Annotated in this window: 110 protein-coding genes, 4 tRNA genes and 1 pseudogene (2 of these 115 running past the window's edge); 44 read left to right on the forward strand and 71 right to left on the reverse strand. The window is 54.8% G+C overall.

The window, feature by feature from the left end:
- The 3 genes in view from rpsR to rpsF are tightly spaced (at most 5 nt apart) and all read right to left on the reverse strand, a layout consistent with a single transcriptional unit that may run on beyond the window.
- A protein-coding gene (rpsR, locus tag AOY23_RS10795; protein WP_000135199.1) for a 30S ribosomal protein S18 crosses the window boundary here: on the reverse strand, positions 1–9 show its 5' end (the start). It extends 219 nt beyond the left edge of the window; 9 of the gene's 228 nt are visible here — the first part of the coding sequence; it begins with the start codon at positions 7–9; its stop codon lies beyond the left edge, outside the window.
- 4 nt (positions 10–13) lie between these two features.
- On the reverse strand, positions 14–328 hold the full coding sequence (priB, locus tag AOY23_RS10800) for a primosomal replication protein N (protein ID WP_054179645.1): 315 nt from the start codon (positions 326–328) through the stop codon (positions 14–16).
- Positions 329–333: 5 nt separating this feature from the next.
- The gene (rpsF, locus tag AOY23_RS10805; RefSeq protein WP_054179646.1) at positions 334–729 is read right to left on the reverse strand and encodes a 30S ribosomal protein S6; all 396 of its coding nucleotides are present in this window, start codon (positions 727–729) and stop codon (positions 334–336) included.
- A gap of 321 nt (positions 730–1,050) precedes the next feature.
- Here rpsF and AOY23_RS10810 point away from each other — a divergent pair, with 321 nt between their 5' ends.
- Positions 1,051–1,326, forward strand: a complete 276-nt coding sequence (locus tag AOY23_RS10810; RefSeq protein WP_054179647.1) for a YdgH/BhsA/McbA family protein — start codon at positions 1,051–1,053, stop codon at positions 1,324–1,326.
- An 89-nt stretch (positions 1,327–1,415) separates the two neighbouring features.
- Here the strand turns inward: AOY23_RS10810 and AOY23_RS10815 are convergent, their stop codons facing one another.
- The 6 genes and pseudogenes from AOY23_RS10815 to ulaA form a co-directional block, all read right to left on the reverse strand.
- A complete protein-coding gene (locus AOY23_RS10815) occupies positions 1,416–2,102 on the reverse strand; it encodes an L-ribulose-5-phosphate 4-epimerase (RefSeq protein ID WP_054179803.1) in 687 nt (228 codons plus the stop codon).
- Complete coding sequence (locus AOY23_RS10820; RefSeq protein ID WP_054179648.1) at positions 2,102–2,956, reverse strand: L-ribulose-5-phosphate 3-epimerase; 855 nt, start codon at positions 2,954–2,956, stop codon at positions 2,102–2,104. Before AOY23_RS10820 ends, AOY23_RS10815 begins: the two co-directional genes overlap by 1 nt.
- A gap of 9 nt (positions 2,957–2,965) precedes the next feature.
- Positions 2,966–3,622: pseudogene (locus AOY23_RS10825) on the reverse strand (3-keto-L-gulonate-6-phosphate decarboxylase UlaD).
- Between the two features lie 12 nt (positions 3,623–3,634).
- Positions 3,635–4,102: a PTS ascorbate transporter subunit IIA gene (ulaC, locus tag AOY23_RS10830; RefSeq protein WP_054179649.1), complete on the reverse strand. Its 468-nt coding sequence runs from the start codon at positions 4,100–4,102 to the stop codon at positions 3,635–3,637.
- Positions 4,103–4,111: 9 nt separating this feature from the next.
- On the reverse strand, positions 4,112–4,417 hold the full coding sequence (gene ulaB, locus AOY23_RS10835) for a PTS ascorbate transporter subunit IIB (protein ID WP_054179650.1): 306 nt from the start codon (positions 4,415–4,417) through the stop codon (positions 4,112–4,114).
- A gap of 12 nt (positions 4,418–4,429) precedes the next feature.
- On the reverse strand, positions 4,430–5,830 hold the full coding sequence (gene ulaA / locus AOY23_RS10840) for a PTS ascorbate transporter subunit IIC (RefSeq protein ID WP_054179651.1): 1,401 nt from the start codon (positions 5,828–5,830) through the stop codon (positions 4,430–4,432).
- A 366-nt stretch (positions 5,831–6,196) separates the two neighbouring features.
- Here ulaA and ulaG point away from each other — a divergent pair, with 366 nt between their 5' ends.
- The gene (gene ulaG / locus AOY23_RS10845) at positions 6,197–7,261 is read left to right on the forward strand and encodes an L-ascorbate 6-phosphate lactonase (protein ID WP_054179652.1); all 1,065 of its coding nucleotides are present in this window, start codon (positions 6,197–6,199) and stop codon (positions 7,259–7,261) included.
- A 105-nt stretch (positions 7,262–7,366) separates the two neighbouring features.
- The gene (gene ulaR / locus AOY23_RS10850; protein WP_054179653.1) at positions 7,367–8,122 is read left to right on the forward strand and encodes an HTH-type transcriptional regulator UlaR; all 756 of its coding nucleotides are present in this window, start codon (positions 7,367–7,369) and stop codon (positions 8,120–8,122) included.
- On the opposite strand, the gene yjfP is transcribed toward ulaR, so the two are convergent.
- Complete coding sequence (gene yjfP, locus AOY23_RS10855) at positions 8,119–8,847, reverse strand: esterase (RefSeq protein ID WP_054179654.1); 729 nt, start codon at positions 8,845–8,847, stop codon at positions 8,119–8,121. The genes ulaR and yjfP overlap by 4 nt on opposite strands.
- Positions 8,848–9,053: 206 nt before the next feature.
- On the opposite strand from yjfP, the gene bsmA reads away from it, so the two are divergent.
- Positions 9,054–9,362, forward strand: coding sequence for a biofilm peroxide resistance protein BsmA (gene bsmA, locus AOY23_RS10860; protein ID WP_054179655.1), 309 nt, complete (start codon positions 9,054–9,056; stop codon positions 9,360–9,362).
- A gap of 127 nt (positions 9,363–9,489) precedes the next feature.
- On the forward strand, positions 9,490–9,777 hold the full coding sequence (yjfN, locus tag AOY23_RS10865) for a DUF1471 family protease activator YjfN (protein ID WP_054179656.1): 288 nt from the start codon (positions 9,490–9,492) through the stop codon (positions 9,775–9,777).
- A 38-nt stretch (positions 9,778–9,815) separates the two neighbouring features.
- Here yjfN and AOY23_RS10870 read toward each other — a convergent pair whose 3' ends face one another.
- The 20 genes from AOY23_RS10870 to nnr form a co-directional block, all read right to left on the reverse strand.
- Positions 9,816–11,438, reverse strand: coding sequence for an isovaleryl-CoA dehydrogenase (locus tag AOY23_RS10870; RefSeq protein WP_054179657.1), 1,623 nt, complete (start codon positions 11,436–11,438; stop codon positions 9,816–9,818).
- Between the two features lie 116 nt (positions 11,439–11,554).
- On the reverse strand, positions 11,555–12,286 hold the full coding sequence (gene rlmB / locus AOY23_RS10875; protein ID WP_054179658.1) for a 23S rRNA (guanosine(2251)-2'-O)-methyltransferase RlmB: 732 nt from the start codon (positions 12,284–12,286) through the stop codon (positions 11,555–11,557).
- A 113-nt stretch (positions 12,287–12,399) separates the two neighbouring features.
- Complete coding sequence (locus AOY23_RS10880) at positions 12,400–13,176, reverse strand: ABC transporter ATP-binding protein (RefSeq protein ID WP_054179659.1); 777 nt, start codon at positions 13,174–13,176, stop codon at positions 12,400–12,402.
- On the reverse strand, positions 13,176–13,946 hold the full coding sequence (locus AOY23_RS10885; RefSeq protein ID WP_054179660.1) for an ABC transporter permease: 771 nt from the start codon (positions 13,944–13,946) through the stop codon (positions 13,176–13,178). Before AOY23_RS10885 ends, AOY23_RS10880 begins: the two co-directional genes overlap by 1 nt.
- On the reverse strand, positions 13,943–14,950 hold the full coding sequence (locus AOY23_RS10890) for a taurine ABC transporter substrate-binding protein (protein ID WP_054179661.1): 1,008 nt from the start codon (positions 14,948–14,950) through the stop codon (positions 13,943–13,945). The genes AOY23_RS10885 and AOY23_RS10890 overlap by 4 nt, the downstream gene beginning before the upstream one ends.
- Positions 14,951–15,003: 53 nt before the next feature.
- On the reverse strand, positions 15,004–15,726 hold the full coding sequence (gene cuyB, locus AOY23_RS10895; RefSeq protein ID WP_054179662.1) for a cysteate racemase: 723 nt from the start codon (positions 15,724–15,726) through the stop codon (positions 15,004–15,006).
- Positions 15,719–16,723 carry a D-cysteate sulfo-lyase gene (cuyA, locus tag AOY23_RS10900; RefSeq protein WP_054179663.1) on the reverse strand — a complete coding sequence of 335 codons (1,005 nt, stop codon included), beginning with the start codon at positions 16,721–16,723 and terminating at the stop codon, positions 15,719–15,721. The genes cuyB and cuyA overlap by 8 nt, the downstream gene beginning before the upstream one ends.
- A gap of 214 nt (positions 16,724–16,937) precedes the next feature.
- Positions 16,938–19,379, reverse strand: coding sequence for a ribonuclease R (rnr, locus tag AOY23_RS10905; protein ID WP_054179664.1), 2,442 nt, complete (start codon positions 19,377–19,379; stop codon positions 16,938–16,940).
- 42 nt (positions 19,380–19,421) lie between these two features.
- Positions 19,422–19,850 (reverse strand): nitric oxide-sensing transcriptional repressor NsrR, encoded by a 429-nt coding sequence (nsrR, locus tag AOY23_RS10910; protein WP_038156281.1) that lies wholly within the window; start codon positions 19,848–19,850, stop codon positions 19,422–19,424.
- 138 nt (positions 19,851–19,988) lie between these two features.
- Entirely contained in the window at positions 19,989–21,287 is a 1,299-nt protein-coding gene (gene purA, locus AOY23_RS10915) for an adenylosuccinate synthase (protein WP_054179665.1), read from the reverse strand.
- 102 nt (positions 21,288–21,389) lie between these two features.
- Positions 21,390–21,587, reverse strand: a complete 198-nt coding sequence (locus tag AOY23_RS10920) for a DUF2065 domain-containing protein (RefSeq protein WP_049848594.1) — start codon at positions 21,585–21,587, stop codon at positions 21,390–21,392.
- A 72-nt stretch (positions 21,588–21,659) separates the two neighbouring features.
- On the reverse strand, positions 21,660–22,664 hold the full coding sequence (gene hflC, locus AOY23_RS10925; protein ID WP_054179666.1) for a protease modulator HflC: 1,005 nt from the start codon (positions 22,662–22,664) through the stop codon (positions 21,660–21,662).
- A 2-nt stretch (positions 22,665–22,666) separates the two neighbouring features.
- Positions 22,667–23,926 carry an FtsH protease activity modulator HflK gene (hflK, locus tag AOY23_RS10930; protein WP_054179667.1) on the reverse strand — a complete coding sequence of 420 codons (1,260 nt, stop codon included), beginning with the start codon at positions 23,924–23,926 and terminating at the stop codon, positions 22,667–22,669.
- A gap of 65 nt (positions 23,927–23,991) precedes the next feature.
- Positions 23,992–25,272 carry a ribosome rescue GTPase HflX gene (gene hflX / locus AOY23_RS10935; RefSeq protein ID WP_054179668.1) on the reverse strand — a complete coding sequence of 427 codons (1,281 nt, stop codon included), beginning with the start codon at positions 25,270–25,272 and terminating at the stop codon, positions 23,992–23,994.
- A 75-nt stretch (positions 25,273–25,347) separates the two neighbouring features.
- Positions 25,348–25,662 (reverse strand): RNA chaperone Hfq, encoded by a 315-nt coding sequence (gene hfq, locus AOY23_RS10940; protein WP_054179669.1) that lies wholly within the window; start codon positions 25,660–25,662, stop codon positions 25,348–25,350.
- An 84-nt stretch (positions 25,663–25,746) separates the two neighbouring features.
- Complete coding sequence (gene miaA / locus AOY23_RS10945) at positions 25,747–26,697, reverse strand: tRNA (adenosine(37)-N6)-dimethylallyltransferase MiaA (RefSeq protein WP_054179670.1); 951 nt, start codon at positions 26,695–26,697, stop codon at positions 25,747–25,749.
- Positions 26,690–28,546 carry a DNA mismatch repair endonuclease MutL gene (mutL, locus tag AOY23_RS10950; RefSeq protein WP_054179671.1) on the reverse strand — a complete coding sequence of 619 codons (1,857 nt, stop codon included), beginning with the start codon at positions 28,544–28,546 and terminating at the stop codon, positions 26,690–26,692. The genes miaA and mutL overlap by 8 nt, the downstream gene beginning before the upstream one ends.
- A 9-nt stretch (positions 28,547–28,555) precedes the next feature.
- Entirely contained in the window at positions 28,556–29,881 is a 1,326-nt protein-coding gene (amiB, locus tag AOY23_RS10955) for an N-acetylmuramoyl-L-alanine amidase AmiB (RefSeq protein ID WP_054179672.1), read from the reverse strand.
- A gap of 18 nt (positions 29,882–29,899) precedes the next feature.
- Positions 29,900–30,361: a tRNA (adenosine(37)-N6)-threonylcarbamoyltransferase complex ATPase subunit type 1 TsaE gene (gene tsaE, locus AOY23_RS10960; RefSeq protein ID WP_054179673.1), complete on the reverse strand. Its 462-nt coding sequence runs from the start codon at positions 30,359–30,361 to the stop codon at positions 29,900–29,902.
- Positions 30,354–31,880 carry a bifunctional ADP-dependent NAD(P)H-hydrate dehydratase/NAD(P)H-hydrate epimerase gene (gene nnr / locus AOY23_RS10965; protein WP_054179674.1) on the reverse strand — a complete coding sequence of 509 codons (1,527 nt, stop codon included), beginning with the start codon at positions 31,878–31,880 and terminating at the stop codon, positions 30,354–30,356. The genes tsaE and nnr overlap by 8 nt, the downstream gene beginning before the upstream one ends.
- Between nnr and queG the strand changes: the two genes are divergently transcribed.
- Positions 31,879–33,018, forward strand: a complete 1,140-nt coding sequence (gene queG, locus AOY23_RS10970; protein WP_054179675.1) for a tRNA epoxyqueuosine(34) reductase QueG — start codon at positions 31,879–31,881, stop codon at positions 33,016–33,018. The genes nnr and queG overlap by 2 nt on opposite strands.
- A gap of 268 nt (positions 33,019–33,286) precedes the next feature.
- On the opposite strand, the gene AOY23_RS10975 is transcribed toward queG, so the two are convergent.
- The 4 genes from AOY23_RS10975 to orn form a co-directional block, all read right to left on the reverse strand.
- A tRNA-Gly gene (locus tag AOY23_RS10975) sits at positions 33,287–33,362 on the reverse strand.
- 87 nt (positions 33,363–33,449) lie between these two features.
- Positions 33,450–33,525, reverse strand: a tRNA-Gly gene (locus tag AOY23_RS10980).
- A gap of 35 nt (positions 33,526–33,560) precedes the next feature.
- Positions 33,561–33,636, reverse strand: a tRNA-Gly gene (locus AOY23_RS10985).
- Between the two features lie 244 nt (positions 33,637–33,880).
- The gene (gene orn / locus AOY23_RS10990) at positions 33,881–34,426 is read right to left on the reverse strand and encodes an oligoribonuclease (protein ID WP_038156354.1); all 546 of its coding nucleotides are present in this window, start codon (positions 34,424–34,426) and stop codon (positions 33,881–33,883) included.
- Between the two features lie 128 nt (positions 34,427–34,554).
- On the opposite strand from orn, the gene rsgA reads away from it, so the two are divergent.
- From rsgA to mscM, 3 genes are all read left to right on the forward strand, one after another.
- Positions 34,555–35,610: a small ribosomal subunit biogenesis GTPase RsgA gene (gene rsgA, locus AOY23_RS10995; protein WP_054179676.1), complete on the forward strand. Its 1,056-nt coding sequence runs from the start codon at positions 34,555–34,557 to the stop codon at positions 35,608–35,610.
- A gap of 121 nt (positions 35,611–35,731) precedes the next feature.
- A complete protein-coding gene (gene asd, locus AOY23_RS11000; protein ID WP_054179677.1) occupies positions 35,732–36,700 on the forward strand; it encodes an archaetidylserine decarboxylase in 969 nt (322 codons plus the stop codon).
- A 22-nt stretch (positions 36,701–36,722) separates the two neighbouring features.
- The gene (mscM, locus tag AOY23_RS11005; protein WP_054179678.1) at positions 36,723–40,046 is read left to right on the forward strand and encodes a miniconductance mechanosensitive channel MscM; all 3,324 of its coding nucleotides are present in this window, start codon (positions 36,723–36,725) and stop codon (positions 40,044–40,046) included.
- 43 nt (positions 40,047–40,089) lie between these two features.
- Here the strand turns inward: mscM and epmA are convergent, their stop codons facing one another.
- The gene (epmA, locus tag AOY23_RS11010; protein ID WP_054179679.1) at positions 40,090–41,067 is read right to left on the reverse strand and encodes an elongation factor P--(R)-beta-lysine ligase; all 978 of its coding nucleotides are present in this window, start codon (positions 41,065–41,067) and stop codon (positions 40,090–40,092) included.
- Between the two features lie 310 nt (positions 41,068–41,377).
- On the opposite strand from epmA, the gene frdA reads away from it, so the two are divergent.
- The 5 genes from frdA (at position 41,378) to AOY23_RS11035 (ending at position 45,310) form a co-directional block, all read left to right on the forward strand.
- A complete protein-coding gene (frdA, locus tag AOY23_RS11015; RefSeq protein ID WP_054179680.1) occupies positions 41,378–43,168 on the forward strand; it encodes a fumarate reductase (quinol) flavoprotein subunit in 1,791 nt (596 codons plus the stop codon).
- A complete protein-coding gene (locus tag AOY23_RS11020) occupies positions 43,161–43,895 on the forward strand; it encodes a succinate dehydrogenase/fumarate reductase iron-sulfur subunit (protein ID WP_038156317.1) in 735 nt (244 codons plus the stop codon). The genes frdA and AOY23_RS11020 overlap by 8 nt, the downstream gene beginning before the upstream one ends.
- Before the next feature lie 10 nt (positions 43,896–43,905).
- Complete coding sequence (gene frdC / locus AOY23_RS11025; protein ID WP_054179681.1) at positions 43,906–44,301, forward strand: fumarate reductase subunit FrdC; 396 nt, start codon at positions 43,906–43,908, stop codon at positions 44,299–44,301.
- 10 nt (positions 44,302–44,311) lie between these two features.
- Positions 44,312–44,671, forward strand: coding sequence for a fumarate reductase subunit FrdD (frdD, locus tag AOY23_RS11030; protein WP_054179682.1), 360 nt, complete (start codon positions 44,312–44,314; stop codon positions 44,669–44,671).
- Between the two features lie 108 nt (positions 44,672–44,779).
- Positions 44,780–45,310, forward strand: coding sequence for a lipocalin family protein (locus tag AOY23_RS11035; RefSeq protein ID WP_054179683.1), 531 nt, complete (start codon positions 44,780–44,782; stop codon positions 45,308–45,310).
- Here AOY23_RS11035 and sugE read toward each other — a convergent pair.
- The gene (sugE, locus tag AOY23_RS11040) at positions 45,307–45,624 is read right to left on the reverse strand and encodes a quaternary ammonium compound efflux SMR transporter SugE (protein ID WP_038156323.1); all 318 of its coding nucleotides are present in this window, start codon (positions 45,622–45,624) and stop codon (positions 45,307–45,309) included. The two genes, AOY23_RS11035 and sugE, sit on opposite strands and share 4 nt — an antisense overlap.
- Before the next feature lie 248 nt (positions 45,625–45,872).
- Here sugE and AOY23_RS11045 point away from each other — a divergent pair, with 248 nt between their 5' ends.
- Entirely contained in the window at positions 45,873–46,466 is a 594-nt protein-coding gene (locus AOY23_RS11045) for a helix-turn-helix transcriptional regulator (protein ID WP_072170984.1), read from the forward strand.
- A gap of 37 nt (positions 46,467–46,503) precedes the next feature.
- Here the strand turns inward: AOY23_RS11045 and ecnB are convergent, their stop codons facing one another.
- On the reverse strand, positions 46,504–46,650 hold the full coding sequence (gene ecnB, locus AOY23_RS11050) for a lipoprotein toxin entericidin B (protein ID WP_038156326.1): 147 nt from the start codon (positions 46,648–46,650) through the stop codon (positions 46,504–46,506).
- A 143-nt stretch (positions 46,651–46,793) separates the two neighbouring features.
- Positions 46,794–47,360 (reverse strand): elongation factor P, encoded by a 567-nt coding sequence (gene efp / locus AOY23_RS11055; RefSeq protein ID WP_054179685.1) that lies wholly within the window; start codon positions 47,358–47,360, stop codon positions 46,794–46,796.
- Positions 47,361–47,401: 41 nt separating this feature from the next.
- Here efp and epmB point away from each other — a divergent pair, with 41 nt between their 5' ends.
- Complete coding sequence (gene epmB / locus AOY23_RS11060; protein WP_054179686.1) at positions 47,402–48,430, forward strand: EF-P beta-lysylation protein EpmB; 1,029 nt, start codon at positions 47,402–47,404, stop codon at positions 48,428–48,430.
- A gap of 170 nt (positions 48,431–48,600) precedes the next feature.
- The gene (yjeJ, locus tag AOY23_RS11065; protein ID WP_054179687.1) at positions 48,601–49,452 is read left to right on the forward strand and encodes a YjeJ family protein; all 852 of its coding nucleotides are present in this window, start codon (positions 48,601–48,603) and stop codon (positions 49,450–49,452) included.
- A 63-nt stretch (positions 49,453–49,515) separates the two neighbouring features.
- Here the strand turns inward: yjeJ and AOY23_RS11070 are convergent, their stop codons facing one another.
- The 3 genes from AOY23_RS11070 to AOY23_RS11080 form a co-directional block, all read right to left on the reverse strand.
- Positions 49,516–49,869, reverse strand: a complete 354-nt coding sequence (locus tag AOY23_RS11070; protein ID WP_038156333.1) for a DUF4156 domain-containing protein — start codon at positions 49,867–49,869, stop codon at positions 49,516–49,518.
- A gap of 265 nt (positions 49,870–50,134) precedes the next feature.
- Positions 50,135–51,781, reverse strand: a complete 1,647-nt coding sequence (gene groL, locus AOY23_RS11075) for a chaperonin GroEL (RefSeq protein ID WP_049857140.1) — start codon at positions 51,779–51,781, stop codon at positions 50,135–50,137.
- 30 nt (positions 51,782–51,811) lie between these two features.
- Positions 51,812–52,105: a co-chaperone GroES gene (locus tag AOY23_RS11080; RefSeq protein WP_013367964.1), complete on the reverse strand. Its 294-nt coding sequence runs from the start codon at positions 52,103–52,105 to the stop codon at positions 51,812–51,814.
- Between the two features lie 256 nt (positions 52,106–52,361).
- Here AOY23_RS11080 and yjeH point away from each other — a divergent pair, with 256 nt between their 5' ends.
- A complete protein-coding gene (gene yjeH / locus AOY23_RS11085; protein ID WP_054179688.1) occupies positions 52,362–53,606 on the forward strand; it encodes an L-methionine/branched-chain amino acid transporter in 1,245 nt (414 codons plus the stop codon).
- Between the two features lie 33 nt (positions 53,607–53,639).
- Here the strand turns inward: yjeH and AOY23_RS11090 are convergent, their stop codons facing one another.
- Complete coding sequence (locus AOY23_RS11090; protein ID WP_054179689.1) at positions 53,640–54,110, reverse strand: FxsA family protein; 471 nt, start codon at positions 54,108–54,110, stop codon at positions 53,640–53,642.
- A 337-nt stretch (positions 54,111–54,447) separates the two neighbouring features.
- On the opposite strand from AOY23_RS11090, the gene aspA reads away from it, so the two are divergent.
- The 6 genes from aspA (at position 54,448) to AOY23_RS11120 (ending at position 60,233) form a co-directional block, all read left to right on the forward strand.
- Positions 54,448–55,884: an aspartate ammonia-lyase gene (aspA, locus tag AOY23_RS11095; RefSeq protein WP_054179690.1), complete on the forward strand. Its 1,437-nt coding sequence runs from the start codon at positions 54,448–54,450 to the stop codon at positions 55,882–55,884.
- Positions 55,885–56,001: 117 nt separating this feature from the next.
- On the forward strand, positions 56,002–57,303 hold the full coding sequence (locus AOY23_RS11100; RefSeq protein WP_054179691.1) for an anaerobic C4-dicarboxylate transporter: 1,302 nt from the start codon (positions 56,002–56,004) through the stop codon (positions 57,301–57,303).
- Between the two features lie 129 nt (positions 57,304–57,432).
- Positions 57,433–57,768: a divalent cation tolerance protein CutA gene (cutA, locus tag AOY23_RS11105; protein WP_054179692.1), complete on the forward strand. Its 336-nt coding sequence runs from the start codon at positions 57,433–57,435 to the stop codon at positions 57,766–57,768.
- Positions 57,744–59,441, forward strand: a complete 1,698-nt coding sequence (locus AOY23_RS11110; protein ID WP_054179693.1) for a protein-disulfide reductase DsbD — start codon at positions 57,744–57,746, stop codon at positions 59,439–59,441. The genes cutA and AOY23_RS11110 overlap by 25 nt, the downstream gene beginning before the upstream one ends.
- Positions 59,442–59,477: 36 nt before the next feature.
- Complete coding sequence (locus tag AOY23_RS11115) at positions 59,478–60,053, forward strand: transcriptional regulator (RefSeq protein WP_054179694.1); 576 nt, start codon at positions 59,478–59,480, stop codon at positions 60,051–60,053.
- A gap of 104 nt (positions 60,054–60,157) precedes the next feature.
- Positions 60,158–60,233: transfer RNA gene (locus AOY23_RS11120), tRNA-Phe, on the forward strand.
- A gap of 150 nt (positions 60,234–60,383) precedes the next feature.
- Here the strand turns inward: AOY23_RS11120 and AOY23_RS22880 are convergent.
- Positions 60,384–60,551, reverse strand: a complete 168-nt coding sequence (locus AOY23_RS22880) for a hypothetical protein (RefSeq protein ID WP_162838554.1) — start codon at positions 60,549–60,551, stop codon at positions 60,384–60,386.
- A 65-nt stretch (positions 60,552–60,616) separates the two neighbouring features.
- On the opposite strand from AOY23_RS22880, the gene AOY23_RS11125 reads away from it, so the two are divergent.
- Genes AOY23_RS11125 through AOY23_RS11145 form a run of 5 tightly spaced genes read left to right on the forward strand, consistent with a single transcriptional unit; the run spans position 60,617 to position 63,888 of the window.
- Positions 60,617–60,820, forward strand: coding sequence for a hypothetical protein (locus AOY23_RS11125; protein WP_054179695.1), 204 nt, complete (start codon positions 60,617–60,619; stop codon positions 60,818–60,820).
- Complete coding sequence (locus AOY23_RS11130) at positions 60,795–61,625, forward strand: ABC transporter substrate-binding protein (RefSeq protein ID WP_054179696.1); 831 nt, start codon at positions 60,795–60,797, stop codon at positions 61,623–61,625. Before AOY23_RS11125 ends, AOY23_RS11130 begins: the two co-directional genes overlap by 26 nt.
- Before the next feature lies 1 nt (position 61,626).
- Complete coding sequence (locus AOY23_RS11135) at positions 61,627–62,442, forward strand: amino acid ABC transporter ATP-binding protein (protein WP_054179697.1); 816 nt, start codon at positions 61,627–61,629, stop codon at positions 62,440–62,442.
- Positions 62,442–63,218 carry an amino acid ABC transporter permease gene (locus AOY23_RS11140; RefSeq protein ID WP_054179698.1) on the forward strand — a complete coding sequence of 259 codons (777 nt, stop codon included), beginning with the start codon at positions 62,442–62,444 and terminating at the stop codon, positions 63,216–63,218. Before AOY23_RS11135 ends, AOY23_RS11140 begins: the two co-directional genes overlap by 1 nt.
- Positions 63,202–63,888: an amino acid ABC transporter permease gene (locus AOY23_RS11145; protein ID WP_054179699.1), complete on the forward strand. Its 687-nt coding sequence runs from the start codon at positions 63,202–63,204 to the stop codon at positions 63,886–63,888. Before AOY23_RS11140 ends, AOY23_RS11145 begins: the two co-directional genes overlap by 17 nt.
- A gap of 20 nt (positions 63,889–63,908) precedes the next feature.
- Here AOY23_RS11145 and AOY23_RS11150 read toward each other — a convergent pair whose 3' ends face one another.
- From AOY23_RS11150 to AOY23_RS11175, 6 genes are all read right to left on the reverse strand, one after another.
- Positions 63,909–64,385 (reverse strand): hypothetical protein, encoded by a 477-nt coding sequence (locus AOY23_RS11150; RefSeq protein WP_054179700.1) that lies wholly within the window; start codon positions 64,383–64,385, stop codon positions 63,909–63,911.
- Positions 64,386–64,912: 527 nt separating this feature from the next.
- The gene (locus AOY23_RS11155) at positions 64,913–65,389 is read right to left on the reverse strand and encodes a hypothetical protein (RefSeq protein ID WP_054179701.1); all 477 of its coding nucleotides are present in this window, start codon (positions 65,387–65,389) and stop codon (positions 64,913–64,915) included.
- Positions 65,390–65,528: 139 nt separating this feature from the next.
- Positions 65,529–66,314 carry a hypothetical protein gene (locus AOY23_RS11160; RefSeq protein WP_054179702.1) on the reverse strand — a complete coding sequence of 262 codons (786 nt, stop codon included), beginning with the start codon at positions 66,312–66,314 and terminating at the stop codon, positions 65,529–65,531.
- Positions 66,315–66,323: 9 nt separating this feature from the next.
- Positions 66,324–70,880: an RHS repeat-associated core domain-containing protein gene (locus tag AOY23_RS11165; protein ID WP_054179703.1), complete on the reverse strand. Its 4,557-nt coding sequence runs from the start codon at positions 70,878–70,880 to the stop codon at positions 66,324–66,326.
- A 16-nt stretch (positions 70,881–70,896) separates the two neighbouring features.
- On the reverse strand, positions 70,897–71,349 hold the full coding sequence (locus AOY23_RS11170; RefSeq protein WP_054179704.1) for a DcrB-related protein: 453 nt from the start codon (positions 71,347–71,349) through the stop codon (positions 70,897–70,899).
- Positions 71,350–71,367: 18 nt separating this feature from the next.
- Positions 71,368–73,230 carry a type VI secretion system Vgr family protein gene (locus AOY23_RS11175; protein WP_152958527.1) on the reverse strand — a complete coding sequence of 621 codons (1,863 nt, stop codon included), beginning with the start codon at positions 73,228–73,230 and terminating at the stop codon, positions 71,368–71,370.
- A 656-nt stretch (positions 73,231–73,886) separates the two neighbouring features.
- Between AOY23_RS11175 and AOY23_RS11180 the strand changes: the two genes are divergently transcribed.
- Both AOY23_RS11180 and AOY23_RS11185 read left to right on the forward strand, forming a co-directional pair.
- On the forward strand, positions 73,887–74,405 hold the full coding sequence (locus AOY23_RS11180; protein WP_049849498.1) for an Hcp family type VI secretion system effector: 519 nt from the start codon (positions 73,887–73,889) through the stop codon (positions 74,403–74,405).
- 60 nt (positions 74,406–74,465) lie between these two features.
- Complete coding sequence (locus AOY23_RS11185) at positions 74,466–74,945, forward strand: Hcp family type VI secretion system effector (protein ID WP_054179706.1); 480 nt, start codon at positions 74,466–74,468, stop codon at positions 74,943–74,945.
- A 72-nt stretch (positions 74,946–75,017) separates the two neighbouring features.
- Here the strand turns inward: AOY23_RS11185 and AOY23_RS11190 are convergent, their stop codons facing one another.
- From AOY23_RS11190 to AOY23_RS11275, 18 genes are all read right to left on the reverse strand, one after another.
- Positions 75,018–76,367: a VasL domain-containing protein gene (locus tag AOY23_RS11190; RefSeq protein WP_054179707.1), complete on the reverse strand. Its 1,350-nt coding sequence runs from the start codon at positions 76,365–76,367 to the stop codon at positions 75,018–75,020.
- Between the two features lie 26 nt (positions 76,368–76,393).
- Positions 76,394–79,915: a type VI secretion system membrane subunit TssM gene (gene tssM / locus AOY23_RS11195; protein WP_054179708.1), complete on the reverse strand. Its 3,522-nt coding sequence runs from the start codon at positions 79,913–79,915 to the stop codon at positions 76,394–76,396.
- 3 nt (positions 79,916–79,918) lie between these two features.
- Positions 79,919–81,355, reverse strand: coding sequence for a type VI secretion system protein TssA (gene tssA / locus AOY23_RS11200; protein ID WP_054179709.1), 1,437 nt, complete (start codon positions 81,353–81,355; stop codon positions 79,919–79,921).
- 10 nt (positions 81,356–81,365) lie between these two features.
- A complete protein-coding gene (gene vasI, locus AOY23_RS11205) occupies positions 81,366–82,055 on the reverse strand; it encodes a type VI secretion system-associated protein VasI (RefSeq protein ID WP_054179710.1) in 690 nt (229 codons plus the stop codon).
- On the reverse strand, positions 82,052–82,849 hold the full coding sequence (locus tag AOY23_RS11210) for a helix-turn-helix domain-containing protein (RefSeq protein WP_054179711.1): 798 nt from the start codon (positions 82,847–82,849) through the stop codon (positions 82,052–82,054). The genes vasI and AOY23_RS11210 overlap by 4 nt, the downstream gene beginning before the upstream one ends.
- Positions 82,846–85,449, reverse strand: coding sequence for a type VI secretion system ATPase TssH (gene tssH / locus AOY23_RS11215; RefSeq protein WP_054179712.1), 2,604 nt, complete (start codon positions 85,447–85,449; stop codon positions 82,846–82,848). Before tssH ends, AOY23_RS11210 begins: the two co-directional genes overlap by 4 nt.
- Complete coding sequence (gene icmH, locus AOY23_RS11220; RefSeq protein WP_054179804.1) at positions 85,446–86,210, reverse strand: type IVB secretion system protein IcmH/DotU; 765 nt, start codon at positions 86,208–86,210, stop codon at positions 85,446–85,448. Before icmH ends, tssH begins: the two co-directional genes overlap by 4 nt.
- A gap of 20 nt (positions 86,211–86,230) precedes the next feature.
- A complete protein-coding gene (gene tssK, locus AOY23_RS11225; RefSeq protein WP_054179713.1) occupies positions 86,231–87,574 on the reverse strand; it encodes a type VI secretion system baseplate subunit TssK in 1,344 nt (447 codons plus the stop codon).
- Position 87,575: 1 nt separating this feature from the next.
- Positions 87,576–88,118, reverse strand: coding sequence for a type VI secretion system lipoprotein TssJ (gene tssJ, locus AOY23_RS11230; RefSeq protein ID WP_054179714.1), 543 nt, complete (start codon positions 88,116–88,118; stop codon positions 87,576–87,578).
- Positions 88,115–89,437 carry a type VI secretion system-associated FHA domain protein TagH gene (gene tagH, locus AOY23_RS11235; RefSeq protein ID WP_054179715.1) on the reverse strand — a complete coding sequence of 441 codons (1,323 nt, stop codon included), beginning with the start codon at positions 89,435–89,437 and terminating at the stop codon, positions 88,115–88,117. The genes tssJ and tagH overlap by 4 nt, the downstream gene beginning before the upstream one ends.
- A 17-nt stretch (positions 89,438–89,454) precedes the next feature.
- Positions 89,455–90,489, reverse strand: a complete 1,035-nt coding sequence (gene tssG / locus AOY23_RS11240) for a type VI secretion system baseplate subunit TssG (protein WP_054179716.1) — start codon at positions 90,487–90,489, stop codon at positions 89,455–89,457.
- Positions 90,453–92,279 carry a type VI secretion system baseplate subunit TssF gene (gene tssF / locus AOY23_RS11245; protein WP_054179717.1) on the reverse strand — a complete coding sequence of 609 codons (1,827 nt, stop codon included), beginning with the start codon at positions 92,277–92,279 and terminating at the stop codon, positions 90,453–90,455. The genes tssG and tssF overlap by 37 nt, the downstream gene beginning before the upstream one ends.
- Positions 92,280–92,283: 4 nt before the next feature.
- On the reverse strand, positions 92,284–92,718 hold the full coding sequence (gene tssE, locus AOY23_RS11250; RefSeq protein WP_054179718.1) for a type VI secretion system baseplate subunit TssE: 435 nt from the start codon (positions 92,716–92,718) through the stop codon (positions 92,284–92,286).
- A 6-nt stretch (positions 92,719–92,724) separates the two neighbouring features.
- Positions 92,725–94,206: a type VI secretion system contractile sheath large subunit gene (gene tssC, locus AOY23_RS11255; protein ID WP_054179719.1), complete on the reverse strand. Its 1,482-nt coding sequence runs from the start codon at positions 94,204–94,206 to the stop codon at positions 92,725–92,727.
- Positions 94,207–94,235: 29 nt separating this feature from the next.
- The gene (tssB, locus tag AOY23_RS11260) at positions 94,236–94,739 is read right to left on the reverse strand and encodes a type VI secretion system contractile sheath small subunit (RefSeq protein WP_054179720.1); all 504 of its coding nucleotides are present in this window, start codon (positions 94,737–94,739) and stop codon (positions 94,236–94,238) included.
- Between the two features lie 506 nt (positions 94,740–95,245).
- A complete protein-coding gene (gene etk, locus AOY23_RS11265; protein WP_054181318.1) occupies positions 95,246–97,426 on the reverse strand; it encodes a tyrosine-protein kinase in 2,181 nt (726 codons plus the stop codon).
- A gap of 21 nt (positions 97,427–97,447) precedes the next feature.
- Positions 97,448–97,891, reverse strand: coding sequence for an arsenate reductase/protein-tyrosine-phosphatase family protein (locus AOY23_RS11270; RefSeq protein WP_054179722.1), 444 nt, complete (start codon positions 97,889–97,891; stop codon positions 97,448–97,450).
- Positions 97,879–98,985, reverse strand: a complete 1,107-nt coding sequence (locus tag AOY23_RS11275; protein WP_235501626.1) for a polysaccharide export protein — start codon at positions 98,983–98,985, stop codon at positions 97,879–97,881. The genes AOY23_RS11270 and AOY23_RS11275 overlap by 13 nt, the downstream gene beginning before the upstream one ends.
- A gap of 549 nt (positions 98,986–99,534) precedes the next feature.
- Here AOY23_RS11275 and cbpA point away from each other — a divergent pair.
- The 3 genes from cbpA to AOY23_RS11290 are packed head-to-tail and all read left to right on the forward strand — an operon-like array spanning position 99,535 to position 101,770.
- Entirely contained in the window at positions 99,535–100,452 is a 918-nt protein-coding gene (cbpA, locus tag AOY23_RS11280; protein WP_054179724.1) for a curved DNA-binding protein, read from the forward strand.
- The gene (gene cbpM / locus AOY23_RS11285; protein ID WP_054179725.1) at positions 100,452–100,757 is read left to right on the forward strand and encodes a chaperone modulator CbpM; all 306 of its coding nucleotides are present in this window, start codon (positions 100,452–100,454) and stop codon (positions 100,755–100,757) included. Before cbpA ends, cbpM begins: the two co-directional genes overlap by 1 nt.
- A gap of 56 nt (positions 100,758–100,813) precedes the next feature.
- Complete coding sequence (locus AOY23_RS11290) at positions 100,814–101,770, forward strand: nickel/cobalt transporter (RefSeq protein ID WP_054179726.1); 957 nt, start codon at positions 100,814–100,816, stop codon at positions 101,768–101,770.
- On the opposite strand, the gene ampR is transcribed toward AOY23_RS11290, so the two are convergent.
- A complete protein-coding gene (gene ampR, locus AOY23_RS11295) occupies positions 101,767–102,654 on the reverse strand; it encodes a LysR family transcriptional regulator AmpR (protein WP_054179727.1) in 888 nt (295 codons plus the stop codon). The two genes, AOY23_RS11290 and ampR, sit on opposite strands and share 4 nt — an antisense overlap.
- A 144-nt stretch (positions 102,655–102,798) precedes the next feature.
- Here ampR and ampC point away from each other — a divergent pair, with 144 nt between their 5' ends.
- A complete protein-coding gene (ampC, locus tag AOY23_RS11300; RefSeq protein ID WP_081005600.1) occupies positions 102,799–103,947 on the forward strand; it encodes a CMY2/MIR/ACT/EC family class C beta-lactamase in 1,149 nt (382 codons plus the stop codon).
- A gap of 39 nt (positions 103,948–103,986) precedes the next feature.
- Here ampC and proP read toward each other — a convergent pair whose 3' ends face one another.
- The 3 genes from proP to crfC form a co-directional block, all read right to left on the reverse strand.
- Complete coding sequence (gene proP, locus AOY23_RS11305) at positions 103,987–105,489, reverse strand: glycine betaine/L-proline transporter ProP (protein ID WP_054179729.1); 1,503 nt, start codon at positions 105,487–105,489, stop codon at positions 103,987–103,989.
- 344 nt (positions 105,490–105,833) lie between these two features.
- On the reverse strand, positions 105,834–106,721 hold the full coding sequence (locus AOY23_RS11310; protein ID WP_054179730.1) for a diguanylate cyclase regulator RdcB family protein: 888 nt from the start codon (positions 106,719–106,721) through the stop codon (positions 105,834–105,836).
- Positions 106,718–109,045 carry a clamp-binding protein CrfC gene (gene crfC / locus AOY23_RS11315; RefSeq protein ID WP_054179731.1) on the reverse strand — a complete coding sequence of 776 codons (2,328 nt, stop codon included), beginning with the start codon at positions 109,043–109,045 and terminating at the stop codon, positions 106,718–106,720. Before crfC ends, AOY23_RS11310 begins: the two co-directional genes overlap by 4 nt.
- Before the next feature lie 339 nt (positions 109,046–109,384).
- Between crfC and AOY23_RS11320 the strand changes: the two genes are divergently transcribed.
- From AOY23_RS11320 to phnL, 9 genes are all read left to right on the forward strand, one after another.
- Positions 109,385–109,720, forward strand: a complete 336-nt coding sequence (locus AOY23_RS11320) for a zinc ribbon domain-containing protein YjdM (protein WP_054179732.1) — start codon at positions 109,385–109,387, stop codon at positions 109,718–109,720.
- A 79-nt stretch (positions 109,721–109,799) separates the two neighbouring features.
- Complete coding sequence (yjdN, locus tag AOY23_RS11325; RefSeq protein WP_054179733.1) at positions 109,800–110,234, forward strand: VOC family metalloprotein YjdN; 435 nt, start codon at positions 109,800–109,802, stop codon at positions 110,232–110,234.
- A gap of 145 nt (positions 110,235–110,379) precedes the next feature.
- The gene (gene phnF, locus AOY23_RS11330; RefSeq protein WP_054179805.1) at positions 110,380–111,105 is read left to right on the forward strand and encodes a phosphonate metabolism transcriptional regulator PhnF; all 726 of its coding nucleotides are present in this window, start codon (positions 110,380–110,382) and stop codon (positions 111,103–111,105) included.
- Positions 111,106–111,558: a phosphonate C-P lyase system protein PhnG gene (gene phnG, locus AOY23_RS11335; RefSeq protein WP_054179734.1), complete on the forward strand. Its 453-nt coding sequence runs from the start codon at positions 111,106–111,108 to the stop codon at positions 111,556–111,558.
- Positions 111,555–112,139 carry a phosphonate C-P lyase system protein PhnH gene (gene phnH / locus AOY23_RS11340; protein WP_054179735.1) on the forward strand — a complete coding sequence of 195 codons (585 nt, stop codon included), beginning with the start codon at positions 111,555–111,557 and terminating at the stop codon, positions 112,137–112,139. Before phnG ends, phnH begins: the two co-directional genes overlap by 4 nt.
- A complete protein-coding gene (locus tag AOY23_RS11345) occupies positions 112,139–113,203 on the forward strand; it encodes a carbon-phosphorus lyase complex subunit (RefSeq protein ID WP_054179736.1) in 1,065 nt (354 codons plus the stop codon). Before phnH ends, AOY23_RS11345 begins: the two co-directional genes overlap by 1 nt.
- Entirely contained in the window at positions 113,196–114,044 is an 849-nt protein-coding gene (gene phnJ, locus AOY23_RS11350) for an alpha-D-ribose 1-methylphosphonate 5-phosphate C-P-lyase PhnJ (RefSeq protein ID WP_054179737.1), read from the forward strand. The genes AOY23_RS11345 and phnJ overlap by 8 nt, the downstream gene beginning before the upstream one ends.
- Positions 114,041–114,799 (forward strand): phosphonate C-P lyase system protein PhnK, encoded by a 759-nt coding sequence (gene phnK, locus AOY23_RS11355; protein ID WP_054179738.1) that lies wholly within the window; start codon positions 114,041–114,043, stop codon positions 114,797–114,799. The genes phnJ and phnK overlap by 4 nt, the downstream gene beginning before the upstream one ends.
- A gap of 110 nt (positions 114,800–114,909) precedes the next feature.
- Positions 114,910–115,343, forward strand: partial view of a phosphonate C-P lyase system protein PhnL gene (phnL, locus tag AOY23_RS11360; protein ID WP_054179739.1) — the 5' portion only. The gene runs 247 nt beyond the window's last position; only the first 434 of its 681 coding nucleotides appear in the window; its start codon is at positions 114,910–114,912; the stop codon falls past the right edge of the window.

Raw genomic sequence — 115,343 nt, forward strand, 5'->3', positions numbered from 1 at the left:
ACGTGCCATTTGGCTAGTCTCCAGAATCTATCAATTCAATCTGCTCGGCATGCAGAACCATTTTGCTCAGGCCATTCTTTGCCTTGTGGCAACTGATGAACCCCTGAACGGTCACTGCGCTACCGACCGTTATACTGTGAGTAATGGCCTGGTTGTCGTGTCCGCTAACAATAACGGGCATCTGGCACCACGCCTGCCGGTGAAAACCGGCTTCCTCCTGGACAGAACGATGCTCAAGCACGAACTGACAGTGAGGAATTCCTGATGGGCTGACCTTACGAAGTGGCGTCCTGCACACGGTACCGGACAACACCAGACGGTTGGTCATCAGGATTACTCTTCAGAATCCCCAGCATCAACATCATCTGCGGTTTCGTTGGCGAAATCATCGCGACGCTCACGGCGCTCGTCTTTCGCTTTAACCATCGGAGATGCTTCGGTAACAGCGTGTTTAGTACGCATTACCATGCTACGGATAACGGCATCGTTGAAGCGGAAGCTTGTTTCCAGCTCATCGATCACTTCCTGCGGCGCTTCAACGTTCAGCAGAACGTAGTGTGCTTTGTGCAGTTTGTTGATCGGGTAAGCCAGCTGACGGCGGCCCCAGTCTTCCAGACGGTGGATCTTGCCTTCTGCACCAGTGATTGCACCGGTGTAGCGCTCGATCATGCCCGGAACCTGTTCGCTCTGGTCAGGATGGACCATAAAAACGATTTCGTAATGACGCATCGAATTGCTCCTTACGGATTATTCAGCCTCCTGTCTGGGTCAGCCGCGGCCCATGGAGGCAAGGAACGTGATTAAAGGGCGGCTGAAAAATTGACGCGTCATTCTACTTGCGGCGCCCGGTAAAGACAAGGTGATTGTCTAAATAATTCGCACAAAGCGAGAAGCGGGTTTAAGTCGGTGATTTAAAATTAATCAGTGACGGATGCGGCATTTTTTTGAACAACTGCATCAGAAATGGTCGCTATTTAACCTGCGGGGAGGCATTACACTTACATCATACCCCATCCGGCAAGAAAGGAGAGGGTGTAAGGAGTAGACATTATGAAACGCATCGCACTGGCTGTACTGGCTGCGTTATTGCTAAATATGAATGCGATGGCAGCCGTGAAAATTACCGGCTCACAGGCCAAAAATATGGACGATGTGCATAGCTTAGGCGTTATTTACATTAATCATAACCTCGCCACTGAAAGCGAAGCGGATCAAGCCCTTAACGAAGAGAGTGACGCGCGAGGCGCAAGGTATTTCTACCCGGTACTGCTGCATGAACCGGAGAGTAATGGCCTTATCCACGCCAGCGCCGAAATTTACCGCTAGCACCAGGAATATCCCAACGAGAAGTTAACCATCCCCTTTATTTTTGCCCCCGTATCCGGGGGCTTTTTTTGGCATTGGTTTCCGGCCGCTTATTTTTGCCCGTAATACGCCTCTGGCCCGTGCTTACGCAGAAAGTGTTTCTGCATTAATGCCGGATCAATCGCGTTCAATAGCGGATTTATCCCGCGCGCAATCCACGCCATCTTCGCCACCTCTTCCATGACAACGGCGTTATGCACCGCGTCGTGGGCATCTTTTCCCCAGGCAAAAGGCCCGTGCTGGTACACCACGACACCCGGCGTATGCAGCGGCTCGCGGTCGCCGAGCGTTTCTATTATTACCGTGCCGGTATGCCGCTCATATTCTTCGGCGATCTCTTGTTCGCTGAGTGCGCGGGTGCAGGGAATATCTCCCCAGAAGTAATCGGCATGTGTCGTCCCCAGCGCGGGGATAGCGAGCCCGGCTTGCGCCCAGGCCGTGGCGTGTGTCGAGTGGGTATGTACCACACCGCCGATCGTCGGATAACGGTGATACAACGCCAGATGCGTGGCGGTATCGGACGACGGACGCCATTGGCCTTCAATGACCCTGCCTTCCAGATCAATGACCACCATGTCGTCAACGGTCATGGTGTCGTACGCCACGCCGCTGGGTTTGATTACCACCCGACGACGTTCATGGTCGATAGCGCTGACGTTGCCCCAGGTGAAGGTCACTAGCCCGTAGCGTGGCAAATCCATGTTGGCCTCAAAGACCTGTTGCTTAAGCTGCTGCATCATGCGGCCTCCCCCAGCCCGGCGCGGGTCATCCGTTCACGTACCCAGTCGCGGGCTTTGACCACTTCGGCGGCGGGATCGTCTGCGTTTTCACTCCACATTTCAATCAGATACGGGCCGCAGTAGCCGCTCTGTTTCAGCGTGCGGAAACAGGCTTCGAAATCCACTACTCCACTGCCGAATGGTACGTTTTTAAACACGCCCGGGCGGGTATCTTTGACGTGTACCGCCACGATGTGCCCCATCCCGGCCTGCAACTCCATTTGCACGTCGTTGTCCCACGCCGATAAATTACCGATATCGGGGTAAAGCTGAAACCACGGGTTATTCAGATAATGCGCGTAACCCAGCGCTTTGCTGATGGAGTTCATCAGCGGGTAATCCATGATTTCCATCGCCAGCGTGACCTGCGCCCGGCTGGCCATGTCGACGCTCTCCCTGAGCCCGTCGCGAAAACGGCGACGCGTTTCGTCATTAGCCTGCTGGTAGTAAACGTCGTACCCCGCCAGTTGGATCACGCGGATGCCGACATCCTGCGCAAAGCGAATGGCTTTTTGCATGATCGCCAGCCCCTGCGCGCGAACATGGTTATCTTCGCTGCCGAGTGGAAAACGACGGTGCGCGCTCAGGCACATCGATGACACCCGAACGCCGGTTTCGGCAATCGCTTTAACCAGTGCCAGCTTTTGTTCTGCCGACCAGTCGAGGCGCAACAGCCGCTCATCGGTTTCATCCACCGACATTTCGACAAAATCAAACCCCAGTGATTTCGCCAGCCGCAGCCGTTCCCGCCAGCACTCCCCGGCCGGGAGCGCTTTTTCATAGATGCCGAGCGGCACCGGATTCGCCGTCATAACCGCTCCTTAACCCCATAACTGGGCGATAGCGCGCTTGAACTGGCGTGCGGCTTCCACCGGGCTTGCGGCATCACGAATGCTGCGACCAGCAATAAAGACATGAACAGGAATGCCTTTGAACAACGGCAAATCCTCCAGCGCCAGGCCGCCGGTGACAGTCACTTTGAAGCCCATCTCTGCCAGCCGTTTAATCGCCGTAATGTCAGCTTCACTCCACGCGACCCCGGCCGCTTGCGCATCGCGGCTGCGGTGATAAACCACCTGCCCGATACCGGCATCGCGCCACGCCTGCGCCTGTTCCCAGGTCCAGTAGCCGGTCAGTTCGATCTGCACGTCGCCGTTGAACTCTTTTGCCACGTCCAGCGCCCCTTTGGCGGTGTTAATGTCTGCGCAGCAGATCACCGTCACCCAGTCGGCCTACGCTTCAAAACACATGCGGGAAAGGATCTTTCCGGCATCGGCGATTTTGGCATCCGCCAGCACGATTTTATGCGGATACAGCGCTTTCAGGTCACGCACGGCGCGTACGCCTTCGCCGATACATAAAATAGTGCCGACCTCAATGATATCGACCTCTTCGGCAATCAGGCGTGTGGTGGCGTAAGCATCGGCCAGCGTCTGGTTATCCAGCGCCACCTGAAGCATCGGTAATGAATGAGACATGTGTTTTCCCTCTTAAATAGCCGCTGCGGTGGCGCGGTCGATTAAATCCAGTACGTCCTGCTCGCTGCGGCAGGCGCGAAGTCGGTCAAAATTAGCGTCATCTTCAAACAGATTGACGATCTGCATGATGCCCTCCTCCTGATGGCTTCTGGCGTCAACCGCTGCCAGGGTGATCAGGATATCGACCGGGTCATTGTCCTCATGGTTAAACACCATGGGGGTTTTCAGAGTCACCAGCGCAAAGCCGTTCTTTTTCACGCCCTCTTCCGGGCGACCATGCGGCATCGCCAGCCCCGGCGCGATAACGAAATACGGGCCGAAACGTTCGACGCCATCAAGAATGGCCTGGTAATAACGCGGCTCGACCACATCCGCCGCCACCAGCAGATCGACGCCGATTTTCACCGCCGCTTGCCAGCTATCGGCCTCCGCCTGCAGCCGAATGGAATGGTTCTCCGCCAGCGAATCACGTAATTTCATGGCGAGTCCTTATTTCATGTCTTTCGGGAAATGCGTACCGATCACTTCCATCAGCTTTGGCCCGAAATCCGCAGCGGAGAGCATGTTGCGCACCCCCACCACGTACTTGTTACCCGTCACGGTGATTTCGCTGGCCACATGGGTTGAGGCGATAATAATGTCTGCGCCGCTCAGCTCACTTTTGTACTCCCCCACCGCACAGCTGTTGACGGTGTGGTCAACGCCCTGCTGTGTCAGGAACTGATCGACTTTCATTTTCATGATCATGGAACTGCCCTGCCCACAACCACAGACGGCAAGAATACGTACGGTCATAATCGGAACTCCTTATTGCGCAGAGTGTTCTGCGAGTTGTTTTTCTGCATCTTCTTCGGCGCGTAGCGTGCGGCCCGCGAAGAACATGTAAGCCAGGGCAATCAGGATCATAACGGACATAAACGCCAGCCCGACCGACGCCAGCCCCTGCATCATCGGCGGCGCCAGAATCGACCAGTCCGCCATGCCCATCCAGGCGCTCATACCGGTGAGTTTCACCGCCCAGACGCAGCCAAAGATTTCAATCACGCCCATCACCAGGCAAATTTTCAGCGCCGCCCGCCAGCCGCCAAAGTGGTTGGCAAAGACACCGATGGTGGCGTTGGAGAAGAACATCGGGATAAAGCCCGGGATAATCAGGATGGAAGAGCCGCAGGCAATCAGAATGCCGACCGCAATCAACTGGCCGATGGTGCCCCACATGAACCCCCACACCACGGCATTCGGCGCGAAGCTGTAAATCGCGGCGCAGTCAATCGCCAGCACCGCGCCAGGGATCAGGCGCTGGGAAATCCCGTTAAAGGCTTCCGAAAGCTCGGCCACAAACATGCGAACGCCCTGCACGATGATGAAAATCGCTACCGCAAACTGGAAACCGGTCTGCAGGATGTAGACTGTCCAGTGAGTTTTTCCCGCCATTGCCTGTACGGTGCTGGTACCGAACGAGAGCAGAATCGCGCCGAAAAAGAGCGTCATGACGATCGCCGTGGAGACGATGTTGTCGTGGAAGATGTTCAGCCAGCCCGGCAGTTTAAGATCTTCAACACTCTCCTCTTTTTTACCGAGATACGGTGCCAGCTTATACGCCAGCCAGGAGGCGAACTGCTGCTGATGGCCGATGGAAAAACCGCAGCCTTCCGTGACGTCCTGCGTGGGTTTGTACATCATGTTGGAGGTGATGCCCCAGTACAGCGAGACCAGCACCGCGGTGCAGATGATCGTGGTCCACATCGGATAGCCGAGGATGTAGAAAAACACGGCGATAAGCCCGGCCTGCTGGAACATGATGTGGCCCGTCAGCATAATGGTGCGGATCCCCGTCACCCGGCGCAGCAACACGTAAACAATGTTTAACGCCAGCGCCAGCAATACGGCATACCCCACCCAGCTGTAGGCCTCCCCCATGCGCTCGATGGTAGCCATCATCGAGGCATAAGTATCAGAGATGGCGCCATTGATGCCGTATACCTCGGACATCTTCGCCACGACCGGTTTGAAGGTGCTGGTCAGAATGCCGGACCCCGCCTGCAACAGCATGAAGCCAATGATGGTTTTGATCGTTCCCTTGATGATAACGCTGACGCTTTTGCGCAGCAGGATGTAGCCCAGGCACGTCACGATACCCAGCAGCAGCGGGGCGTTGGTCATTACCTGGTTAAAGAACACGGTAAAGATGTCGTAAAGGATCTCCATAACGCTCTCCATTAGGGGGCAACGCCGGACGGCTGACCCACCCGGTTTCGTTTGTGCCCACACTCTAATAATCAAAAATAATCACAACAAGATTAAATTTGATTAAATGTGATTCGCGCCGCAATTTATTTCCTCGCGTTTCATGCGGGTTTGCTGTGACGTCGTCTCTCTGGATAAAATCAGCCACAACGTATTGATTAAATTATAATTACAAGAAATACAACGTATTACTCTTACGTATTAACTGTCAGGGTATGAACACAAAAGCGGCGGATCCGGTTATTGCATTCAGGCAAAAACGATGTCAGGATAAATCAAATTCAATCATATTATGATTCAAGTTGATTAAACCTGAGGGAAGAGACGATGAGTAAAGTGAACACCATCACCCGTGAATCCTGGATTTTGAACACGTTCCCGGAATGGGGAAGCTGGCTGAACGAGGAAATCGAGCAGGAGCAGGTGGCGCCAGGCACCTTCGCCATGTGGTGGCTCGGCTGCACCGGGATCTGGCTGAAATCCGAGGGCGGAACCAACGTCTGCGTTGATTTCTGGTGCGGCACCGGTAAGCAGAGCCACGGCAACCCGCTGATGAAAAATGGCCATCAGATGCAACGCATGGCAGGGGTAAAAAAACTGCAGCCTAACCTTCGCACAACACCGTTTGTGCTTGATCCGTTCGCTATCCGTCAGATCGACGCCGTGCTGGCCACGCATGATCACAACGATCATATCGATGTGAATGTCGCCGCCGCCGTGATGCAAAACTGTGCGGACGATGTTCCCTTCATCGGGCCGCAAACCTGCGTGGATCTGTGGACTGGCTGGGGCGTACCGGCCTCGCGTTGCATCGTGGTCAAACCCGGCGATGTTGTAAAAATCAAGGACATCGAAATTCATGCGCTGGATGCGTTTGACCGTACGGCGCTGATCACCCTTCCCGCGGATCAAAAAGCGGCGGGCGTATTGCCGGACGGCATGGATCAGCGAGCCGTTAACTACCTGTTCAAAACCCCTGGCGGCACGCTCTATCACAGTGGGGATTCTCACTACTCGAACTACTACGCGAAGCACGGCAACGATCACCAGATTGACGTGGCGCTCGGCTCCTACGGTGAAAACCCGCGCGGCATTACCGACAAAATGACCAGCGCCGATATCCTGCGGATGGCGGAAGCGCTGAATACGCGTGTGGTGATCCCTTTCCATCATGATATCTGGTCAAACTTTCAGGCTGATCCACAAGAGATCCGCATGCTGTGGGAAATGAAAAAAGATCGGCTGCAATATGGCTTTAAGCCGTTTATCTGGCAGGTGGGCGGTAAGTTTACCTGGCCGCTGGATAAAGACCGCTTCGAATATCATTACCCTCGCGGCTTTGACGACTGCTTTAGCCAGGAGCCGGATCTGCCGTTTAAATCGTTCCTGTAAACTGTCGGGCGGGAGGCTTTTCGCTTCCCGCGCCACACGAAATCTTAGTAATTTCATGCCGTTTCAAATATCATCTTTATCCATCATTTTTTATCGGATCAGCTCATGACGGAAGCACAACGACATCAAATCCTGCTGGAATTACTGGCGCAAACGGGCTTCGTCACGGTCGAACAGGTGATTGCCCGGCTGGGGATTTCACCGGCGACGGCGCGCCGGGATATCAACAAGCTGGATGAAAGCGGCAAGCTGAAAAAAGTGCGTAACGGTGCGGAAGCCATGAACCAGCCGCGCCCGCGCTGGACGCCGCTGAATATTCATCAGGCGCAGAATCACGATGAAAAGGTGCGCATTGCCAGAGCCGCCTCGCAACTGGTGACGCCCGGCGAAAGCGTGGTGATTAACTGCGGTTCAACGGCATTTCTGCTCGGGCGGGAAATCTGCGGTAAACCAGTGCAGATCATCACCAACTATCTGCCGCTGGCGAATTACCTTATTGATCAGGAACATGACAGCGTGATCATCATGGGCGGCCAGTACAATAAAAGCCACGCCATCACGCTGAGCCCGCAAGGGAGCGAGAACAGCCTCTATGCCGGGCACTGGATGTTCACCAGCGGCAAAGGGCTGACCACCGAAGGGCTGTATAAAACCGATATGCTGACGGCGATGGCCGAGCAGAAAATGCTGAACGTGGTGGGCAAACTGGTGGTGCTGGTCGACAGCAGCAAAGTCGGCGAGCGCGCTGGCATGCTGTTCAGCCGTGCCGACGAAATCGATATAGTGATCACCGGTAAACAGGCCGATGCGGAAATCCTGAAAAAACTGGACGCACAGGGCGTTAAGGTGATCCTCGTTTAGAGGTGTTTTTTAAAGAAATCCACCGCGCACGCCAGGGCTTCCGGGGTGATGCGATGACGAACGTTGGCCTGCCAGGCGCAGGTCAGTCGGCCGTCCAGCCCCTGGCGGATTAACGCCTGTTGCAAGCGGAATGATTCCGCCGCCGGAACAACATCATCCTCTTCGCCATGCCAGAGCAATAGCGGTCGGTTCGCCAGCGACGCCAGATGACGGCTGACATCCCATTCCGCCAGTTGCTGCTGCACCTGCGGCGTCCAGCCATCGGTGGAAGGAAACAGCGTTCGCGACAGGCTGCTGAAATACCCTGAGCCCATCAGGCTGGCGACACAGGAAACATCAGGGTGATGCGTCATAATGCCCAGCGCGGTCATGCCGCCCATCGAGGCACCGGCCACCGCCAGACGCCCTTCACTCACCCAGCCTTCCGCCATTAGCGCATCACGCAACGCCGGAAACTCGTGAAAATTCTGCATCAGGATCGGCCAGAAGCGTGCCATTCGGCTCTGTTCATCACCGTTGAACCGCGCACCATGTTCAGCGGCGTCCGGCATGATGACGCGAAACCCCGCCTGCGCCAGCGCAACGGCAAAATAGCTGTACACCAGCTTTGATGACGTGAAGCCGTGATAAAACACCACGCAGGGAAGCGCATCCTTCGCCGCATCTTTCGGATAAGCATGAAGAATTTCACCACCAGCGAGGGTGCGTGTTTCAAGTTCAATCATTTATTATTTCCTTCTTTTATGCTGGTATGCCACGCGAAATGATATTCCGCAAGCCTCGGGCGAAAGGAATGAATCATAATGTTGAGATGTGGATTACGCTTTCGTAACGTTTTCATTCGAAAATCGCGTTCGAGATAACACTTCGGGAACATTCCCCCAAATGGGAATAAATTACCCACTACACTAAGACTATCAGGAAACGAGATATGGCTATGCGACGGTTTGCGCCCTTGATGCTGGCAGTATTATTGAGTGGTTGTACCCTGCTTGAAGGCACACCCGAACCTCCTCCACCGCTATCCGATCATCCGCAGGAAATCCGCCGCAATCAGACGGAGGGTTTGCAGCGAATGGGTACCGTGAGCGCGCTGGTTCATGGTTCGCCGATGGACGTCGAAGCGGCCATCAAACAGAAAGTCGTTGCAGCCAAAGCGGATTACTACGTCATTGTAATGATTGACGATACGCAGTTCCCGGGTCAGTGGTATTCACAGGCCATTTTGTATCGTAAATGACATTCCGAATCTTTTCAGTCGCTTTACATGGCTTTGCGCCTCTTCACGTTTCCTGGGACATAATGCGCAGTATCTGAGGAGAAGCGCCTGCGATGGAATGCCCTGGTTTACCGCAGGGTAAAGTGAAATGGAGCTGACGATGAAACGATCAATTGCCTTATCCCCGTTCCTGCTATGCGCAGGAATGAATACCACCGTCGCGCAATCTGCAGAGTTTGCCAGCGCGGATTGTGTCACCGGGTTAAATGAAATTGGACTGATCTCCGTCAACAGTATTTTTGGTAGTCAACAGGATGTTGAGCGAGTCATTGCGTCCAAGGCAGACGAACAGGGTGCGTCCTGGTACCGCATCATACAGATGTACGAAGACCAGCAGCCCGACAACTGGCGCGTAAAAGCCATCCTGTACGCCTGATTTTTCGGGCAGACATCACGCCGTCTGCCCGCACAGGACTAGCGTCCGCCCCCCGTTGCCCGCAACAGCAAATCGTCTTTGACCTGTTCACTCAGCAGCGATCCCCCTCGCGTATCCAGCATCATCCGACACCAGGCCTGCGCCATGGGTGGCGACGCATAGCGCAGCATTTGCGCACCAACGCCCAGCCGCCAGAGTTGCTGAGTGATTTCACGCCCCTGCGCCTCCGACGGTTTACGCAGCCGTTGCTGAAGCTGACGCCAGGCGCGATCGAAATGGCGATCCTGCCCTTTCACCTCCGCGCACTCCGCATTCAGTAATTCGAGAGCGCCAGGCTGTTTACTCAACACGCGCAGCACATCAAGGCACATGATATTGCCGGAACCCTCCCAGATGCTGTTGACCGGCATTTCACGGTACAGACGTGGCAGCTCGCTCTCCTCGCAATAGCCCACGCCGCCCAGCACTTCCATCGCTTCCGCAACAAACGGCATCCCGGCTTTGCAGACAGCAAATTTCGCCGCAGGGGTGAACAACCGCGCCCACAGCATTTCTTGCGCATCCTGCTGGTGATCCCACGCGCGCGCCAGGCGGAACAAAAATGCGGTTTGCCCTTCCAGTTGTAGCGCCATGCGGCCCAGCACTTCGCGCATCATCGGTTGATCGACCAGGTTTTTGCCGAACACCTGCCGCTGGTGCGCATGATACAGCGCCACCGACAACGCACGTCGCATCAGGCCGTGGCTGCCTATTGCACAGTCAAATCGCGTCAGGGCGCCCATTTTGAGGATCTGCCGGATGCCGTCGCCCTCTTCGCCGAGCAGCCAGCCTGAAGCGTCGAGGAACTCCACTTCACTGCTGGCATTCGAGCGGTTGCCCAGTTTGTCTTTCAGACGTTCGAGACGAATGGCGTTTCGCTGCCCGTCCGGCAGAAATCGCGGAACGAAGAAGCAGGACAATCCCCCTTTCGCCTGCGCCAGTACCAGATGCGCATCGCTTTGCGGCACCGAGAAAAACCATTTGTGCCCCACCAGCCGCCAGCTGCCGTCGTCGGTTTTTTCCGCCCGCGTCGTATTGCTGAGGACATCCGATCCGCCCTGCTTTTCCGTCATCCCCATGCCAATCAGCAGGCCGCGCTTCTGGGCGCCGGGGATCAGGTGAGCGTCATAACGATCGCTCAGCAGCGGTGTCATCCACTCGGCAAAGGGCGCGGGCAGAGACTGTTTCAGCAGTGGCGTTGCCGCAAAGGTCATGGTAATCGGGCACAGCGTTCCTGCTTCCACCTGCGCATGCAACATGAAGCGGGCGGCGCGGGCGGTAAACGATCCGGCACGAGCTTCATCTTCCCACGCCAGATTATGTACCCGGTTGGCGCACAGCCCCTGCATCAGCAGATGCCAGGCGGGGTGGAAACGAACATCATCAAGGCGTGCGCCGGTGGCGTCATAGCGCAGCAATTCAGGGGGATTAATGTTCGCCAGCCGCCCCAGCTCCAGCGACTCCGCAGTGCCCAGTTGTTGCCCGATGCTGGCCAGCAACTCGCTGTCCCAGCCAGCGCCTTCACGCTGTATCGCTTCCCGTAACGCGGTATCGGAAAGGAAAAGGTTACTGTTATTGAGCGGGGTGGGTTGATTAAAAACGGTATGCGTTTGCCAGTGCATTGCGTTTCCCTCCTTCAATGGCTGTCCTGATAAGTATGGTTAGCCTTTGTCAGTCATGCCTGAAATGAGGGCAAAAAAAACCATCCCGCAGGATGGTTTTGTGAGGTTAGCGGCGATTAGCCACGCTGGCGCACGGCTTCAAACAGACAGATACCGGTGGCCACCGAGACGTTCAGCGAGGAGACGCTGCCCGCCATCGGAATGCTGATGAGTTCGTCGCAATGTTCGCGGGTAAGACGACGCATGCCCTCGCCTTCCGCCCCCATCACCAGCGCCAGCGGGCCGGTCATTTTACTTTGATGCAGCGTATGGTCAGCTTCGCCCGCAGTTCCGACGATCCAGACATTCTCTTCCCGCAACAGACGCATGGTGCGCGCCAGGTTCGTCACGCGGATCAGCGGTACGCTTTCCGCCGCGCCACAGGCCACTTTTTTCGCCGTCGCGTTCAGTTGTGCGGAACGGTCACGCGGTACGATCACCGCATGTACGCCTGCGGCGTCAGCGCTACGCAGGCAGGCGCCGAGGTTGTGCGGATCGGTGACGCCGTCGAGGATCAGCAGGAATGGCTGATCGAGCGAGGCGAGCAGATCGGGCAGATCGTTTTCCTGATACTGACGACCCGGCTTCACGCGCGCAATGATCCCCTGATGCACCGCCCCCTCGCTTTTCTCGTCGAGATACTGGCGGCTGGCAACCTGGATCACCACGCCCTGCGCTTCCAGCGCGTGGATCAGCGGCAGCAGGCGTTTGTCTTCGCGCCCTTTCAGAATAAAGACTTCCTGAAAGCGTTCCGGGGCGCGCTCCAGCAGGGCCTGCACCGCATGGATGCCGTAAATCATTTCACTCATTAAACGTACTCGGTTTGGGCGGTGTGCGCCGGGTTAAATTAGGCCGTGAGGCAAATCACTGGCGCCTATTATAACTGACCCGGCGTTCAAATCGACCCTGTCGCACGTTTCCGCTAACGTAAGTGTCGCTTTGCCTCCTGGCGCACCCGATGCAGAACGCGGTGTTTGATCTCACTGTAAGCGGGATGTTCGGCAAGCGTTTCGATATCCCGTTCCCGCCCAAAGGGCAGTATGATCTCATCAACGATTCTCCCCGGTTTCGCTGACATGATCAGGATGCGATCGGCAAGAAAGAGCGCTTCTTCCACATCGTGCGTGACGAAAAGCAGCGTGGTGCCCGTCGTCAGCCAGGCTTCGCGCAGCAACTCCTGCATCATCAGCCGGGTTTGCGCGTCCAGTGCGCCAAACGGCTCATCAAGCAGCAGCACTTCCGGGCCGGGAAGCCAGGCACGCGCCAGCGCCACCCGCTGTTTCATGCCGCCGGAAAGTTGCCAGGGGGCGTGATGTTCAAAACCTTTCAGGCCCACACGCTCCAGCCACGCCTGTGCCTGCGCGTTGATGTCGTCCTTACGATGTTTACCCAGCCGCGGGCCAAAGGTAACGTTTTCCAGAACGGAGAGCCACGGGAACAGATTGGGTTGCTGGAAGATCATTCCTCGGTCGGGGCCAGGTTGTCGTACCGTTTTCCCCCCCGCAGCCACCCGCCCGCGATCCGGTTGAGTAAACCCGGCGACCAGGTTCAGGATGGTGGATTTCCCGCAGCCAGACGGCCCGAGCAATACCACAAACTCGCCGCGGTTCAGGGTCAGGCTGATATCTTCCAGCACCGTAAACGGCTGCGGTTTCGCCGCAAAAGAGAGCGACACATTTTCCAGGGTGATAGCACTCATTATTCTTTCCCCGCCCAGGGCACCGTCAGGCGCTGCAACCCCAGCAGTAACAGATCCAGCAGATAGCCGATGCCGCCCAGCAATAAAATGCCGAGCATGACGATATCGGTGCGCAGATAAGAGCTGGCGTTTATCACCATCCAGCCCAGCCCGGAGCTGGCCGCGACCATCTCAGCGGCAATCAACGACGTCCAGCCAATGCCGATGGACAGCCTGACCGTGGTGAAGAGATCCGGCAGCGCATCCGGTAACACCACGCGCAGGAAAATCTGCCGACGTGTCGCCCCGAGCGTCTGCGCGACACGAATACGCGAGCGGCCAATGCGCTCAACCGCCGCCGACGCGCCGACCACCACGCTCAAAAACGTGGCGATAAAGATCAGGAAGAATTTGGACGCCTCGCCAATCCCCAGCCAGACGACCGCCAGCGGGATGAGCGCTATTTTTGGCAGAGGCCGCAGGAATTGCACGAAGGGGTTAAGTACCGCCGCCAGGCCATCTGACAGCCCCATCAACAGACCCAGCGGAATGCCGATAATAATCGCCACGGCAAACGCGCTCAGGGCACGCGCCAGGCTTACTGCAATGTGTTCCCAGAGCGGCACCTGACGGTAACCGTCCGCCAGTAGCTCTTCGGTAGTAAGCCCGATGTCGGTGAGCGACGGCAACAGCAGCGGATCGACCCACTGCCGCGTCGCCGCCACCTGCCAGACGATAAAGAAAACCGCCACCGACAACACGCTGATGGCGATATGCTGACTCAATTTCATTGCGCCGCCACCGCCGCGTCGCGAATGTAGCGGGAATCAATCGCGGTATCCCAGTTGGCTGGAATATCACGCTTGCGGATCTCACCGATACCGGCGAGGAAACCGGAAGTTTTAGTCAACGCTTTACCAATCCCGCTGTCGGTGGTTTGCGTGCCGTTACCCAGCCAGTCAGCGGTACCCTGCTGGGCAAGCGTGGGGTATTCCAGCCCCCCCAGGGTGTTCGCCGCCGTGGTGACCGGCGCACCGACCTCTTTGGCGACGATCGCCGCCGCGCGTTCCGGATCTTTCCTGAACTCATCCACTTTCTGCTGATGTACGCGCAGGAAAGCGGTGACCGTTTCCGGATACTGTTCCGCAAAAGCTTTGCGAACCACATAGTTGTTGTAAATCAGGTAGCCATCTTTCTGCAGATCTTTGGTGGCGAACACCTGATGACCGCCCGACGCCTCCAGCTCCTGCGCAAACGGCGCCCAGACGTAACCAGCATCAATGTCACCACGTTTCCAGGCGGCCACCATCTCAGCAGGGCGCAGCGGCAGCAACGTGATTTTGCTGCGATCCAGTTTATTGACGCTGATCGCGGCTTCGAGGGCATACTGCGCCGTCGAATTTGGTGGATACGCGACACGCTTGCCCTCGATATCATTAATTTTCACAATGCCATCTTTGCCAATCAGCCGCTCATAGCTGGCAATCACCCCCGAAACGCCAATTATTTCGACCGGTAATTTACGCACAATACCTGCCGTCGCCGGGCTTGAACCAAAATTGGCAATATCAATCGCATTGCTGGCGAAATAATTCAGGGCATCGGCACCAGAAGCAAATTGCACCCATTTCACTTTGCTGTTTAATGCTTTATCCAGAGACCCGTCCGCTTTCGCCAGCATCAATACCTGAGAACCGCCGCTATAGGCTACACGAACTTCAGCAGGCGTATCGGCAAAACTCATATTTGCCCATAAGCCACCCGCTGCAATTAATAAGCAGAGACTTTTTTTCATTTTATTTTCCTGTGTTGGATCTGAATATTTCGTCCGAACTCGCACCGGACGGCTTATCTGTTTAAAACGCCCTGGGATTGCCATAAATGCGAACATCGCTCCGCCAGTGCCTGCGCCGGATCCCAGGTGAGAGGAAGAAACGACGAGTTGACGGCCTCAAGCGCGACAGGCACCTCGGTGCAGGCCAGCACCAGTTTTTGCGCACCGCGGGCAAACAGCGCGTTAGCCTGCTGTGACAGCAACGCGCCCCCTTCCGCCAGCGCCCCGCGTTTTACCGCGTAACAGCCCGGCACAAACCATTGCGCCAGTTCTTCGTCCGTTGGCACCACAACCTCAATATCCTGCTGAGCCAGACGGCGCTGATACCAGCCCGCCTCCAGCGTGCCTTTGGTCGCAATCACGCCAACCCGCTGCGGTCTTTCCACAGACTGCGCCAGCGCATCCAGCGTGGCATCAACGATGTGCAGAATGGGTGCTTCACTCACTTCACTGAGCGCGTCATACCAGTGGTGAGCCGTATTGCAGGGAATGGCGATGTGACTGGCGCCAGCCTGATTTAATGTCTGAATACCGTGGATAAGCTGCGGCAGGGGCGACGGCCCGGTGCCCGCCAGCGCTTTCTGGCGATCCGCGATTTGCGGCACATTCCAGACCACCGTGGGCAACTGCTGCTGGTCGCTTTGCGCGGGTGTGGCGTCCAGCAGGCGACGCTGAAAATCCAGTGTCGCAAGCGGCCCCATCCCGCCGAGCACGCCAAGCAAAAAGGGCTTAGCCATGCTCCAGCACCTGACGATAACCAAACAGCCCCGCCGAGCCGCCGGTATGGATAAAGACGACGTTTTCATCCTGACGGAAATGGCCTTTGCGGATGAGATCGATAAGCCCGGCCATTCCTTTTGCGGAATAGACCGGGTCAAGCAGGATGCCTTCATGGCGGGCCAGCAGCGTCAGCGCTTCCAGCGTCCCTTCCGTCGGTAAACCGTACCCGTCGCCGACATAATCGCTATTGACCACCACCGCATGCCGCGACAGCTCTCCCGGCACGCCGAGCAGTTCCAGCGTTCGCGAGGTCAGATTCCAGACGTTCTCTTCCTGTTTCGCTTTTGGCGCACGCACGCTAATACCCAGTACTGGAATATGGCTGTTCGTGGCGGTAAAACCGGCCACTAACCCGGCCTGCGTACCGGTGCTGCCGGTAGCGTGAACAACGTGATCAATGCGCAGACGGCGTTCTGAAGACTGATAAAGCAGTTCTTCCGCACAGGCCACGTAGCCCAGCGCGCCAGTCGGGTTCGAGCCGCCGCCAGGAATGATATACGGGTTGTGCCCCTGCTCGCGTAGCGTCGCGGCGTACTCTTCCATCGCCTGCTGCATATCGGTGCCGCCTGGCAGATGAGCGACGATTTCACCGCCCAGCAGGTTATCAAGCAACACGTTGCCTGAACGCTGATAATCCTCTCCAAAATCGGTGACGCGTTTTTCCAGCAGCGCTTTCGCTTTCAGCCCGAGGCGCGCGGCGCCTGCAATAGTCTGGCGCACATGGTTAGACTGCGTTGCCCCCTGGGTAATAACCACATCGGCTTTTTTTTGCAGCGCATCCGCCAGCAGAAACTCCAGCTTGCGGGTTTTATTTCCGCCCGTTGCCAGACCGGTTGCGTCGTCGCGTTTAATCCAGATTTTGGGGCCGCCTAATAACCGGGTTAAATTATTCAGCGGCTCCAGCGGAGTCGGAAAATGACCAAGTGAAATGCGTGGAAACCGGGCCAGATGCATAAACGCTCCCTATTCATCAAGAGGGTATTTCAGAAGTGAAATTCACTATACACATCTGCCTGATTTGGCTAATAAAGAATAATAAATAACGATTACCGGAAAACGAATAAGCAGGAAAACAGGGGGAGTAAGGTCAACAGTTATTCTGTTGTGGAATGGCTTGCAGCGAAAAAGAATAACCCCTTCCGATGGGAAGGGGTTATTGAGGGGGATATTACTGCGCGGTCGTTTTTTTCGCAGCGCGCTTCGCTTTGGTCGCGGCAGCAATTTTCTGCGTTTTAGCGGAAGGCTTTTTCGCTTTTCTGGCGTCTTTCTTTGCCGCCTTTGGCTTTTGTTTCTTCTCACCACGGAAAGCGCTGTCCGGTTCGAAATTCACCTTTTTGCCTGCATTCCGGCGACGGCTCGCTGGCTTGCCACTGGCGGATTTTTTCGCTTTCTCACGGGCAGTCTTGCCAACGTTGCGCGGGCCGCGCTCGCTGGAGATCAGCGTGAAATCGATCTTACGCTCATCCATGTTGACCGCTTCGACACGCACTTCAACGCGATCACCCAGGCGATAGGTCTGGCCACCGGATTCACCGATCAACCGCTGACCGATCTGGTCAAAGCGATAGTAGTCGTTATCCAGCGTGGAGACGTGAACCAGACCGTCGATAAACAGATCGTCCAGCCGCACGAAGAAACCAAAACCGGTAACGCTGGCGATGACGCCAGGGAAGACGTTGCCGACCTGATCCTGCATAAAGTCGCACTTCAGCCAGTCGGAGACTTCGCGGGTGGCTTCATCGGCGCGACGCTCGGTCATCGAGCAGTGCTCGCCCAGTTGCAGCATCTCTTCCATGCTGTAGTGCCAGCCGCCGGTCTCGGTGCTGTTGCCTTTATGCCCCTGCTCTTTCGCCAGCAGATACTTAATGGCGCGATGCAGCGACAGGTCAGGGTAACGGCGAATCGGCGAGGTAAAGTGAGCGTACGACTGCAGCGCCAGGCCGAAGTGACCACGGTTTTCCGGGTCGTATACCGCCTGTTTCATGGAACGCAGCAGCATGGTCTGGAGCATTTCATGGTCAGGACGATCGGCGATGGATTCCAGCAGTTCGGCGTAATCGCGTGGCTCCGGCTTATTACCGCCAGGCAGCTCCAGCCCTAACTCAGCCAGCACCGAACGGAATGCGGTGATCGCCTCATTGCTCGGCTTGTCGTGAATACGGAACAGCGCAGGCTCGTTGGCTTTTTCCACGAAACGCGCCGCAGAAATGTTCGCCAGAATCATGCACTCTTCAATCAGCTTGTGCGCGTCGTTACGCTGGGTTTGCTCGATGCGCTCAATGCGGCGTTCAGCGTTGAAAATAAACTTCGCTTCTTCGCTTTCAAACGAGATGCCGCCGCGCTCTTCGCGGGCGCTGTCCAGCACTTTGTAGAGGGTGTGCAACTCTTCAATGTGCCTCACCAGCGGCGCGTATTGCTCACGCAGATCCTGATCGCCCTGCAGCATGTGCCACACTTTGGTGTAGGTCAGACGCGCATGAGAGCTCATCACCGCTTCGTAGAATTTGTAGCCCGTCAGGCGGCCTTTTGACGAAATCGTCATTTCGCAGACCATGCACAGGCGATCGACCTGCGGGTTCAACGAACACAGGCCGTTGGAGAGCACTTCCGGCAGCATCGGAACCACTTGTGACGGGAAATAGACGGAGGTGCCGCGGCTGCGCGCTTCGTTATCCAGCGCGGTGCCGGGTCGCACGTAATAGCTCACGTCGGCAATCGCCACCCACAAGCGCCAGCCGCCACCGCGTTTTTTCTCGCAGTAGACCGCATCGTCAAAGTCGCGGGCGTCTTCACCGTCGATGGTGACCAGCGGCAGACTGCGCAGGTCGACGCGTCCGGCTTTTGCCGATTCCGGTACCTGCTCTTTCAGGCCAGCAATTTGTTTTTCCACCGCCTGCGGCCAGACGTAAGGAATTTCATGGGTGCGCAGCGCCATATCGACAGCCATGCCAGTACCCATGTTGTCGCCAAGCACTTCAACGATTTTACCCACCGCTTTGGTGCGGCGCGTCGGACGCTGGCTGAGTTCAACCACCACCACGTAGCCCATGCGCGCGCCCATAATCTCTTCCGGCGGGATGAGGATATCGAAGCTCAGGCGGCTGTCATCCGGCACGACAAAGCCCACGCCAGCATCGGTAAAATAGCGGCCCACGATCTGACTGGTTTTCGGTACCAGCACACGCACAATACGCGCTTCGCGGCGGCCTTTGCGATCAGCGCCCAGCGGCTGCGCCAGCACCACGTCGCCGTGAATACAGGTTTTCATCTGCTCGCTGGAGAGATACAAATCGTCCTTGCGCCCTTCGATGCGCAGGAAACCGTAGCCATCGCGGTGGCCAATGACGGTCCCTTTCAGCAGATCAAGACGTTCCGGCAGCGCATAGCACTGGCGGCGGGTAAAGACCAGTTGTCCGTCGCGCTCCATGGCGCGCAGACGACGGCGCAGCGCTTCCTGCTGCTCTTCGCCATCAATATTCAGTTCAACCGCAAGCTCTTCACGGCTGGCGGGTTTTTCGCGTTTAGATAAATGATCAAGGATGAATTCCCGGCTCGGGATAGGATTGGTGTATTTTTCTGCTTCGCGTTCCAGGAAAGGATCTTGTGACATCTCGGTTCCTCCGTTGTCATCTCTGGTGAAAGCCTTTTTTTGTCATTCTTCCACCAGCAATAATTTATAAAGCGGTTGATTCTCTTCAACCAAATCAGCCAGTGTGTAGTTATCCAGTTCCTTAAGGAAACTATTCACGGCATTAGAAAGAGCCTGTTTCAGACGACAGGCAGGGGTAATGTGGCAAAACTCACTGCTGCAATTCACCAGCGAAAGCGGTTCAAGTTCGCGTACAACATCTCCCACACGAATGGATGCAGCCGGTTTGCCTAAACGGATCCCACCGTTTTTTCCGCGCACAGCGGCAACGTAGCCAGCGCGGCTAAGCTGGTTGATTATTTTAACCATGTGATTACGGGACACACCGTAAACCTCTGTCACTTCAGAGATACTGGTCATGCGTCCGTTGGGCAACGACGCCATATAGATTAGCGCACGTAATCCGTAATCGGTGAAACTCGTTAACTGCACATCAACCTCAAAACAGGGGAAAAGCGGAGAATATTACTATTGATGATAAACCAGCCAGATAGTAACGGGCTAATTAATTCGAACGGGGAAGTAAAAAAGCAGGAATGAAGGGGGCACGGCAATCGTGCCCCGGCATGATTATGCGTCGAACGGGTCGCGCAGGATCATGGTTTCAGTACGGTCAGGGCCGGTGGAGATAATATCAACCGGAACGCCCGTCAGTTCTTCAATACGCTTGATGTAGTTCAGCGCTGCCTGCGGCAGGCCGCTACGCGTTTTCACACCGAAGGTCGATTCAGACCAGCCCGGCATGGTTTCGTAGACTGGCACAATGCCTTCCCAGTCATCAGCCGCCAGCGGTGTAGTAGTGACTTCACGACCATCCGGCAGACGGTAAGCCACACAGATTTTCACTTCTTTCAGGCCGTCCAGGACGTCCAGTTTGGTCAGGCAGAAGCCCGACAGGGAGTTGATCTGTACAGCGCGACGTACAGCGACGGAATCCAGCCAGCCGGTACGACGACGACGGCCTGTGGTCGCACCGTATTCGTTACCCTGTTTGCACAGGAACTCACCGATGTCATCAAACAGTTCAGTCGGGAACGGACCTGCACCCACACGAGTGGAGTAGGCTTTCAGGATACCCAGCACGTAATCAACGTAACGCGGGCCGAGGCCGGAACCTGTCGCCACGCCACCGGCGGTGGTGTTGGACGAGGTCACGTACGGATAGGTACCGTGGTCGATATCCAGCAGCGTACCCTGCGCGCCTTCAAACATGACGAAATCGCCACGCTTACGCGCCTGATCCAGCAGATCGGACACGTCAACCACCATCGCGGTGAGGATGTCGGCAACCGCCATCACATCATCCAGCACTTTCTGGTAGTCAACCGCTTCCACTTTGTAGAAGTTCACCAGCTGGAAGTTGTGATATTCCATCACTTCTTTCAGTTTGTCCGCGAAAGTGGCTTTATCGAACAGATCACCCACGCGCAGACCGCGACGTGCGACTTTATCTTCATACGCTGGCCCGATACCACGACCGGTGGTGCCGATGGCCTTCGCGCCACGCGCTTTCTCACGGGCGTTATCCAGCGCAATGTGATAATCGAGGATCAACGGGCATGCTTCAGAGAGCAGCAGACGTTCGCGAACCGGGATACCACGGTCTTCCAGTTCTGTCATCTCTTTCATCAGCGCAGCAGGCGATAGCACAACGCCGTTACCAATGATGCTGGTGACGTTTTCGCGAAGAATACCTGATGGAATAAGATGGAGGACGGTTTTTTCACCGTTGATTACGAGAGTATGGCCTGCGTTGTGTCCGCCCTGGTAGCGTACAGCATATTTGGCCCGTTCAGTCAGAAGATCGACGATCTTTCCTTTACCTTCGTCACCCCATTGGGTGCCCAGTACGACGACGTTGTTACCCATTTTTCAAAATCACCGTTTGCTTAAAAATGGATTCTACCATCGCTTTTTCAGAGTTACAGCACTTTTTGACCCTAAAATCAGGCAAATCTGACTGTAAATTGATCAGCCAATCGTTTTCCTCAACATGTAGTAGATGACAATCCCGGCAACCACAAGACCACCGCCAAAACGACGCAACAGGTTATCCGGCAACTGACTCATGGTGGCGACCATCCGACGCCAGGCGCGCGGATAGAGCATCGGGCCAAGCCCTTCAAGTACCAGCACAAGGGCCAGCGCCAGCCATATTGTTGAGTTCATTTTCATTCCTTACAAAAGAAAACCACCGCGTTTTAAAGGACGCGGTGGTTTGACAGGACAACGGAGCCGATATTAACGCGTCGCGTTACCCGGCGTCTTCATATAACGGAAGAAATCGCTGTCCGGGCTCATGACCATCACATCCTGGTTGCTTTCGAAGCTGTTTTCGTAAGCACGCAGGCTACGGATAAAGGCGTAGAAATCCGGATCCTGACTGAAAGCGTCGGCAAACAGTTTTGCGGCTTCGGCATCGCCTTCACCGCGCGTGATGCGCCCCTGACGCTCGGCTTCCGCCAGCGTTCTGGTCACTTCGTAGTCCGCGGTAGCACGCAGTTTTTCCGCTTCTTCCTGGCCCTGTGAACGATGGCGACGGGCAACCGCTTCACGCTCAGCGCGCATACGGTTGTAAATCGCTTCAGACACTTCCGCTGGCAGGTTGATCTGCTTGATACGCACATCCACCACTTCGATACCCAGCGCAGCCATACTGTTCGGGTTGATCACCGGCACTTTGCCGTTGGTCTCTTCCTGAACGCGCTCTGCCGCTTTGGCAATCGCGTCATCCGCGGCTGGCGTGGTCACTTCATCTTCAGTACCCGCAGAGCCGGAGTTCAGCGCATCACGCACTTCCAGCGTCAGACGACCGCGGGAATCGGTAACGATGTCTTTCACATCCAGACGACCAATTTCAGAACGCAGACGGTCAGAGAATTTACGCTTCAGCAGCACTTCGGCCTGAGAAACGTCGCCGCCGCCCGTCGCCAGATAGTAACGGCTGAAATCGCTGATGCGCCACTTGATGTAGGAGTCAACGATCAGGTCTTTTTTCTCTTTGGTGACAAAACGATCGGCCTGGTTGTCCATGGTCTGAATGCGGGCATCCAGCGTTTTAACCGATTCAATAAAAGGCACTTTAAAATGCAGGCCCGGCTCATACACCAGCGGTTTGTTGTCATCGTCACGAACGACTTTGCCGAAGCGCAGCGTAATCCCGCGCTGGCCCTCTTTAACAACAAAAACAGACGTATACAGCCCTACCAGCACGATGATGATAATCGCAATAACTGACTTACGCATCGTTATTCCCCCTGACGCTGGTAGTCGTTACGCTGCGCGTTGGCGCGGCGTTGGTCCATAATATCGCCCTGGCTGGAGGACGATGTGTTGCTGGCGCTGCTGGATGAAGACGCAGGTGGCAGACGCAGCAGGTTGTTTGCGCCACTGTTGTCACTCCGGGCAGCCGGAGCACTGTTGCCTTTCAGCATCTGATCCAGCGGCAGCACCATCAGGTTTCCGCCTTTATCGTTAACCAGCACTTTGCGGGTATGGCTCAGCACTTTTTCCATGCTTTCGATATACAGACGTTCACGGGTGATTTCCGGTGCGGCTTTATATTCCGGCAGGATCTTCGCAAAGCGAGCCACTTCACCCTGCGCTTCCAGGATGGTCTGGGTCTTGTACGCGCGCGCTTCTTCGAGGATACGTTGCGCCTGACCGTTCGCACGCGGCTGAACTTCGTTGGTGTACGCTTCCGCTTCACGGATGTACTGCTGCTCGTTCTCACGCGCCGCAATCGCATCGTCAAACGCGGCTTTCACCTCTTCCGGCGGACGGGCGGCCTGGAAGTTCACGTCGAGCAGCGTGATGCCCATGTTGTACGGACGAATGGTCTCTTCCAGCTCACGCTGGGTATCGCTACGAATAACGGTACGACCTTCCGTCAGAATACGGTCCATGGTGTATTTACCGATAACACCACGCAGGGCGCTGTCGGTCGCCTGACGCAAGCTGTCATCAGCACTGGTCACGCTGAACAGGTAGCGTTGTGGATCGGTCACGCGGTACTGCACGTTCATTTCAACGCGGACCACGTTTTCATCGGAGGTCAGCATCACGCCAGACGCGGCCAGTTCACGCACCGCTTCAACGTTAACCGGTGTGACGTCATCAACAAACGTCGGCTTCCAGTTAAGGCCCGGCTCAACCAGATGGCTGAATTTACCAAAGCGCGTGACCACACCACGTTCTGCTTCTTTAATGGTGTAGAAACCTGTCGCGGCCCAGATGATGACCACGGCAGCGGCAACGATACCGACAATGCGACCGCCCATCTGAACGCGAGGCCCCTGCGGATTACTGCCGCCGCCCTGGCTCCCTTTGTTACCACCGCCAAAACCACCAAGCTTTTTGCTCAGTTTGCGGAAGATATCATCCAGATCCGGCGGTCCTTGATCGCGACCGCCTTTGTTTCCATTTCCCCCAGAGTTGCCGCCTTGATTATTGCTGCTTCCCCACGGGTCGCGGTCCTGTCCGTTATTACCGGGCTGATTCCACGCCATGTTTATGCTCCATATTTGTTTTGGGTACCCCAAACGGGGTTAATATCTTCAGGCAAGCTGCACCGTCAGACGATGTAGTCAGACAGTGCCGGTTCTTGTTTACAGAGGCGACGCCAGTCAACAACAGGCATACGCACCTGTATGCCAACGCTACCGTCATCCTCCAACCACTCTTTTTCTATCGCCTGAAGCTGATAAAACCGGCTTCGCAGACGCCCCTCTTTCGGCGGCAAACGCAGCGTGTGCTGCGCGATTTGCCCGGAAAGACGCTCAGTTAAAGCCTGGAAAAGCAGTGGTACACCCACTCCGGTCTGCGCAGAGAGCCAGACCCGAATCGGTTTATTCTCATCATCTCTGTCGATACGTGGTTCGAAATCGTCCAGCATATCGATTTTGTTCATCACTAACAGCGTCGGGTTCTCGTGCGCTTCGATCTCTTCGAGAACCGTATTCACGGCATCAATGTTTTCCTGCACCCGCACATCAGCCGCATCAATGACGTGCAGCAACAGCGTCGCCTGGCGGGTTTCCTGCAGCGTCGCTTTAAACGCCGCCACCAGATCGTGCGGCAGATGACGAATAAAACCGACGGTATCCGCCAGCACCGTTTCGCCGACATCGGCGACATCAATACGGCGCAGCGTCGGATCCAGGGTGGCGAACAACTGGTCTGCCGCGTACACCTGAGCTTCGGTTATCTGGTTAAACAGCGTTGATTTTCCGGCGTTGGTGTAACCCACCAGCGAGACGGTCGGAATATCCGCTTTGGTTCGCGAACGGCGCCCCTGCTCACGCTGTTTTTCCACTTTTTCCAGCCGCGAGAGGATCTGCATAATGCGATTGCGCAGCAAACGACGGTCGGTTTCAAGCTGGGTCTCACCCGGACCGCGCAAACCAATCCCGCCTTTTTGCCTTTCAAGGTGGGTCCAGCCGCGCACCAGGCGCGTTGCCAGATGGCGCAGTTGCGCCAGCTCAACCTGCAGCTTACCTTCATGGGTTCGCGCACGCTGAGCAAAAATATCTAAAATCAGGCCAGTGCGATCGATCACACGACATTCGCAAAGGCGCTCCAGGTTACGTTCCTGGGCCGGGGTCAATGCATGGTCAAACAAGACGACGGACGCGCCCGTCGCTTTTACGGCGTCCGCAATTTCGACAGCTTTACCTTCACCAACAAAATACTTAGGGTGCGGTGCTTTACGGCTACCGGTAATCACCTGCATTGCTTCGACACCGGCGGAAGAGACCAGAGATTCAAACTCCTGGAGGTCTTCCATATCTTTGTCTTGCGAAAAATAGATGTGTACCAGTACCGCCTGCTCACCGGCGTCATAACGGTCAAACAAGCGTCAACCCTCAAAAAAGATCAGCGGGGAACGCAGAAAACCTGGCTCCCCGACATAGAAAAACAGCCATCAACCTTATTCGGTTTCGTCGCTGTCTTGTGGCGCAGCAGAACCCTGCGCGTTGCTGCCATGGTGGTAATTACTACCGGTACCAGTACCACCACCTGCGTTGTTGCTGTGATGAGATACAGGGCGGGACGGAACAACGGTAGAAATCGCGTGCTTATAGACCATCTGGCTGACCGTGTTTTTCAACAGGATCACGAACTGATCGAAAGACTCAATCTGACCTTGCAGCTTAATACCATTCACCAAATAAATAGAAACCGGAACACGCTCCCGACGCAATGCGTTCAGGAACGGATCTTGTAAAGATTGCCCCTTAGCCATTCTCTCTTTTCCTTATATGCTTGTTTTGTACTTAGAACCCTGCGGTTCTGAAAATTGCGCACGATACGGTTCAATTGTACACATTCAGCCTGCACTCGCACCAACTACCTGTAACACTTCGTTGAGCGCCTGTTGCGGTTGTTCGCTGTCAAGCCAGTGAACACCGTCCCAACCGCGCAACCAGGTCACCTGGCGCTTGGCGAGCTGCCTCGTGGCGCAAACACCTCGATAAACCATTTCATCATATGAAATCTCGCCTTCAAGATAAGACCACATCTGGCGGTATCCCACACAACGAACGGAAGGCATATCCTTATGCAAATCTCCACGGGCAAAAAGCGCCCGCACTTCTGCTTCAAAACCTGAAGCTAACATCTGATGAAAACGCTGCTCGATGCGCTGATGGAGCAGTTCACGGCTCGCCGGGGCGATGGCGAACTGATGCACCTGATACGGCAAAGCGTCTCCTGACGTTTGCGTCAGTTCCGTTAAAGTTTTACCCGAAATGAAAAAAACTTCCAGTGCTCGGGAAAGTCTTTGCGGATCATTCGGATGAATACGCCCGGCAGCGACCGGATCTATCTCCTGAAGCTGCTCGTGCAGGGCATTCCATCCGCGCTCTGCGGCATCCTGCTCAATTCTGGCTCTGATCTCCGGATCCGCCGATGGTAACGGCGACAATCCTTCCAGCAAGGCCTTGAAATACAACATCGTTCCACCCACCAGCAACGGGATCCGTCCTGCTGCGGTGATCTCCGCCATCTCCGCTAACGCATCGCGACGAAAATCTGCCGCCGAATACGCTTGCGCCGGATCGAGGATGTCCAGCAACCGGTGCGGCGCGGCGCGAAGCTCTTGCGCGTCGGGCTTTGCCGTTCCGATATCCATCCCCTGATAAATAAGGGCAGAATCAACGCTTATCAACTCTACTGGCAAAACTTTACGCAATTCGATCGCTAATGCGGTTTTACCGGAGGCCGTTGGCCCCATCAAAAAAATCGCCTTTGGCAGGCTGGTTTCTACTGCTTCACTCATCTTTCAGGGCGTTCATCGCCGAATGCAAATCAACGGATTGTAACAAGCCACCCGGCGGCGCCTTGACCAGTTGTGGGCATAAACGCTCCACATCGGCCAGTACGGCTATCGCCTGCGCCATATTCCAGTGGTCATGTTCACTCGCCAGATTGCGGGAAATCCACTGGGCAACATCGCCCGCGACCACCGTTTTTTGCAGCGCAAGGTAGCCTATCAGTTCAGGAATCAAGTTTTGTAAATTTTGTTGTCTTAAGGGTAAAGGCACCGCTCTGACGGTGACATGCTGCGCATCGGATTGCATGTCGATACCCAGCTCAGTCAGCACCGTCTGGTGCGTTTTCAGCGCCTGCTGTTCCTGTGCGGAGACTTTTAACCGCAGCGGGATCAACAGCGGCTGCGCGCAAACCGACTCTGTGCCCGGCATAAGCTGCGCCTGTCGCAGCCAGCGTTCCGCCACCGGCAACGCCAGCAGACTCAACCGGCCTTCCCGCTCAAGCAGCGCGCAATCCCCCGCGACGATAGTCAACACCCGGCCAAAGCTCTGGCTGTGCCCGTCGAGGTTCGCCTGTACCGGCTGCGGTGACGGCGCGTTGTGCGTGGCAGCGGGTGTATCCAGCAGTTGACGATAGAGCGCCCCCTGCTTTTTCTGGTATCCCTGCTGGGCATTGGGCCATGATGCCCCGCCCTGCCCGCGAGCTGCTCCGCCAGACGATGCGGTATACGCCGGAGCCGCTGGCTCGCGCGCCGTGACAGGCTCAGCAAACTGGTTACGTCCGGCGGCCACCCGGTTTTCGGGGATCTGCCGGGGCGCGGGCGCGTCTTCTTCCGCCAGCGGTAACGGCGCGTCCAGTTGCTGTTGCAGGACGCTCAGCACGCCCTGGTAGATAAAATCATGCACCAGTCGTGACTGATGGAAACGCACTTCGTGTTTCGCCGGATGAACGTTAACATCCACCTGATGCGGATCGATCTGCAAATAAAGCACAAACGCAGGTTGCTGATCCGCACCCAGTTTGTCCTCACACGCCTGGCGAATCGCATGATTGATCAGGCGGTCGCGCATCATGCGGCCATTGACATAGCAGTACTGGATTTCCGCCAGCGCAGAAGTGATGTGTTGCGGATCAACCACCCAGCCGCGCAGCGATAGATCGCCATGCTGCCACTCAATCGCCAGCGCGTGTTCAAGAAAAGGCGTTCCGCAGATGGCGCCCAGACGGCGTTCCTGCTGACCATCCGGCTGAACGGCGCGGTACTGGCGCACCATTTTGCCGTTGTGGTTAAGGTTGATGGTGACATCAAATCGCGCCAGCGCAATGCGGCGAATCACCTCATCAATATGACCAAATTCGGTTTTTTCGGTGCGCATAAACTTGCGGCGCGCCGGGGTGTTATAGAAGAGATCGAGGACTTCCAGCGTCGTACCGACCGGGTGCGCGGCGGGTTTCACCGTCACCTCCATATCGCGCCCTTCCGCGTAGGCCTGCCAGGCCTCCTGCTGTTCAGCGGTGCGGGAGGTCAACGTAAGACGCGAAACAGAGCTGATACTCGCCAGCGCTTCGCCGCGAAAACCGAGGCTGATGATCGCTTCCAGATCGTCAAGCGTGGCGATTTTACTGGTGGCATGCCGGGCCAGCGCCAGTGCCAGTTCTTCTTTCTTAATGCCGCCACCGTTATCGCGAATGCGGATAAGCTTCGCGCCGCCACGCTCGATATCGATATCAATCCGCGTGGCACCTGCGTCGAGGCTGTTTTCTACCAGCTCCTTCACTACCGATGCAGGACGCTCTACCACCTCACCTGCGGCAATCTGGTTCGCGAGCTGCGGCGGCAGAATCTGAATCGGCATGATCGCTCCTTAATTCACCAGCGCACCCGGCGATGCGGCACTGGCGGTTTGCGCACTTTCACCCTGCGGCGCGGACTGTATCGGATGGGCTGCGAAATATTTCCGCAGCCCGCTGTAAATCGCATCGGCGATTTGCTGCTGGAATGCATCGCTCGCGAGCAGGCGTTCTTCACTGGTATTACTGATGAACCCCGTTTCCACCAGGATTGACGGGATATCAGGGGAACGCAGTACCCCGAGGCTGGCATGTTCCGGGTGACGCTTATGCAGGCTACCCACGCGCTCCATCTGCCCCAGCACATTCACTGCGACATCATACCCGACGCGCTGGGAATGACCGAATTGTAAATCCAGCACCGCCTGGCTCAGATAGGGATCGGACTGACTGTTTGCCAGCACGTCGCCCGCGCCGCCCAACAGTTCCGACTGCTTCTCATGCTGTTCCAGCCAGCTCGCCATTTCACTGTTAGCGCGACGATTCGAGAGCACCCACACTGAAGCCCCAGTCGCATCGCGATTCGGCGCGGCATCAGCATGAATCGACACCAGGAAATTGGCGTTCTGCTTCCGCGCCACGTCAGAGCGGCCCATCACCGAAATAAAGTAATCACCGTCGCGGGTCATCACCCCTTTGAACATCGGGTCCGCGTTCAGCAGCGTGCGCAGTTTGCGGGCAATGGCAATGGTGACGTTTTTCTCGCGCGTGCCGCCGGGGCCAATCGCGCCAGGATCCTGACCACCGTGACCCGCATCAATAGCGATAATCACTTTATCGCCAGGCGCCACCGCGCGGGCAGATGCCGCCGGGCGCGTCACCGTATCGCTGCTAGTTGCCGCAGTGATGCGATCGTTATTGGCTTTAAACGGATTTCGTGCCGGTTCTGACGGACGAGAGACCACCGCAGGCGTTTCGACGCGCTTCGCAACAACGCGCGGTGGTGGCGGTGGCGCATCGGCATTGATGGTAAAGACGACGGTGTAGTTCGAGCCATTCTGCTGCTTCGCCACGCGCGTCTTACCGTTTTCGGTCAGATCGACCACCAGCCGCAGAGACTGGCTGTCCTTCGGCGTTCCCGAACGGATGCTTCTGACCAGGTTATTGCCACTGAACTGCAACGGCAGCCCCTGGATCACACCAGTCTGTTTGATATCGAGCGCCACGCTGCGCTTGCCGTCCTGGCTAAAGGAATATTCCGGATCGCCCATAAAACTGAAGGTGATCCGGGCTTGTTTGTCGCCATTCGACACCTGAATGTCGGATAAACTGGCCGCGGTTGCATGCAGGGTCAGCAGCATCAGTGCAGCCATCAACGCACTTTTAACGCGAAACATCATCCCGCCATCCCTTTTAAATTAACTGGCTAAACGTGCCAGTAATGACTCGCCCAGCGTGGAGACGGCGGTCACCCGCGCCTCCCGCCCTTGTGCCTGGTAGTCTATGTGAATTTCGACATCCGGGTCAGGCAGCACACCCGCGCCCTGTTGCGGCCATTCCACCAGGCAGATGGCATCATCGGCAAAATAGTCGCGGATCCCCATAAATTCGAGCTCCTCTGGATCCGCAAGTCGATAAAGATCAAAGTGGTACACGTTCAACTGCTCAAGCGTGTAAGGTTCGACCAGTGTGTACGTTGGGCTTTTTACGTTACCCTTATGCCCCAGCGCCTGCAAAAAGCCGCGACTGAACGTTGTCTTACCCGCGCCTAAATCACCGTACAGATAAATCACTGTTGCGCCTGTGCAGGCCTGCGCGATGCGGTGTCCCAGTTCTAAAGTGGCCTGCTCGTCGGGTAAAGAAATCACTCGATTAATCATGGTTTACGTCAATTACATCCGGGTTAACAACACGCCTCAACGTGAAAAAAAGATCGGTCGCCAGCATTCCGCGGGTACCGGAACGCTCAGCAAGCACGTCAGCGGCGGCGCCGTGCGCCACACAGCCCGCGCAGGCTGCATCATAAAGCGTCAACGCCTGTCCCAGCAATGCGCCGATAATGCCAGACAGCACATCGCCCATCCCGCCGCTGGCCATCCCGGCATTTCCGGCGTCAATAATACCAACATGCCCGGCATCGTCTGCCACGACGGTGCCCGCGCCTTTCAGCACCACCACGCCCCCGTAGCGTTTTACCAGACGCTGTGCCGCCGCTACGCGATCACTTTCAATGTCTGCCACACGGCAGCCAAGCAAACGGGCGGCTTCGCCGGGGTGCGGAGTTAATAACCGATTGTGACGTTTATCGGGATTGATTGCCAGAAGGTTCAGCGCATCGGCGTCCCACAGCATCGGTTTGCGAACATTTTCGACCTTGCGCAAGGCCTGTTGCCCCCAGGATTGCTGCCCAAGCCCCGGCCCAATGATCACGACATCAGCCCATTCCAGGCTCTCATCGAGCGATTGCGGCGTCAGCTCATGGACCATTAATTCTGGTCGCGCGGTGATGATGGGGGTGATGTTTTCGACGCGCGTCAACACCCGCACCAGGCCAGCGCCTGTCCGCAATGCGGCTTCTCCGGTCATCCGAATCGCCCCGGCAGTGCCATGATCGCCACCGATGATCACCAGTCGTCCGTGGTCGCCCTTGTGCGAGGTTGGGCGGCGCGGCGGCAGCCAGTGCGCCAGTTGTGAAGCATCAAAACGCGAAATAGCGGTCGGCTGACCGGCAAGCCAGCTATCCAGCCCCAGCGAATGATGATGCAGTTTTCCCACCACATCGCGCGCTTTGCCGGTGAGCAGCCCGGGTTTCAGGGCGATAAACGTCAGGGTATGCGCGGCATGAATCACCGCGCCAGGCGTCGCGCCCGTCTGTGCAATCAGCCCGGAAGGAATGTCGAGCGCCACCACCGGCGCGGGGGATTTATTCGCTCGCTCAATAAGACCAGCCACATCGTCACGCGGCGCATTGTTGAGGCCGGTGCCGAGCAGACCATCGATAATCAGAGAGATATCCTCCGGCCAGAGGATGTCCGGGGCATGGATCACGCCGCCAGCGTTCAGCCAGGCGTCACGCGCTTCGTGGGCTTCGTCCGGCAGCGGTTTGTCGCTTTCCAGTGCCAGCAGCGTCACGCGAATGCCCTGCGCGGCGGCCAGTCGCGCCACCACATAGCCATCGCCGCCGTTATTGCCGTGACCGCACAGCACCAGCCAGTGTTGCGCGTCAGGATAATTGTCACGAGCGAGGGTAAAGGCAGCCTCGCCCGCACGGAACATCAGTTCATGCAGGGTCAGCCCCAGACTGTCTGCCGCCGCTTTTTCGGCGCGACGCAGGTCATCCGCAGGCCAAATGGAATGTGGTATACTTGCGAGGTTCCTCGTCAATGTATGGTCCGTCATGTCACAGCCCCTCGATCTCAATCAATTAGCGCAGCAAATCAAACAGTGGGGCACTGAACTCGGCTTTCAGCAGGTCGGTATTACCGATACCGATCTCAGCGCCAGCGAGCCAAAACTGCAGGCATGGCTGGATAAACAATACCACGGCGAGATGGAATGGATGGCGCGTCACGGCATGATGCGCGCCCGCCCTCATGAACTCGTCCCCGGCACGTTACGCGTGATCAGCGTGCGGATGAACTATCTGCCCGCGAATGCCGCTTTTGCCCGTACCCTGAAAAATCCCGCGCTCGGTTACGTCAGCCGTTATGCCCTTGGGCGTGATTATCATAAGCTTTTGCGCAACCGCCTCAAAAAGCTCGGCGAAAAGATTCAGGAACAATATGCTTCGCTAAATTTTAGACCTTTTGTGGATTCTGCGCCTGTTCTGGAGCGCCCACTTGCAGAAAAAGCCGGGCTTGGCTGGACGGGTAAGCACTCACTTATCCTCAACCGGGACGCGGGCTCTTTTTTCTTTCTTGGCGAATTGTTGGTCGATATCCCTTTACCGGTGGATAAACCCATTGAAGAAGAGTGTGGGCGCTGTGTCGCCTGCATGACCATTTGCCCGACCGGCGCCATCGTGGAACCTTACACCGTTGACGCCCGCCGCTGCATTTCGTATCTGACCATTGAACTTGAAGGCGCCATTCCTGAAGAATTTCGCCCACTGATTGGCAATCGCATCTACGGCTGCGACGACTGTCAGCTCATCTGCCCGTGGAATCGTTATTCGCAGTTAACCGATGAAGACGATTTCAGCCCGCGTAAAGCGCTGCATGCGCCGGAGCTGGTTGAGTTGTTCGGCTGGAGCGAAGAGACGTTCCTGAAAGTGACAGAAGGGTCGGCGATTCGCCGGATTGGTCATCTGCGCTGGCTGCGCAATATCGCGGTCGCGCTGGGGAATGCTCCCTGGAATGAAGCAAACATGCGGGCGCTGGAAAGCCGGCGAGGTGAGCACCCACTTCTTGATGAGCATATTGCGTGGGCGATCGCCAGGCAGATCGAGAAACGAAATAGCTGCGTTATCGAGGTGCAGCCGCCGAAAAAACTGCGGTTGGTTCGTGTCGTAGAAAAAGGTTTGCCGCGTGACGCCTGATTCATTCACAGCATGTGAATAAAATTAAAAAGGCATTGAGATTCAAGGCTCAGAAAATCGTCAAGTGATCGCAGTAACACTTTGCAATCAAATTTTCTTTTTATATATCAATAAAATACCAATATATACTTCACCCTGCTAACGATTAGTCGTTACAGGTTGAGATCTTTTTTCTGTGGATAACTCTGTTCACAAGAGTGTTTCAGGCACGAAATAAAACGCCGCCAGCCGCTAAACGCGCTGTGGATAATCGTAAAGAAAAGAAATTTGGAGCGGGAAACGAGACTCGAACTCGCGACCCCGACCTTGGCAAGGTCGTGCTCTACCAACTGAGCTATTCCCGCTTAATCTTCGTCTTTCACGCTGCCATTCATTGCAACGCGAAATCCTGTGATCAGGATGGAGCTGTATCTTTCGATACTTTCAAATTTTGGAGCGGGAAACGAGACTCGAACTCGCGACCCCGACCTTGGCAAGGTCGTGCTCTACCAACTGAGCTATTCCCGCTTAGGGTGATTCGTATCTTTCGATACTTTCAAATTTGGAGCGGGAAACGAGACTCGAACTCGCGACCCCGACCTTGGCAAGGTCGTGCTCTACCAACTGAGCTATTCCCGCATAATCTTCGTCTTTCATGCCGCTATTCATTGCAACGCGAAATACTCGATTAAATTTGATTGCCGTAACGCAACAAATCTATGTCGTTACGGGAGGCGCATTATACGAGAAAACCGTGGAGCTGCAACCCCCTCAACCGCAATTTTTTGTGTTTTCCGTTTGAGTGATGCTTTTATCAGCAAGATGCACAATTTAGCGCCAAATGCCCGGCGGTGCAAGCCTGCCGGGCCGCTGTGCACCTGCCTTACAGCTGAATAAAATGCTCGCGATAGTATGCCAGTTCGGCCACGGACTCGCGGATGTCATCCATCGCTTTATGGGTGCCCTGTTTCTTAAAACCGTCGAGAATTTCCGGTTTCCAGCGACGCGCCAGCTCTTTCAGCGTGCTGACATCAAGATAACGATAGTGGAAATACGCTTCCAGTTCCGGCATGTATTTAAACAGGAAACGACGGTCCTGACCGATGCTGTTGCCGCAAATGGGCGATTTACCGGCAGGCACCCACTGTTTGAGAAATTCGATGGTTGCCAGTTCTGCCGCGCGATCATCCTGCGTGCTCGCTTTGACCCGATCCACCAGCCCGCTGCCGGTGTGGGTACGCACGTTCCACTCGTCCATCAGCGCCAGTTGATCGTCAGACTGGTGAACAGCAATGGTCGGCCCTTCCGCCAGAATATTCAGATTCGCATCGGTCACCAGCGTCGCGATTTCAATGATACGATCGCGCTCAGGATCAAGTCCGGTCATTTCAAGATCGATCCAAATCAGGTTGTTTTCATCTGCACTCATGCTATTTTCCACCATAATTTCACAAGCCGGACCCACCAGTGTCCTGAAAGACGACGGGTCGATATTCATCAAAGATAGCGTGTATCATAGAGGTTTTGCCCGTACAGGGCGACCAGGAGCCAGAACGATTGAGTAAAAATAAACTCTCCAAAGGTCAGCAGCGCCGCGTGAAAGCGAATCATCAGCGCCGTCTCAAAACGACTTCGGAGAAGATCGATTTCGATGACAACCTGTTTGGCGAACCGTCTGAAGGGATCGTCATTAGTCGCTTTGGCATGCACGCTGACGTGGAATCCGCCGATGGAGACATTCACCGCTGCAATATTCGCCGTACGATCCGCTCCCTGGTGACCGGGGATCGCGTGGTCTGGCGTCCGGGCAAAGCCGCGGCGGAAGGGGTCAACGTCAAAGGCATCGTCGAAGCGGTGCATGAACGCACCTCGGTGCTGACCCGTCCGGACTTCTACGACGGCGTTAAACCGATCGCCGCCAATATCGATCAGGTCATTATCGTCTCCGCGATTTTGCCGGAACTGTCGCTGAATATTATCGATCGTTATCTCGTTGCCTGCGAAACCCTCGACGTTGAACCGCTTATCGTGCTGAACAAAATCGATCTGCTGGACGATGACGGGATGGATTTCGTCAACAAGCAAATGGACATCTATCGTCACATTGGTTATCGCGTACTGATGGTCTCCAGCCGCACTCAGAACGGTTTAAAACCGCTGGAAGACGCGCTGACGGACCGCATCAGCATCTTTGCCGGGCAGTCCGGCGTGGGGAAATCCAGCCTGCTTAACGCCCTGCTGGGGCTGCATGACGACCAGATCCTGACCAACGACGTCTCCGACAACTCGGGTCTGGGGCAGCACACCACCACCGCCGCTCGTCTGTATCACTTCCCGCACGGCGGAGATGTCATCGACTCACCCGGCGTTCGCGAATTCGGGTTGTGGCATCTCGAGCCGGAACAAATCACCAACGGCTTTGTCGAATTTCATGATTATCTGGGCCGTTGCAAATACCGTGACTGTAAGCATGATACCGATCCCGGCTGCGCTATCCGCGAAGCGGTAGAAAACGGGGACATTGCGGAAAGCCGCTTCGACAATTATCACCGCATCCTTGAAAGTATGTCGCAGGTAAAAACGCGTAAAAACTTTTCGGAAACCGATAACTGAGAATTATGCTTGCGATGACTGACATTTACGTCCGCCATCGTTAAAATCGGCCACCTTTCTGTAAGATCCGCTGAAAACGTCGCGGATTGGGAATGATAAAAATCATGGCCTGGAGGCTACCTTGTTAAACGATCTTAAACTTTCTCTGCAATACATTCTGCCGAAACTGTGGCTCACTCGCCTGGCAGGCTGGGGTGCGAGCAAACGAGCAGGCTGGTTGACCAAACTGGTCATCGATTTGTTCGTAAAGTACTACAAGGTCGACATGAAAGAGGCGCAAAAGCCGGATACCGCCAGCTATCGCACCTTTAACGACTTCTTTGTCCGCCCGCTGCGTGACGAAGTCCGCCCGCTGAATACCGACCCGAACGTGCTGGTGATGCCCGCCGACGGCGTGATCAGCCAGCTTGGTAACATCGAAGACAACAAAATTCTGCAGGCCAAAGGCCACGACTACACGCTGGAAGCGCTGCTCGCGGGTAATTACCAGATGGCGGAGTTGTTCCGCAACGGGACCTTTGCCACAACCTATCTTTCGCCGCGAGACTATCACCGCGTACACATGCCGTGTAACGGTATTCTGCGTGAAATGATTTATGTGCCGGGCGATCTGTTCTCCGTGAACCATCTGACGGCACAGAACGTACCGAATCTGTTTGCCCGCAACGAGCGCGTGATCTGCCTGTTTGATACTGAATTCGGCCCGATGGCGCAGATCCTCGTTGGCGCGACCATTGTTGGCAGCATCGAAACCGTCTGGGCAGGCACCATCACGCCGCCGCGCGAAGGCATCATCAAGCGCTGGACATGGCCGGAAGGTGAAAGCGAAGGTTCCGTGGCGTTGCTGAAAGGCCAGGAAATGGGCCGCTTCAAACTGGGCTCCACAGTGATCAACCTGTTCGCGCCGGGTAAAGTCGCGCTGGTTGAGCAACTGCAAAGTCTGTCGGTCACCAAACTCGGTCAACCGCTGGCGTACTCCACCGAAACGATGGTCACGCCGGATGCAGAACCTGCGCCGCTTTCTGCCGAAGAAATCAAAGCCGAACATGACACCAGCCCGCTGGTTGATGAGAAGAATGACGAAGGTTAACTCCTGACAAAAAAGGTATCCCGTGCGCCTGATTATCACTTTCCTGATGGCCTGGAGCCTCAGCCTGGGGGCGTACGCAGCGACGGCCCCCGACGCCAGACAAATCGCCCAGGAACTGGAGCAGGCGAAAACGGCGAAACCCGCGCAGCCGGAGACCGTCGAAGCACTCCAGGCTGCACTGAACGCGCTTGAGGAGCGAAAAGGCTCCCTTGAGCGCGCGAAACAATATCAGCAAGTTATCGACAACTTCCCCAAACTTTCTCAAACTCTGCGCACCCAGCTCAACAACCTGAGCCCGGAACCCCGCGAGGTGCCCGTCGGGCTGACAAGTGATGCGCTGAATCAGGAGATCCTGCAGGTCAGCAGCCAGTTGCTGGAAAAAAGCCGTCTGGCGCAGCAGGAGCAGGATCGTGCGCGCGAAATTGCCGATTCCCTCAGTCAGCTTCCCCAGCAACAAACCGATGCCCGTCGTCAGCTAAACGACGTAGAGCGACGCGTTAACGCACCTGCCGGAAACACCTCACTGGCACAGGCGCAAAATTTCAATCAACAGGCTGAATCCGCCCGTCTGAAAGCCCTGGTCGATGAACTGGAGCTGGCGCAGTTGTCTGCCAATAACCGCCAGGAACTGTCGCGTATGCGTTCCGAGCTGGCGCAAAAGCAGAGCGAACAGCTTGATGCTTACCTGCAGGCGCTGCGTAATCAGCTTAACAGCCAGCGTCAGCGTGAAGCGGAACGCGCCCTCGAAAGCAGTGAGTTGCTGGCGGAAAACAGCGCCAACCTTCCCGCTGGTATCGTTAATCAGTTCAAAACCAACCGCGAGCTGTCGCAGGCGTTGAATCAACAGGCGCAGCGGATGGATCTGGTCGCGTCGCAGCAACGTCAGGCCACCAATCAGACGCTACAGGTTCGCCAGGCGCTGAATACGCTGCGCGAGCAGGCGCAATGGCTCGGCTCCTCGAACCTGCTGGGCGAAGCGTTGCGCGCCCAGGTGGCGCGTCTGCCGGAGATGCCCAAACCGCAGCAACTGGATACCGAAATGGCGCAGTTGCGCGTGCAGCGTCTGCGTTATGAAGAACAGCTCAACAAGCAGCCGCAACTCCAGCAAATTCGTCAGGCCGACGGTCAGGAGCTGACCCGCGAGCAGAGCCGCATTCTGGATGCACAGTTGCGCACCCAGCGCGAACTGCTGAATTCCCTGTTACAGGGCGGCGATACGCTGATCCTCGAACTGACCAAGCTGAAAGTCTCCAACGGCCAGCTTGAAGATGCGCTGAAAGAGGTGAACGAAGCCACGCACCGCTATCTGTTCTGGACGTCGGACGTCAGCCCCATCACCTTCAGCTGGCCAATTGAAATCGTGCAGGATCTGCGTCGGCTGATCTCACTCAATACCTTCAGCCAGTTAGGCAAAGCCACAGTGATGATGCTCACCAGCAAAACGACGCTGTTCCCGCTGTTTGGGGCGCTGCTCCTGGTCGGATTCAGCATCAGCTCGCGCAAGCATTTCACCCGTTTTCTGGAGCGTTCCAGCGCCCGCGTCGGCAAGGTAACGCAGGACCATTTCTGGCTGACGTTACGCACCGTGTTCTGGTCGATTCTGGTGGCCTCGCCGCTTCCTGTGCTGTGGATGACGCTGGGTTATGGGTTACAGGAAGCCTGGCCTTATCCGCTGGCGGTGGCTATTGGCGATGGCGTGACCGCTACCGTGCCGCTGCTGTGGGTGGTGATGATTTGCGCCACCTTTGCCCGCCCCAATGGGTTGTTCATCACTCACTTTAGCTGGCCGCGTGAACGCGTGGCGCGGGCGATGCGCTACTACCTGATGAGCATCGGGCTGATTGTGCCGCTCATCATGGCGCTGATCATGTTCGACAACCTGAACGATCGCGAATTCTCCGCCTCGCTCGGCAGGCTCTGTTTTATCCTGATTTGCGGGGCGATGGCGATGGTCACGCTGAGCCTTAAGCGCGCGGGCATTCCCCTCTACCTCGATAAAGAGGGCGAAGGGGACAACATGGTCAACCGCCTGCTCTGGAACCTGTTGATGGGTGCGCCGCTGGCCGCGATACTGGCCGCCGGTGTGGGTTACCTGGTAACGTCTCAGGCGTTACTGGCGCGTCTGGAAACCTCGGTCGCCATCTGGTTCCTGTTGCTGGTGATCTACCACGTCATCCGCCGCTGGATGCTGATCCAGCGTCGCCGTCTGGCCTTCGATCGCGCCAAACACCGTCGTGCAGAGATGCTGGCGCAGCGCGCCCGTGGCGAGGACGATCACCACGCCTCAAGCCTTGAGGGCTCTGCCGAAGTGGAAGTCAGCGAGGTCGATCTCGACGCCATCAGCGTGCAGTCATTGCGACTGGTGCGGTCAATACTGATGCTGATTGCGCTGGTGTCGGTCATTGTTCTGTGGTCTGAAATTCATTCCGCTTTTGGCTTCCTGGAAAACATTTCGCTGTGGGATGTGACCTCAACGGTACAGGGAGTGGAAAGTCTTGAACCGATCACCCTCGGCGCGGTGTTGATCGCGATCCTGGTGCTGATCATCACCACCCAACTGGTGCGTAACCTCCCTGCCCTGCTGGAACTGGCGATCCTCCAGCATCTGGATCTGACGCCGGGCACGGGTTATGCCATCACCACCATCACCAAATACCTGCTGCTGCTGGTCGGTGGTCTGGTCGGTTTCTCAATGATTGGTATCGAGTGGTCAAAACTGCAGTGGCTGGTGGCCGCACTCGGTGTCGGTCTCGGTTTTGGGTTACAGGAGATTTTCGCCAACTTTATCTCCGGCCTGATCATCCTGTTTGAAAAACCGATTCGTATTGGCGATACCGTCACGATCCGCGATTTAACCGGCAGTATCACGAAGATCAACACCCGTGCGACGACGATCAGCGACTGGGATCGCAAAGAGATCATCGTGCCGAACAAAGCTTTCATCACCGAGCAGTTTATCAACTGGTCGCTGTCCGATTCGGTGACGCGTGTGGTGCTGACGGTCCCTGCGCCGTCGGATGCCAACAGCGAAGAAGTCACGCAGATCCTCTATACCGCCGCTGAACGCTGCTCGCTGGTGATCGACAACCCGGCGCCAGAAGTGTTCCTGGTGGATTTACAGCAAGGCATCCAGATTTTCGAGCTACGTATTTACGCCGCCGAAATGGGTCACCGTATGCCGCTGCGCCATGAGATCCACCAGTTGATTCTGGCTGGCTTCCGCGAACACGGCATCGAAATGCCATTCCCGCCATTCCAGATGCGGGTCGAAACACTGGGCGGTAACACGCCCGGGAAAACCATTGCGTCCGCAGGAAGACGTTCGAGAACGCCGGGGAGTTTGTAAGCGAAAACCCTCTCCTGCCAGGGAGAGGGCAATACTACTGCTATTACGCGCGATCCACCGTAAAAGCGATCACATCGCCGATGGTATCCGCGCCCAGCGCCAGCATGACCAGACGATCCACACCTAACGCCACGCCGGAGCTGTCCGGCATACCGGCGCTCAGCGCGTCCAGCAGGTTCTGGTCGATCGGCTGCTGCGGCAAACCGCGCGCGGCACGCTTGCGGTTATCCTGCTCAAAACGCTGGCGCTGTTCGCGCGCATCAGTCAGCTCGTGGAAACCGTTCGCCAGTTCCAGTCCTTTGTAGTAAACCTCGAAACGCTCGGCCACGCGGTGGTCTTCGGTGCTGATCTGCGCCAGAGACGCCTGACTTGCCGGGAAGTGGTAGATCACCGTCGGGCGATCCTGGCCGATGTGCGGTTCAACGCCAGTGACAAAGAGCAGTTGCAGTAATGTATCCCTGTCTTCTTCGGTGTCAGCAATATTGCTCAGATCGAGTTTCGCCGCCGCTTCGCGTAGCTGCGTTTTATCCGCCGAGAGAGGGTCGATCTCCAGATGACGCTGGAACACCTGCTGATAAGAAAGACTTTCCGCCGGGGAACATTCGAGCACCTGCTGCAGCAGATCGTCGATTTCATTGATCAGGCGATACATGTCGAAGTGCGGTCGATACCACTCCAGCATGGTGAATTCCGGATTGTGATGACGCCCCATCTCTTCATTACGGAAACTCCGGCAGAGCTGGAATATCGGGCCGCAGCCTGCGGCCAGCAGACGCTTCATGTGATATTCCGGGCTGGTCATCAGATACAGGCTCATCCCCTGCGAATGCCCGGGGCCGACGAAACGGGTCTCAAACGGGAACAGGTGAATGTCTGTGACCGTCGCCTGGCTCATACAGGGCGTTTCCACCTCCAGCACGCCGCGATCAGCAAAGAAGCGGCGAATTTCCGCCATAATCGCTGCACGTTTTAACAGGTTAGGGATGGAGGCGCTCGGCTGCCAGGTTGCCGTTTCGCTCATGAGTTTTTCTCCAGTTGGTATTAAGGGCACGAAGTCTACTCGCAACCGCCCGGGGAGACAAATTTTGTCCAGCAAAGGTCCGCCACCCCATAAACACGGGTGATACACGTACGAAATTCATCAAAAGGTGTGATAAATCCCCGCACGGATCCACAAAAAAATCGAACGCATCAAATTTCCCCTCCCGCCATGCGGTTATACTGCCGTCCCATAAAGGAGTAGTGGATACGCTTTCGCAATGGCAGCCTGTTACCGATGAACTACCTTTGGTTAGGCGCATTGCGAAAAAACAATAAACTGGAGGAATGTCGTGCAAACCTTTCAAGCCGATCTTGCCGTAATAGGCGCTGGCGGAGCGGGATTACGGACTGCTATTGCAGCAGCTCAGGCGAATCCTAACGCTAAAATCGCTCTGATTTCAAAAGTCTATCCCATGCGCAGCCATACGGTAGCCGCTGAAGGTGGTTCAGCCGCGGTCGCGCAGGATCACGATAGCTTTGAGTATCATTTTCACGATACGGTTGCTGGTGGCGACTGGCTTTGTGAACAGGATGTCGTAGATTACTTTGTCCATCATTGTCCGACCGAGATGACCCAACTTGAGCAATGGGGTTGTCCGTGGAGTCGCCGTCCTGACGGTTCCGTCAACGTGCGCCGCTTTGGTGGGATGAAAATTGAACGTACGTGGTTTGCCGCCGATAAAACCGGCTTCCACATGCTTCATACCCTGTTCCAGACCTCACTCCAGTTCCCGCAGATCCAACGTTTCGATGAGCACTTCGTCCTCGACATCCTGGTGGATGACGGTCAGGCCCGCGGTCTGGTCGCAATGAACATGATGGAAGGCGAACTGGTGCAGATTCGCGCTAATGCCGTGGTGCTTGCCACCGGCGGTGCGGGTCGCGTTTATCGTTTCAATACCAACGGCGGCATCGTTACCGGCGACGGCATGGGCATGGCGCTCAGCCACGGCGTTCCGCTTCGTGATATGGAATTCGTTCAGTATCACCCGACCGGTCTGCCGGGTTCCGGGATCCTGATGACGGAAGGCTGCCGTGGTGAAGGCGGTATTCTGGTTAACAGAAACGGCTACCGTTATCTGCAGGATTACGGCATGGGCCCGGAAACCCCGCTGGGCGAGCCGAAAAACAAATACATGGAACTCGGTCCGCGCGACAAAGTGTCTCAGGCGTTCTGGCACGAGTGGCGTAAAGGCAACACCATTCCGACACCGCGCGGTGATGTTGTGCATCTCGACCTTCGCCACCTGGGTGAGAAGAAACTGCTTGAGCGTCTGCCGTTCATTTGTGAACTGGCGAAAGCTTACGTGGGTGTGGATCCGGTTAAAGAGCCGATCCCGGTGCGTCCAACCGCGCACTACACCATGGGCGGTATCGAAACCAACCAGAATTGCGAAAGCCGCATCAAAGGGCTGTTTGCCGTCGGTGAATGTTCGTCCGTGGGTCTGCACGGCGCCAACCGTCTGGGCTCCAACTCGCTGGCTGAGCTGGTGGTCTTTGGCCGTCTGGCCGGTGAACAGGCGATGGAGCGTGCGTCAACCGCAGGCCCGGCCAACAGCGCGGCGCTTGATGCGCAGGTCGTTGACGTGGAAAACCGCCTGAAAGCGCTGGTCAACCAGGAAGGCAACGAGAACTGGTCGAAGATCCGCGACGAAATGGGTATGTCCATGGAAGAAGGCTGCGGTATCTACCGTACGCCGGAACTGATGCAGAAAACCGTCGACAAGCTTGCAGAGTTGCAGGAGCGCTTCAAGCGCGTTCGTATCACCGATACTTCCAGCGTATTCAACACTGATCTGCTGTACACCATCGAGCTGGGCCACGGCCTGAACGTTGCCGAGTGTATGGCGCACTCCGCTCTGGCGCGTAAAGAGTCGCGTGGCGCGCATCAGCGTCTCGACGAAGGCTGCACCGAGCGTGATGACGTCAACTTCCTCAAGCATACCCTCGCTTTCCGCGATGCCGACGGGACAACCCGCCTGGATTACAGCGACGTGAAAATCACCACTCTGCCACCGGCGAAACGCGTATACGGTGCAGAAGCGGAAGAAGCCGAGAAGAAGGAGACGGCGAATGGCTGAGATGAAAAACCTGAAAGTTGAGGTGGTGCGTTATAACCCGGAAGTGGACTCCGCACCGCACAGCGCTTTCTACGAAGTGCCTTACGATGAGCAGACCTCGCTGCTGGACGCGCTGGGCTACATCAAAGATAACCTGGCACCGGATCTGAGCTACCGCTGGTCCTGTCGTATGGCGATTTGTGGTTCCTGCGGCATGATGGTCAACAAAGTGCCGAAGCTGGCCTGTAAAACCTTCCTGCGTGACTACCCGAAAGGGCTGAAGGTCGAAGCGCTGGGGAACTTCCCGATTGAACGCGATCTGGTGGTCGACATGACGCACTTTATCGAAAGTCTGGAAGCGATTAAGCCGTACATCATCGGCAACCCGCGTACGCCGGATCAAGGGCCAAACACCCAGACCCCGGCGCAGATGGCGAAGTATCACCAGTTCTCCGGCTGCATCAACTGTGGTCTGTGCTATGCCGCCTGCCCGCAGTTTGGCCTGAATCCTGAATTCATCGGCCCGGCGGCGATTACCCTGGCGCATCGTTACAACGAAGACAACCGCGACCACGGTAAGAAGGAGCGTATGGCGCAACTTAACAGCCAGAACGGCGTATGGAGCTGTACTTTCGTGGGCTTCTGCTCCGAAGTCTGTCCGAAGCACGTCGATCCGGCTGCTGCCATTCAGCAGGGTAAAGTGGAAAGCTCGAAAGACTTTCTTATCGCCACCCTGAAACCACGCTAAGGAGTGCATTATGACGACTAAACGCAAAGCCTATGTACGGCCGATGCCGTCCACCTGGTGGAAAAATCTGCCGTTTTATCGCTTCTATATGCTGCGTGAAGGAACGGCGGTACCGGCAGTCTGGTTCAGTATTGTCCTGATTTACGGTCTGTTCGCATTGAAAAACGGCCCTGAATCCTGGGCAGGTTTCGTGGGCTTTTTGCAAAACCCGGTGGTGGTGATCCTCAACCTCATCACTCTGGCAGGCGCATTGCTGCACACCAAAACCTGGTTCGAACTGGCGCCAAAAGCGGCGAATATTATCGTAAAAGATGAAAAAATGGGGCCAGGGCCGATCATTAAAGGGCTTTGGGTGGTAACGGTGGTGGTCACCGTCGTCGTGCTGCTTGTCGCCCTGTTCTGGTAAGGAGACTAACGTGATCAATCCAAATCCAAAACGCTCTGACGAGCCCGTATTCTGGGGCCTGTTTGGCGCAGGCGGCATGTGGAGCGCCATTGTTGCGCCAGTAATGGTGCTGCTGGTGGGGATCCTGCTTCCGCTGGGACTCTTTCCGGGTGATGCGCTGAGCTATGAACGCGTCCTGGCGTTTGCTCAAAGCTTTATCGGCCGCGTGTTCCTGTTCGTGATGATCGTGCTGCCGCTGTGGTGCGGTTTACACCGTATCCATCACGCGATGCATGATCTGAAAATCCATGTGCCGAGCGGCAAATGGGTCTTCTACGGTCTGGCGGCTATCCTGACGGTAGTAACGCTGGTCGGCGTGATCTTCCTGTAATCTCCCTGCCCTCTTACGTCGCAGTAAGAGGGCAAATTTCTTCTGCTGCCACATCCTTTTTCCCCGCTGCGTTCTACACTTAGCTAAAAACCTCGCAAGGAAGAAATCATGCGTGTGCTCCCTGCCATCATGTCCGTTGCCGTTGCGTTTTTGGTTGTTGCCTGTAGTAACCCGACACCACCGCCTGGCGTCACCGTCGTCGCCCCTTTCAACGCCCAGCGCTATCTCGGCACCTGGTATGAAATCGCCCGTCTCGATCACCGTTTCGAAAGCGGCCTGCAAAGGGTCACCGCGACTTACAGCCTGCGCGATGACGGCGGGCTGAACGTGATCAACAAGGGATATAACCCGGACCGCGGCATGTGGCAAAAGACGGATGGCGTGGCGTATTTCACCGGCTCGCCGGACAGAGCCGCGCTGAAGGTGTCATTCTTTGGGCCTTTCTATGGCGGATATAACATCATTGCGCTGGATAACACCTACCAGCATGCGCTGGTCTGTGGACCGGATCGCGACTATTTATGGATCCTCGCCCGCACGCCCACCATTTCAGCAGAAATGAAACAGCAGATGCTGGACGTCGCGACCCGGCAGGGTTTTGATGTGAGTAAGCTTATCTGGGTAAGACAGACGCCTTAGTGCGTGCTGAGCTTCAGCCCGATAATGCCAGCGACAATCAACACCAGGCTGGCGATACGCGCCACGCTTGCGGACTCGCCGAGCAGGATGATGCCGGTGATCGCCGCGCCGACCGCGCCAATGCCCGTCCAGACCGCATAGGCTGTGCCGACCGGCAGCGTTTTCATCGCCCAGGAGAGCAGCGCGACGCTGGCAATCATCGCCACGGCGGTGATGACACTTGGCACTAAGCGGCTAAAACCATGGGTATATTTCAGGCCGACGGCCCAGACGACTTCAAGAAGACCTGCAACAACAAGAATTAACCAGGACATAATGGCTCCAGTGTGGGGCCGTCCCCGTGATGAGATACGCTTACGGGTCGTCCCGTAAGGTGGTTGAACACGATCATTTTACCTCGCGACCCAGGAGATTCAAGGCATTTGACTTAAGTCACGGATTTTCAGCGTTATACCCGGAAATGGGCCTGTTTAGCGGCTTAGATTCTGCCTTTATTCCGCATCGACTTCTTTATGATGGAAACTTCGTCAGTCAGCCTCATTCATCCCATTACGAAGCCAGAATGTACAAGATTCTATTACTTGATCGATGCCACTTCAGCCGTCAGGGGCTGGAATCCTGGCTGATGCAGGTCAATGCTTTTGCGGCCCCGCTGTCCATTACCAGCCTGAGCAGTTTGCTGCTGGCAAAAGAACATATTGAAGGCTGGCAACCCCATTTAATTATTGCCGATCTCAGCGGTTTTGCCGCCGAACGCCATCAGATCCCGCTGATCTCTTCGCTGATCCGCAGCTCCTCTCCCCGTTCGCGGCTGGTGCTGTTGCAGTACGATGATTTCACTTCGACGGATCTGCACGACGCGTCCTGGGCTATCCTCGACAAGAAAATCGCCCTGACCGACATGATGAACATCGTGGATGGCGCGTTACGCTCAAGCCCGGGGATTAACCACGCACGCACCGTTGCCCCGCTGCTGACACGGCAGGAAGAGAAAGTACTGTCGTTGTGGATGGAAGGCACGAGTCACGGCACCATCGCCCGGATGCTGAACATCAACGGGAAAACGGTTTATACCTATAAACGGAATATTCGGCTCAAACTGAAGGTCGAAAACCGGTTTTCACCGTTTCTGTCCACCGCCGAGAGAAGGGGATAACGGCACGGCAGAACCGCCGCACCGCTTGCTGCCGGTACTACTGTTGCGCCTTCGTCGCCGCACCAGAGATCGCGCTCCCGCCTTCAGAAATATCCTGTCCGACGCCGCGCGTTGTGTTACATGCAGTCAAGAGTGAAGAAAGCACTAAAACAGAGAAGATTGCTGCAATTGTTTTCTTAACCATAATATCTTCCTTTTATAGCCCGTGTTATTTGTGCCTTATAAGCATAGACAAAATCCCGGAAAAGAAAGAAAAAGGCGCGGATTTTAGGAGAATGAGAGATTCAGGCGCAGCATGAGACTACGCCTGATAATGCGTCACATGAATTACTTCACGCGGGATACGTATTCGCCAGAGCGGGTATCCACTTTGATGACTTCGCCAATCTGCACGAACAGCGGCACTTTCACCACGGCACCGGTGCTCAGGGTCGCGGGTTTACCGCCAGTCCCTGCGGTATCGCCTTTCAGGCCTGGATCGGTCTCAACGATTTCCAGCTCGACGAAGTTCGGCGGGGTCACGGAGATAGGCTGGCCGTTCCACAGGGTCACGATGCACTCAGCCTGATCCAGCAGCCATTTTGCGTTATCACCAACGGCTTTCGCGTCTGCAGCCAGCTGCTCGAAAGTCTCGTTGTTCATGAAATGATAGAATTCGCCGTCGTTGTACAGGAAGGTCAGGTTCATATCGACAACGTCTGCGCCTTCGGCAGAATCAGTAGACTTGAAGGTTTTCTCTACGCGGGTACCGGTCAGCAGGCGGCGCAGTTTAACGCGCGCAAAAGCCTGGCCTTTACCGGGTTTCACGAATTCACTGGATTCGACCGCATAAGGTTCGCCGTCCATCATGATTTTAAGACCGGCACGAAAATCGTTGCTATAGTAAGTCGCCATAAGGCCCTCTGAATTTGAAAACTTGGTAGCTTAGCCAAAAAATGGCAGACATTGTAACCCTAAACACCCTTTCCAGAGAAGATTGGTTATCGCAACTTGCCGATGTTGTAACCAATCCGGATGAACTTCTGCGTCTTTTAAATGTAGACGCTGATGAACAGTTGTTGGCAGGACGGGACGCAAAGCGCCTGTTCCCGCTGCGCGTGCCGCGCGCGTTCATCGCCCGTATGGAGAAGGGCAACCCCAACGATCCGCTTTTGCGTCAGGTACTTACCTCACAAGAGGAGTTCGTCGCCGCCCCCGGTTTCTCCACCGATCCGCTGGAAGAACAGCACAGCGTAGTTCCCGGATTGCTGCACAAATACCAGAACCGGGCTCTGCTGCTGGTGAAAGGCGGCTGCGCAGTCAATTGCCGATATTGTTTCCGCCGCCACTTCCCTTACGCCGAAAATCAGGGCAACAAGCGCAACTGGCAGACGGCAATGGCGTATATCGATGCGCATCCGGAGCTGGATGAGATCATTTTCTCCGGTGGCGATCCGCTGATGGCGAAAGACCATGAAATGGACTGGCTGTTAACGCAACTGGAGGCGATTCCGCATGTGAAGCGCTTACGCATTCACTCGCGCCTGCCGGTGGTCATTCCTGCGCGCATTACGGACGCGCTCACGTCCCGCTTCGCGAGTTCTTCGTTACAGGTGCTGCTGGTCAACCACATCAACCACGCCAACGAAATTGACGATACGTTCCGTGCCGCCATGGCGCGGCTGCGCGAGGCCAGAGTGACGCTGCTGAACCAGAGCGTGCTGCTGCGCGGGGTGAACGATAACGCCAGAACGCTGGCTGATCTCAGCAACGCGTTGTTTGATGCGGGTGTGATGCCCTATTACCTGCATGTGCTCGATAAAGTACAGGGTGCCGCGCACTTCCTGGTGAGCGATGATGAAGCCCGCCGCATCGTCCGCGAACTGCTGACGCTGGTGTCAGGCTACATGGTGCCCAAACTGGCGCGTGAAATTGGCGGTGAGCCGAGCAAAACGCCGCTCGATCTCCAGCTTCGTCAGCAATAACCCTTCTGATCTTTCGCAGAAATAAATTCATGGGAAATTCTTCCATGAATTTATTTTGCATCCCGTTTCAATATGCTATTTTACCGTCGCTGTAATACAGTATCACTTCATTAATTCAATCTATATATAACGCCTACATTATTTATTTAGATAATGTTCAGGGAGTAACCATGCCGCTCATGATAAAAGGAATTAACACTGGTGTTATTCGTCACGATAATAACTTTCTGGCTCTTGCGCTCAAAGTTAAATATCAAAGAAATAAAGAGACGCTATTTTTCTTTCCGCCGCTGGTTCTGAGAGATGTGTTGATTGCGCTCGAACACCGTCTCTTTCAGCACGCCAGCCTCTCCGGGTTGCCACAGGAAAAACTGGAGAGAGCGAAGCGCAGCACCGTGAAGAAGATGCACGCTCATATTCCTCAACTGACCGGGCCAGAGCTTGCGCAGGCGGATATTTCACGACGCGTGAGTTCCGTCGCATTGACGGAAAATAACGACAGTCATTTATTATTCACGTTAACGATGAATGACGACACGCAGACACAATTATGTGTTGAAGAAACACAAATTGAACTGCTGGTCATTGCTATCGTTCAGGCAATTAATAATGCAGGCATGCATGAGCTGGCGATACGTCTTTCCTCGCTGCTCGATTTCCTGCCATTATATGATGTGGATTGTCGCGAAACGGGCGAGCTGGAATATGACAGCTACGATCAGCCCGACTGGAAACAGACGCTGTTCAGCCATTATCTGGCGTTGATATACCGGTTTTCTGATAATGAGGGTAAGGACATCACCTGCGGCGCGGTTATAAAAACGCGCAGCAATTCGGATTCCGAAGAGGCAAAAGCGATATCACGCCGGTTGATGAATTTCAGCCCACGGCTGGGCAAACTGAAAGGCCGCGCCTGTCAGGTCTTTATTCGCGCCATCCCTCATGCGCAACAGCAGGCGTTAAGCCTGGAGCAGTGTTTACGCGCATTGCATCACCTGCGGGCCAGCATTCCGCAAAACTAATGGCGAGCAACAACCGATGCGCCCTCAAACTCGCGAGGGCGCAGCATCTTCATGACCCGTAAATCAGTTCGGGCACTTATAAACCTGACCAATCATTTCGCTGTCGGTCGGCACGAAGCTTGAGAGCATGCCTTGTGTCGGGCTGCTGACGCCATAGATCACGTTGCCACCCATTGCCGCCGCCTGGTTACGCAGCGCGTTTGCCGCACCACGCATGGAGCCGCCCTCTTCACCATGCTGACCAGAGAGCCAGTTGCTCTGCTTGCCGGTCGCCGTTCCTAACAGCTGGCAATCCGCTGCGGGTTTATCTTCAACAAAGCGAACGTTCTGCCCGCCTGCGGTCAGTTCACTGCTGGAACTGCAACCCGCCAGCAGCAACGCGGCACCGACGATCCCTGCACAGACTTTTACGCGCATGTTATTCCTCGTTATCAATGAGCTGGACACAACTTGTCCGTGTTGAACGTTATACTAAAAAGATGACCAAAAGAAAAACCCCCAGCCATTTCTGACCGGGGGTTTTTCAATTCTGTGTGATGGAGTAAGCACCCAAATCATTCTGGTTGCAGGAAGGCGGCAAGTTTGTGAATCCCCTGGAGCTTACTGAAGTAAGTGACTGGGGTTCGCGAACGTAGCCAACGCATCTGCAGCCTGAAGGATGTAGGGTGCGAAGGGGGGCAGATTACATCATGCCGCCCATCCCACCCATGCCGCCCATACCGCCAGCAGCACCTAAGTCAGGCGCATCGCCTTTCGGCAGGTCGGTGACCATGCACTCGGTAGTGATCATCAGACCAGCAACAGAGGCCGCGTACTGCAGCGCAGAACGGGTCACTTTGGTTGGGTCCAGAATACCGAAGTCGATCATGTTGCCGTATTCTTCAGTCGCCGCGTTGTAACCGTAGTTACCTTCGCCCGCTTTCACCGCATTCGCCACAACAGACGGCTCTTCACCGGCGTTGGAGACGATCTGACGCAGCGGTGCTTCCATTGCGCGCAGCGCAACTTTGATACCGACGTTCTGATCTTCGTTCTGAGCAGTCAGGTGAGCCAGTTTCGCAGCAACGCGAACCAGCGCCACACCACCACCAGCAACCACGCCTTCTTCTACCGCCGCACGGGTCGCGTGCAGGGCGTCGTCAACGCGTGCTTTCTTCTCTTTCATTTCCACTTCAGTTGCTGCACCGACTTTGATGACAGCAACGCCGCCTGCCAGTTTCGCTACGCGTTCCTGCAGTTTTTCACGGTCGTAATCAGAAGTGGCTTCTTCGATTTGTTTGCGGATCTGTCCAACGCGGCCCTGAATAGCAGCTTCGTCGCCCACGCCATCGATGATGGTGGTGGTGTCTTTGTTGATCACAACGCGTTTTGCCTGGCCGAGATCTTCCAGGGTCGCTTTTTCCAGCTCCATACCGATCTCTTCAGAGATTACGGTACCGCCAGTCAGGGTAGCGATATCCTGCAGCATCGCTTTACGACGGTCGCCGAAGCCCGGTGCTTTCACTGCAGCCACTTTCACGATACCGCGCATAGTGTTAACCACCAGTGTCGCCAGCGCTTCGCCTTCAACGTCTTCAGCGATGATCACCAGCGGCTTGCCTGCTTTCGCCACGGCTTCCAGCACTGGCAGCATTTCGCGGATGTTAGAGATTTTTTTATCAGCCAGCAGGATGAACGGGCTTTCCAGTTCTACGGCGCCAGTTTCCGGCTTGTTGATGAAGTAAGGAGAGAGGTAACCGCGGTCGAACTGCATACCTTCAACCACGTCCAGTTCGTCTTCCAGACCGGTACCGTCTTCAACGGTGATCACGCCTTCTTTACCGACTTTGTCCATCGCTTCAGCGATCAGTTTACCTACGGTTTCGTCGGAGTTCGCGGAGATAGTCCCTACCTGAGCGATAGCTTTAGAGTCAGAGCACGGTACGGACAGCGCTTTCAGTTCTTCAACCGCAGCAACGACCGCTTTGTCGATACCACGTTTCAGATCCATCGGGTTCATGCCTGCAGCAACAGCTTTCAGACCTTCCGCGATGATAGCCTGCGCCAGAACGGTGGCGGTGGTGGTACCGTCGCCTGCAGCGTCGTTCGCTTTAGAGGCAACTTCTTTCACCATCTGCGCGCCCATGTTTTCGAACTTGTCTTCCAGTTCGATTTCACGTGCTACGGAAACGCCATCTTTGGTGATGGTCGGTGCACCGAAAGATTTATCCAGAACCACGTTACGGCCTTTCGGGCCGAGGGTAACTTTCACTGCATCTGCCAGTACGTTTACGCCGCGGAGCATTTTCACACGAGCGTCGTTACCGAATTTTACGTCTTTAGCTGCCATGTTCTTATTTCCTCAAATTCTCGTGCGTAATTACGCTTCAACAATTGCCAGAATGTCGCTTTCAGACATGATCAACACTTCTTCATTGTCGATCTTCTCAGATTTCACACCGTAGCCATCATTGAAAATCACGATGTCGCCGACTTTAACGTCCAGTGGCTGCACAGTACCGTTTTCCAGGATGCGGCCCTTACCGACAGCGATGATTTCGCCACGCGTTGATTTACCTGCTGCGGAACCGGTCAGAACGATGCCGCCAGCGGATTTTGATTCAACTTCTTTACGTTTGACGATCACACGATCATGTAACGGACGAATACTCATTGATAGCTCTCCTTTGAGAAAGTCATTATCAGTTATGGGTGACGCCGGGCCGTAAACGGTTTACCGGCTAGTGACCAGAGAGATGGGGATAAGTTTTTGGGCCTTCAAGGGGTAATAAGAAAAAAATTTTTCTTAATGTTTCTGGGATCCCATTTCATTGCACCGAAGAAAGAAATATCCGCTTAAAGCCTAAGGCCAACGGGTGTGATACGCTTTATCTTCTGTAGTTTTTGGCGGACCTGGGTGGTCGATAAGCATGGGTGGATTAAAGCAGGAGCTTGGCCTCGCGCAAGGGATTGGTTTACTGGCGACATCGTTATTGGGAACCGGTGTTTTTGCCGTTCCGGCGCTGGCGGCATTGGTTTCCGGGGATAACAGCCTGTGGGCCTGGCCGGTGCTTATCGTTCTGGTGTTTCCCGTCGCGATCGTGTTCGCCATTCTTGGTCGCCATTTCCCCAGCGCGGGCGGTGTGGCGCACTTCGTCGGGCTGGCGTTCGGCCCTCGCCTGGAAAGGGTCACCGGCTGGCTGTTTCTCTCGGTGATCCCGGTTGGATTGCCTGCCGCCCTGCATATCGCCACTGGCTTTGGTCAGGCGCTGTTTGGCTGGCATGATGAGCAACTGCTGTTTGCGGAATTCGGTACGCTGGCGATTGTCTGGTGGGTGGGTTCACGCGGCGCCAGTTCCAGCGCTAATTTGCAGACGGTGGTGGCGGTTCTTATCGTCGCACTTATTGTCGCAATCTGGTATTCCGGCGACCTTTCCGTCACGAATATTCCCTTCCCGGCGATCAATGCTGTCAATGTCCCGCAACTGTTTTCCGCCCTGTCGGTGATGTTCTGGTGCTTTGTCGGCCTGGAAGCCTTCGCGCATCTGGCGTCGGAATTTAAAAACCCGGAGCGCGACTTCCCTCGCGCGCTGATGATTGGCCTGTTGCTGGCGGGCACCGTTTACTGGGCCTGTACGGTGGTGGTGCTGCATTTTAACGCTTACAGCGCGGACCGCGCGGCGGCGGCATCGCTCCCGGGGATTGTCGTTAACCTGTTCGGCGTAAAAGCGCTGTGGATTGCCTGTGTGATCGGTTATCTCGCCTGCTTCGCCAGCCTGAACATCTATATTCAAAGCTTCGCCCGTCTGGTGTGGTCGCAGGCGATGTATTCACCGCAAAGCCGCCTCGCCAGACTCTCCCGTCGTCATCTGCCCGTCAACGCGCTGAATGCCGTACTGGCCTGCTGCGTGCTGAGCTCAGTCTGCGTCTACTGGCTCAATATTAATCTCGATGCGCTCATCGTCTACGCCAACGGCATTTTCATCATCATCTATTTGCTGTGCATGGTGGCGGGGTGCCGGCTGCTGAAAGGGAAATACAAACTGCTGGCGGCCATCGGCGGCGCGCTGTGTCTGCTGTTACTGGTGATGGTGGGCTGGAAGAGTCTCTACGCCATTATCATGCTGGTCGTGCTGTGGCTGGTGTTGCCGAAGCGCAAAACGGTTACCGCATAAAAAAATGCCCGGCTGAATACCGGGCCGTGCCTGTCAGCGGTCGTCTTTGTGGTCGAGGCGATCGCGATCGTCATCCTTACGCTGATACTCTCCGTCAAAGGTATTTCCGCCGCTGTTCCCGCCGCTAAAACCACCGCTGGACATCGCGGAAAAACGCAGGTAAGGCATCAGTTTCACCGTCAGGTGGTTCTGCACTGGCGGCAACAGCAGCAATAACCCCAGAAAGTCGGTGAAGAAACCCGGCAGCAACAGCAACAGACCGGCGATGATGATAGACACGCTTTTGATCATCTCGGCTGCCGGACTCTCACCCACCGCCATTTTCTGCTGCATCAGCATGAAGTTCTTGAAGCCCTGGTTACGCACCAGCGACATCCCGATCACCGAAGTGAAGATCACCAGCACCAGTGTCAACAGGACGCCCAGGGTATGGGCCACCTGGATAAAAATAGATATCTCGACATAAACGTAGAGAAAGAAGGCAACAAACGGTATCCAGCGCACTGGCTTCTCCTTTAGTAACAGGGGCGATGTCGCCACTGCCGGTATGGGTTTGCGATTCGCATTGACTTGTAGTGGTGGTGAAGTGACGGATTTCAAGCGGAACGCAACGTTATTTTTGCCGAAAATCACAAAGCGGTGACTCATTTCACAGATTAATGATTCTTATGCGAAACAAGCCACAATAAGTGATCCAGATTACTGCATTTAGCTATCATCAGCATATGATCGTGGGCACCAGACCGATTAAGGAAATAATCGTCGGTCAGAAAACACACATAATTCCCATTAATGTTGTGTGTTTGGTGAATTCATTGGCAGCTTGAAAAAGAAGGTTCACATGTTAAACAACATTCGTATCGAAGAAGATTTGTTGGGCACCAGGGAAGTTCCAGCGGACGCATATTATGGTGTCCACACTCTGAGAGCGATTGAAAACTTCTACATCAGCAACAGCAAAATCAGCGACATTCCTGAGTTTGTACGTGGCATGGTGATGGTTAAGAAAGCCGCTGCGCTGGCTAACAAGGAATTGCACACCATTCCTAAAGACATCGCGAACGCCATTATTGCCGCATGTGACGAAGTTCTGAATAACGGAAAATGCATGGATCAGTTCCCGGTTGACGTCTACCAGGGCGGCGCAGGAACCTCCGTGAACATGAATACCAATGAGGTGCTGGCAAACATCGGTCTGGAACTGATGGGGCACCAGAAAGGTGAATACCAGTACCTGAATCCGAACGATCACGTCAACAAATGCCAGTCGACGAACGATGCGTACCCGACCGGCTTCCGTATCGCGGTTTACGCGTCCATCCTGAAACTGGTCGACGCGGTGAATCAGCTGGGCGATGGTTTCCAGAATAAAGCCGTTGAATTCCAGGACATCCTCAAAATGGGTCGTACCCAGTTGCAGGATGCGGTACCGATGACCCTCGGTCAGGAATTCCACGCCTTTAACGTTCTGTTGAACGAAGAGACCAAAAACATTCTGCGCACCTCCGAACTGCTGCTGGAAGTTAACCTCGGCGCAACGGCGATCGGTACCCGTCTGAACACGCCAGATGGTTACCAGCACCTGGCGGTGCAGAAACTGGCGGAAGTCAGCAACCTGGCGGTCGTTCCGGCAGAAGACCTGATTGAAGCAACGTCTGACTGCGGCGCTTACGTTATGGTTCACAGTGCGCTGAAACGTCTGGCGGTGAAACTGTCCAAGATTTGTAACGACCTGCGCCTGCTCTCTTCGGGCCCGCGTGCGGGTCTGAACGAAATCAACCTGCCGGAACTGCAGGCAGGCTCTTCTATCATGCCAGCGAAAGTGAACCCGGTTGTGCCGGAAGTGGTCAACCAGGTGTGCTTTAAAGTCATCGGTAACGACACGACCGTCACCATGGCTTCTGAAGCCGGTCAGTTGCAGCTGAACGTGATGGAGCCAGTGATTGGCGAAGCGATGTTTGAATCCATCCACATCCTCACCAACGCCTGCTACAACCTGCTGGAAAAATGCATTAACGGTATTACCGCGAACAAAGAGGTGTGCGAAGGTTTCGTTTACAACTCTATCGGTATCGTCACCTACCTCAACCCGTTCATCGGCCACCACAATGGCGACATTGTCGGTAAAATCTGCGCCGAAACCGGTAAGAGCGTGCGTGAAGTGGTACTGGAACGCGGTCTTTTAACCGAAGCCGAACTGGATGACATCTTCTCTCCGCAGAACCTGATGCATCCGGCATACAAAGCAAAACGTTATACAGACGAAAATGAACAGTAATTTTAGTTCAGAGTAAAATGAGAGAGGCATGTCAGAAATGGCATGCCTTTCTCACTTTTATTGGATACTAAAACACAACATTTAATTATCCAACGCTCAACAATCAAGGAAGCAGTTATGTTAGTCATCGAACTCATCATCGTGTTAGCGGCAATCTTTGTCGGCGCCCGGCTGGGGGGAATTGGCATAGGTTACGCAGGAGGACTAGGAGTATTAGTCCTGGCGGCCATCGGCGTCAAACCGGGGAACATTCCGTTTGACGTTATTTCCATCATCATGGCCGTTATTGCGGCTATTTCGGCAATGCAAGTGGCAGGGGGTCTTGATTACCTCGTTAATCAGACTGAAAAACTTCTTCGTAGAAATCCAAAATACATCACCATTCTGGCGCCGATCGTCACCTATTTTCTGACGATTTTTGCCGGTACCGGTAATATTTCTCTGGCAACGCTGCCGGTTATCGCTGAAGTGGCGAAGGAGCAAGGCATCAAGCCGTGCCGTCCGCTCTCCACCGCAGTGGTCTCGGCGCAGATCGCTATCACCGCATCGCCGATCTCCGCGGCTGTGGTGTATATGTCTTCCGTCATGGAAGGTCACGGCATCAGCTACATTCATTTACTGTCTGTGGTCATTCCGTCCACGCTGCTGGCGGTGCTGTTGATGTCCTTCCTGGTGACCATCCTGTTCAACTCTAAACTGTCTGACGACCCGGTGTATCTGAAGCGTCTTGAAGAAGGGTTGATCGAGTTGCGTGGCGAAAAAGAGCTGGTTATCAAACCACGTGCAAAACTCTCCGTGCTGCTGTTCCTGCTTGGCGTTGTCGGCGTGGTTATTTATGCGATTATCAACAGCCCGAGCCTCGGACTGGTGGCAACGCCGCTGATGAACACCACCAACGCTATCCTGATCATCATGCTGAGCGTGGCAACCCTGACCACCATTCTGTGTGGTGTGGAAACCGACAGCATCCTGAACTCCAGCACCTTTAAAGCCGGTATGAGCGCCTGTATTTGTATCCTGGGCGTGGCGTGGCTGGGCGATACTTTCGTTTCCAACAACATTGACTGGATCAAAGACACTGCGGGTACCGTGATTCAGGGCCATCCGTGGCTGCTGGCGGTGATCTTCTTCTTTGCGTCCGCGCTGCTCTACTCTCAGGCAGCAACGGCGAAAGCACTGATGCCGATGGCGCTGGCGCTGAACGTCACTCCGCTGACCGCAGTAGCGTCTTTCGCGGCGGTATCTGGTCTGTTCATTCTGCCGACCTACCCGACACTGGTCGCGGCGGTGCAGATGGACGACACCGGTACAACCCGTATCGGACGCTTCGTCTTTAACCATCCGTTCTTTATCCCTGGCACCATGGGCGTGGTTTTCGCCGTGTGCTTCGGCTTCCTGTTGGGAAGCGTCATGCTGTAACCCACCACCACGGGACGCTCCGGCGTCCCGTTTTCTCAGCTTTACACGTCGCCGCTTAGTCGTTTTCCTCTCTCGCTGGTATAGTAATCTCCTGTTCTTTTTCAGGCCGTTCGCTCTGATGAGGTGTCTATGCCCGGTGAAAGCAATCGTACCGCTGTCGTTGTTGTTCTCTGCACTGCCCCCGATGAAGCCACCGCGCAGGATCTGGCAGCGAAGGTATTAACTGAAAAGCTGGCCGCCTGCGTGACGCTGCTGCCAGGCGCCACGTCGCTGTACTACTGGGAAGGAAAACTTGAGCAGGAATACGAAGTTCAGATGCTGCTTAAGACCAATACAGAACATCAGCAGGCGCTGCTGGATTGCCTGAAATCTCATCACCCATATCAAACCCCTGAATTACTGGTTTTGCCCGTCACCCACGGAGATAACGAATACCTCTCATGGCTCAACGCATCTTTACGCTGATCCTGCTGCTGTGCAGCACGTCCACCTTTGCCGGGTTGTTCGATGCGCCCGGTCGTTCTCAGTTTGTGCCTGCCGATCAGGCGTTCGCCTTTGATTTTCAGCAGAACCAGCACGATCTGACGCTCTCCTGGCAGATAAAAGACGGTTATTACCTCTATCGCAAACAGATCAACATCGAGCCTGCCGACGCCAGTATTGCGCCGCCACAACTGCCTGCCGGTGAGTGGCATGAAGATGAGTTCTATGGCGAAAGCGAGATCTACCGCGAGCGTCTGACGCTGCCGCTGACCATCACTCAGGCCGCGAAAGGCGGCACGCTGACGGTGACGTATCAGGGCTGTGCCGACGCCGGTTTTTGTTATCCGCCGGAGACCAAAAAGGTGCCGTTGAGCGAAGTGGCACAACTGTCCGCCACACCGCCCGCCAGCGCGCAACCACAACCGCAACCGGCGGTGAAAACGGAACTCCCCTTCTCCGCGTTATGGGCGTTGATTATTGGCATTGGTATCGCCTTCACCCCCTGCGTGCTGCCGATGTACCCGCTGATTTCCGGGATTGTGCTCGGCGGTAAAGCGCGCCTCTCTACCGCCCGCGCGCTGTTGCTGGCGTTCGTGTATGTGCAGGGAATGGCGCTGACCTACACCCTGCTCGGGCTGGTCGTCGCGGCGGCAGGGCTTCAGTTCCAGGCGGCGCTGCAACACCCTTACGTGCTGATCGGGCTGTCCGTGGTGTTCATCCTGCTGGCGCTGTCGATGTTTGGCCTGTTCACGCTGCAACTGCCTTCGTCGCTGCAGACCCGCTTAACGCTGATGAGCAACCGCCGTCAGGGCGGCTCTTTGGGCGGTGTGTTTGCGATGGGCGCGATTGCCGGGCTTATCTGCTCGCCGTGCACCACCGCCCCGCTGAGCGCGATTCTGCTCTACATCGCCCAGAGCGGGAACCTGTGGCTCGGCGGCGGCACGCTCTATTTGTACGCGCTCGGCATGGGGTTGCCGCTGATTCTGGTCACCGTATTCGGCAACCGTCTGCTGCCGAAAAGTGGCCCGTGGATGGAACACGTCAAAACCGCGTTCGGCTTTGTGATCCTCGCCCTGCCGGTTTTCCTGCTCGAACGCATCACTGGCGAGGTCTGGGGCTTACGGCTGTGGTCGATGCTCGCCGTCGCCTTCTTCGGCTGGGCGTTTATTACATCGCTCAGCGTCAGCAAGCCGTGGATTCGCGTTCTGCAAATCCTCCTGCTGGCCGCGGCACTGGTTGGCGCACGCCCCTTGCAGGACTGGGCATTTGGGACATCCACCGTTCAGCAGCAGGCGCACCTGAACTTTACGCGCATCAGTACGGTTGAGGATCTCAACCAGGCGCTGGCTCAGGCACAGGGCAAAACGGTCATGCTGGATCTCTACGCTGACTGGTGCGTGGCCTGCAAGGAATTTGAGAAATATACCTTCAGCGATAAATCCGTTCAGCAAGCGCTCGAAAACACGGTTCTGCTGCAGGCGGATGTCACCAGAAACACGCCACAGGACGCAGCGCTGCTCCGCCATTTACAGGTTCTCGGGCTTCCCACCATTTTGTTCTTTGATGGGGGTGGAAAAGAGCTTACCGGGCAGCGCGTGACCGGATTTATGGACGCTGAGGCATTTCGCGCGCATTTGCAGAAACGGCCTCAGTAAACGACACTTTGAGTGAGACAGAGGGAGGAATGTGCCGTGCAACGTGAAGATGTGCTGGGAGAAGCCCTGCAATTACTTGAGATACAAGGGATTGCCAACACCTCGCTCGACATGGTGGCCGAGCGCGTTAACTATCCGCTCGACGCGCTCATGCGTTTCTGGCCAGACAAAGAGGCGCTGGTGTATGACGCGCTGCGCCACCTCAGCCAGCAGGTGGAAATCTGGCAGCGCCAGTTGCTGCTGAATGAAGAGCTGAGCATTGAGCAAAAACTGCTGGCGCGCTACGCCGCGCTGACCGAGTGTGTCAGTAATCATCGTTATCCGGGCTGTTTGTTTATCGCCGCCTGTACGTTTTACCCGGATCCCGAGCACCCTATCCATCAACTGGCGGATCAGCAAAAACGCGCCGCGCATGACTACACGCACGAGCTGCTGACTCAGCTTGAAGTCGATGATCCGGCGATGGTCGCAAAGCAAATGGAGCTTATCCTGGAAGGCTGTTTAAGCCGGATGCTGGTGAAGCGCAGCCAGGCGGATGTCGACACCGCACAACGCCTTGCCGAAGACATTTTGCGCTTTGCCCAATGCCGCCAGAGCGGTGCCCTTACCTGAAATGCGCGGTTTGCGGCCAAACTGCCGCAAAGTTAAGCAAACGCGCTGTTTTTGCTGAATTTGGGTTGACGGGGGGCGCTGATTACGGTTTAATGCGCCCCGTTGCCCGGATAGCTCAGTCGGTAGAGCAGGGGATTGAAAATCCCCGTGTCCTTGGTTCGATTCCGAGTCCGGGCACCACTATTTAGAAAAACCAGCCTTAGGGCTGGTTTTTTGCTTTCTGAGATACGAACTCGCCGTCGAACGTCATTCGATTACCCGCCGCACGCGGCAAGTCTGCATGCATTATCGCACAGCTCATTCCAGTACATTTCTCGCGTGCGGCGCAGTTCAGCGTGGCGTTTTATCACGGAACCACTCCGGATCAATGTTGGCGACATCCACGCCATACAGGCTGGCGACAGGCAGTACTGACTCAAGAACACGTTGCGCGCTGTTCTCCGCATTCGCTGATCGGGTCGCAAAAAACCGCCGTAACGTGCTTATCCACTTTTTCATCGTCTTTACCCTCGCGCTCAACCTTTCTACGTTAAACCACTAATTTCCGTGCAGGGGAAATACCAATGCTGACTGTCGATGTGCAAAATTTGCAAATAGCTTCCACCGTTCCTTTACTCATCGTTAACACATTGTTCACTAATGCTTTTTTGCTAATAGCAAAGAACGATTTCTTATTTGGCGATAGCTTTCGCTTATGGGAGCGTAACGGGACAAAACAAAAACACGGGATGATCTATTACTATGGCAGCAAACATAAAATGGTTTAAAAAACGGACACTGGTGCTGGGATTACTGGCGGCTGGCAGTCTGCTTTCAGCCCAGGCACAGGCCGATCAGCTGGCGGATATTAAGGCTGCGGGGGTGGTAAAAGTGGCCACTTTTGATGCCAACCCGCCGTTTGGTTCAATAGATGCAAAAACCCATGAGATCGTGGGTTACGACGTGGACTTCGCCAAAGCACTGGCAAAAGCGCTTGGCGTGAAGCTGGAGCTGGTCGCCACCAACCCGGCCAACCGCATTCCACTGTTGCAGTCCGGAAAAGCGGATTTGATCGTGGCGGATATTACCATCACCCCGGAACGGGCGCAGGTGATTGATTTTTCTACCCCTTACTTTGTCACAGGCCAACAATTCCTGGTTCCGGCAAAATCACCGGATAAGCTCGATGACTATGGCCGGGCGCGAATCGGCGCGGTTAAGGGAACGACGGGCGAACAGGCACTGCACCAGCGTTTTCCGCAGTCCCGCGTGCTCTCTTATGACGACATTCCACTGGCGCTGACAGCACTGCGCAATGGCAACGTGCAGGCCATCACCCAGGACAGCACGATTCTGGCAGGTCTGCTGGCCCAGGCGCCGGATAAAGCGAACTTTAAAATCCTGCCCGATCTGCTCAGTAAAGAAGAGATTGGCGTTGGGGTGAAAAAAGGCGAAACGGCACTGCTGAAAGCGGTCAACAATGAGCTGGTCAATCTTGAGAAGAATGGTCAGGCGGCAAAAATCTACGATGTCTGGTTTGGCCCGGACACGCCTTCTCCACAGCCTCGCGCCTTTAAAATAGAAGCCCAGTAATATGTTCTCAGGTTTATTTTCACACTCCGCGGCCAGTGCCGCGGATTTTTCACATCTGAAACAGGCCAGCGTCGAATTTCGTCATGTGGACAAACGCTACGGTGACCATCAAGTTTTAAACGACATCAACCTCACCATTACGCCTGGTGAAGTGGTTGCCATCCTCGGCCCTTCAGGTTCCGGTAAATCCACCCTGATTCGTCTCATCAACCAGCTTGAAACCCTGAGCGGCGGGGAGATCCTGGTTGACAACAAACCTACCGGACAGCTTTCCGGTAACGGGCTACGTCAGTTGCGTAGCCGGGTCGGGTTTGTGTTCCAGCAATTCAATCTTTATGCCCATCTCACCGCCAGCCAGAACATCACCCTGGCGCTGGAGCATGTTCACGGCTGGAAGCCCCAGCCAGCTCAGGAACGCGCACTGGCACTGCTGGAAAACGTCGGGATGCTGGAAAAAGCCCACCATTTCCCCGCGGAACTGTCCGGCGGCCAGCAACAGCGGGTGGCAATTGCCCGCGCCCTGGCCTCATCGCCGCAAATCATTCTGTTCGATGAACCCACTTCCGCGCTGGATCCGGAGATGATTGGTGAAGTGCTGTTTGTGATGAAAGCCCTCGCCCACAGTGGGATCACCATGATTGTGGTTACCCATGAGATGCAGTTTGCCCGGGAAATTGCCGACCGGATTGTTTTTATCGACGGTGGACAAATCCTTGAAACCGCACCGCCGGAGCAATTTTTCAGGCAACCATCACATCCACGTGCGCAACGGTTTCTGCAAAAAGTCCTGAACCCTCTGCACCAGGAGCTGTTGTAATGCCAACCCTCGACTGGCAGGGCGTGCTGACCGGGCAGCCTCTGCAGTGGATTTTATCCGGTTTTCTCACCACCCTGTGGGTTACGCTCGCCGGGGCGATTCTTGCAAGTCTGCTTGCACTGCTTTTCCTTCTACTGCGCCTCTCAGGCAGACGCTTCGGCAGCGCGGTGGTTAATGGCTGGGTCTCGCTGTTTCGCAATACCCCGCTGCTGGTGCAACTGCTGTTCTGGTATTTCGCCGCCTGGAACTGGCTGCCCCAGGTGTTCAGAGATGTGGTGAATGCGGATCACAACTGGTCCATTTTGCCCGGTGACGTCTGGTGGTTTACCCCCGAGTTTTTATGTTCTGCTTGGGGATTAGGGGTTTTCACCTCGGCGTTTTTAATCGAGGAGGTGGAGTCAGGGTTACGTTCAGTCCCTGCCGGACAACGAGAAGCGGCACTCGCGCAGGGATTCTCCCCGTGGCGTTTGTTTCGTTACATCCTTCTGCCACAAGGGCTGGCTAACGCATGGCAGCCCGTTGTGGGGCAGTATCTCAACCTGATGAAGCTCTCCTCCCTCGCCAGCGGGATTGGCTTTGCCGAACTGACCTGTCAGGTCAGGCAGATCGAAAGCTACAACGCGCATGCGCTGGAGGCATTTACCGTCGGTACAGTGCTCTATCTCCTGACCGGTGTCGTGATGGGGTTACTCCTGGTACGTATCGGGCCAGGAGCAAAACGCAAACACCAGGCGATGGTCACGACAGGGAGTGAAAAACATGATTGCCGGACTTAATGTCATTGCCGATAACCTGGATTATCTTCTGTGGGGACGCGCGGCCGCTGGTGAACCTGGTGGGGTATTGCTCTCGTTGATGATGGCATTGGGGGCTGCACTACTCGCCCTGCCCGGCGGGATTGCTCTGGCGTGTCTGGCCTGGCGCTTTACCGGGATCGTGCGCAAGGCGCTCTTTTTGTGGGCAGAACTGATTCGCGGCATTCCGTTAATCTTTGTGATTTTCTGGATGTGGTATCTTCTGCCACTCATCACCGGAAGCGATCTTCCGGGGGCGCTCACCGTGACGCTGGCGCTGGCCTGGTTTACGGCGGCATCGGTGATGCATTCGGTATTAGCTGGTCTGAGGGCGTTACCGTCAGGGCAGTACGAAGCGGCCCTGTCTCAGGGATTCAGTACACGACAAACGTTGTGGTGTGTGCTGCTGCCGCAGGCTCTGAGGAATATTCTTCCGTCTCTGGTGGGGATTTTTATCAGCCTGCTGAAAGATACGTCACTGGCGTTCATTGTGAACGTGCCTGAACTGACCACAGTTGCAGGACAGGTGAACAACCGGGTGCAAATTTACCCGGCAGCCATTTTTATCTTTACCGGCGTCGTCTATTACCTGCTCTGCTGTTCTCTGGAGCAGTTTGCAAAGCGCTGGCGTTTCAACCGGCCAGCGCGTTAACCACAGAAGCGACCGGAATATTACAAAGTGAATATCGGCTCCATCAATTCCTCAACCGACATCACTCCTTCACTTGTCCGTATCCAGCGCGGTTTTTTAGTATCCGCCGCGAAGAACCAGACCAGCTCGCACAATAATCCGGTTAAGGTCTTTTCTGCCTCTGGTACCAGCACCTGTCCGGACAGCAGCTTCGCCAGCGTCAGGCAGTAATCACAGAGCAACTCTGAATCCGGATCAAACGCGGGTTTCAGGGGTGGAAGCGTATCAATCGTCAGACTTTCAAGCAGATGGTTCGGCACAGGGTCGTTCAACGTCGGTTGTAACAAGGTCAGGCACGCGCTGAGGCGGGCGCACAGCGCCATTTTCAACGCCGGTTCGTCGCTTTCAATTAACGTTTCGGCGAATTTTTCACAGTGATCGGCAAGGACAGTGAAATCCGTCCGGGTACTGAAAGGAACAGAAAGTAACGGGTGAGTCTGAGTAGGGATCGTAGCCATCGTGGCAGCCTCCTGTAACGGGTTATATTTCCGCCACCGGAGAGGCTAATCTCGCGGGTGGCGGAACCGAACGGGGTTAGCCTTACCGGCGTTACAGGAAACCGGCGCGTCTTGCGACGCCCCCGCCCGGCCCGCCATTGAGGTGTAGCCGTGCGCGCGACACAAAAAAGACGCGGACGCGTCATGTGTCGCCTGTAACACGTTTCAGGAGGCTAATCCCGACACCTGATTTTGCAGGTGCGGATGAACAATACTGTTATCGGTTACAGGTCGCAAGCGGTTTCATGACGGCAAGCGGAGCAGAGTGCAGATCCGGAATGCTGCTCGCAAAATGGGTTGGTGGCGGCGACGAATGAATGCTTCCGCTTTCGTTTGAGGCCGTGTAAACAACGAGGATAATGCCCTACGGTCGTATAAAAACGTTATGCTTTAGCAACCTCAACCGAGAATAGATGTATTACGTTATGTCTTTTCATTTACAGCACCTAATATAAAATCATCCAAATATATTCTATTGATATGGTAAGTTAATATACAACCAATTGACCTTTTGGCCAGTTCCCTTGCCAACCACAAGGTATATGACCAGACTCATATATAGATAAAAGCCTATTAAAAAATAAGGGGGAAGTTAATTTTTTACTATAAAAATCCTCTATCAGATAATGCATTACATCCCATTCCACGCACTGTCTTAATAGTAAATTATCAAAATCATTTAGTTGTGGAATCTTAGGGCTTATATCATTATCAAAATATACCTTTGCTTCTTTCGCTACGTCATTCCATTCCTGAAGTATAGTTACATGTTTAGTTGCCAGGTAACCTGAAATTGCATTAGCTTCCTCCAAAGTGACGTTTTCCCATTGAGGATCAGCTAAAAAATCTTGAGCCTCATCTAAGGACATTGCTAACATGACATTCGGCATACTTGTTTCTTTACCAACCGCTGAAAACCACTTAATTTTCAATAACCTTTCAATTACTGATTGAGATAGCCTCATGGCTTACCTGAATTAATTCCTTCTAACATTTAAGGAATATTTTAACTTCATGAATAACTGTATTTCATCATGTTATGATGCAACCATTTACAACCCAACAGAAAAAATTTCCACTATCTACTCTTATGAGTATCTGCAATTATTTTGGCAAAATCCTTGTTCTTTCTTTTATAATTTGTGGCTTCCATGATATCAATATCCCAGCTTCTCCAAGACATTTATTTATACTATCAAGTTCATTTTCTTCAACAGACCACAACCACATCTCATCGTTTAATTTTTCAAGAGAACCATGACGCACATCACTTAAAATCCATTCTTTTAACGTAATTCCTTTGAGAGTAATACTAAGATGATAATTATTTATTATGTTACCTGGGTATACCATTCTTAGCATAGTTTTCTTATAGCGTTCCAGCCCTTTTCTACTCGGACATTCTCTTTTAAATAATGATGAATTTTCATATGGATATATATTCACCAAACTATCACCTGTGGCATAGAAAAATACTTTAGTCACTTCTTCCTCATGATAGTTAATGCCATATGAACAAGATAGTTTATCCGACATCGATTTCAGAATCCTTTTTATATTTTGTAATTCACCATCTACACTTGGGTATTGTATATCAATATAGTTAAATCCGACAAACTCATCAGTCATATAACCAAAACAGGCATGCCACGGTCGAATTTTTTCGACCTCAGAATATATCCTGAATGAAGTCACCTCCTCCTTCTCAATTTTTTCTTTCAATTCAGAGAACGATATTTCTATAATATCATGGTCGCCGCCGTCCAAAATTTCGTAATACCCAGCGCTCGTGATAGATATACCAAGTTCATTTAAAATTTCCACACCCAACTCACAAGCTACTGCAGTGCCAATTTTTTTTGTATCATATATAGCCACTCCAGAATACATACCCGCCCCTTATATTCCTGAAATCAAATTATCCAATGCTGATTTAATGTCTAATGCTTTATATGGATGTTTAATAACTATAATTTCACCTTGCTGATGTGATGGTAAGTTTCTCATTGCGGCATCATTACGAGAGCTAAGCGTTGGGAGTTTTCTTCCCATGTCCGTTTTAGATGCCAACTCTATAGCATGAACTCTACCATTCATATCAATAGCCATAATGTCAGGTCGTCGTCCTGCCCCTCCTTGATTAGCAAAGCTATATGATCTATTCAAATAGATCTCTTTAAATTTGCCACTCATAGCAAGTTTATTAGCTATCACTTCCGAGAACTGGTCATGTCCTGGTGTCTTATCTTTCTGGCCTGTACCATATATTTTAGTTCCGTTAACTTCTCTGCTAGGACACCCCACCAGTCCAAGGGGGTCTATCCAATTAAGTGGGTTATTGACGTAAGAATAGAGATTTCCGCCCCCTGCTAACCCTATCGGATCCGCGCATAAATACTGCCCTGTCTCAGGGTCATAATACCGATACCGGTTGTAATGTAAACCTGATTCCTCGTCCTCATACTGCCCCGGAAAACGCAGGGCGCACTGCGGCTGAAGCTCGCCATCGTTGGCCGCGGGCAACGCCCAGTAATCCATTCGTCCCCAGGTTTTTGCCCGCGAGGACCACGCCAGTCTGCCGGTTTCTGTCAGCAATTCCCGGGGCGTACCCAGATGATCGGCCACCACATAGTGAAGATGCCCCTCTTCATACCGCGCCGACGGTGTCAGAGCGCCCGGGGCATACAGCCAGTATACCGATTTATCCCACGCCACCGTGCCGTCGGCATACAGCGGCGCTTCTTCAGTCATCCGATCCCCACTCCAGTGCCAGACAACACCTGACTCTACGTCCGACGTTGTTCCTGCCGCCACCCGCCATTTACGGACCCGGCGACCAAAGGCGTCGTAGCGGTATTTCCAGCGCACTCCTCCTGGCGTCTGTAACTCTGACAGCTGGTTCTGACTGTTCCAGCGGTATTTCCAGCATTGCGGACGAAAACCATCCCGCAGTTCCCGCTTCTCGGTCAGTCGTCCTGCTTCATCATAGGTATAACGGAATGGCCCTTTCTCCGTCACCCGGCCCCGTTGCAACGTGTGTTGCTGGCTCTCCTGCATCATCGCCGAGCAGTGATGAGCCACCATGTTCTGATTCACGTCGTAGCGGAACGACTCTTCGAGGGGTTTCGCGCCACTGAAATGTGCATGGATGATCTGATCGTTGACATCATACTGCCACCGACTGCGTCCCCACCGTTGATCATCAATACCAGTGATGTTGTACGCCTTGTCGTAATACCAGCGACGGCTGACGGCGGTCCCGGCCAGGGGAACGGCCTTGTTCCCCATGTCATCCATTTGGTGCTGCAACAGCGACGAATACATACCCGCCGCCTGGTTTGCCAGCAGTCCTGCAGGCGTGTAATTACTCAGCAGAGCAAAACCCGCCCCGCTCTCCCGCAACTGCTCTTCTCCCCGCGCGTTATAGTGCAGGTTCAGCGGGTCATGACCTGCCACTTCCATTCGCGACAATCTGCCGGAACCATCGTAGCCCAGCCCCATCGCGAGTCTGCCCGGCCTGAATTCGGTTTGCCTGCCTGCGTCATCGTACCCGTACTCAACACGATGCCCGTCTGTACATTCAGCCACCAGCCTGCCGGTTGCATCATACTCAAACGTGACCACCGCCTCGCCGTTATCTGCCTTCAGCAGTCGCCCGGCCCGATCCCAGACATAATCCGTAGTGCCCCGCAACTGGCTGCATTCCTCTGTGCAGTACCAGTATTGCTGCTTCAACAGCCTGTCAGTGTCCCTGTCATAATGACTCGTCACCACTTCATTTCCAGGCAACCATGCTCTGATGCGGCGCCCAACAGCATCGTATTCATAGCGCATTACCCGCCCGGCAAAGTCCCTTTCCTCTGTGACCTGCCCGGCCCCGTCACGAACGTAACGCCAGATGTCTCCTGCCGCGTTAGTGACCGTCGTTAACCGGGCCAGACGATCATAGTCAAACCGCAGTGACTGTCCGTCCGGCCTTTCCACCTGCATCAGTAAATCAAACGCGCCATAGCGGTAACGGGTCTTTTTTCCTTCCCCGTCGGTGAAACTGGCCTGCAGACGTTCACTCGTGTAGCCGATGTACTGCGTTACCTCGTCCGGCAGATAAATTTCCGTGACACTGCCCGCCGGGCTTGCGTGCTCTGCGTGATGACCATACCGGGTGGTGAACCCCAGCGCATCACGCACTGACATCACCCTTCCCAGCACATCCTGGTGAAGTTGGGTAATGTCTCCGGCAGGATTTTCAACCTGCCGGAGTCGACGGTGAGCATCATAGTCATAACGCCATTGCACACCACCCGGCAGTATCTGCCGCAGCAACTCACCCTTTCCGCCATAGCGATATTCCGCACGCCGTCCCTCAGCGTCGGTGGAATAAATCAGTTCTCCGTTGTCGCCATAAACCCACTGCCAGCGGGCGCCGGAGGATGCCGCAACTTCCGTTGCCTGCCCATAGTCATCGTAGCGCCAGCACCAGCTTTCTCCGTCAGGGGTGATGATTTCTTCGGTATCGCCATATTCATTACAGCGGAATGTGGTGGTTCGCCCCAGCGCATCGGTTTGCGATACCAGGTTACTCAGATCCCACTCAAAACGATTTTCCCGGCCCAGCGGGTCGACGCTGCGGGTGACCAGACCGTCTTCGTTATACCAGTAGTGCGTGACGCCACCTTCCGCATCGAAATAACGAGTGTGGCGCTGTGTGTCGTGGTATTCAAACCTGTCTTCATAATGTCCGTGACGGGTGCGGGTGGACAGCACACGCCCGTTCACGTCATAAGTGATGGAAACATCCGTTTCACTTGTGTCATGCCAGCGGGACATATATCCCTGCGGCGTGTATTCATGGTACAGATGGCCATACTGCAAACTCTGACAGGACGCCAGATATCCCAGGGCCCCGTATTCCGCCTTCACCAGCCATTGCCTGCTGTGCGACGTCACCAGCTCCACATGCCGCAGTTGACCATTGTTCATTTCCACATGCAGGGCATAACCATCGCTGTGCTCAATGCGATCCAGTTCCCCGTGTCGGTAGGCAAAGCGAATGGCATTCCCCGTGCGGTCTTCAATCGCTGACAGTCTGCGGGTATCACCGTCCCCTTCACCAAAAATCAGCACCTGCTGACGGTGGCGATCAAAGATGCGCAGTACACCGGAACGGTTACCGAACAGAACATAGCGTCCTTCATGTAGATTGATGGCATGCACAGCATCATCGGGCGTGTGGAACACCAGTCCCATTCCCTGCTCCGTCACAAACCTGACGGACTGGGCTTCCAGCTGCAGACGCTGCGACCAGCTGTCTGCCCATTTCGCGCCAAAACTGCCGTTGAATGGCTGAGATGAGCGATAGATGCGTGTAAGTTCAAGAGGCAGCACGCCGGGAATGGCAATAACCGGCCATTCCTGCAGAAAATCCCCGCTGGCGACATCCACAGGATCACCGGCACACATACTTCTGTTTGAATTAGGCCCGTCCTGGGATGTTGACCGGGTCGGTAAACCATCTTCTGTTGCCCCCTGGCCACCTTTCTTTCCCCTGGGAATGGGTAAGAAATTCACAATCACCGCCGCCCAGCGTAACCACGGGCTTCGGCTGTCTTTCACCTCATAAACGAAAGCGGTTTCCAGGGTTTCGGTAATGGTTGCACAGCCTGCATTAATATTGCCGTCACATGTGGTCCGATGCCCCAGTCGGGCAATCGGTTTACCATTGGCCAGTACGGTTTTCGCGCCTTCCGCGATTTTTTCGTCGGGGCCGGGATGGTCCTTGCAGGCAACCCGGTCACCGGCTCGGGCGACAGGACGTCCTTCAAAAAAGACGTCTGGCGATCCTTCGATAATGGTGCCTTTATTTTCACCGTACTGACTCATCGCGGCACCGGCAGACGCCACCGCGCCACCCACAAAGCCGCCCGCCGCCGCGGCACCAGCGACCACCACCAGCGCCGTACCTCCGGTGGCAACAATCAGCGCGCCTACGGCAACCACCGCAACCGCCCCCAGCAGCACACCGCCAATAGCCCCCCACAATCCCCAGTCTTTTTTCTGATGCGCAATCGGATCGCCGAGCCTGGCAGGAATGTCCCCCTCCGTGGCGACTTTCTCCATTCCCAGGGCGCCTGCAATAGCATGTCCGGCCATATCACCCACATAACTGCCGGCATAACCGCCCACCATACCGGCAGCCAGCCCCACGGCAAATGGCCCGGCAGAACCAGCGGCAATCGCATATACCCCCATCCCTGCGGTGACCGCCATGTTCATTTCCTGGCTTTCAGCGATATCCAGCAGCGTATTGTTAGCACGTTCAGCATCGCTGACCCCGGCGTTGGGTATTTCATAGCTGTCAGGGGTGTCCTGACGCATTTGCGAGGCAATCGTTTCACGGCGTCCTGCATTCCCGCCAGCAGCTCCGGCACCTGCCCAGGCACTCTGACTGACACTCATCCTGTTTCTCCCTGTCTCAGACGACCGTGGTGTTTTCCCGTAATGTGAAGGACTGAATCAGTTGGGTAAGGCGAACTTTCAGTTCTGGCGTCATTTCGCCGGGCACGGTGGCGGTTAGCACCAGCACACCCGGTGCGAGTTCCAGAATGGTCATCAGTTGATGAATGGTTCCCTGCGGAGAGGTCCAGGAAAACTCAGAGGTCACCGTGCTCCTCCCGGCCAGTTCACCCGGCTCGCGGGAATGCTCGCGGTAATCTTTCAGTTGTCTGCTAAGGCTGGTGATTTCACGTTCGGCAAAAGCTGTAAATTCCATTCCCCAGGGGATCAAGTCTCTGGATACCGTAAAACTAATGCCACTCTGGTCATTCGATGACGCTGACAGCACAATAATGCTGATGTCCTTCCACTCTGCCGGGATCTGCAGCGATCCTTCGTTAAAGTGATAAGGTTTCAGTTCAGCCTTTTCCATACTGGCTCTCCGTATTGGTTACTTGCTGTCGTTAAGATGAATGGTTGGGCCAGAAGCAAAAATGCCCGCACTGTTCAGCACAATGGTGGAGGGACCAAAGGTGATCGTGACGGCTTCCTTCGTCATCACCACCGAGCCATTGCCGACGATGAGTTCTATCTGGTCCGTTGCGGTATACAATTGCGTTCCCGGCCCGGCTCCCTGTGGAACGGCCTGAACCTGAATGACATTAGCAGTGGTGCTGCGGGTCTTTTTCACATCTTCCTTCATGCTGCCCTGCGCCACACTTTTGCTTTCATCACCGGTGAGGATCGCCAGCGTGCGGTTGCCCTTTTCGACGGTCAGTGACTGGTTATCCTTCACCACCGTCGACATATCCTTCTGCGCATGCATCGACAGCATTTCCTGGCCGTTCGCGTCCTCGAACTTCAGTTCGTTGAACCCTTCGCCTTTATGCGTCTTGCTGCGGAACGCCATCTGCGTTTTGGCCGCCGGGAGTCCGATGGAGGGCAGATTGCTCGCATGGTAGGTACGACCGATGATGATGGGCTGGTCCGGGTCGCCGTGCAGAAAATCCACCACCACTTCCTGGCCCACACGCGGCGTGGCTATCACGCCCCAGCCCTGACCGGCCCACGGCTGAGATACCCTGATCCAGCAGGAACTCTGATCGTTGGACTGCCCGTAACGGTCCCACGGAAACTGCACCCGCACCCGGCCAAACTGGTCGCAGTAAATCTCTTCGCCGGGCGGCCCCACCACCACGCCTGTCTGCGAACCGTCCACCCGCGGTTTGGGTAACGGAGCCGGGCGCCAGGTCAGGTGCGCCGGAATAAAACTGAAGCGGGTGGAGAGATCGGTGCCCTGCTCGCCCGCGGCATGTTTCATCGCCTGCGGCTGGCGGCCATGATGGCTGACGCTGGTCACCTGCCAGCGGGTATTCAGGTCCGGGCGGGGATGGCTGAACAGCGTGATCAGCAGACCAGGAGTCAGACGGGCGTCATTACTCTCCCCGTCACCGGCATCGGCGTCATTACGCAGCCCGTCCAGCTGGTAGCGGGCAAAATCCTTACCGTGCTGTTCATCCTTGAAACGCCCCGGAAAATCATAGTATTCATAGTCCGGTCGCTGGTTATGCAGCTCACCCGCTTTCTCACTGAAGCTGCCCGGCCAGCGGGGGTTTTTGAAGGTGTAATCCTTCAGTTCCACCATCGCCGGGCGTACCCTGACGCTGCGGCGGAACTGGCTCACACAGGGCATTTTATTCTGTACTTCCAGCGCCGGGTTCCACGGCAGTTCCGGGCCGGATGGCAGCGTGCCCGCATCATCGGCGAAAATCAGCGTCTCCCCGCCCTCGCCGCTTTCGAAGTAGTAATACATGCCCTCTTCCGCACTCAGGCGGCTGATAAATTCAAGGTCGCTCTCCTGATACTGCACACAGAACTCACGCGCCGCGTGGGCATGGCGCAGGGAAAACGCCACATTGATCACCCCGTTTTCCCGCAACAGCGTGGTGATGATCGTCTCCGGCGTCAGTTGCTGGAATATCCGTGAATTACGGCGCAGCGACGTCCGCCACATGGCCGGGCGGACGGACAGGGTGTAACGGGTCTGGTGTAAGCCGGTGTCACCCTGCTCAAACGCCGCGACAATCCCGGTGACCGTTCGCTCAGGGTTCCCGTCGCGCAGAACGGTCAGGGTGGCGTTGTTGTCCAGCACTGACTCAAAACTGACTGCCGGATCTTCACTGACCAGCCCCACTTCCAGCAGATACGGCGATGAGAAGGACTCGGTGAGGGAAAAGTCGGTAACGGCAAACGTATCAGGCGGCAGGCCCTGCACGGTCAGGGTAAATTTCAGGCCGGAAGGCTCTGCACCCATCGCTACCGCCAGCGACGGGGCGCTTTGCCCGGCAGCGGCAACCAGAGTCGGAATACTGTTTCCGACAGGGCTCTTCAGTGACGGAATATGTTTTTCGACCACTGTATTCAGACGCTCTTCCGCCATCTCCTTAATAGTCTTCGTCATCTTTGTGGAGAGGTCTTTTTTACTGTTATCTTCAGAAAACATTGCCGGCTCCGTTATTTTATTTTCTCCATCCCGTATATCTTTGCGCCCGTCATTTAGCGGTATACAGATATAAATAAAAGCCACCAGCGTGACCCGGGTTTGATGAAATCAGCTTACCATAGCGAAAAACAAAACTGCGCGACCGGCAAACAAGAGGAACAGAAAAAATGATGATTAATCATAAAGATATGGGTTTATTACACAATAAATACGACAGATTATCCCGATATAAATATCATTCATAATAAATAATACTATTCCGGCAAAAATTATAATTTTATTCGCCAGCTTTGTGAGTATTTTTATTCATCCGCAGATATCCGGGTCTGGATATTTACCGTCAGAGCCTTATAGTTAGCCCGTACAGGACCCGCTGCAGCTTCTCAGGATATAAAACTTTTTTGGCAGACGGCTCCCGGTTAATAAGAATTTTCATCATTATTTACGCTGAAATAAGGAATCACGCCATGCCAACTCCATGCTATATCGCGATCAATGGGAAAACTCAGGGTAATATCACCGCGGGTGCTTTTACGGCAGAATCCGTCGGTAATATTTATGTACAGGGTCATGAAGATGAAATGCTGGTGCAGGAATTCGACCACATCGTCACTGTCCCGACCGATCCGCAGTCCGGCCAGCCTTCCGGCCAGCGTGTGCATAAGCCGTTTATCTTTACGGTGGCACTGAACAAAGCCGTTCCGCTGCTGTACAACGCACTGGCGTCCGGTGAAATGCTGCCGTCCGTAGAGTTACGCTGGTACCGCACCTCTGTGGAAGGGAAACAGGAGCACTTCTTCACCACCAAACTGGAAGATGCCACCATCGTGGATATCGACTGCAAGATGCCTCACTGCCAGGACACCACCAAATCCGAATTCACCCAGATGCTGCGTGTATCGCTGGCCTACCGCAAAATCAACTGGGAACACACCACCGCCGGAACGTCCGGTGCGGATGACTGGCGCGCCCCGATTGAGGCCTGAGTGCCTGACTAACCATACCGGGGGAGCGCCGGGGCTCCCCCTGTTTATCAGGGAGTGTGTATGGCAAATATCATCTACATGACCATAAAAGGTCAGAAACAGGGACTGATTTCCGCGGGCTGTTCCGGTATTAAATCGATCGGCAATAAATACCAGTCCGGGCATGAGGACGAGATTTTTGTGCTGGCGCTGATTAACCATATGACCCGCAACGAAAACGTGTCGCTGCATCCGATCGAAGTTCACAAACCGGTGGATAAATCCACCCCGCTGCTGGCACAGGCGATCAATGACAACGAAAAAATGGACTGTACGTTTAACTTATACCGTACTGCCCAGACCGGCGGTAATGAGCTCTATTTTCGCATCACGCTGACGGAAGCGACCCTCTGCGATATCCGGCTGCATTGCCCGAACTCCGTCACCCACAACGATGCCCAGCCTTACGAAAGTATTTCCTTCAAATATGCATCCGTCACCTGGGAACATGTGATGGCAGGCACCAGCGCCTACAGCATCTGGGATGAGCGGGTGTTATAGCGCCAGCTTCAGGGAATAATGCACAGCGTAGTCCGGGCGGCGTGTCGCGCCCGGGCTGGCGCCGTCCGGACATCAAGGCTGCGGTTCTTTTTGCTTCTGCACCAGCAAATAATAATGTCGGCTCAGCATATCCCACCGATCATCAATCTGTTTCATTAAGTTCACCGCCGAAGGATGACCAGTCTGACTGGCGTTTTCCAGTCGTCTCAGTAACTCCTCAAGCGGCACATCTGCATTGAGCGCCGTCTGCATCTGATACACCGCCGTTTTCAGATACGAGATGGTCAGCCCACCACGCGACCGCTCCTGGCTGATGAGCTCGTCATTCAGTTTCTGCAATTGCTGCTGCACAACAAAATAACTCTGCCCGGTCAGATCGTTATTATTTCCCGCCTGCATTTGCGCTTCCCATTGCCGGGTCACTGATTGTTGCAAGGGGTCCGTGGGCCACGTTTGTCTGGCGATCTTCACGAAGCGTTCACCCAGCGTATAGGGCTGGAGGGGTGAGTTCGTTGCCAGGCTTTCCATCTGCCGGGCATAGGTCCTGAGATCAGGCTGACTCAGCCAGAGAATGGCCGATCCTGAAGGCAGACTGGCAATCTCCTCCAGCTGCTTTTTCATCGGAACGACATACAAATAATAAGCCGTCAGGGCAACCAGCAAACAGCAGCACAACCCGCCAAAGAAGCCGGTGATTATCCAGCGTGTTTTTTTCACCGGTGGGGAAGCGGTCTCTGGCGACGTTGGCGCCGGTTCATCGCCGGGCGGCAGCGCGCATGTCACCAGTTTCGTGGGTTCTGGCTCCGGACGCGGGCACAGATCGTCTGACTCTTCTATGCCGGGAACCCATATCAGTTTTTCCGGCACCGGGGACGGCGGGATATTCTCCCGCACGGGATCCTGTTCAAGCCGCTGACAGGTATTGTGAATAAAGAACTGCAGATTCTCCACGCGGGGCACACGGCGCAGGGGAAGTTGCTGTAATTTATCGCTGAGGATCTTTAACGCATTTTCCGTTTGAGTGAGTGCTTCCAGGTCTTTTTTCTCAAACGAAAGCGTACGCAGGATGTTACTGGCTTTGGCGTTAAACCAGTCAAGTAACTCGATACGCACCATTTCATTTTCGGGCCAGCAGCGTTGCCAGTCCGCCCCGATCACCCCGGCCAGCAATTCGCACCCTTCCGTGAACCCCGCCAGCCCGGCGACGCGAAAACGTGCCAGGGCGTAATACACGGAGGTCTGGAGATCCACACCATTGCGGCGAAACACCGACAGCGCCAGAGATTCAATCAGCTTCCAGTTCACCTCCTGCTGTGCAGGGTGATTGATCTTATTGATCTCTTCGCGTATCGCCTGAAATTCCTCCAGATGACGAGGATCACCTCCGGTGCGTATGACGATATCCTGAGTCTGTTCATTCACGGCTATTCACTCCCAATCATCCCTGATCAGTACAAGGTTTCCGGCACAGTAAACTGGCTGAACAAGCCGCCAGCGAACGGGTTATCGGAAGCATCCACATGAACCCGGTAGATCATATAACCGCCATCGACGTTAAACCGGACGTTAAATGAACCGTCAGTCACCGACGTCAACTGCCCGGAGTTGATCAGCCGTAACTGCGCCCACGGCCCACTGAAACCAATGCTGCGCGGGGCATAATTGCTCTTATCCGGTACCAGCGTCAGTTTGCTCTCCACGCCAGAGCGCATCGAGTTTGGCCAGACCAGTGGTACCGTCCGGGTACGGCCGTGCGTGAATTCCAGCAACTGTCCATCCATATTCAGCACACTGCGCCGTTTATCCGCCGACAGTTCCACTGTTTCAATCGCATACTGTGTGCCAAGACCATTCTGCGGCGTGAAGAAGGTGTCACGAATTTTCTGTGCGTTTTCCATTTGCTGACGAATGTCGCTGCGGATTAACGTCTGCCCGTCACTGCCCCAGGTCAGTTCGTTCTCCATGAATGGCTTGAGGTTCTGCTGATAAAACGCATCAATGACCCCGTCCGGTTTAAAGAAGCGCTCAAATTCACTCAGCGAGACATCTTCTTTCGCGCCGGGTTTAAACGGATAACGCCCGGCGAGATGAGTCTGCCATGGCTTGACGACCGTATCCCCCCATTCCACTTCCAGATACTGAATGGCCTGAATCATCACCACACGCCAGGCCTGCTCAGCCAGTTCTCCCACCCAGCGGTTAAGCGGCTCCGGTAAACTTTTCGAGGTCTGTTGCAGGGCGAAAATAGGGTCGTTACTGTTTTCATTCAGACGCATCTGCACCGCTTTGAGCGCTGACTTTCCGGGTGTTGGCGAGTTCTGAATTGCCAGCAGATAACGGTGCAAATCCGTGATTTTTTGATTCACGCCCTGCATCATTCCGCCATCCTCTTTTTGATCGGACAGCAGGCTGTTTTCAGGGGCAAATTCGCGGTTAATCCGGGTCAGCAACTGGTAATTTTGCGCGCTGAGAAAGTCCTGTCGCGCTTTTTCAGGTAATCCATCCGGCATCAACGGCGGCTCAGTATTGTCTTTTAAGGTCTGCAACGCCCGGCGGAATATCTGGTCACCGCTGATGATTTGCTCAAGCGCATTAATCACCTGAGGTATCTCATCAAACTGAGAGATCTCAAGATTGCCCATCGCGCCTCGCCAGGTGGAGGTGTAATCGCTGAGATACTGTTCGGTAATCTGTCGCTGTATCTCTTTGCGGTCGGCCTCACTGTATTGCACGTTCTGGCTCAAATTCAGCACCCAACTGTCCATCGCGGTCAGTTCCACCAGCCCGTCACGTTGCTTCACAAAGTAGTTATCCAGCCCGTAGCGGGTCAGAAACTGAGGGATCCGCAACCGCGTCTCATCACTGGCGGTAAAGGCGGCATCGAAATTCGCGCCTACCTGATCGCGAATGTTGAGATCAGACGGCAGCACCTGCTGCGCCTTACTGCGCAAACTCTGGTACACCCGCTGGTAGATGGACAATTTACTCAGTTCAATCTGCGCATCTCTGACCGGCTGAGCAAACGGCGCATAGCTGCTGACAGCGCCCTCATTTCCGGCCTTACGCAGGGCATTCCAGTCAGTATGCTCCAGCGCATAATCCAGGTGGGCCATCAGTTGCTGCTGAAGAAGATTTTGCCCGCTGAAACGCTGGCTCCAGCGCTCTGCCATAAACTGCTTGATAAGCTCTTTGTTACGCCCGCTCTTGTCATCCAGCATCCGCATCACGCGCAGGATATTAAGCTTCTCATTACTGCCCGCGGGCGCCTCATTCAGTTGTTTGAGCAGACCATTCATTAATGCCGGCAGGTAACGCTGTTGCAGCAGTTGCAGATACGTATCTTCAACATACGGCCCGATTTTATAGCCCTGATACAACCCCATATCGGCCAGCAGCGTATTGCGCTCATGGTAATCTCCATACGCCAGCGTTGCCTCACGAATCGGGTTGAGCAGCGGTAACTGTAAATTGCCGTAGTTGTCTTTCTCAACCGGCGGAGGAATATCGAGGAAAGATTTGGTCTGCGTCAGCACCTCAACGCCGGAACGATAATTCGCCCGATAGTAATGATGCCAGCCCAACAACAGGCACAGCAGGATCACGCCGCTGACCATCGAATAAAGCATCACGTTGCGGCGTGATTTACGCAGCCAGACACTGTTTTCGCTCGCCAGGTTGGGTTCGGAAAATAAGACGCGATTGAACAGCGCGTGCGTAAAATACGGCACGCTCTCTTTTACCGGCCATGCCGGAAACGCCTGCGCGCCGAGGTGATATTGCACAGACGCGCTCTGCACAAAAATATCATCGATTTGCCCCCGCTGTTTCGCCGAGGTCAGATAAACACCCCGCAGTAATGGTGGGTTCTCGTCATTAAAAAGCAGCCCGTCCAGCAGTTGCACCACATATTCATGCAGGCCGGACATCTGGCGAATAAAGGTAAATAACGAACTCCGCTGCGCGCTGTCGACATTAGCGATCATCATCCCCGGCATGGCGTCGTTCATCATTTTGAGCCAGTTATGCCAGAACGTATCAAGCTCCTGTTTCCAGGTGTCGTTATGCCCTGAAAAGGTGATCCCGAGCGCCGACTCGCGTTTTGTTTTATCCAGCGACTGAAACATGGCGTCAAAACCATGAAAGAGATCCATATGCGTCAGCACAACATAGACCGGCAACTGGCTGTGTAAATGAACGCGCAGATCCTGCAAACGCTGGCGCATTGTCGCAAGCCAGGCATCGCGGCGCGTTTTCCCTGAGGTCATAAAATCGTCGATATCCACGACCAGCACAACGCCATTCAGTGGCTGACGCGCGCGGATCGTTTTCATCCAGTCAAGCAGGTCGCGCCAGAGTCGCCCGAAGAGTTCCGGCTTTTCCGCATCCTGAACCACCGGCTGTTCAATCAGCACGCCCTCGACATCAATCAGCACCGCCTGCTCGCCCACCAGACAATGAACATGCAAGTCGGTGTTATGCTCGCCTTTTGTCTTCTCCGGGACATACAGCGGGGCCAGTTTTTGCCCTTCAAGCATCAGCGTACTCTTGCCGCTGTCGGAGGCCCCCACAACCAGATACCAGGGCAGTTTATACAGGTAATTCCGCGTGCTGAGATGACGTTCCAGTTGCAGCAACCAGCGCGCCAGATATTTGCGCTGATAGTTAATATCGGCACTGATGGGATCTTTAACCTCTTCCCGGGATAACTTTTGCAACTGCTCAAGCTGCTGTAACCGCCGCATTACGCGCACCGTCAGCCAGGCAAGGGCAATCAGCACCAGAACCGCCGTTGTCAGCCAGCGGCTCAATGGCGTCTGAAGAGGTTTCTTCGAGCCGATAACCCAGTCGGGTCCCCACCACCAGACCCAGAAAATGGCGAAGCACCAGAAAACGGCAAGCAATAAAGCGGCGGACGCTTTAAACCGTGGAAGGGCAGGCCGCAGAGAGCTAAAGAACCCTGGTATTTTCATTGATTAACACTCCTGTTCCATCCGGTGGTTGTCCTTCGTCATCACAATATGTTCTTCTAATTGCATCATCAGCTCAGGCTCCCAGTCCGGCAGCGTGATCGCCTGCGCGACCTGCCAGAGATGCTGATAATGTTGTTGTGCCAGTATTTTCAACCCCGCTTTGTCGAGCAAATCAACGCCCAGCAACTGACAGTAAAACCGCCCACGTGGATTGCGCTGTTGAGCGAGTTCATCCAGCTGGCGCAGCGCGACCTCCAGCCCCTGGGTTTCCCAGCTTTGCCAGACGGCGTCTGAATCCATGTCGGCCTGAGCTGTTGCCTGCACCTGCGAGGCCGTTTTTGCCTGCCCCGCGCCACCGTTTTCAAGCCAGTTCAGTGTCTCAGCGGATAAAAAAGGGGTCCGGTTGATAAAGCTCAGCGTCCTGAGCTGAGGGATACGGTGTAAAAAAACCGACAGTTCATCATGAATGGCGGCCGCGACGCGCTCATATCCCAGTTTCTGCGCGATCCGCGCGGAGAGGTGGTGCCCATCGAGCCAGTACGGTGCCAGGGTGAGGCTCTCTTCCACCTGCAGCCATAAAGCGGCATCCGGGTTCGCCATCCGGCTTTGATATTCCGCCATCCGATCGGCAGAAAACGCTGCGAGTGGCGTTCTCCCGTCTTCTGCGGATTGCGGCGCAACCGTGATGCCCTGCCAGATAGCGTTACGGCGTAAACGGCACCCCAACGGGTTTTCCGGCTGGCGCTCACACAGAATGCCCGCCATCTGGAGTTGCGTTTGCCGCCAGGCTTTTTCATCGGTATTCACCACACTCATCACCGGCGCGCTCGGTGCCGCCTTTGGTGATGCTTCAGGTATCGCCCCCGCAGAAGCCGCAGCCGGTGCTTTTTCTTCCTGTACCGGGCGGTCTGGCTGACGGGCAAACGCCACTTGCAGCGTCTTAATCTCTTCGGCAAGTTCACGCTCCGGCGTCTGCCAGAACTGTTCAAGCCACGACAGCGCCTCCTGCATCGCCTGCCGCTGCGTCGGGTTCGCCTGCGCAATAAAGCTATTTACGGTGGAAGAAAACCGGCGGATCACCTGTTGCGATAACCGACGCTTCATCACAGCGTTATCCGGCCATGCCTGCGACCAGTACAATTCGACCCACGCACAGAGCAGTTGCATCGCCAGCATCACCTCCGCGGGTTGACCGCCATGCTGGAGTGTTCGCAGCAAATGCACGATGAGACGAAAATCTTTACTTTCCGTGGTCAGCAACAACAGGATCCGCTGCTGGATGTCAGCCATATCCAGAGTGTTGTGGCTCAGCGCGCCCAGTTTGACCATTTCGCCATCAATAAACGCCCAGTGCGGATTGTCATCGCTCAGGCGGGCGCTGATTTTCCCGGCGGGAAGTGGAGTTGCCAGTTTATCCAGCCAGTCATGCCGTTCAGCCATCACGCTCTCCTTACCAGTGACAGGCTTTACGCAGGGGTTCAATCTCCTGCGCTAAACCTTCAATGTTAAAAATCAGGTGAGGGGAACTGCGCCCGGAGAGACTCACGGTGACCGATTCAGAACCAAACAGCTGTTTGATTTCTTCGATCCCGGCAAGCCCTCTGCTGGCATCCAGCAGGTAACCATTTTCACGGATAAACCAGTTCACATCGTACTGGTTGCGATCCGTCTTCAGTGAGACGTTGCCCTCGCCACTCCTGAGAGGAGCAGCCACCGCAATTTGCAGACGGGTGATATTGTCAACGCAACTGAACATCAGCACGGGCCGCGGCGGCGTTTCGCCAATTGCCGGTGTCGTCAGGATCACCTGCGGGTTATCGCCGCCACTGTTGGTGACGATGAAAGCCGTGGTGTGGTCGTCTCTGGTTTTTTCCTGAGTCATCGCCCGTTGCCAGGCAATACCGCCTTTCGGCACAGGCAAGTCCTGGGTCTGTGGCGGGTCATCGGAAAACGCGCTGTCATAACAGTCAAGGCGCAGCAGCGGTGATGATTCACTACGGCATAACATGGCGGCAGACAACACAGCGGCGTCATGCGAGTTTGCCGCGGTAGCTGACAACGGCAGGTTCACAGAAGAGAACGGAGAGGGACTGGTCACGGCGAGCAATCCGCTCATCAGCAGCAGGAACGCTATGTTCATACATCACACCCGTATTTCGTCAGTTTGTAAGCCAGTGTCCGGGGTGACAAATTCAGACTTTCCGCGACACGTTTTTTATTTGCGTTGAACTGACGCAACCGCTGAGTCAGCACGTCGCATTCAAATTCTTCCATTGCCGCCAGCAGATCGTTAATACCGCTGTAATCTTTGGCGATACCGGGGAGGTTTCTGTCCCCGGTCGAACTCAGCTCGGCGATGAGTTCATCAAGCTGTTTTTGCCGTTGCTGTTGGGTATGAAACACGGTCTGGATCTGCCGAAGCTGGCGATGCAATTGCTCCAGCTCCATCACTTTTTTCAACTGATACTGGAACAATTCGCAACTCAGACTGAACACGCTGTTCGGTTTATTCAGCTGTTCCGGCTGGCAACTGAAAGCGGCAATAACGCCGCTGGCGGCGCCCCGATGATCAAAAACGGGCGTGGCGAAAAGCCCACATTCATTGGGCAGTTCGCACACAAATTGCCGGAAACGACTCTCCTCTATCCGCACCCCGCGGTGCAGCGTTTGCCAGATGGCGTTCACACCACTGCGCAGCACGTGGATTAAGGGATGATTGAGGTCAAGCAGACTGACTTCAAAGCGCTGAAGACTCACATTACTGGTCCCGGAAACGGCATAGCATTCCATCCGTTTTTCGGTGGCGTTGATCACCCCGGCCATCAGCGCCTCAAAACGAGGGCGACGCTGGTTAATCTCCAGAAAATTGAATATCAGTTCTTCCTGCGTGTGACTTTCCAGCAGAGAAAGCACACTTTTCAGTCGCTTTCTCATACCTTCGTTTCCACCCTGGCTTTGAACTCATTGTCATCGGTAAAGAGGTGAATCTGACTGATCGCGTCCCCTGCCGCCATATGCTGCAATAACAGCAACGAAAGCGGCGGTAAGAGCGCCCCGTCAATGACCGACTCCAGCATGCGCGCGCCATTTTCCGAGCGCGTCACTCGCCGCATAATCTCCATGGAGACGGCGTCATCGATCGTTACCGTCGCGGCGAAACGCTGGCGGAGAAGATTCTCGAGTCGGGTGAGTTTACTGGCGATAATTTCCGCTAACGTGTCGTTGTCCAGCGGCAGGAAAGGAATCACTTCCATTCGCGCCAGCAACGCCGGTTTGAAGAAATCGGCAAGCACGGGGTACAACGCTTCCTCTAAGGCCGCGGGGTCGCCGACATGCTCGACAATCACCTGATACCCCAGATTGGAGGTCAGAAAGAACACGACGTTCTTACAGTCAATGATCCGCCCTTCCCCGTCGGCCAGTTCGCCTTTATCAAATGCCTGATAAAAAAGATTCAGCACATCCGGGTGCGCTTTCTCAACTTCATCAAGCAACACCACGGAATACGGTTTCTGTCGGATGGCCTCTGTCAGCACGCCGCCTTCGCCGTAGCCCACGTAGCCGGGCGGCGAGCCAATGAGGCGCGAGACGGTATGCTTTTCCTGAAACTCAGACATGTTGATGGTGGTCAGGTACTGACGGCCACCAAACAGCGTGTCTGCAATCTGCAGGGCGCTTTCGGTTTTACCGACACCGCTGGGGCCGACGAGTAAAAACGCGCCTAACGGTCGTCCCGGACGGCGCAAATCCGCGCGCGCTGTCAGCAAATGTTTATGCAACTGGGCGATCGCCAGCGTCTGCCCACGGATGACCTCGCCAAGCCAGCCTGGCAACTCGGTGATTGCCATCATTTCACTTTGCGACAGGCGATTGAGCGGGACGCCAGTCCATTCCGCGATCACTTCCGCAATTTGTTTTTTTCCGACGTGTGGGGAAACCAGCGCCTTCTCTTTTTGCAATGCATCGAGCGCCTGCATGAGTTCGGCCAGCTCGCTGATTTTTTGCTCTTCCGCGGTCTCCTGAGAAGGACTCAGTAAGTCAGTGCGCAACGTAATCAACTGCTGAACCAGCGACTGCTGTTCGCGCCAGTCCGCCTCCAGTGTGGTTAATACCTCGCTCAGCTCAGACAAACGCTGATGTAATGACGCAAGATAACCGGCATCGCCAGGTAAACCGATGCGATGCTCGCGTTCAAGCTGAGCGATTTCCTGCTCAAGCTGCTGCTGCTCAGTCATGAGTTCCGACATCTGCCGGGGAGGCGAGGTCAGATTGATGGACACCCGTGCGCAGGCGGTATCCAGCACATCAATTGCTTTGTCCGGTAACTGGCGGCCCGAAAGATAACGCGCGCTTAACACGGCTGCCGCCTGCAGCGCTTCGTCATCGATCAACACCCCATGATCTTTCTCATAGGCGCCGCTCAACCCGCGCAGAATAATGGTCGCTTCCGCTGCCGTCGGCTCCGTGACTTTCACCACCTGAAAACGTCGGGACAGCGCAGCATCTTTTTCAAAGTATTTTTTGTATTCGCTCCAGGTCGTGGCGGCAATGGTCTTGAGTTCACCTCTCGCCAGTGCCGGTTTCAGCAGGTTCGAGATATCCAGCCCGCCCTGCTGGTTTCCGGCGCCAATCACCGTATGCGCTTCATCGATAAACAGAATGACCGGTTCCGTTGACTGGACGGCTTCCGCCATCAGTCCTTTGAAACGTTTTTCAAATTCGCCTTTCACCGCCGCGCCCGCCTGCAATGCACCTAAATCTAACGTCAGCAGTCGTGTATTACGCAGCTTGTCCGGCACCTGATCGGCAATGATCCGCAACGCCAGCCCTTCTATCAGCGCGCTCTTGCCAACCCCGGCTTCCCCTACCACCACCGGATTGTTTTTCCGCCGACGGCACAGGATATCGATCATCAGATCAATTTCCGCATCACGGCACAGAACTGGATCTAATTTCCCGTCACGCGCCGCTTTCGTCATATCGGTCGTAAAGCGCGCCAGCAGACTCTCGCTGCCAGGCCGACCACCAGCTTTGCTGTCGGCGCTGTCGGGCGCATCACTTTCTGCGGATTCCGCAGTCCAGGCGTTAAATTCATCACGCAGCAGGGCGACGTTGACCTTCAGCAGCAACTGAACCACCTCGGCGGGCAGATAGCGGTGCGGCGTGTGCAGTAAGGCAATCAGCATGGCGCCGCTGCGCAGTTGCGGATGGTTGAACTCGGCCGAAGCCAGTAACCAGCTCTCTTTAAGCCATTCAACCAGTAACGGCGAAAATGACGGGTATTGTGCGGCGGTATCACGCCCGCCTGAAGGTACGTTGTCGAGCAACTCGCACAACGCGTCATAATCCACTTCCGCGCGGTTCAGAATAAGCCGGATGTCGCTGAGCGGCGTTTTCACCATTTCCAGCAGCACCTGCGTTACGGTGATTTCGGCAACCTGCGCACTCACCGACTTTGCTGCGGCGCTTTCAAGTCCATGACGCGCGACAGGGTGAAGACGGCTGACTAACGCGGGCAAATCAATCTGGATCATCGTTTGCCTCCACTGAGTAAACTATTAAGTTGATGCAAAATATCCTCGGTCTGCACATTCAGTCTCAGCAGATAAAACAGATAAAAGACCACCATCAGTGCAATCCCACCGATCAATAAATGTTTCACCGTCAGCCGGTTAATCAGTTTGTAACGGCCAGGCGAACGCTCGCCGTCCTGATACAACACGGTGACATCCGTTTCAGGCCGCATCGTGCGAATAATGTTATAGAGCCGACGAAATATACGGTCGAACGCTTCTGCATGCTGGACGGTGACCTTATACCGGCCACGGAATCCCAGGCAGAAACAGATATAAATGAACTCAAGAAGATCCCGGTAACGCTGGGGTTCGCTGATCAGACGTTCCAGCAGAACGTAGACTTTTTCTCCCCCCCAGGTTTCATTATGAAAATGAACCAGTAAGGATTGTTTCAGCCAGCCGTTTTCGTTATTCCAGCCATGACCTAACGCTGCTTCGTCAATAAAGGTGCAGAGCACATAGCGGAATGAAATAATCGCGCCCGGCTCATAGCCCAGATTCTGGAGTGATTGCTCCGTCGCACGCACATCCGCGACGACCTGCTGATATAATCGCTCCGGCAGAGGCTGATTTCCCATCGCCTGCAGGCGCAACACCATGCCCAGCAAAGGCGTTGCGGCATCAATCATCGGGTTGAGACCTTCTCCACGCAGCAACATCTGATAATGGCGATGGTTACCCGCCACGTCACTGGCGGTGCTGAGCAATGTCTCTTTCATCGGTATCGCGTCATCGACCATCAGTTCCCCCTTATTGCCCAGAACTGCATATCCAGCTCCGGAAACTCGCCGGAAACGTGGAATGCAATCGCGTTGCTCTGCAGCACGTCTTTCCAGGCCGGACTCTGTTTATCCAGCATGAAATAGGTGTATCCCGAGTGATAAGGCAACTGGCGCGGCGCGGCGGACAATGCAACCAGCGGCACGCCAGGCAGTTGCACGCTCACCAGATCACGAATGCGGTCAATCGACGTGATTTTGGTTTGCTGGATAAACTGCCGCCGTAATTGCTCCTGCGGCAGTTGCGCGCGGATCGCCAGAATAAATTCAGCACTGCTGAGCAATTCACGTTCATTAATGGTGGCGACACGAATGCCGTGTGCCTGCATGCGCAACTGAATGGATATCGCGCGCGGGGTGAGCACTGTACTCAAGGCCTGCCGCATCATGAGGATCAGCGGCAGAAACGTCTCGGTCAGATTATCGTGGTTATACACCGGGAATGTTCCGGGCAGACGCGACTCATCGGTAAAGGTCATTAACTCACCGCAGCCCTGAACCAGCTGAGTATAAAACGTTTCCGGGTGCAGTAATCGCTGATAGGAAAGGTGCGTAAATACCGGCTGCAGGCGGTTAAACAGTTGCAGCATCATAAATTCCGCCACATCCGCAATCCCCTGCTGACCTGGCGAACCAATACGTTCGGCCAGCATTCTGGCGCGCTCCACCAGGGTGCCCTGTACTTCATCCATAAACATACGCAAGGGGGCCGACACATTGATCGTGAGGCAGGAAGGAATAAATTCCTCATCCAGCACCAGTGCGCCATCAGGGCGTTTCTCTTTAATGCGGCATACCGGCAATACGGTCCACGCGCTCAGATCTTCATGCCCCTGCATCAGTCGCGGCGCCAGTTGCGCCAGCATCAGGGTACTGACATCGCCCTCTTCCGAGTGGAGATCGCGGACATCCGCCATCACTTCCCGGTAACGGACATTTCGGACCGACGATTCCGCAGTGCCAATTTCGTTTATGGCCTCATTCACTAAAGGCAATGCCAGGTAAATATCCCGGCTGCCCGGCTCATGCATCGGGCCAATATCGAGAGGCGGAGAGAGTAAATCCTGATAGGGAATATCAAATAGAGAGCCATCCGGCATGATGCCCTGCGCGGAGGTAATACCGATACGACCAAGCTTAAGGACTTCCTGATTTAAAACCAGAGAGTAAAAACCATAACCGTAGCGCTGGAGCAGCGTCATACGCACATCATTCAGATAATCATTATGACGTTGCTGTTGCTGGAAGTGTTGGGGTTTAACAAATAACCCTTCACGCCAGATAACCCGATTTCTGGTTGGCATATCAGTCCTCCTCTTTTTGTAATTCGACGTCATTGTCACGGACATGAATAAGCAGATGATATGCGTGCCCCATGCCTTTTATTTTTATCACCTTCTTCCACTGGCTAATATTTTCATCTGCGTAATAAACCACTACGCCAATATACTGGTTATCTTCCTCAAGCTTTATCAGCTCCAGCGGTTTGAACTGCCCCGGCAACAGCGTATAGTCCTGGTGATCGATATAATTTTTCCCGAGAATTTTTTCGAGATCGCTGTCTTCTTCATTAAGCTGATCAAAGTCTGTTGCCAGTAATTTTGAATCTTCACTCAGGTAAATTACCTGCAAATTCACTGGCGTAGCTTCATCACTTTCATTCTTATTAATATCTGGCTCAGCCAGCAAAGTAATTCTGACGGTTGAGGGTTGTTCCGCAAGCGAACCTACCTGAATATCAGGATCCATCAGCACCTGGCCGACTTTCTTGCTGACGGTACAACTGCTCAGCAGTACCGTTATCAGCAAAACCGAAAACCATCTACAGACTTTGCGGACAGGGCTCATACCTTGCTCTCCTGCAGCCCCTTCCTTAATGCTCTGTCATAGGCCTGTTCATAGACTTCATTAAATAACTTACCGAATCCCTGCTGGCGGCTTGATGCCAGCTCTTCGTAGTAATTGCAATACATCGTCCATGCCCACGCGGGATCCATTTCACTGCGTTCAGCGACCCGGCGATATTGCGCAAAACGGGACATCAGACGCCCTGGCGCAAAAGCCTCCAGCATGACGGACAGCGCCTCAGAAATGGCCTGCTGATTCGCCTGATAATGAAGACGCATATTATCGAGACTTTCCGCTACCGCTTCCGGAGCAGACAGATGAACCGGGCTTTTCCCTTCGGCAAATAACACATTCAGCGTCGTGTCATAATCCATATTCAGACGCAGCGGGTTATCCTCAAGCGGCCTCAGGTGTTTATCTGACAAGGTATCCTGATGGCTTTGCAGAGCCAGTAAACCGCGGATCGTCATCTGCAATGTCCGGCCCGCCTCTTCCAGAAAATCATTTGCCTGCTGGCTGTCATACATCGAGAGCGGCGCATTAAGCCCACGCATTAATGGCGTCATCGCGACAAAACGATCAGACATGTCTTCCTGTTTCGCCGTTTCTTTCTGCCTGTTCAGGTAACTGGTGATTTGCGGGAGTTCCAGAAACTCCTGATCGACCACCCGGTTCGCAGGATCATCCGTCAGGGAATACGTCTCACCGGATTTTCCATAAGGTGAACGCTGTAAAATACTTTCAGCCGAATTTTCTGTTGTCACAGGATCTATTCCCGGTTCCGTGAGGGTTTCGTTTTGTAATACCCGAAGCGGATCCTGCGACCATGAATTCGCCACCGTCTGCTCAAGCGACGGAGTTGTTATTTTCATCTGATCGTTTTTAGGATCTTGTTCGAGTAAGGATTCAAGCGGATTACTGTAATGCGTCACCAGGGATTCCGGCGTTACCTGCAGAGGATCCTGTATTTCACCGCCATTGACGCTGATGAGCGTTTTAAGTGTCAGTTCGCCAAGGGTAATTTCATCGCCCTGCAACAGACGCACAATACCGATATTCGGATTCAGCGGCGTCTGATTAACCGAAACCGGCGCGCCCTGGGTACGCAGACAAAACGCGTCATCCTGCCAGAGGATCACAAAATGGGTACCGGCGATTTTTCGCAGCGTATCCTGAATACGCCAGGCATTTTGTTCATTACTGCCAACGCTGCCTCCGGCAGGGCCAAAATCATGGCTGGCATTACAACCACTCTCAAGTTGATGGCTGTTATTCACTCTCAACTGGAGTGACGGGAGATAATGTTCATGGTTGTTCATCTTTCAGTTCCTCTATTTCACTCCCTGACACAGAGCGTGACCTCAGGTCTCTCATCCGGCTGACCTAAAAAACAGGACCAGCCCAACAACGCATTTTGTTCAACCCCTAACTCCATGCCCCCAACCTGATTTGGCGCAATGCCAAGACATAAATCCCAGGCGAATTGATCGCGGAGAATAAATGACGTAAATGTCACCAGCGGCAAATAACTGGCGCCTTCCGGCAGAAATTCCAGAAAGCGCTGACGGGACAGGCCGTTCAGCCGTAATAAAAACTTCCCGCCGCGATCCGGCACCCGGGCGCCAATAGAAAAGTTTTCACCTAATACTGATTTGTGGACTGTCCGTTTACCGCTGTAATGATGAACGCCACCCAACCGGTTTTGTTGTTCGGGAATAATGGTCACGTAACGTTTTTGCCACTGCTGCAACGTGACATCATCCAGTTCAAAACAGTGCGCAATAAGCCCGCAAATAACATCAGGAGAACGCCCCGGACTGGCAAGCAAACCCGCATAGGCCAGCATTTTGCTGTGATTAATATTTAACTGCTGACGAACATCCGCGGAGCCCAGCCCCACCAGCGCAAACATGCGTTGGGAAAACGCATCCTTTCCTTCGTTTTCGAAACAGATGTAATAGCGATATTTGCGCCAGATGCGGTGCAACAGCATCAAAAAACGATGGTTAAAAACATCGAGGAAATCCGTCAGATGAAAATTTTGCTGCGCCTCTTCCCAGGCCAGATTATCCAGGTAATATCCCGGCAGCGGCGACTGGCTGCCATGCAGTCCCAGAAATGACGCGGTCAGTAACCACTGCTTATTTTCTGTGTGCTCTAAAGCGACCACATCGCGTGAAGGAAATGAGATACTGGCTGTCGAGCGAAAACGAATCGCTTCGTCTTCCGGATTTAATGCGAATGACGATACCGGATCCGCGGTTCCCTTTGTCAGCAACTCCACCAGTTGATAAAAATTGAAATGCCCGACGTTGTCAGACACTCCCTGATATTTTAAATCAACGTGTGCTGTCCCTTCTGCTCCGGCCATTCGTAGCACTCCTTATTATTCGTATTGATTACCTTCAAAATGTGGAACGAGTTCACGCTGGCATACAGAGAGAAAAAGCGCGCCAGAATAGTGCCGAATAAATACAGTTCCCCTTCACACGAAAACGCACGTTGTTCCAGCCACAAGGTGGATTCCAGCCCCCGGACAGGGACGCCCCGGAATAAACGATCCACCGGCTGCGTTTCAATATTGACGATGCCATCCATCTTTTTTTGCGAGCCGCGCGCAGCCTGCCGGTCATGCAGCCCCGGCAAATCATAGGTCAGTAAAATCTGACGCAAGGCGTCTTTATTAAGCAGAGAAAGATAATTCATCGACATATTGGAAATCAGCGACCAGGTCAGGCTGCCGTCAAGCACGGGATAGAGCGGCATGGTCGGTCGGGTAATATTGCGAAACGACGCAAATGAGGGCGTGTCACGGGCAACGGTGTCGATATCGCCAATACGCAATAAGGTTGGTAATTCCCGGTTAGTGCAGGTCAGTTGCACCGAAATCGTTTCGTCATGGAGCACACAGTTCAGTTCATCGCCACGAACGAAAGAGATTGAATGCTCAAGTCCCGGGCGTAATACAGAAGGTTTGATCCGCACCCGGTAATAGATTTTCTCTCTTCCCCGGGTATATTCAATTTGATGTTGAAAGCTTTCAAATGGCGTATAAGTCCGCAATTCCCCACGAGACCGTCCGTGATCCTGCGAATCATTTTTAAGCCAGCTTTCAACTTTATCTACCGAAAAAATATCGTAAAAATCAGGTTCGCTGTAGCTGACACGTAAGGGATATTCTGTTTGCGTGCCATCCAGCAAAATAGATTCGCTGTAATGGCTGAACAGATTAACCGCTGGCGTACAGTACAGGCGCAGCGAATCCCGCCTGATTTTCACTTCCGGCGGTAGCGGACGGGAAAAACTCAGTCGCAATGAAAACTGGCTGGCATGAAGTTCCGCGGGTAATTTCGGTACCCCTTTCACATCAAAAAACAGATACCCTTCAGGAAAACAAAAGTATTCCTGCAAAATGCGATAACCGGTTACCGAGTTTTTCGGCCACGGCAACATGGATTCATCACGGCTGAACCCTAACGGCACAAAATCAAAATCGGGGAATACATAGCTTTCATCGCCGACGATTAACTCTGCTTTCTCAAAGTAATAACTCAGCCAGAAATAGAGTTGATAGCTGCTGTACCCTGCTTCACCCAGCCAGAACCGGAGTTTACCCAGTTCCAGATCATTAATGCTGATTTCTCCACTGGCGGAAAAATCGATATTAATGACCGCCATTTCGTTACTGTTACTCACCCGAATATCATCAAGCGCTACCGGCAGTAACCACAGATCACGGCATTGCGTAAAAACACAGTGAGTCAGATTATGCGGATCCTGACGCGGATCCAGTCCGTCATCCGACTCTGCAATAATCTGGATGGGGCGACTTAATAACTCGGTCCCGCGCGTCACCTTTGTCGCCTCAGTGATGATATTTTTCTCTGGCGTATATTCGATGATGGTCATACTGGGGGTCGGGCGCAGATAATTCGGCCACAACATGTTCAGCAAACTGTGCGTCAGTTCAGGAAACTCATCGTCGATTTTTTCACGTAAATTTCCGGATAAGAACGCGAACCCCTCCAGCAAACGCTCAACGTCTGGATCAACCCCTTTCTCAGATAAAAACTCAGCCAGATGCGGTTTTTCGCGCGCAACAATGCGTCCAATCTGGTGCAAATAATCCAGTTCGTCCCTAAAGTATTTCTCGAATGCCATATCATTAGCTCAGATGGTAACGCTGGTGCTTATCCAGATGGATATTAAATTCAATCATGTCGTTGACGTCATCGAAGCCCACATGCGCGAGAATATGAAAATTCAGTGCTAAGGGATCCTGTTCATCGACCTGTCCGGCTCTGACTTCAACCCAGTTAATACGCGGCTCGTAGTCAATAATGCAGGCCCGGACGATGTGCTCAATGGACTGGCGGAAGTCAGACGATGACGACGTGGCATCGTTGAGATCAAGCACACCCAACCTGGGTGCGCTCTGACTTCCGCCCTGATGTGAATTTAATACCTGGTTCAGGTTTTTTTTTATTGAGGCCAGTAAGCTTCCCGAGGAGGAGAGACGAATAACCCCGCCCTCCTGTTTCTGGATCCGTTCAAATAAACTGCCTGAACGATCGCGTCTCCAGCTCAATAACCCGGCCATGGTGCGTTACTCCTTGTCCAGTCGCCCTACCAGAGAGAGTTCGAAACTCGCTCCCATATATTTAAAGTGTGGGCGTACAGACATGGTGACCTGATACCAGCCTGGATCTCCCTCAACATCCAGCACCTTAATTTGTGCGGCACGCAGAGGACGACGGCTGCGAACTTCTGTCGGTGGGTTTTCCTGATCAGCAATATATTGCTTGAGCCAGATATTCAGTTCGCGCTCAAGATCCTGACGCTCTTTCCAGGCGCCGATCTGCTCACGCTGCAAGACTTTAATGTAGTGAGCCAGGCGATTGATAATGAACATATAGGGTAATTGTGTACCCAGTTTATAGTTGGTTTCCGCCATTTTCCCTTCGCGGGTGTTGGGGAACACTTTGGGTTTTTGGATCGAGTTCGCCGAGAAGAACGCGGCGTTATCGCTCCCTTTGCGCATCGTCAGCGTAATAAAACCCTCTTCCGCCAGCTCAAATTCACGACGGTCAGTGATGAGCACTTCAGTGGGGATTTTCGCCTGAATGTGCCCCATGGCTTCATACAGATGCACCGGCAAGTCATAAACTGCGCCGCCACTTTGCGGACCGATAATATTCGGACACCAGCGATATTTCGCAAAACTGTCTGTCAGACGGCTTGCTAATAAAAACGCGGTATTGCCCCACAGGAATTTTTCATGCCCTTTTTGTACGCTCTCTTCATAGCCGAAAGAGCGAATCGGGTTTTCTGTTTTTGAATAAGGCAGACGAAGTAAAAAACGCGGCGCGGTTAAGCCAATATAACGTGAATCTTCAGACTCTCGCAGCGAACGCCATTTGGTGTGAGAAGGTCCTTCGAATACCGATTTTAATTCTTTGATTGCCGGTAATTCGGTAAAGCTGCTGATGCCAAAAAATTCCGGCGCCACAGATGACAGGAACGGCGCATGCGCCATTGCACCGACCGCACCCACATACTGTAAAAGCTTCATATCCGGCGCGGTATTTTTAAACGCATAGTTGCCAATTACTGCCCCGATCGGCTCGCCGCCAAACTGGCCATAACCGGAAGAGTAAATATGCTTATAAAATCCTGACTGTACGATTTCAGGCGCAAACTCAAAGTCATCAAGCAGCTCTTCTTTGGTCGCATGCAGCACATTGATTTTAATATTTTCACGAAAATCGGTGCGATCAACCAATAGCTTCAGCGAACGCCAGGAGGATTCGAGCGCACGGAATTCATCCGCATGCATGATCTCATCCATCTGCGCGCTGAGTTTTTTATCCAGCTCAAGGATCATGCGGTCAACCAACATCTTGTTGATGGGCTCTTCGCTGGTTCCTGAATCCAGAATATTCGAGATAAACGCCGCGACACCCTGACGAGCAATATCGTATCCATCGTTATCTGGCTGCATGTGCGCCTGGGACATAATTTCGTCCAGCAGAGAAAATGCTCTTGCAGGTTGTTCAGGCGTCGCTGTCTGCTCTTCACGTAATGACATAAAAAAATCCCTCTAAGTACAAACAGATATCACTTCTTATCCAGAATATTTAACTCTTCGAGAAGCTGTTCACGCGCTTTTTCATCCTTCAACAGCGCCTGTAATTTGGAACGGAATGCAGGAATATTGCCCAGCGGCCCTTTGAGGGCGACCAGCGCTTCACGCAGTTCGAGTAATTTGTTCAGTTCGGGAACCTTGCGGGCCACATTATCGGGAGAGAAATCGGTGAGAGACTGGATATCAAGACGAACAGGCAAATCATTTTCACCTTCGTCGTTCTCTTTCTCATCCAGTCGATTGGGCACAACAAAAGAGAGGCTCAGACCGGCCTCACTCATCACAGAATTGAAATTATTCTTATTGATGGAGACCGGCTGTCGTTCTTCCAGGGAAGAATCCTCACGGACACCTTTCATATCGCCGACCACAAACAAGTTTAACGGAAGTTCTATTTCAGCGATCTGATCGCCCGTATTGGGCACATACTTGATATTAATACGCTCTTTAGGTGCTACACTGCTGTCCTTACTCATAACAGAGATCCTCTCTTTTGCATCTTTAGCAGGAATATTCAAGTTTGAATTGTTAAGAAAACGACATCGTCGGCTTGTTATATTTCTTCCGTTTTAGTACCCGACTGTTTTCAGTTAAACAATGTTTATGTCCCTGGTTTTTTACAATCTTATTACAGCTATTTTCACCGTTACAAACTCTGGAGATCGCTTTTATAGCAATAAACATAAAGCAAAGCCAGATGCTAACACAACAAAAAATATAATATTAAGAATGGCTTATAAGTTATATTCTGAATAATTAAACATATTGCAGATCCAACCCCATTAATAACATAAATGCCGCTAAACATATTTACCCAAGCGAAACATGAATATATCGGTCGGGATGAAATGGCGGAACAACAAACGCAGTAGCCATGCTTATATTTCCCGGAATGGGTAATCATCAGAATACGTTTATTTCCTTGATGATCACCAGGCGCATTATGTAATGATAATAAGCCTGGTTGTTCAGAACATTCCCCTTAATCCTTCTCTGTATACCGGTACCCGTACTGGTTATACCCGTAACCATAGTAATCACTGGCGCGCCTGACCACCCCGTTGAGAATTGCCCCTTTAATGTTGATTCCACTTTGTTCCAGACGCTGCACACAGACGCTGATCTCTTTGACGCTGTTCAGACCAAAGCGCGCAACGACCAGGCTGGTACCCGCAGAGCGACCAATCACGGCGGCATCGGTCACCACGAGGATAGGTGGCGTATCGATGATCACCATGTCGTAATGTTCGTTTGCCCAGGTCATCAACTGGCGAAAACGGGCACGCATCAGCAGTTCTGCCGGGTTGGGCGGGATCTGGCCGCGGGTGATCACGTCGAACCCGCCTTTGTGAAATCGCTGCACGGCCTCTGTCGTTTCGGCCTGGCCGGAAAGTACGTCTGACAACCCGACGTCGTTCCCGATGCCAAACAGGTCGTGGACATATCCGCGTCGCATATCGCCATCAATAAACAGCACTTTCAGTTCGGACTGCGCAATCACCGCTGCCAGCGCAGTGCTGACGAACGTTTTGCCGCTGTCCGGCGTGGCGCCGGAAATCATCAGGATGCTGTTGGAGGTTTCCATCATCGCGAAATGCAGACTGGTGCGTAGACCGCGAATCGCCTCGACCGACAGATCGATCGGGTTATCGACCGGTAAAAACGGAACGTTACGGGTGTGGTGGCGTATACGCGATGAGAAAAAATGCTTACGCCGCACCTGGGCTTTCTTCGCCAGCCACTCTGACAACGGCACAGTGGCATACACGTTAATCCCCTGCTCTTCCAGTTGTTCGGGGGATTCAATGCCCCGGCGCAGCAACGTTCGCATCAGCACCAGCCCGGTGGAGAAAAACAGACCAAGCAGCAGACCTAACACCACAATCAGCGCCCTTTTCGGCTGAATAGGATCCGGCTGCGTCATCGCCGAGTCAATGATACGCACGTGACCAATGGCGCTCGAACGGGCAATGCTCAGTTCCTGCTGACGGTTAAGCAGTTGCAGATACACAATGCGGCCGGACTCCACGTCCCGGCTGAGGCGCAGCACCTCCTGCTGCGTCTGCGGCATCGCCGACACGCGTTTGTTGAGACGCGTTTTCTCCTGTTCAAGCGTCTGACGCTTTTCCAGCAGTGCGCGGTAGGTCGGGTGATCTTTCTTATAAAGCTGAGAAATCTCCGCTTCGCGGAAAGTCAGTTCGTTCAACTGGTTATCCACGTTGACGATCTGCTCAAGCACACTTTTTGCTTCGAGGTTAAGGTCGACTGAATCCTGCTGTTTACGGTAGGCGTTAAGTTTGCTCTCCGCCTGATCCAGTTCGTTGCGCACCTGTGGTAGTTGCGCCTGCAGAAACTCCAGGCTCTTTGAATCCTGCGCCGCCTGGCGGGCGATATTCTGTTGCAGATAGTTACCGGCGATGCTGTTAAGAATGCGCACAATATTATCCGGATCATCGCCGGTGATGGTCAGCCCCAGCATGCCGCTGTCTTTGCCCCGCTCTTTCACCGAAAAACGCCGCTGCAGGTCGCTAATCGCTTCCAGCTCGGTCAGTTGCGTCAGCATGAACCCGGTACCCGGCGCGGCCTGAATATCAGACACATTCAGCACGAGATCGCCATAAACAAGCAGTTCACCCACCACGCCCGTGGCGGAGAAATCTTCACCTTCCAGCCGGTAATGCCCACTGTCTTCCACCGTCAGCACAACCTGTTGCGCCCGACCTTCACGGCGTGGGAGGGTCATCCCGCTCAGCGCCAGACGCCCGGGAGCTTCTCCCGTCAATCGCGCCCAGCCACGACCCACCAGCGGGAAATAGCGCTGCGTCACGACGTTGCGCAGGTTCAGATCGTCAATGGTCTTGCCCAGAATCATGCGCGACTGCAACAGTTCGATTTCCGGTGCGGAGTCCGGTGACGCACCGGGAAAATCCTGGCTCAGGCTGTCCAGCAGTGCATTCCCCTGCTTTTGCTCCACCTGCACCAGCGCATCCGCCTGGTAAACTGGCGTGGCAAACAGGGCGTACGCCAGCGCGCACAACGTGAACATGATTGTCACGCCAGCAATCAGTTTCCAGTGATCAAGTAACTCGAAAAACAAGCGAACCAGATCGATCTCATTGTCGCCCGCGGGCGCAGTCTGAGCGTGAAGGTTTTTCGTCGACATAAAACAACAAATCTCGTGTGATTAACTGAGCCGCTTCGCCCATTCCTGAGTGGCCTGCGCCAGCAGACGATAAACATGCTCAAACGCCTCACGGCTTTTGCCGTAAGGATCGGGAATTTTTTGACCGCCCAGCCACTGACCAAAAAGCAGCGTTTTTCCACGTACATCGGGCGCCATGACCGTCACCTGCTCAATATGCGCAGGCTCCATCACCAGGATCAGATCAGCATCGCGCAACATGCCTGCCGTGACTTTGCGAGCAACGTGACCGTCCAGCGACAGTCCATGACCCGCCGCCACCGCCGTGGCAGTCGCGTCTGCCGGTTGCCCGCTCACGCCATAGGTGCCTGCCGATTCCACGCGCATCATCGGTAGCGCCTGTTGCAACAGCCGTTCACCGATGGGCGAGCGACAGAGGTTTCCGGTACACAGCACCAGAATGGAGCGGAATCTTAATTTGGCCATGAGCGGACGTACCGTACGGTTTCCGTCAGATCATGAACACCGGTGATCGTCGGCACCAGCTGAGAAATCACGCGGTTCCAGCGCACGATCGGCGCAGCGGTTACATACACAATGTCGTAAGGCTCCAGCTGGAATTCCGTGCTCAGCACCATCGCGGAGGCATCCTGCGCGTTGAGCTGATAAATACTGGCGATTTTTCCGTCCGGCGATGCCCTTACGGAGCGAATGACAAAAATGCCGGTGGCGTCAGACATGTCCTGCCGCAGGCCGTCGGCATTGCCGAGCGCTTCCGCCAGCGTCATGCCGCTGCGATCCATCTTCAGCGTACTCTGCTTGCCCACTTCACCCATCACAAACACTTTCAGGCTGTCGTTGCGCGGTACGAACAGAATGTCGCCGGGGTACAGCAACCGGTTCTGGGTTAAATCGCCGTGCTGCATGAGCGCATAGAGCGAAATGCGGCTCTCCATGCCGTTATGCGTCAGTACGACATTGCGCCAGTCGGCATTTTCAGTCAGACCGCCCGCCGCGTTTATCGCATCCATAATCGTTAAAGGAATATTGGTAATCGGCTGCTGGCCGGAGTTAGCGACTTCGCCGGTGACGTAGGATTTCTGTGAGCGAAACGCGGCGATGCTGACGTCCACCTGTGGGCTTTCAATCACTGAGTCGAGGCGCGCGGTGATCTCATTTCGCACCTGGATAAGTGTCTTGCCAGCCACTTTCAGGCGGCCCACATAGGGGTAAAAAATGGCGCCATCGGCGTTGACCCAGTTGCCGGTATCGCTGGCGCTGCGGTACTGGCCCGCTGGCGTCGTCAGTTCGGGGTGATCCCAGACCGTGACCATTAAGACATCGCCAATGCCAATGCGATATTCATAGTCCTGCAGGAGTTGGTCGAGTTGCGGGTTGGCGCGGGAGGAGATCGGTGCCGGGCGTAATTGTTCCACAAGGCCAGGGGTCAGCGGATATATATTTACCATCTTATTCAGATCGTAATCTTTGTCCGTAGATTCAACAACATTCTTGCCAGACGTGCTTAATCCCTGCCCTGGAATTACCGTACAACCGCTCAATGCCGCCAGAACGAGCATCAGGACAGGAAATGCAAAAATATATTTTATAACCTTGGGCTTCCTGCTCATTATTTTTCCTTACAATGCGATTTTCGCATTAAACATGCTAATCATAGCCACATTGAGATAATGAAAACGCTATCCCTAAATTTTATTAATGTATTAAAGGCAACAGAGTTTATTGTTTTATCTTTTAAAAACAAAAAGTTATAATTATTTAATAAGTTAAGGGCGAGAGAGGGAAAACAGCAAAATATATTACGCCTCACCCGCATTGATGTAAACACAACTAAGTATTTTTAAGAATGTACTATGGATACTTAATAAAATAAATACATTCTCAAAAACAAAACATGGATATACTGTTATTTAATGAAATATCAGAAAAAAATATCGCAGCAGGATTAATGGATAATATGGCTTCTCATCCACTGGATAATCTGGCGCGATACGCAAGTATAATAAGCACATTTGACCAGGAAAATTGCCTTATTTATTCTAAGATTAATGACGATACCGGGTCAGGCTACCGGTACCTTCCGGTTAAGAATAAAATGAGATAACACCATGGAATTAAAGGATTATTACACTATTCTGGGGGTTAAGCCGACGGACGATCTCAAAACCATCAAGACCGCCTATCGCCGCCTCGCGCGAAAATATCACCCCGATGTCAGTAAAGAAGCCAATGCGGAAGCGCGATTTAAGGATCTCGCTGAAGCCTGGGAAGTGCTGAAAGACGATCAGCGCCGTGCCGAATATGACCAGCTCTGGCAGCACCGCAACGATCCACGCATGAAACGCCAGCAGACGCAGCAGGAAACGCAGTACAGCCAGCAGGAATTTGACGATATTTTCTCATCGATCTTCGGTCAGCACGCCCGCCAGTCACGGCAGTCGCATGCTGCGCGGGGCCATGACGTCGAAATCGAAGTGGCGGTTTTCCTCGAAGAAACGCTGGAAGATCAAACGCGAACCATCAGCTACAAACTGCCGGTGTACAACGCCTTCGGTCTCGTTGAGCAGGAAATCCCCAAAACGCTGAACGTGAAGATCCCGGCGGGTGTCGGCGACGGTCAGCGCATTCGCCTGAAAGGTCAGGGAACGCCCGGTGAGCATGGCGGCCCGAACGGGGATTTGTGGCTGGTGATTCATATCGCGCCGCATCCGCTGTTCGACATCGTCGGTCACAATCTGGAGATTGTCGTGCCGCTGGCGCCCTGGGAAGCGGCGCTCGGTGCAAAAGTCACTATCCCGACGCTGAAAGAGAGCATTTTGCTGACCATTCCACCCGGCAGCCAGGCGGGGCAACGGCTACGTATCAAGGGGAAAGGTCTGGTCAGTAAAAAAGCGACGGGGGATCTGTTCGCGGTGATTAAAATCGTCATGCCACCGAAACCGGATGAGCGGAGCACAGCGCTCTGGCAACAGCTGGCGCAGGCCCAGTCTGCGTTCGATCCGCGCAAAGAGTGGGGTAAAGCATAATGGCTAACGTTACCGTAACCTTCACGGTTACTGAATTTTGTCTGCATACCGGTATTCCGGAAGATGAGCTGAACGAAATCGTCGGGCTGGGGGTGATTGAACCCTGCGAAAGTCAGGATGAGGCATGGCGGTTTGACGATCGTGCCGTGAATATCATGCACCGCGCAGTGCGGCTGCGAAACGAGCTTGAGCTCGACTGGCCGGGTATCGCCGTTGCGCTGGCGCTGCTTGATGAAAATGCGCGGCTGGTGAAAGAGAACCGTCTTCTGCATCATCGGCTGGCGCGTTTTATTATCCACTCCTGATCGATGGCCTCCGCTGAGATATACTTCAGGGAGGCCATTCAATGGGGAGTATCCTCATGAGCACTCAACGTCTCGCGCGCAACTTACGCCTTTCCGGCATCGGCGGGCTTATGCTGCTGTCCCTGCTTGCCATCATTACGCTGCACGCGCACTGGCCGGCGTTTATCCAGTGGTGCCTCAGTACCCAAATCACGCTGCACCGTTATCTGGTGATGTACCTGCTGCAACTGAATAATCATCAGTACAGCGGCGGCCTGTGGCTGCTTACCGGCGCTTTTCTGTATGGCGTGCTGCACGCCATCGGCCCCGGACACGGTAAATTCATCGTCACGACCTATCTCAGCACCAACAAAGAGAGTCAGCTCGCCGCCCGGGTCGTGCCGTTTATTGGCAGCCTGATGCAGGGCGTCAGCGCGATCCTGTTCGTCTTTATTCTGGCGGTGGGGCTTAACCTGGCGTCCGGCGATCTCAGCGAGAGCCGCTGGTACGTTGAGAAAATCAGCGCGGTGATGATTGGCGGTTTTGGCGCCTTCGTGATTTACCAGGCGCTGAAAAGCCTGCAACCACGTAAGTTGACGATCAAAAGCCTGACGCCGGTGCATCAGCATGACGCAGAATGCGGCTGCGGTCATCATGGCGTCGGCGTGGATCTCACCCGGGTCGACTGGAAAACCCGCCTCGGGGTGATCCTGGCGATCGGCGCCCGTCCCTGCAGCGGCGCCATCATGATCCTGCTTTTTTCCAACGCGCTGGGTATTGTCAGTTGGGGCATTGCCGCGGTGATGACCATGTCGCTTGGCACCGCGTTGTCGATCATGGGATTGTCGCTGGCGGTTCGCTACGCCCGAAACCGCACCGTGGCCTTTTTTGGCGCCGATAACGCGCAGCTTCACTGGCTGGTTCCGTTAGTGAAAGTGGCGGGCGGCGTCATTCTGATCCTCTTCGCCACCGTCCTGTTCCTGACCGTGATCCCGATGAGCGCCAACGGCGATTTTATTGCCGCAGGCTGTTAATCCCCCTGAACCTGACGGGTTTGCGTGGTGATCCACGCAGCAAAATCGCGCATCGCGGCAGTTTCCGGCCGCGACTGCAGACGTGTTAACCAGTATCCGCCGAGACTGATTTGCGTACTGAATGGCTGAACAATGCGTTCGGTATTCAGCAGCGCCGTAAACATTCCCGGCGGCGCAATGGCGATCCCCGCGCCAGCCTGTGCCGCTTCCAGCATCGTGACGGAAGAGTCAAACACCATCACCGGGTGAGTGGGTGATGGCGCCCGTTCACCCGCCGCCTGCAACCAGGCACTCCATTCATCACGTCGATAAGAACGCAGCAGGGTGAATTTCAGCACATCCGCCGGATGCTGTAATTCTGCTGCCAGTGCGGGGGAACAGAGCGGCGACAACGGCGCATCGCACAGGAAAATAGCCCCGGTGCCATGCCAGGCGCCGCTGCCAAAGCGGATGGCGTAATCCAGCCCTTCCGCCGCCGGATCGACCCGGTTGTTGTGGGTGGAAAGGTGTAATTCAATGTGCGGGCAGCGGCGGCGAAAGCTTTCCAGCCGGGAAAGCAGAAAGCCCGTCGCGAACGTCCCTACCACACCGACCTTCAGTTTTTCGCGCTGCTGGCTGGCGGCAAAGCGATCCAGCGTATCCGCAATCCTGTCGAAGGAATCATTCAGCACCGGTAACAGATTTTCCCCTTCGGTGGTCAGCATCAGACCGCGCGACACGCGGGCAAACAACTGGCAGTTGAGGTGGGCTTCCAGCGCTTTCACCTGCTGGCTGATGGCCGAATGCGTGACGTTCAGCTCAATGGCCGCGTGAGTAAAACTTAAGTGTCGGGCAGCCGCTTCAAACGCACGCAGGGCATTCAGCGGAATATAGCTTCGGGTCATGGCGTCATCTGTAAGAAAAACTTCAGGCAGATGCTAAATTTAATCGTTTGTCAGCGGTTGTCAAATCCCCCAGACTGAGCGCGTCTCAAGGGCCCGGACACCTCATCGTCTTCACGCTAAGAAAGGAATTCACCCATGCAAAAAATGCTTAACGCCGCGCTGGTTTTTACGGCGCTGACGCTGACCACCACGGCTTTCGCCGCCGGAACTACGCTGACGCCTGCACAAATCAACAACACCGTGGACAAAACCATTGAGCCGCTGCTCAAAGCACAGGCCATTCCGGGCATGGCTGTGGCGGTTATTTATCAGGGGCAACCGTACTACTTCACCTACGGCAAGGCCGACATTAAGCATGATCGCCCGGTCACTCAGGAGACCTTGTTCGAGCTGGGCTCCGTTAGCAAAACTTTCGCTGGTGTGCTGGGTGGCGATGCCATCAGCCGGGGCGAAATCAGCCTCAGCGATCCGGCAACGAAATACTGGCCTGCGCTGACCGGCAGCCAGTGGAAAGGGATCACCCTGCTGCACCTGGCAACCTACACCGCGGGTGGCTTGCCGCTGCAGGTGCCGGACGAGGCAAAAGACGAGGCATCGCTGCTGAATTTTTACCAGCACTGGCAACCCCAATGGGCGCCGGGCACGCGTCGGTTGTATGCGAACTCCAGCATCGGGCTATTCGGCGCACTGGCGGTGAAACCGTCCGGGTTGAGCTATGAGCAGGCGCTGACAGAACGTATTTTCCAGCCGCTGAAACTGACGCATACCTGGGTCAACGTCCCGCCGCGTGAAGAGAAAAATTACGCCTGGGGTTATCGCGACGGGCAACCGGTTCGCCTCACACCTGGCATGCTGATGGCTGAAGCAGTGGGGTTAAAATCCAGCGTGGTGGATATCGCCGCCTGGTTGCAGGCCAATATGGATCCGCAGCGGATCGGCAACCGCACACTGCGCGAGGCGGTCTCGCTCGCCCAGTCACGCTACTGGCGGACTGGCAGTATGTATCAGGGATTAGGCTGGGAAATGCTTAACTGGCCGGTGAAGGCCGATACCGTGATTAACGGCAGTGATAACAAGGTGGCGCTGGCTCCGCTTCCGGCTGTCGCCATTGACCCACCGGCACCGCGCGTCGCCGCCTCGTGGGTGCATAAAACCGGCTCCACCAACGGCTTTGGCGCGTACGTGGCGTTTATTCCGGAGAAACAGCTCGGCATCGTAATGCTGGCAAACAAGGCCTACCCCAATACGGAACGGGTGAAAGCCGGATATGCGATCCTGAACGCGTTGCAGTAAACAGACGAAAAAAAGCCCGAGAATCTCGGGCTTTTGCAGTTATTCGTTTATTACCGGATGCTGCGACACCAGCCGCGACCGTTTTTCCTGGAGGTCAGCGATCTCTTTATCGATATCTTCGATTTTCTGCTCGATGTTATCGTGATGCTCCTGCAGGATCTCTCTTGCTTCCTGAATATCCGATGCCGCAGGGGTCGCGCCTTTCAGCGGACGGTTGGCGGTTTCTTTCATCGTAATCCCGGTAATCAGACCGATGACGGCAATCACCATCAGATAATACGCGGGCATCATCAGGTTCTGCGACGCTTCCACCAGCCACGCGGCGAGAGTTGGCGTCAGACCGGCCACCAGCACCGAAATATTAAACGCAGCCGCCAGCGCACTGTAACGGATATGCGTCGGGAACATCGCAGGCAGCGACGAGGCCATCACCCCGGTAAAGCAGTTCAGCACCACCGCCAGCATCAACAGACCGGCGAAAATCAGGCCAATCACATCGCTGTTAATCAGAATGAAGGCCGGGATCGCCAGCGCGAACAACGCCACGCTACCGATGATAATAAACGGACGACGGCCAAAACGGTCGCTCAACAGCCCCATCACCGGTTGCACGAACAGCATCCCGATCATAATGGCGATGATAATCAGCACGCCGTGATCTTCGGAATAATGCAGGTTGTGCGACAGGTAACTCGGCATATACGTGAGCAGCATGTAGTAGGTCACGTTGGTGGAAATCACCAGACCGATACAGGCCAGCAGGCTGCGCCAGTGCTTCGTGGCAATCTCTTTAAAGGAGACCTTCGGCCCGTCCTGCAGCCCTTCACGATCGCCCTGCTCCAGCTTATCCACATGTTGCTGGAACGCCGGGGTCTCTTCGAGCGCATGGCGCAGATAGAGGCCAATCAGCCCCAGCGGCAGCGCCAGGAAGAACGGAATACGCCAGCCCCACTCAAGGAAGTTCGCCTCGCCGACAATCGTCGAGATGAGCACCACCACGCCTGCGCCCATCACAAAGCCTGCGATCGAACCGAAGTCCAGCCAGCTCCCCATGAAACCGCGCTTGCGGTCCGGCGAATATTCGGCAACAAAAATAGACGCACCGGTATATTCCCCGCCGACCGAAAACCCCTGCGCCATTTTACAGAGCAGCAGCAGGATCGGTGCCCAGATGCCAATGGTGGCGTACGACGGGATCAGCCCAATACAGAAGGTACTCAGGGACATGATGACGATGGTGATCGCCAGGATTTTCTGGCGACCGTATTTGTCACCCAACATGCCGAAAAACAGGCCGCCCAGCGGGCGAATCAGGAAGGGAACGGAGAACGTTGCCAGGGCGGCAATCATCTGTACGCTGGGGTTAGCATCGGGGAAGAAAACTTTACCCAGGGCAAACGCCACAAAACCGTAAACACCAAAATCAAACCATTCCATGGCGTTTCCGAGTGACGCGGCGGTGATCGCTTTACGCAATTTGCCGTCGTCGATAATCGTGACATCCCGAAGCGTGATAGGTTTAACCTTTTTCCTTTTAAGCATTCATATTCCTCGTAAATTTCGCCGTGAGCGCACATCTGAGGGGCAAACAAAAGGGGGTGTTCGCAATCGTGCGGTAGCGGAGCGGCGAAATGCTGTGCTCCTCATTTCAAGCGTAGCAGGTTTGCCTGCACAGGCTGTTCAACCCATGTACAACCGAACCTGTGACGCCTGCTCTGGCAGTCAAAGATAGCGCAGGATAGCTGAAGGACATGGTCAACATCCTGCTCCTGCTTTTTTACCCTACCAGCGTTTAGATTTGTGATCAACTTCACGCATCTAATGACATCGTGTTACGTTGCATTAACAAACGTAAAGCGGTTTACGCCCGGGCTGACAACGCCCGGTTACAGCGGGACGGCCAGCATATCGTCTGTAAACATCTCTTCCAGCATCGCCCCCACCAGACGTTTCGCCGAACAGAGTCGTGGCATGCCTAAGGCGATGGTCTGCCAGGTCTGGGTGATGGACCAGCTGACCGGGTGTTTTTCCGCCGAGCACCAGTTGCCCTGCCAGCCCAGCATCTCCCGGTAATCCATCAGTGACGCCGACGTCGGTGATGCCAGCCACTGGTGGTAAAAATGACGCGTGTCCGGCGAGGCGCTGACGCTCTCCGCCAGATACTGGCTGGCCATGGTCAGTAGATTCTCTTTCAGCAGGGTACGGACTTCGCTGTTCGCCAGGCGACAGGCATCGCCAAAGGCGCCCCAGCGCAACTCTTCGAACGCGATAAAACAGCGGCCCGCCAGCGACCAGCCGTCATAACTGCCTGCATGCCAGCGGGTGAACACCTCGTCACTGTGCTCGCCTGCATGCACCATCAGCCCGCGCTGCGACAACGCGCGCTGCTTATGCCCGGCGCGCTGCAGAAAATGCCCGGCGACAATGCCGTACTGCTCGCGGAGTTCTGCCGGGGCGCGCCCTTTCTCCTGCAGGGAAAAGAGGTACTGACTCATACGCGTGAGCGCCAGGTGACCGGGGTCAAACATCCCCGCCAGTTTTTCCGCCAGCCGCAGCCGGACAGCCGGATTGTCGCCCGACGTCCCGGACACCGCCCACGGTGTCAGTTGCACCTGCGATATCACCTCTTTCAGCAATTGTTCGCGAAAAAGCTGTTGTTGTGGCACCACAGAGCCGGGCCGGGGATTGTCGATGCCCAGCACCAGTTCGACGATAAATTTCGGATGGATGGATTCCAGGTGCCGCCCCGGGCCTTCCAGTAATTGCCTGTTCATGTCTGTTCGACCGCAAAAAGTGTCTGAATATCATCGCGAAGCAGACGCGCATCCTCCTGGATCCACCGCACGGTGGACAGACTCTGCTGCAGCTGGAGGTTAAGCATCATCACCGCGGACTGGTGTTGCTGGCGTAAATTAAGGCTTTCCTGCAAATTCTTTTGCAGCCCGGCGAGGTTCTGCGAAAATCCGGCGAAGAAGGTGGTCATTCCGGCGGTCACCGCCACATCCACCTGCGCGCCCAGCGCCTTCAGGATTTGCTCGCAAAACTGAGAAATATGAAAAATGAGTTTTTGCTTGAGGGCCGGAATATCAATCACGTAGCGCGACTGCGTCATGACATAGTCATCCCATCGCCAGCCAGAATTATTCAGCCAGCGCGAGACCGATTCCCGCATGCCGCCGCGCGGCAGTGCGCTGACCGGCGTATCCTCACGGGCAATCGCATCGGCAAACACCAGCGGAATATTGAAATCCACCAGCCCGGCGCGAAACGGCGGCAGGCTGATTCGCGCGCGAAATCCGGCCTTGCCCAGCTCCTCTTTAATATGCTGTTCGATGGGGCGCAGCGCCTCTTCCAGGGTGCGCGTCAGGCTGATTTCCAGTTGGGTAAAACGCTGCGACAGCTCACGCGTGAGCGTCTGCTGTGTCGTCAGCAATACGTTCTCGCAGCCCTGACGAATTTTACTCAGCAGGCAGTGCGCCTCGCTTTCGGCATTAAGCACCACCTGACCGGTTTCACCGTCGTCTGTCGTGCGCACTTCAACTGTCACGTCGCCGCACAGCGTGCGCAGGTTTTCTTCAGCAAACCAACTGGTGACGCGCTGTAGCGCACTCGCCTGTTGCTCCGCAATAAAATCTTCAACCGCGGACAGCGCCTCAACCACTTCATGATGCACTTCTTCGGTCACGCCGTGCCTGCGCGCTTCAAACTGCGCCATGCTCTCTTCCAGCCCGCTGATATTGTGCTGAAGCTTGTCGAACGCCACCGTCATACCCTGATGACGGAAATCGAGATAGTCCTGCGCCTGCGTCGCATAGTTGAGCAATTTGTGCGACGCGGAGCGCAACGCGAACAGTGACGCATGCGTATGTGCGGCGTGCAGCAGCTTGCGGATGGGTTGTTCAAACAGCGAATCCTCCCACAGCAACTCCGCCGCGTGACGCATTTTTCCGCTCTCCTGCAGATCCTCATTGCTCCAGCGTCGCCCCAGCGCCGCCTCGGCAAAATCCTGCACCCAGCGCTGCTCCTCCGGCGGCGGCAGTCTGCCGAACATGTTCAGCTCATGTCGCGCCCGGTTTGCCAGATACCCCCACATCGACGAGACCGGGAAAATCTGCCCGGGCGTAATGCATCCTTTCATCAGCGTGCCGGAAATCAGCGCCCGCACCTGGTCTTCATCATCGCTGTTACGATCTTTTTGATCGAACTTATTCACCAGCGCATACAGCGGCACCGACTGCCCGACCGCCGCAATCGCCTGCCGCATCTCTTCATCAGAGACCGATTTCAGTTGGGTGTAATCCATCACCGCCAGAACGGCAGACGCACGCGAAAGCTGTTCGTTGAGCATTTTTTGCAGATGCGGTTGCCCGGATTCGTTCGGCCCGGGCGTGTCCAGCAAGGTCAGTTGACCGGGAAAATTCCCCATGCCGGAAAGATGCACAAACTCCACTTCAATCACCGGAATATGTTCAATCGCGGCATATTCGGCGAACGGAAATTCCGCTTCCAGCGCCTGCGAAAGTCGCACCAGATCATTGAGACTTTTCAGGCAGTGAAAGATCGGTTGTGCACCCAGATAATGTTTTTCAAACGCCACGCCATGGGAAATATGATCGAGCAGCGCATTCATGTCTTTATCGAGCTCAAGCTTATCCGCCAGCGCGGTACGATCGATGTGGCTGATTTTATTCTGTAATTCCTGCATTAACCGATCGATAGGTTCAGGATGGGTAAAATGCAGGCCGGGTTCTTTTTGCCCCGGTGTATGGCGAATTAACGTCGGGATCGCCGTCATCGGACGATTACGATTAGGCAAAACCTCAGTGCCGACAATCGCATTAATGGTGGTCGATTTTCCGGCTTTCATGGTACCGACAATTGCCAGTACCATTTCCAGACGGGTGATCTTGCGTAATTCGCTATTGAGTGTCGCCTGCTGGGTGTTAATCCCCTCCTGGCTGAAATGCACGGGACGTGGGGCGTCCTGAGCGTTGTGATTGCCCACGGGCAGGGTTTTTAAACTCTGTAGATGTCGCAGAGCCAGCTGCAGCAAGCGTTCCGCTTCCTGGCTGAGCTCATATATTGTCTGTGTGTACATGGTTAAAGAATTTCCTTAACGCAAATTATATTACTTTTATTTCTCTGAACTTTTAATTGCCAGATATTATTTTTATATTTACTCGTGTTTATAATATTTTGTATTTACGCAGGTGCTCATTAATTTATTATTCTGGCGGTATTTTAGATAAAGCAGAGATTAACAGCGTAGCGCATTTTCTAAAATATTCAGAACATATCGTTATTTATTTTCATATCAGTAACGCGACCTTTCCTTTCTGTTACCGTCGCGTATGTGAAATGGCACCGACAAAAGTGTGGATTTGCGGTATCATGAGGCCTATTTTCGGCGATCTGCCATTTTACGAGGACTTTTTCAATGCAACTTCCACACTGCCCAAAATGCAATTCCGAATATACCTATGAAGACAACGGTATGTACGTCTGCCCGGAATGCGCGCACGAATGGAACGATGCGGAACCCGCTCAGGAGAGCGATGCGCTGATCGTTAAAGATGCGAATGGCAATCTGCTGGCTGACGGCGACAGCGTCACAATTATCAAAGATTTAAAAGTGAAAGGCAGTTCTTCAATGCTGAAAATCGGTACCAAAGTGAAGAATATTCGTCTGGTCGAAGGCGATCACAACATCGACTGTAAAATTGATGGCTTTGGCCCGATGAAACTCAAATCGGAATTTGTGAAGAAGAACTAAATTACTGCCCGGTGGCGCTTCGCTTACCGGGCTGCCCCTGACTACACTTAACGGGCTTCTCTTACCTGAGGTAATGCATATGCCGTTAAGTCCTTACATCTCCTTTGCAGGCAATTGTGCTGAGGCCATTGCCTTCTATCAACAAGCGCTTGGTGCAGAACTGGCGTACAAAATCACCTTCGGCGAAATGCCAAAAGAGGCGCAAAACAGCGAGGATGGCTGTGCGTCGACAATGTCATACCCGGATGACGCTATCGCCCATTCCAACGTCCGCATCGCCGGTAGCGACATCATGATGAGCGACGGCCTCACCCACGACCGGGCGAACTACTCCGGCTTTACGCTGGTCATCGACACCCAGAATACAGAGGAAGGCAAACGCTGGTTCGACAGCCTGGCCCAGCGCGGCAAAATCGAAATGGCCTGGCAGGAGACCTTCTGGGCGCACGGCTTTGGCAAAGTGGTCGATCAATTCGGCGTGCCGTGGATGATCAACGTCCTCAAACAACATTAATTCCCCTGCCTTCCCGCCCCGGGAAGGCGTCTTCAATTCTTCATCCTTCATTAACAGACTTGTCACACTCCAGGCTCACGATGTTGCCACATCCCCTGTTTGCGTATGCGTAAAGGCTCATCCGAACCGCGAGGTATTGACAATGATGCACTTGTCCAGACATCCGACCAGTTACCCGACACGTTATCAGGAAATTGCCGCGAAGCTTGAGCAGGAGCTACGCAATCACTATCGCTGCGGCGACTGGCTGCCTGCCGAACATCAGCTGGCGGCGCGTTTTGAAGTGAACCGCCACACCCTGCGCCGCGCCATCGATCAACTGGTGGAAAAAGGCTGGGTGCAGCGTCGCCAGGGGATCGGCGTGCTGGTGCTGATGCGCCCGTTCGATTACCCGCTTAATTCTCAGGCACGTTTCAGCCAGAACCTGCTCGAGCAGGGCAGTCATCCCACCAGTGAAAAATTGCTGTCTGTGCTACGCCCGGCATCAAACCACGTTGCCGATGCGCTTGGCGTGCAGGAAGGCGACAACGTCATCCACCTGCGCACGCTGCGCCGGGTGAACGGTATCGCCCTGTGCCTTATCGACCACTATTTTTCCGACATGCGCTTCTGGCCTGAACTGCAAACCTTCAACAACGGCTCGCTGCACGACTTTCTGCGCGAACGGCTGAGTGTGTCGCTCAGGCGCACACAGACCCGCATCAGCGCCCGCCGCGCCCAGGCCAAAGAGAGCAGAGTGCTGGAGATCCCCAACCTGGCACCGCTGCTCTGCGTACGCACTCTGAACCACCGTGACGGTGAGGTCAACGCGGCGGAATACTCCGTCAGCCTGACCCGCGCTGACATGATTGAATTCACTATGGAGCACTGAATGCATTTTGATATCGCAACCCGTCAGCGCTGGCTATCAGCACTGTCACACAGCGACCCCGACGCGCTCAGCGCGCGGATGCAGGCGCTGGCGTTGTCGCCCGACTATGAGCTGATCCGCGCCCCGGAAACCGGGCTGGTGCAGATCCAGGCGCGAATGGGCGGCACCGGCGATCGCTTTTTTGCCGGTGACGCCACCCTGACCCGCGCGGTGATCCGCCTCGCGGACGGCACCCTCGGCTACAGCTGGGTGCTCGGGCGCGATAAACCGCACGCGGAACGCTGCGCGGTCATCGACGCCCTGCTGCAATTACAACCCCATTTCCAGACCCTGATGGAAACCCTGATTAGCCCACTGGAGGCAGCGCAGACGGCACAAATCAATGCCCGTCGCGCCGAAGTCGATGCCAGCCGGGTCGACTTCTTTACGCTGGTACGCGGAGACAACGAATGACATTACAGACCGCCTTTACACTTCCGGTGCAGGATGCCCAACACTGTTTTCGTCGCCTGCTGAAAGCGATGAGCGAGCCGGGCGTGATCGTCTCGCTGCATCTGCTCAGGCATGGCTGGCAGCCGCTCAATCTCGCCACCACCAGCGTATTGCTGACCCTGGCGGATAACGATACGCCGGTATGGCTTTCCACGGCGGTGAACAACGATATTGCCCGTCAGAACTTACGTTTTCATACCAACGCGCCGCTGGTGGATCAGCCGCAGCAGGCAATCTTTGCCGTGGCGGATGACGCGCTGAGCGCTGAGCAACTGAACGCAATGAGTGCCGGTAGTGCCGTCGCCCCGGAAACCAGCGCCACATTGATTGTGCAGGTCGCCGGGCTGAGCGGCGGACGCATGCTGCGTCTGACCGGCGCGGGCATCGCCGAAGAACGGATGATCGCCCCTCAGTTGCCGGAGTGCCTGTTGCATGAACTGACTGAGCGCCCGCATCCGTTCCCGCTGGGCGTTGACCTGATCCTCACCTGCGGCGAGCGCCTGCTGGCGATCCCGCGGACCACCCATGTCGAGGTGTGCTGATGTACGTTGCCGTCAAAGGGGGCGAAAAGGCGATAGCCGCCGCCCACAATCTGCAGGAACACCGGCGCCGGGGCGATACCGGGCTGCCTGAACTGAGTGTGGCGCAAATTGAGCAACAGCTTAATCTCGCTGTCGACCGCGTCATGACCGAAGGCGGCATTGCCGATCGCGAACTGGCGGCGCTGGCGCTGAAACAGGCCAGCGGCGATAACGTTGAAGCGATTTTTTTGCTGCGTGCCTACCGCACGACGCTGGCGAAACTGGCGGTCAGCGAGCCGCTGAACACCGCGGAAATGCGCCTCGAACGCCGCATTTCGGCGGTCTACAAAGACGTGCCCGGCGGGCAGTTACTTGGTCCGACCTACGATTACACTCACCGTCTGCTCGACTTTACCCTGCTGGCGAACGGTGAAACGACGGCACTGAACACAGCGGAATCTCCGCTGGAATCCACACCGCACGTCTTCGGCATGCTGGCAAAACAAGGGCTGGCGAAAGCAGAAGCAGACACCGGCGCTACCCCGGATGATATCACCCGTACGCCGCCAGTCTATCCCTGCTCGCGCGCCTCACGCCTGCAACAACTGATGCGCGGCGACGAGGGTTATCTGCTGGCGCTGGCTTACTCCACTCAGCGTGGTTATGGCCGTAACCACCCGTTCGCCGGGGAGATCCGCAGCGGCCACGTTGATATTGAAATTGTGCCGGAAGAGCTGGGATTTGCCGTTAACGTCGGCGAACTGTTGATGACCGAGTGTGAAATGGTGAACGGCTTTGTCGCCCCGGACGCGGAGCCGCCGCACTTCACCCGCGGCTACGGGCTGACCTTCGGCATGAGCGAGCGTAAAGCGATGGCGATGGCGCTGATGGATCGTGCATTGCAGGCCCCGGACTACGACGAAACCATCGCTGGCCCGGCGCAGGATGAAGAATTCGTGCTGGCCCATGCGGATAACGTTGAAGCGGCCGGTTTTGTTTCACATCTCAAGCTGCCGCACTACGTTGATTTCCAGGCGGAACTGGAACTGTTGAAACGTTTGCAACGGGAGAACTGCCGTGGCTAACCCACTGACCGGCTACAACTTTGCCTACCTCGACGAACAAACCAAACGCATGATCCGCCGCGCTATTCTCAAGGCGGTGGCGATCCCCGGCTATCAGGTACCGTTCGGCGGCCGTGAAATGCCGATGCCCTACGGCTGGGGAACCGGTGGGATCCAGCTTACCGCCAGCGTTATTGGCGAAAACGACGTGCTGAAAGTGATCGACCAGGGCGCTGACGACACCACCAACGCCGTCTCCATCCGCAATTTCTTTAAACGGGTTACCGGCGTCGACACCACCGAACGTACCGACGAGGCGACGCTGATCCAGACCCGTCACCGGATCCCCGAAACGCCGCTGGTGGAAGATCAGATCCTGATCTTCCAGGTGCCGATCCCGGAACCGCTGCGCTTCATCGAACCGCGCGAAACCGAGACCCGTACCATGCACGCGCTGGAAGAGTACGGCGTGATGCAGGTGAAACTGTATGAAGACATCGCCCGTTTCGGCCATATCGCCACCACCTACGCCTACCCGGTGAAGGTCAATGGCCGCTATGTGATGGATCCATCGCCAATCCCGAAATTCGATAATCCGAAAATGGACATGATGCCCGCCCTGCAGCTGTTTGGCGCCGGTCGCGAAAAACGCATTTACGCGGTACCGCCGTTCACCCGCGTTGAGAGTCTCGATTTCGACGATCACCCGTTTACCGTGCAGGCGTGGGATGAACCCTGCGCCATCTGCGGCTCACGCCACAGCTACCTTGATGAAGTGGTGCTGGATGACACCGGCAAACGGATGTTTGTCTGTTCCGACACCGACTACTGCCGCCAACAAAGTGAGGCGTTACGCAAATGAGCCAACCGCTGCTTTCAGTCAACAACCTGACCCACCTGTACGCGCCGGGCAAAGGCTTCAGCGACGTGTCATTCGAACTGTGGCCGGGCGAAGTGCTGGGTATCGTCGGCGAGTCCGGCTCCGGCAAAACCACGCTGCTGAAATCCATTTCTGCCCGTCTGACACCGCAGCAGGGGGACGTGGTTTATCAGTCGCAATCGCTGTATGGCATGAGCGAAGCGGAACGCCGCCGCCTGTTACGCACCGAGTGGGGCGTGGTGCATCAGCATCCGATGGACGGCCTGCGCCGCCAGGTCTCCGCGGGCGGCAACATCGGCGAACGCCTGATGGCCACCGGCGCGCGTCACTACGGCAATATTCGCGCGACAGCACAGCAATGGCTCGAAGAGGTGGAGATCCCCGCTTCGCGCATCGACGACCTGCCGACGACGTTCTCCGGCGGTATGCAGCAGCGACTGCAAATCGCCCGCAACCTGGTCACCCATCCGAAACTGGTGTTTATGGACGAGCCCTCTGGTGGGCTGGACGTTTCCGTGCAGGCGCGTCTGCTCGATTTGCTGCGCGGGCTGGTGGTGGAACTGAACCTGGCAGTGGTGATTGTCACCCACGATCTCGGCGTCGCCCGCCTGCTGGCTGACCGCCTGATGGTGATGAAAGAAGGTCAGGTGGTGGAAAGTGGATTGACCGACCGCGTGCTGGACGATCCGCATCATCCCTATACCCAATTGCTGGTGTCATCGGTATTGCAGAATTAATGATGTTGCTGTTGCCGGGTGGCGCTCCGCTTACCCGGCCTACGAACAGCACACCTTTGTAGGCCGGATAAGGCGAAGCCGCCATCCGGCAATCGAACCACGAGGCCAACATGATCCGCGTAGAAAACGTGAGTAAGACCTTTGTGCTCCACCAGCAAAACGGCATTCGTCTGCCGGTGCTCGATAACGCCTCGCTGACCGTCAGCGCAGGCGAGTGCGTGGTGCTGCACGGCCATTCCGGCAGCGGTAAATCCACACTGCTGCGTTCCCTTTATGCCAACTATCTGCCCGACGACGGCCACATTCACGTGAAGCACGGCGACGAGTGGGTTGATCTGGTGACGGCGCCCGCGCGAAAAGTGGTGGAAGTCCGTAAATCCACCATCGGCTGGGTCAGCCAGTTTTTACGGGTGATCCCGCGCATTTCCGCGCTGGACGTGGTGATGCAGCCGCTGATCAACCTCGGCGTGCCGCGCGACGAATGCGCCGCCAAAGCCGCCCGCCTGCTGACGCGCCTCAACGTGCCGGAGCGCCTGTGGTATCT

Origin of the sequence: Trabulsiella odontotermitis, from assembly GCF_001297775.1 — a bacterium.
Taxonomy (GTDB): domain Bacteria; phylum Pseudomonadota; class Gammaproteobacteria; order Enterobacterales; family Enterobacteriaceae; genus Trabulsiella; species Trabulsiella odontotermitis.

Coding starts and splice junctions, on each gene's coding strand:
- miaA (WP_054179670.1), bottom strand. CDS start 26,697: ATGAGTGAAGCAGTAGAAACCAGCCTGCCAAAGGCGATTTTTTTGATG.
- AOY23_RS10885 (WP_054179660.1), bottom strand. CDS start 13,946: ATGAAATTGAGTCAGCATATCGCCATCAGCGTGTTGTCGGTGGCGGTT.
- AOY23_RS11100 (WP_054179691.1), top strand. CDS start 56,002: ATGTTAGTCATCGAACTCATCATCGTGTTAGCGGCAATCTTTGTCGGC.
- phnF (WP_054179805.1), top strand. CDS start 110,380: ATGCACTTGTCCAGACATCCGACCAGTTACCCGACACGTTATCAGGAA.
- ampR (WP_054179727.1), bottom strand. CDS start 102,654: ATGACCCGAAGCTATATTCCGCTGAATGCCCTGCGTGCGTTTGAAGCG.
- AOY23_RS11165 (WP_054179703.1), bottom strand. CDS start 70,880: ATGAGTGTCAGTCAGAGTGCCTGGGCAGGTGCCGGAGCTGCTGGCGGG.
- groL (WP_049857140.1), bottom strand. CDS start 51,781: ATGGCAGCTAAAGACGTAAAATTCGGTAACGACGCTCGTGTGAAAATG.
- phnH (WP_054179735.1), top strand. CDS start 111,555: ATGACATTACAGACCGCCTTTACACTTCCGGTGCAGGATGCCCAACAC.
- hflK (WP_054179667.1), bottom strand. CDS start 23,926: ATGGCGTGGAATCAGCCCGGTAATAACGGACAGGACCGCGACCCGTGG.
- ulaB (WP_054179650.1), bottom strand. CDS start 4,417: ATGACCGTACGTATTCTTGCCGTCTGTGGTTGTGGGCAGGGCAGTTCC.
- etk (WP_054181318.1), bottom strand. CDS start 97,426: ATGTCGACGAAAAACCTTCACGCTCAGACTGCGCCCGCGGGCGACAAT.
- phnK (WP_054179738.1), top strand. CDS start 114,041: ATGAGCCAACCGCTGCTTTCAGTCAACAACCTGACCCACCTGTACGCG.
- yjfN (WP_054179656.1), top strand. CDS start 9,490: ATGGAGCTGACGATGAAACGATCAATTGCCTTATCCCCGTTCCTGCTA.
- AOY23_RS10890 (WP_054179661.1), bottom strand. CDS start 14,950: ATGAAAAAAAGTCTCTGCTTATTAATTGCAGCGGGTGGCTTATGGGCA.
- cbpM (WP_054179725.1), top strand. CDS start 100,452: ATGGCTAACGTTACCGTAACCTTCACGGTTACTGAATTTTGTCTGCAT.
- AOY23_RS11020 (WP_038156317.1), top strand. CDS start 43,161: ATGGCTGAGATGAAAAACCTGAAAGTTGAGGTGGTGCGTTATAACCCG.
- rpsF (WP_054179646.1), bottom strand. CDS start 729: ATGCGTCATTACGAAATCGTTTTTATGGTCCATCCTGACCAGAGCGAA.
- purA (WP_054179665.1), bottom strand. CDS start 21,287: ATGGGTAACAACGTCGTCGTACTGGGCACCCAATGGGGTGACGAAGGT.
- priB (WP_054179645.1), bottom strand. CDS start 328: ATGACCAACCGTCTGGTGTTGTCCGGTACCGTGTGCAGGACGCCACTT.
- epmA (WP_054179679.1), bottom strand. CDS start 41,067: ATGAGCGAAACGGCAACCTGGCAGCCGAGCGCCTCCATCCCTAACCTG.
- sugE (WP_038156323.1), bottom strand. CDS start 45,624: ATGTCCTGGTTAATTCTTGTTGTTGCAGGTCTTCTTGAAGTCGTCTGG.
- frdC (WP_054179681.1), top strand. CDS start 43,906: ATGACGACTAAACGCAAAGCCTATGTACGGCCGATGCCGTCCACCTGG.
- AOY23_RS11290 (WP_054179726.1), top strand. CDS start 100,814: ATGAGCACTCAACGTCTCGCGCGCAACTTACGCCTTTCCGGCATCGGC.
- AOY23_RS11130 (WP_054179696.1), top strand. CDS start 60,795: ATGGCAGCAAACATAAAATGGTTTAAAAAACGGACACTGGTGCTGGGA.
- AOY23_RS11310 (WP_054179730.1), bottom strand. CDS start 106,721: ATGAACAGGCAATTACTGGAAGGCCCGGGGCGGCACCTGGAATCCATC.
- AOY23_RS11175 (WP_152958527.1), bottom strand. CDS start 73,230: ATGGGTGCAGAGCCTTCCGGCCTGAAATTTACCCTGACCGTGCAGGGC.
- cbpA (WP_054179724.1), top strand. CDS start 99,535: ATGGAATTAAAGGATTATTACACTATTCTGGGGGTTAAGCCGACGGAC.
- rlmB (WP_054179658.1), bottom strand. CDS start 12,286: ATGAGTGAAATGATTTACGGCATCCATGCGGTGCAGGCCCTGCTGGAG.
- epmB (WP_054179686.1), top strand. CDS start 47,402: ATGGCAGACATTGTAACCCTAAACACCCTTTCCAGAGAAGATTGGTTA.
- AOY23_RS11080 (WP_013367964.1), bottom strand. CDS start 52,105: ATGAGTATTCGTCCGTTACATGATCGTGTGATCGTCAAACGTAAAGAA.
- efp (WP_054179685.1), bottom strand. CDS start 47,360: ATGGCGACTTACTATAGCAACGATTTTCGTGCCGGTCTTAAAATCATG.
- AOY23_RS10880 (WP_054179659.1), bottom strand. CDS start 13,176: ATGAGTGCTATCACCCTGGAAAATGTGTCGCTCTCTTTTGCGGCGAAA.
- tssF (WP_054179717.1), bottom strand. CDS start 92,279: ATGGCATTCGAGAAATACTTTAGGGACGAACTGGATTATTTGCACCAG.
- tssJ (WP_054179714.1), bottom strand. CDS start 88,118: ATGAGCCCTGTCCGCAAAGTCTGTAGATGGTTTTCGGTTTTGCTGATA.
- vasI (WP_054179710.1), bottom strand. CDS start 82,055: ATGAACATAGCGTTCCTGCTGCTGATGAGCGGATTGCTCGCCGTGACC.
- tssC (WP_054179719.1), bottom strand. CDS start 94,206: ATGTCATTACGTGAAGAGCAGACAGCGACGCCTGAACAACCTGCAAGA.
- tssB (WP_054179720.1), bottom strand. CDS start 94,739: ATGAGTAAGGACAGCAGTGTAGCACCTAAAGAGCGTATTAATATCAAG.
- AOY23_RS10920 (WP_049848594.1), bottom strand. CDS start 21,587: ATGAACTCAACAATATGGCTGGCGCTGGCCCTTGTGCTGGTACTTGAA.
- phnG (WP_054179734.1), top strand. CDS start 111,106: ATGCATTTTGATATCGCAACCCGTCAGCGCTGGCTATCAGCACTGTCA.
- mutL (WP_054179671.1), bottom strand. CDS start 28,546: ATGCCGATTCAGATTCTGCCGCCGCAGCTCGCGAACCAGATTGCCGCA.
- AOY23_RS11145 (WP_054179699.1), top strand. CDS start 63,202: ATGATTGCCGGACTTAATGTCATTGCCGATAACCTGGATTATCTTCTG.
- AOY23_RS11210 (WP_054179711.1), bottom strand. CDS start 82,849: ATGAGAAAGCGACTGAAAAGTGTGCTTTCTCTGCTGGAAAGTCACACG.
- AOY23_RS11275 (WP_235501626.1), bottom strand. CDS start 98,985: ATGCTCGTTCTGGCGGCATTGAGCGGTTGTACGGTAATTCCAGGGCAG.
- rnr (WP_054179664.1), bottom strand. CDS start 19,379: ATGTCACAAGATCCTTTCCTGGAACGCGAAGCAGAAAAATACACCAAT.
- yjeJ (WP_054179687.1), top strand. CDS start 48,601: ATGCCGCTCATGATAAAAGGAATTAACACTGGTGTTATTCGTCACGAT.
- ulaA (WP_054179651.1), bottom strand. CDS start 5,830: ATGGAGATCCTTTACGACATCTTTACCGTGTTCTTTAACCAGGTAATG.
- tagH (WP_054179715.1), bottom strand. CDS start 89,437: ATGAACAACCATGAACATTATCTCCCGTCACTCCAGTTGAGAGTGAAT.
- icmH (WP_054179804.1), bottom strand. CDS start 86,210: ATGAAAGAGACATTGCTCAGCACCGCCAGTGACGTGGCGGGTAACCAT.
- AOY23_RS10815 (WP_054179803.1), bottom strand. CDS start 2,102: ATGCAGCAGCTTAAGCAACAGGTCTTTGAGGCCAACATGGATTTGCCA.
- cuyB (WP_054179662.1), bottom strand. CDS start 15,726: ATGGCTAAGCCCTTTTTGCTTGGCGTGCTCGGCGGGATGGGGCCGCTT.
- AOY23_RS11180 (WP_049849498.1), top strand. CDS start 73,887: ATGCCAACTCCATGCTATATCGCGATCAATGGGAAAACTCAGGGTAAT.
- AOY23_RS11035 (WP_054179683.1), top strand. CDS start 44,780: ATGCGTGTGCTCCCTGCCATCATGTCCGTTGCCGTTGCGTTTTTGGTT.
- AOY23_RS11270 (WP_054179722.1), bottom strand. CDS start 97,891: ATGGCCAAATTAAGATTCCGCTCCATTCTGGTGCTGTGTACCGGAAAC.
- yjeH (WP_054179688.1), top strand. CDS start 52,362: ATGGGTGGATTAAAGCAGGAGCTTGGCCTCGCGCAAGGGATTGGTTTA.
- yjdN (WP_054179733.1), top strand. CDS start 109,800: ATGCCGTTAAGTCCTTACATCTCCTTTGCAGGCAATTGTGCTGAGGCC.
- AOY23_RS11320 (WP_054179732.1), top strand. CDS start 109,385: ATGCAACTTCCACACTGCCCAAAATGCAATTCCGAATATACCTATGAA.
- queG (WP_054179675.1), top strand. CDS start 31,879: ATGTCACAGCCCCTCGATCTCAATCAATTAGCGCAGCAAATCAAACAG.
- AOY23_RS11070 (WP_038156333.1), bottom strand. CDS start 49,869: ATGCGCGTAAAAGTCTGTGCAGGGATCGTCGGTGCCGCGTTGCTGCTG.
- AOY23_RS11135 (WP_054179697.1), top strand. CDS start 61,627: ATGTTCTCAGGTTTATTTTCACACTCCGCGGCCAGTGCCGCGGATTTT.
- AOY23_RS10810 (WP_054179647.1), top strand. CDS start 1,051: ATGAAACGCATCGCACTGGCTGTACTGGCTGCGTTATTGCTAAATATG.
- AOY23_RS11045 (WP_072170984.1), top strand. CDS start 45,873: ATGTACAAGATTCTATTACTTGATCGATGCCACTTCAGCCGTCAGGGG.
- amiB (WP_054179672.1), bottom strand. CDS start 29,881: ATGATGTTTCGCGTTAAAAGTGCGTTGATGGCTGCACTGATGCTGCTG.
- AOY23_RS11110 (WP_054179693.1), top strand. CDS start 57,744: ATGGCTCAACGCATCTTTACGCTGATCCTGCTGCTGTGCAGCACGTCC.
- tssA (WP_054179709.1), bottom strand. CDS start 81,355: ATGGCTGAACGGCATGACTGGCTGGATAAACTGGCAACTCCACTTCCC.
- AOY23_RS22880 (WP_162838554.1), bottom strand. CDS start 60,551: ATGAAAAAGTGGATAAGCACGTTACGGCGGTTTTTTGCGACCCGATCA.
- AOY23_RS11170 (WP_054179704.1), bottom strand. CDS start 71,349: ATGGAAAAGGCTGAACTGAAACCTTATCACTTTAACGAAGGATCGCTG.
- AOY23_RS11185 (WP_054179706.1), top strand. CDS start 74,466: ATGGCAAATATCATCTACATGACCATAAAAGGTCAGAAACAGGGACTG.
- ecnB (WP_038156326.1), bottom strand. CDS start 46,650: ATGGTTAAGAAAACAATTGCAGCAATCTTCTCTGTTTTAGTGCTTTCT.
- tssM (WP_054179708.1), bottom strand. CDS start 79,915: ATGAAAATACCAGGGTTCTTTAGCTCTCTGCGGCCTGCCCTTCCACGG.
- AOY23_RS11155 (WP_054179701.1), bottom strand. CDS start 65,389: ATGAGGCTATCTCAATCAGTAATTGAAAGGTTATTGAAAATTAAGTGG.
- hfq (WP_054179669.1), bottom strand. CDS start 25,662: ATGGCTAAGGGGCAATCTTTACAAGATCCGTTCCTGAACGCATTGCGT.
- ulaG (WP_054179652.1), top strand. CDS start 6,197: ATGAGTAAAGTGAACACCATCACCCGTGAATCCTGGATTTTGAACACG.
- yjfP (WP_054179654.1), bottom strand. CDS start 8,847: ATGATTGAACTTGAAACACGCACCCTCGCTGGTGGTGAAATTCTTCAT.
- bsmA (WP_054179655.1), top strand. CDS start 9,054: ATGGCTATGCGACGGTTTGCGCCCTTGATGCTGGCAGTATTATTGAGT.
- AOY23_RS10820 (WP_054179648.1), bottom strand. CDS start 2,956: ATGACGGCGAATCCGGTGCCGCTCGGCATCTATGAAAAAGCGCTCCCG.
- AOY23_RS11125 (WP_054179695.1), top strand. CDS start 60,617: ATGCTGACTGTCGATGTGCAAAATTTGCAAATAGCTTCCACCGTTCCT.
- AOY23_RS11160 (WP_054179702.1), bottom strand. CDS start 66,314: ATGTATTCTGGAGTGGCTATATATGATACAAAAAAAATTGGCACTGCA.
- orn (WP_038156354.1), bottom strand. CDS start 34,426: ATGAGTGCAGATGAAAACAACCTGATTTGGATCGATCTTGAAATGACC.
- tsaE (WP_054179673.1), bottom strand. CDS start 30,361: ATGATTAATCGAGTGATTTCTTTACCCGACGAGCAGGCCACTTTAGAA.
- tssH (WP_054179712.1), bottom strand. CDS start 85,449: ATGATCCAGATTGATTTGCCCGCGTTAGTCAGCCGTCTTCACCCTGTC.
- aspA (WP_054179690.1), top strand. CDS start 54,448: ATGTTAAACAACATTCGTATCGAAGAAGATTTGTTGGGCACCAGGGAA.
- cuyA (WP_054179663.1), bottom strand. CDS start 16,723: ATGCATCTGGCCCGGTTTCCACGCATTTCACTTGGTCATTTTCCGACT.
- tssK (WP_054179713.1), bottom strand. CDS start 87,574: ATGCCAACCAGAAATCGGGTTATCTGGCGTGAAGGGTTATTTGTTAAA.
- nnr (WP_054179674.1), bottom strand. CDS start 31,880: ATGACGGACCATACATTGACGAGGAACCTCGCAAGTATACCACATTCC.
- hflC (WP_054179666.1), bottom strand. CDS start 22,664: ATGCGTAAGTCAGTTATTGCGATTATCATCATCGTGCTGGTAGGGCTG.
- ulaR (WP_054179653.1), top strand. CDS start 7,367: ATGACGGAAGCACAACGACATCAAATCCTGCTGGAATTACTGGCGCAA.
- ampC (WP_081005600.1), top strand. CDS start 102,799: ATGCTTAACGCCGCGCTGGTTTTTACGGCGCTGACGCTGACCACCACG.
- tssE (WP_054179718.1), bottom strand. CDS start 92,718: ATGGCCGGGTTATTGAGCTGGAGACGCGATCGTTCAGGCAGTTTATTT.
- cutA (WP_054179692.1), top strand. CDS start 57,433: ATGCCCGGTGAAAGCAATCGTACCGCTGTCGTTGTTGTTCTCTGCACT.
- crfC (WP_054179731.1), bottom strand. CDS start 109,045: ATGTACACACAGACAATATATGAGCTCAGCCAGGAAGCGGAACGCTTG.
- AOY23_RS11345 (WP_054179736.1), top strand. CDS start 112,139: ATGTACGTTGCCGTCAAAGGGGGCGAAAAGGCGATAGCCGCCGCCCAC.
- AOY23_RS11150 (WP_054179700.1), bottom strand. CDS start 64,385: ATGGCTACGATCCCTACTCAGACTCACCCGTTACTTTCTGTTCCTTTC.
- AOY23_RS10870 (WP_054179657.1), bottom strand. CDS start 11,438: ATGCACTGGCAAACGCATACCGTTTTTAATCAACCCACCCCGCTCAAT.
- AOY23_RS11140 (WP_054179698.1), top strand. CDS start 62,442: ATGCCAACCCTCGACTGGCAGGGCGTGCTGACCGGGCAGCCTCTGCAG.
- ulaC (WP_054179649.1), bottom strand. CDS start 4,102: ATGAAATTACGTGATTCGCTGGCGGAGAACCATTCCATTCGGCTGCAG.
- proP (WP_054179729.1), bottom strand. CDS start 105,489: ATGCTTAAAAGGAAAAAGGTTAAACCTATCACGCTTCGGGATGTCACG.
- tssG (WP_054179716.1), bottom strand. CDS start 90,489: ATGGCCGGAGCAGAAGGGACAGCACACGTTGATTTAAAATATCAGGGA.